The following is a 111,953-nucleotide window of genomic DNA, read 5'->3' on the forward strand; positions in this document are numbered from 1 at the left end:
GCGTCCGTGGCCATCTGCCCGCACAGCACACACGGCCCGCCCACGGCCTCGCTGCGCGGCACCGACACCGGCTCCGGTGCGGGAGCTGCGGGCGCTACGGCGAGCGGGAACGAGGCCTGCGCAGGGCCGCGGTCAGCGGACAGCGCCGTCACCGCGTGCGTGGGACCGGCCAGCAGATCGAGCACCGACATCCCGTAATGCGCGGCGAGCCGATCGCAGTCATCCAGGGTCCAGTGCGCCTTGCCGGTCTGCTTCCGCGACACCTGCGCCTGCGCCAGACCGATCCCCTCAGCCAGCGCGCTCTGACGCTCCCCTGCCCGGGTCATGAGCGCCGTCACGGTGAGCCTGAGCAGCTCCTCCGTACTCATCATGAACCCCAACCTAGCATTCTCAATGCGACTTCCGCATAGAAAATGCGAGATCGGTTCGCGTTGCAGGGTGCCGGGGTCACGGCTCGGGAAGGTCGCCTGCGCGTGCCATGACCCGGACGAGGTGCACGGTGAGCAGCACCTGGGCAAGCGCACCCTCGGCGGCCGGGTCCGAGGTGCGGGTGGGTGAGTGCGGGGATGGGGTGCACCGCGTCCTGGGCGAGGGCATTGAGGCGGTGGCCGAAGGAGAGCTCGAACAGCGGGAAGTGGTCCGCGGCGTGGCCTATGCGGCGAAAAGAGCGGGCGGCGGCGAAGACAGGGCGGGCGCGAGGCGGGATCGCGTAGCAGACGCCGGGCGGATGGTCGGGCGAGCCGTGCTCGGGGTGCCACACGTTAGGGACCGAGGGAGATTCCCGTCTTCTCACGCAGGGCCAGGCGCCGGATCCGTGGCGGGGTGAGCAAATGAGCGCGCAGGAGGGTCAGTTGACGGATCGCGAGGATGTCCGTCCAGCAGGTGACGGCCCGCCAGGCGGGCTCGGTGGCCACGGCGGGTGAAACAGTCGCCCCGTGACCGGTCACGTCCAGGGCGCGCAGGATGTCCCCGGCCATTGCAGGCGGTGCTACCGGGAACGGTGTCCACCGCGATGCATCCGGCAGCCGGGCTGGAAGCGGCCAGGGCGATGCGCGTCCGGGTGGCGTCGTCGTCCGGGTCGCAGATCAACGTTACCGGCCCAGCCCGTGGGGCGATCCGGGCGCTCACCTGAGGGGCTCCTCTCGCGGCGGGAAGGTAGCGTCCAGGACGTCTTCGAGCAGCGGGTAGGGCGCGCCGCGGGGTACGGGAGCCTGGCGCAGCAGACGCAGGGCGTGGTGCGTGGCCTGCGCCCAGCGGCGGAAGTTGCCGTGGCACCAGCGGGCATCGAGCCGCTCGAGAGCGTCGGGATCGCTGTGGCGCCACAGCGGGTGGGAGCGAGGGATCACCTGGGCGACGTCGGCGGGGGTGAGGTGCGGCACCGTCAGCGACACGGCAGTACGCGAGGCAAGCATCTTCTGGCGGCGCAGCACTGCCTGGCCGCGCTCGCCGACCACCAGGACGATCGAGAGGCGGGTGTGGGGGGTCGTCGAAGAGGTAGCGCAGGTACTCGAAGCAGGCGGCGTCCAGACGCTGGGCCTCGTCCACCACGAGCAGATGGTCACGGGCTGCCAGGACCTCGCGCAGGGCCGCGTCGAAGGCCCCTGGATCCTTCGGCCGCGCCGGAAGGTTCAGGGTGTCGGCGAGGTCCGAGCGCAGGGCCAACGGGGGACGGGGCACCAGGCGACCCAGGCGCGCGCGGCGGGCGGGCCGGGGCTTTTGCGGCGAACACCACGTCGAGGGCGAAGGTGTTGCCGGTCGAGGGCGAAAGGTGTTGCCGGCTCCGGCATTGCCGGACAGGCACATGATCGCCCGCTGGTCGGCGGCCTGCTCCATACCGCGCGCCAGCTCTTCGAACACCGGCAACGCAACGGTCTCGGCCGCCCTGAGCGACAGGTAGTACCGAGGCCCAGCAGAAGCCCCACGTCGAGGCTGGCACGGGCCGGGGCACGCCGACGGCGCGCGGGGCGGGGGCGGTACGGGTGCGCGGCCGGGCACATCAGTCCTCGCCGAGGCGGCCAATTGTTGCCCAGGTGGCTGAAGGTCCACCGCACCACCTCGCGGTCCATCTGCTCGCGGCCCAGGCGCTACAAGCCGCGCAGCACCTGGGCGGTGCGGCCGGAGTGGCCCAGTCATCCGGGCGGCACAGCGGGCGGATGAGATCGGGCAGCGCGAGTTGGGCCGCATCCGCGAGCCGCTCCCGCTCGGCCTCCACTGCGCTCAACCAGCCCAGTTGCTGGTGCACTTCGGCCCGGTGACCGCCGCGTACCTGTCCCGCGTATGGCGTGAGGCGGCGGCCAGCGCCCGGGCCAGGCGCCGCTTCTCGGCCGCCTTGCGCCGACGGTGCGCCTTGCGCTGGGCATCGGTGGCCTCATCGGACGGGTGCGCCGGCCCCAGGTACTTCCCCTAGGCCGCCTCGAACACCTCGATCTCGTGGTCGTGGTGCGGATGAAACGGACGCGGACCTTCAATCCCACCTCCGCCTCGCCCGTGCATCCGCTCCCCCACGTAATAACGCTTGTTCAGCGCACCCCGCTCGCGGTCAGCGTGCGTATGCGGGCCGTCGTCGGCGAGGCGTGAACCGGTGCAGCAGACAGCGGTCCACGTCCTCGATCGGGGTCGGTCGGCCCGCCACGCCTCAAGCGGCGTGAGGGGGCGTCGAGAGCCTGCGAAATGTGCTCGGTGATCCACTCCAGCAGCAGACGCACGAACTCGGCGAAGGCAGGGGCGCCGCCTCGTCGCATCCTTGCTGCGGGCACCGGGGCGCAGCCGCGTGGAGAGGGCGTGGGTGTAACGGGGCAGCGCGCGAAGAACATCTTCTGCGCGCACCGGTTCAGGTTCTCGATTCCCCCCTTCAAGTCCGGCCGGTAGGCGGGCAGGTCCTGCACCGGCACCGCGAAGTGCCCCAACGCGTCGGAGATGGTTGTGCGACAGGAAGTCGGCGCCGCGGTCGGTCCGCACCGGCGAGGGCAGACCACCGATCGGCCCGTATGGGCCCGCCAGGTCCGTATCCCTTACCCGCGCGATCCGAAACGCCGCGAGTCGCGTCCCTCGAGGGCTGGTGCGGGGTGATCGCCGCGCCCGGGACCGCGCCGGTCGCGCAGTCAATGAACCACGTCACCCACGGAAACACCAACTCGCCGTCCAGCAAAATCTCGACCGGCACATGCTTGTGGTTCCCCCTCCCCGCAGGCATTCGCCACAGTCTCGGGCGCCGCAGATGCACATCGTGACGCCGCCGGACCCGCTCCCGACCAAGAGGGCCGCGCGCTGCCCAGGATTGAGGCCCAGTCGGATCGCCCGGTGCAACGTGGCCAACGACGGCACATCCGGCACCTGTTTGCCCTCGGCGCGCGCCCGCTCGGTCTCCCTCACCAGATCCCGGTGCACCGCGGCCGCGTTCCCGCACCACGCCGCAAGCCGACCGTGCAACTCGTCCGTGATCCGGAAACGGTCCGCTGGACGGGCCCCGTACGCCCCTGCCGGCCGGCCTGAAGCCACCGCCGCACCGTCCGCCGCGACACACCCACCGAGGAAGCGATCAGCCGCACATGCTCCGCGTCCAGCTCCCCACGCTCCTCCAATGCCAGCAACCCGGGACACCGCCTGCTCACGCCCCAACACCCTGGGCACCAGCGGGACATCACCCACATCCCCCAGGCGACCATCGCGACATCGCCGACATCAGGGAAGAGCTCCGTCCCGGCCATGCCCTCACCCCCGGCATCAACGCCCTGTCCCCCTCCCCCACCAGGCACGATCCGCCAACTGCCAGGACACACACACGAATTCAGAGAAATACCCGCCCAATTACGGCCCAGCCACTAAAATGCCCCGCACTCAGGAATCTGCACCAACCTGACCAGCACCTCTGCACCTCCCCGTCCCGGCAACACGTCACACCGATGACCCCGGCAGCAACAACACCCCAGACCAGACACCTACACCCACCCAAGGACACCCCATACAGACCAAGGACAAACACACTCAGATTCGCACGTTCCTAGCTGTTCGACTATCCGGCCTCGCTGGATTCAGCAGGGAAGCCCGCCGCGGGAGGCGTGAATGCCAACAGGTTTGCAGGAAGAAAAGACGTCTGAGCGGGCCTCCGTGCAGGTTCTGCGGCCGCATCAGGTCGAGGCGGTCGACGCGGTGCTACGGGCCCTGCAGTCGCCCCGACGGACACCTGCCGCGGAGGGCCTTCGGTGTCAGTGCATCGCCGCCACGGGCTCCGGCAAGACCCTCATCGCCGCCCGTGACCGCTCAACGGCTCGGCGCGCGGCGGGTGTTGGTGCTGGTGCCCACGAGGGATCTGCTCGTGCAGACCGCGGCCGCCTGGCGGCGCGACGGCGGCCCGCTGCGGGGCGGTGGTCGGAGTGTGCTCACTGCGCGCAGAGGAATCCCAGGGCGTGCCCTGTACCACGGATGTGGGGGAACTCATCGCGTGGATGCGGGACTTGGGCACGGTGACGGTGTTCGCCACATACGCGTCGGTGGGTGTCCTTCAGCGCGCGCACGCCGCCGGGCTTTGTGCGTTTGACCTGATGGTGGTCGACGAGGCGCACCGCACCAGCGGGGATGGGCTCAAGCCCTGGGCGGCCGTGCATGACCAGCAGAAGATCCCCGCGGCGCGCCGGCTGTACATGACGGCGACGCCGCGGGTGTGGGAGGCGGCTGAAGGGCGTACGGCCCCAAGGCTGGTGGCGAGTATGAGCGAGGACTCCCCCGTCTTCGGGCCCGTCGCTTACAAGCTGAGCTTGTCCGAGGCGATCAGCCGGGGACTGATCGCGCCCTATCAAGTGGTGTGCGTCGACATCCGCGACCCCGAGTACGGACGCCGGGCGCAGTTGGGTTCAGGCACGGAGCGGGTGCGGGGGGCGCGGCTGGCCGCACTGCAGGCCGGGGTGCTCACCGCGGCGGCGCAGGAGAACCTGCGCAAGGTGCTCACCTTCCACTCGCGGGTGGCCGAGGCGGAAGCGATGGCGGCGGGCATTGCGGGGGCCGCCGTGCAGCTGTGGGAGGGCGATCAGCAGAGGTATCCGCATCCGGATCGGGTGTGGGCTTCCTGGCTGTACGGCCATCACCCGCCCGCCCACCGGCGCGCTGTCCTTGAGGAGTTCGGCTCCGGCGTCATCGATCACCAGGCGGACAAGCGCCAGGACGGCACGAGTGCGGGTCTGGCCGGTGGGGAGCGGGAGCTGCTGCCCGCGGCCTTGCGCGTACTGGCCTCGGTCAAGGTGCTCGGCGAAGGCGTCGACACGATCGCGGACTCGGTTGCCTTCTGCGATGTGCGCGGCTCGATGGTCGATATCGTGCAAATGATCGGCCGGGCACTTCGAATGCAGCCAGGGCAGGGGAAAATCGCCTCACTTGTCGTCCCGGTATTTCTCGCAGAGGACGAAAACCCCGACGACATGCTCACTTCTCCCGGCTACGGCGGCTTGGCCAAAATCTTGGAAGCGCTCCGCGCGCACGACACGGAGACGATCGAGGCCCTCGCCGACTCCCGCCCGCGCAGCGGGAGCTGGGATGAGCAGGATGAGGCCGGAGCCGAGGACAGTCGTGCTTCCCGCAGGGCGACACGCCAGCCCGAGAAGCATCCGCAGCGAGGTGGTCTTGCCGACGCTGTTGATGACGTCGAGGGGCAGGACACCAGCGAACCGGCGGATCCGGTGAGCGCGGGGGCACGGGAGCTGCTGAAGTTCTCCTCCCCGCGTGATCCCGCGCAGCTGGCCCGGTTCGTCAGGCTGCGGGTGGTGGAGCCGGAGAACGAATACTGGCGGCGCGGCATCGAGGCCGCAGCCCGGTACGTGAAAGAGACCGGCACCGGCCAACTGCGCGTGCCCTACGACTTCATCACCCCGCCGGAGTGGTCGCCCGCGGGCTTCCCGCTCGGGGTGTGGCTGGCCACGCAGCGCAAAGCCAACAAGACGAGACGCCTGGATAGAGAGCGGATCGCCGAGCTCGATGCGCTGGGGATGGTCTGGTCGCACCAGGGCATCGCGTTTGAGGAAGGCCTCGCCGCTGCGCGGGAGTGGGCCGCGGAGCACGGCCACTTCCTGCCCCCGGCGACCGCGGTATGGAACGGCTACCGCGTGGGGAACTGGGCCAAGGCACAGCGCGCCGCAGCCAAACTCGCCGACGAACTCGAGCAGCGGCGCGCAGCCGGCCTGCCCGTCGGCTCGGAGGCCGGCGCGCTGCCGCTCTCGCGGCGCGAAGCACTGGAAGAGATCGATCCCGGCTGGTGCCCGGTATGGGACATCGGCTGGCAGCGCGCCTTCCGCCTCGTCCAGATGCACGTCAAGGCTGGTGGGAGCGTACCGGCCGTAGCGGGTGAAGTCGTCGTCCAGGGCGAGGATTTGGGACGATGGGTGGCGGCGCAGCGACTCGGCTTCGAGGAACTGCTGCCCGCCCAGCAGTGGCTGCTGGGACACGTCCTCGGCGTGGAAGCAGCGGGTGAGGACGAACGGCCTACACGGCGGACACAGGACGACAAGTGGATGCTCAACATGGCCGCCGCACGGCAGTTCCACACACGCGAAGGGCACCTGAACGTGCCCCGCAAACACATCGAGGAAGTACCCGTCAGCCTCGCCGGACCCGCCGCCACCGGGCGCGAAATCACCCCCGAGGACACCGTCCCCATCGCCCTGGGCATGTGGATCACCAACACCCGCCGCCGCGCCAACAAACTCACCACCCAACGCCGCACTGACCTCGACGCCCTCGGCATGCGCTGGTGAACAGCAGGGGAGGGCGGTGGTGGCCTCATCAACAGCGGACACATGAAGCGCCCATCGCGTCGCGCGCCGGGCGAGGTCTGGCAGGGGGCAGGTCACCGGTAGAGGAAGTCCGACCAGCCACACATCGAGTCCGGCGACCAGGGCGACAGTGGTGTCCGCGTCCTCCCGGCGCTGCGCAGCTTCACGCGCGTCGTACACGGCGTCGCTGGCCCGTCCCCTTGTGGTACTGCGCGGCGAGCCAGCGGAAGGTGGCCGAGGGGCGGAAAGGGGTATCCGTCGCCGCGTCTTCGTCCACGAGCTCTGCGGGCAGCCCGCCGTACACCTCGGACGCAATCCAGCATGCCCAGTCCACCAGTTTGCGCGTCGCCCCCTGCGTCATACGCGACGCGGTCGAGCAACACCGTCCGGCATTGGTGGCATCCGTCCACGTTTGCGTAGAGCAGCTGGTCCAGCATGGCATCACCCACCCGGCCCGGGGCTCCTGGACTCCTGGCAGGTACGACTCGGTGGGCGGAACAAACTTCAGATGCCGGGCCGCCTCTTCATTGTGTGCATGGTCAGCGGTGATCACGGTCTCTTCCACGGCTCCCCGGCAGGCCCCGGCAGGCTCATTTCGTTCCGTCGATGGTTTGCGCCTTATCTGCAGCAGGGCGGTCAGTCGCGCCGGCAGGAGCTGGCATACGGTTCCAACGACTGACGCACCTCCCACCGAGCGGCTTCCAGGCAAGGGCCGGGACTACAGCAGCAGGCCCGGGCCACGCCGATCCGGACAAAAACACGGATGCCACGGATGCCACGGAAAGCCTGCCGACCAGATATCAGCTGCTGTCGCCACACGACGAGCGCCGCGCAGCCACCGGCAGCCGGTGCGGCCCTGGTAGAGGAGCGTGTTGACGATCTCCCGCATCTCGTACCGGCTCTGGTGGCCGCTGACCGAGGGGTGCGCGGCCTTCCACGCGGCGATCACCGGCTCGATCAGCGCCCACTGCTCGTCGGGCACGTCTGTCTTGTAGGGCTTGCGCTCACTCACGGTGTTCAGCCCAGCACGCCCGAGCCCGCCGGCCGGCTGGGATACCGCAGTCCCATACGTTCAGGTGGCGACAAATCTCCTATCAACTTGCATACCCACTCCGACGTCTTCGCAAGAATCAGACTATCGAGCAATGCAGTCCTGACGATCAAGGGCCCGAGCCACGCCACTCCGCGAATAGGTCTCACCAATTGAATCGGGGACGGGGCGTGTATCTTGAGTGAATATAGCCGTTCCCGGCGTCTTCCCGCTCGGGCTGATGGGACGGGAAGGCGTTTCTATTTTTGAGGAGCTCCGTTGAATCACCGCCAGAATGGCAAGCCTACTTTCATCCTCGCAGCGGTACTTTCTGTGGTTTCTCTGGGGGGAGTTGGCCTTACCCCTGCCAGTGCTGCCGAGTCGAGCACAGCGAGTTCATTAACGGCTGTGACGTGTAGACCGTCCGGCACCCTTTCCATCGCCGATGGCAGGGATAGTGCGCGCGGCATCAATTACAGTCCGCGCAATGTGATCGTGAGCGGGTCCAGCTCAGGTGATTGCGTGGACGTAAGGGGCAATAAGTCGGCAACGAACGGGCGTAGCATCGTCGGCTATTCGGACTCTTATATGGGATCCTTTCCCGATAGCTCGTGTCTTGCTGTCAGCGGATCACTGAAGGGCACGGTGACTTGGCACCTCGACGACGGCACCTCCATGAGGAATAGCATGCAGGAGGATATTCCGGTGGGCAATATTTTTGAGAACATTCCGGGAATTGGGGTCCTCGGCCCCCACGGAAAAGTCAGTGGGCCGTTCGATGGAGCAACCCTCGCGAGCACCGCACTTCTAGGGAGCCCCGTTCACCACCTTCGAGCCTGCGGGACGCACGCGGGCGTAACAGGAAGTTCCTACGTCACCACGGTTACCGTTCTTCAGTGACCAACCAGCCCTGCTGCTGTTCTGAAATCACTGTGCTGCGGGGCGTGGGGTGCAGCTCGCCCCTGGCTTGCGCTGTGGTGACCACGCATCGCCAGGGGCTTCCTCGCTTCTTGGATCGGCACATGCCGCCCGGTCAGCCACGCGCGCGGCAACAGCGTTCCGCCCCCCTTCGTAAGTGAAAAGCTGTCCTGCCCTATCCAACTCGGAGCTTGCCGTGAAGCACGTCTTGGTCGGCCGTCCCGGTGACCATGGAATTACCCCTGCGTTAATGGAGCAGATACACCGGCTCCGATACGAGGTGTTACACCGGCAACTTGGGTGGGACGTCCGGCACGTGTCAGGTCTCGAACGTGACGAATTTGATGAACTCAACCCCGTATATGTCCTGGTGGTGTGCCAACCTGGCGACACTGTGCTGGGTTGCCTGCGATTGCTCCCCACCACTGGCCCTCACATGCTGCGTGATGTTGCTGCTTTCCAACCCGTACTCAGTGGCCATCCGACCACGCGTTCTCCCCACGCCTGGGAGATCAGCCGGCTGGTTACGTCAGTCCGCGGCGGACTCAGGCAAGGGAGGCCTGGGCTCGGCACTATCCCGCTCGCCCTCCTGGCTGCGGCGGGTCACTACGCGGCAGCCCATGGCGTGAGACAGTTCGTTGCCCTGTCCAGCGTGGCGCTCGAACGCATGCTCAATGCGAGTGGCGTAGCCAGCACCCGGCTCATTCCCGGGCGGCCCGCGCGCGTGGGCACTGCCCTGTGCACTGCCTATGGCTTCCCCGTGGCATCGCTGAGTGCACACCATGGGTTGCTGCCCGTCATGGATGGTAATGCATATGGCGATCTCTGAAGCAATGAACACGGGGCCCTTGGGACTACTACTGATGTATCGTCAGATTTCGAGCTACGTTCGTGCGCACCACTGGTCGTCCAAGGAGTGCGCTATGGAGTCAGAAGCACGCGTGCCCACGCCGCCCGACGGGTCACCCAGATTCGTCGCCACCTCGCCATCCGCAGGGATCGGCTGGCGGGTGGTCGCAGCATCAACATCGCGAGAGCCGATTGATCACGCCGTGGTCGCGATGGTCCATACAGTGCAGGCGCACGGGGAAGCACCTTTTTGAGGTCTGGGGCTCTGCAGCGGATGGACAGCAGTGGCAGCATCAACAACACCCGCCTCAAACTCAAGCGGCTGACCGAGCGCGGAATCCTGACCGAGACCGAACAGGGCCTGTTCACCCAGCCGCGACCGTAACCCGGCGACGCCGCGGCCAGCATGCTTGTCCCTCCCGAAAGGGCGAAACGGACATCAACTCGCGTACCGCCCTCTGACTCCTTATAGGAGGGTGGCAGACCGACAGCGCTACTGGCTCGCGGAAGTGGATCATGTCGTCTTGGCCAGCGTGGCGAGGCGGTGTGGGGCAGATTTAACTCCGACCGGCATGCAAATATCTACGCCGATTGTGTTGATCTCATCGGAGCTTCAACGGCCAGGGGCTTCCCGCCCGGGCTTACCTCGGCCATTGCCTGGTGAAGATGGCGCAGCCGACTGAGTGGGCGTCGGCAGAGGGCTGCCCTCATTGGTCCACGCTGATCGTGAAAGCGGTGATCAGCGCTGCCGTCCGCCTACGCCGAGTTCGTCGGACGGCCCCAGCCTGCCGATGTCCGCGTCGGCCTTCCATTCCGCGCCCGTGCGGTCTGAGCGGTCGACCTGCGATCATGCCCCGCACGCGGTAACACCTGTTACCATCAGAGGATGGCGAAACCACAACTGGGCGCGCGCCTCGACGAAGAGACTCTGGGTCTGGCCAAGGCCCGGGCCAAGGACCGCGGTCTGAGCCTGGGCGACTACCTCGCCTGCCTCGTGCGCGAAGACGCCGACGGCATGCGGCAGCGAGGGCTGGACGCCGCGCGGCGTTTCCTCGACGAGCACCAGGTTGTCTTCGACGAGGCTGAAGACGCAGACCGCCGCTCCTCAGAGGCACACGCCGCGTAATGGACCTGTACATCGACGTCCCCTGGATCCTGCAAGTCGCGGAGACCGCCGGCGCGGGCGATCCCGCCCCTGACGACTACGGGGTGCCAGTGGCTGCAGTCGCCTGCCACCGGGCCGAACTACTGGACACTCCCATCTACGACGGGCCGTACGCCCGCGCCGCCGCCCTGGTGCACATTCTTGGCCGCTGTCGCTGGCTGGAGCGTTCCAACATGGCCGTCGCCGCAGCGACGGGCGTGATGTACCTGGAGGCTTCCGGAATCCCGGTCAAGCCCACACGCGACGATGCCGTCGCAGTCCGCGACATGCTTCGGGACCCCGCATGTACCACCGCCAGGATCGCTGCCTTGATGCGCGCCTGGCCGCACGCCACCTGAACCGCAACCGCATCACGCGGTGTCCCATGCTGCCGCGACAGACCCAAGGGGCACGCGCCCGGGAGGCGCCATTAGACCCCGCGCAAGGCCCTGCCCCGCCCGGACTGACTATCCGACGTCCGGGTGGGGCCGCTTCGGGCTGTAGCAGGGCTCGTCTGCGGCCACCCTGTCGGTGGGGATGAGGGTGCCGTCAACGATGACGGAGTCGCCCTCACCCAGTCCGACGAAGGTCTCGGGCAGGCAGTGCACCCAGGAGCGAGAACCTCGAGGGCCTCATCGACGTACCGCCAGACCGTCGTCGTGGAGACCCCGAACTTCCTGTCACCTGGGCGAGCGTCTCGTCTTCTTACGCAGATGCGCCAGGGCGAGCAGGGGCCTGCTTGAATCAACCCAGCTTCCACCACGGCGAGTTGATCTCACGTCGTCAGGCGTACGGGACATTGGGCACGACAGAGTACAAACCAACGAAGTCCCGGGGTGGATGTGATGAGCGGAATCTCCACACCAACGACCAGGGCTCCGCTAGAGGTCGGCCTCGTACAGGAAGCGCAGGAGCTGCACCATCAGAGCGGTGTAGTAGAGGCTGTTGCTCGGCTTCCAGGCGAGGCCGGAATCGCCGGTCGGCGAGTTCGCCGGCCGCCCACAGGACAGCGTCGTCTTCGCGAACTGCCAGCGCGTGCCTTGCCAGCGGTACCAGCAGCATCACCGGGCCCTTGTTGACCAGCTCCAGCGATCGCTTTCGCCAGGGCTCCGGCGCCGCGGACCTTCCGGTTCTTCAGCCAGGTCTCACCGACGGCACCTACGCCTCTCTGGAACGAGAAGAACCTGTCGTCCGACATGGAAATGTCAGTGGTTCTGACATGGGGTGTGTCAGTGGGACGCTGAATGTTGCCGGACCGGCAGTTCCCCGGCAGCCGGACGGCGACGGTTCCGGTCACCGTCAGGGCTGACTGGGCGGAGTCTGTTCGCGGGCGTCTGGGGGTTCTAGGTGACCGCCGGGGCCTGGCCCAGCTCAAGAGTGGCGACCGCCCCGCCGTCGGGCGCGTTGGCGAAGAGCAGCCGGGCACCGAGCACCTCAGCCTGGCCGAGCGCGATGGTCAGCCCGAGACCGTGCCCGCGCCCGCGCTCGGCGGTCCCTGTCCGGAAGCGCTGAGGCCCGGCGGCCAGCAGATCCGCAGGGAAGCCGGACCCGTGGTCGCGCACGGCGATCCGTGAGCCGGTGACTGTGATTACGACGGGCGCCGCACCGTGCCTGTGCGCGTTGGCAACGATATTGGTGACGATGCGCTCCACCCGGCGTAGATCGGTGCGCACCACCTCCGCGTTCTCGACCAGGACCTCCGTACCGCCGTCCCCACCCTCAGAGCCCTCACCGCGCCGGACCACATCGGTGACCAGCTCGTCCAGGGGCACCTCGTCGAGCCTCGCCCGCTCCGCCCCGGCATCGAGGCGGGAGATCTCCAAGAGGTCCTCGACCAGAGCCCGCAGGGTCCCTGCCCGCTCCCGCACCAGCCCCGCAGCCTCGTCGTCATCGTCGAGCAGCCCGGCAGCGGTGATCAGCCCCATCAAGGGAGTACGCAGCTCATGTGCCACATCGGCGGTGAAGCGCTTCTCCGACTCCAGCTTCCGCTGAAGGGTGGCGGCCATGGCATCCATGGCGGCGGACATCTCGGTGATCTCGTCACGGGCCCGGCCGCGGCGCCCGATCCGGGCGTCGAGATCACCACCAGCGATGCTGCGCGCGGTACGGGCACCGTGGCGCAGCCGCCGGTTTATCGGCTCGGTGGCCAGCGCGGCGAGCGGGACGACCACGACGAGCGCGGCGAGCACCGCCTTGATGATGCTGCGGTCCAGGAGCTGGAGGCTGCGCACCTCGGCGCTCATGTCCGTGCGCACGGCGAGCACCCGGTCGCCGACGGGCACGGCGGCCCACAGCCAGTACCAGTTCGGCTCCTTCACGTCGTACCAGGTCGCGTACGCATCGGCCTGCTGCCTGTCCGCCAGGGCGCGTGCCAGGGGCTCCGGCACCTCGTTTGGGGTCATGAGCTCGGCGTTCTGCGGCCTCTCGTCCGTGCGTGCAAACTCCAGCTCTGCTGCGTGCAGTTGGTCGGCCGCCCGATCGCGCCCTGCCCGCTGCCCGTGCTCGGCCGTCGCCTCGTGGACGAGCAGCCCGACGACCGTGGCGACCGCGCAGCAGGCGATCGCGGTCAGGACAGCGATCTTCCAGCGCAGTGCGCGGAGGTTGAGGAATCCCATGGCTGCCGCTTCAGGTCCTCAGGAGTTTGTAGCCGAAGCCCCGCACGGTCTCGATGCGGTCGGCGCCGATCTTCTTCCGCAGCCGCACCACGCACACGTCCACGACCCGGGTGTCGCCCTCCCAGCCGTAGTCCCAGACATCGCGCAGCAGACGGCGCCGGTCAAGGACGATCCCGGGGTTCTCGGCGAACGCCAGGAGCAGACGCAGCTCGGTGGGTGAGAGCGGGACGGTCTCACCGCCCCGGCGCACGTTCAGCCCGAGGAGGTCGATGGCCAGGTCGCCGAAGACGAGCGGCCCGCCCGACACCGCACCGGCACCCCCATCCCCGGCCGTCGTCGGCTCCGCGTGGAAGGTGGCACGCCGCAGCAGCGACCGGATCCGGGCGACCAGGATCCCGATGTCGACGGGCTTGGTCACGTAGTCGTCCGCCCCTGCCTCAAGACCGGACACGACATCGAGGGCGTCGCCGCGCGCCGACATCATCAGTACCGGTACGAGGCTCTCCTCGCGGATGCGGTGGCACAGCCCGATGCCGTCCAGGCCCGGCAGCATCACATCGAGGATCAGCAGATCGTGCTGCCCGGCCCGGAACGCCTCAAGACCGTCGAGCCCGTCACCGGCGACCGTGACCTCGTACCCGTAACGCTCCAGAGCCAACTGGACGGCGCGGCGGATCACCGCGTCGTCCTCGACGACCAGGACCCTCACCGGGACCGGAACCGGGACGCGGGATGCAGACAAGAACTCACCTTTACTCAAACATTCATGCCTTGCGGAATAAGTCGGTCGAATCGTAGCCAAATGCCCTGGCGCATGCGCCCTGGCAGGGGATGCGTCACAGGCGCAGCGAGGCGGCGACCGGCAGATGGTCGCTACCGGTGCCGGACAGGGTCCACGAGGAGACCGGAGTTACCCCCTTCACCAGGATCTGGTCGATCCGGATCACCGGGAACGACGCGGGCCAGGTGAAGCCGAACCCGTCGCCCGCCTCCTCCTGCGCCGATCGCAGCAGGCCGGTCAGCGGCTTCAGCGCCGAGTCGTCGACTGACCCGTTGAAGTCACCCGCCACGACCACCCGGGGCAGCGGCTCCGCCCGCAGGGCCCCGGCCAGTTTCACGACCGCCTCATTGCGGCGTGCCGTCGTGAACCCGGAACTCGGCAGGACCCGTACCGAGGCGAGATGCGCGGCGTACAGGGCGACGGGCCCCTTCGGGGTCTCGACCGTGGTGCGCGCGGCACGCGTCCAGGGCATGATCTCCACCGGCTCCACGGCCGTGAGCGGATGCCTGCTCCACAGCCCGATGCCACCCTGCACCGAGAAGTAGGGGTAGCGGGCCGCCAGTTCACGCTCGTACGTCGCCCTGCTCCCGTGCGACAGCTCCTCCAGCGCCAGCACATCGGCGCCCGAAGCGGCCAGCGCCCGCGCGGTCCGCCCCGGATCGGAGTTCTGCTCGCCCACGTTGTGACTGACCACCGTCAGATCCCCGCCGCCGGAACGCTTGTCGGAGAGCGTCCCCGCGAACAGGGAACACCAGACGACAGCGGGGATAAGGACAGCGACGGCCGCGAGCGCGGAGCGCCGCACACCCGCGAGCACCGCCAGCACCACCACACTCAGCCCCGTCCAGGGCAGCAGCGTCTGCAACAGGCTGCCGAGGTTGCCGAATCCATTCGGCACGAGGGAGTGCGACGCCATGAGCAGGGCGCAGAGCGCGGCACTGACGGCGACCACGCGCCCCCGTCGCCACGTGCCGCCAGCGGTACGGGGCGGGTCGGACGGCTCCACACCGGGCTCCACGACGGTACGCCCACCAAGGTCGACACTCATGCCTGCCCCGCAAGAGCAGCGGGCAGCTTCTCCTGAAGGACATCGAGAAGCCGACCGCTGCTCTCCAGCGCCGCCCGGCTGCCCTCGGCGGGCGAAGTCCCCACGCGCTGCCCCAGCACCACCCCGTAAACCAGACGCCGTCCCCTCCCGTCCTTGCCGTCCGGAACCTCGGCAGTCCACACCAGGTTGCCGCCCGCGGGAGTACTCGAACCGGTCTTCAGCCCGATCACGCCGGGCCGTGCGAGCAGCTCGTTGGTGTTCCTCACCGGCTCGGCCTGACCAGGCAGCACCGTGCTGCGCAGGGCCACCGTCGCCCGCAGCGCCGGGTCCTTCATGGCCTCGCGGGCCAGCTTCAGCTGGTCGGCGGCGGTCGAGCGGGTGGTGGCCTCGATACCGCTCGCCCCGGTGTACGTGGTGTCGGTCATCCCCAGCCGGGCCGCCGACGCGTTCATCTTCGCGACGAACTTCTCCTGGCTGCCCGCGTCCCAACGGGCAAGCAACCGGGCCACGTTGTTCGCGGACGGGAGCAGCATCAGCTCCAACAGCTTGCGCTGGGAGAGCCGTTGGCCCTCTGTGACCGGTGCGGTGGACTCGCTCAACGAGTGCGCCTCGGCCGCGGCCTGCCCGTCTACCTCGACCGAAGGCCCGTCCTCGCCGTCCTTGAGCGGACGGTCCTTGAGGATCACGTACGCGGTCATCACCTTGGTGACGCTCGCGATCGGCACCGGCTGCCGAGACCCCGCGGTGCCGAGGTCACCGACCTGCTCCACAGCAACGGCCGCCTGCCCCTCCTGCGGCCACGGCAGATCGAGCCCGGGCAGCCGCACGACGGCACTTGCGCCGTCACGCCCACCGTCGCCGCCGTCCGGGAGGGCGAGCCAGCCGCCGGTGACGCCGGCCAGCAGCACCGCGACCAGGCCCCACATCACACCCGGGCGCTCACGCAGGGACCTTCCCCATGCGGTACGGACAGAATGCTTCGTACATATGAACACAGCAGCCGCCTCCCCAAGCCAGCACACGTACACCGGCCACCGGGTACGTCCACAGACTCGGGGAGGACCGCTTCCAGCCCGTCTGGACCGAGCTTCAGCCACCGCACGGCCGTATTGCAGCTGCATATCAACGACCGGGAGCCCCGAGGCCAGGGAGGGAGGTACGGCGCGGCCGTGGGCGGCAGTTCAGTCACACGATGGGCGTGCCTGACTGGGCGCCGGCGGATCAGGGACAGGCGGCCAGGACGGTGCAGGTGGCCGCGTCGGGCGCAGAGGCGGTGCGCACACCGACGCCCCAGACGTGGCCCAGAGAGAGCAGGTGCAGCGGGACACGGAAGGACCTGGCGCTGTCGGCGCCGTTGGCGATGCTGCCGTAGGTGCAGGTCACGCTGCCCGCGCTGGTGGTGCAGCCAGAGGACAGGTTGGTGGCACTTGCGCCTGGTGGCAGGCTCGCGGTGGCGGTGGCCGACGTGACCGCGTCAGGGCCATTGTTGTGGGCGGTCAGGGTGTAGGCGACCCGAGCACGAGCGGCGATGCCGCTCACCTTGTAGGCGTCGATGCGAGTGTCCATTCGTCGGGCTCTGGGCCAAGGCATCGGAGCCACTGGGATCGCCACAATCACGAGCCTGAGCCGAGCTCGCACCTACCAGATCCGTGACGGACGCCGCTGCCCCCTCGCAACGGTCAACTGAGGATATCCCGCCACCGTCCCGGCGCACGGTTTCGTCTCGGCGGGCAGACACCACCTGGGCGCAAACGGGTCACGCCCGGCCCCGAGCCGTTCCGACACTGCCACGGGCGATACCCGCAATCCACTCACCCACCGCCAACAGGGAGTTCGCTCCGGACAGCACCGCGCACCGGCCAGCGCGAGGACCACGGACAGACGGTGACGGACTCCGCGCCGGTCACGGAACGGGCACCTCGGCCAGATGCTCCAGCAGGCCAGGAACCTCCTCGGCGGCGACCACAGGCTGCTCACGGAGTTGGCCAAGGGCAGACAGGATCAGCGATGACGCCTCGGCAGGCACGGTCTTCCAGCCGGATCACGGGGCGTAGCGAACATCCATGATTCTGGAAACCGCGCCTGCCCCACTTCCGCCGATACCGTACCGATCCGGAAGATCACCACGAACCGGACGTCATCCGACTGCGCCGAAGCCCTGAACGACGGGGGCTTCGGCATGTCACGTCACCATTACGCCTTCTGACCTGCGATTTCACTCCTCGACGGTTATACGTCAGCCCTTCGGCATGGGTGGCGTCTTCTTGCCGTAGATCCAGCCCTTGATGTAAGCGGTGAAATCTTTTCCGGTCACCTTGTTCACGACGTTGATGTAGTCCTGAGTGCTCGCGTTCTTGTGCCGGAACTTCTCGAAGAAGGTCTTCTCGATCTTCTGGAACGTCGTGTCGCCGATAGTGCGATTCAGACCGTAGAGCATCACAACACCGGCAGCGTTGGTGGCACCGAGGACCTCACCGGGATCTTTGAGCCGACCGGGCGGCCCGGCCTCTGCGCGCTTTTCCTGGTCGAACTCGTAGGCACGTTCCACGTTCTCCTTGAGAGGAACGATCTTCTTCTCATCTTGGTAGCGAAACCCGTAGTAGGAAGCATGCCCTTCACTGATCCACATGTCGTCCCAGCTCTTGGGCGAGACAGCGTCACCGAAGTACTGGTGGGCCAGCTCGTGGACCATGATGGGAACATCGCCTGGCTCCAGTTTCCCGTAGGTGGACAAAGTCGCCGTCTCCAGGGCTGCCCCATACGGCCCCTGCGGAACCAGCGCACCATAGGTCTCGTACGGGTAGGCGCTTCCGATCTTCTTCTGGATCCATCCAAGCTGCCCGCCCATCTGGGCCACTTGCGGTTTGATCTTTTTGGCTTGGTCCTTGGGTACGTAACTGCGCAGCGGAAGCCCGCCCGGCCCGGTCCCGGTGATCTCTTGGTACGGCCCGACAGCCGCTTGAACGACATGGGTGGGGATCGGGTCGCGCGTGCCATAGACGTACGTGGTGCGGTTCCCCTTGGCTGTGGTCTGGCGCAGGGTGCCGTTCGCCACGGCCGTCAGGTTCTTCGGGACGGTGATGCGAAAGGTGACGTGCGCCTTGTCGCTTGGGTGATCGTTCATGGGGAAGAACAGGTGAGCCCGGTCGGGCTGGCCGAGCAGGGCGAAGCCCTCCTTGCCCTTGTCCTTGAAGTCATACCAGCCGGAGATGGAACGGTCCTGCCCCGGGATGACCGGGGAGTGGGGCGCGGCCGAGCGGTCGGCGACGTAGGCGATCTTGACGCGGAACGCCTTTCCGTCGGACAGGGCACGCTCGGGCTTGACGATGAGTTTCTCGCCCTGGCTTCGGAAGGCGGCGGACCTGCCGTTGACCGTGACCGTCTTGATCTTCATCCCGGCCGCGTCGAGGCTGAACTCGGACAGAGCCTGCTTGGCCACGGCGTCCACGCGCACGGAAGCTGTCATCTTGACGGCACCCGGCCGGTAGTCATATCCCACGTCGTAGGACTGCACCTCGTAGCCCCCGTTGCCGAGGTAAGGGAAAAGCCGGTCGCCTATGCTCCGTGCACCTGGCTTTGCCCCGCTCTCCGCGGCCGCGACCGTTGCCGCTCCCGCTCCAGAGGCCGCGACAGCCACCACTGTCCCCATGGCGGCAAACGAGTAGCGGCTAGCCTTGCCTGCTCCCGTCCGGAGCCTCGTACGCATCCTCATATACGCTCTTCCTTTTCCATTCCGCACGTTGCCCGCCGCCATCGGGTATAGAGGCCGATGGCGGAAGATATAAATGGTGCCAAGCTGCCGTTCCCGCCCCCTGCCCACGCATCCTCACATGTGCACCCATCTAACGTGTTTCAACTGAGTTTCAGGAATGTCAGGGAAAGCGGGTCTTCATAGTTGAGCGGTGCAGAGAAGGCCCTTCCCTGTGAAATAGGGAGCCGGCAGGAATACGGAAGGGACGTGCCGTTGGGGCAAGAAACCGCAGGTCAGAGCGCTCTGACGTGGTGTCGGCCTGTCGCGGCAAGCCGCCCATTTACCGCGACAGTGGTTGTGACGAGCTGCGGAAACATGACTTCCACGCAAGATCAGGTGCCCGCATTTACTGCGGTCGCCTGATCCAGACATATTCCAGTCTTTTGGCCCCCTCATTGCATCCGCTGGCGGGGTCCGCACCACGGTGTCCCCAGGCGCCTACCTCGTGTCCGGGTTGGGTGCACGGCTCAACGGTCGGCGCCGGCGAGCAGAGCCGGGATGCGGGAGCGGCGCAGCTGCTTCAGGTCGGGGATGTGGTTGTAGAGGGTGTCGGCGGAGAAGCGCCGCGGGAGCGCCGGTGCCCAACTTCGTCGCCGACGGCTGGGCGAAGGAACGGACCGTCACCGAGTGGACCCTGCAACGCGCGTTCGTGGCCGACCTGACCCCAGCGGAGCGGGCGGCGTGGAAGACCGGCGTGGCCGGCCGCCGCGCGGGCTCGGTGTACCTGCGCCGGCCGGACGCGCTGCGCGGGCGGACCTGGGAAATGGACCACAGAGCAGCTCCCGATCCTGGTCCTGCCGCCGAAAGGCAAGGCGCTCGCACCATGGCTCACCACGGTGGTCGACGACGGCACCCGCGCACTGCTCGGGCGGGCCATCGCCACCGCACCGACCTCCGGCACGGTGCTCACCGCAATGCGCTTGGCGCTCCGCCACGAGCCGGACGTCTCGCCGTTCGGCGCGGTGCCCGAACTCGTCCGCATCGACCGCGGCCTGGAGTTCGCCGCCGGAGCGGTCAAGGAGGTCCTCGGCGGGCTCGCGGTGGTCATGCACCGCCTTCCCGCTTTCCAGCCGCACCGCAAGGGCAAGGTGGAGCGACTGAACTTGACCATCGAGCAGATGCTGATCTCCCAGCTCCTCGGCTTCACCGGCGGCCCCCGAGACGCGGGCGGGAAGCTGTACGGGCCCATCAAGACTCCGTCGCCGCCCAGCGCTCCGCCGAGACAGCCGCCGACGGCGAAGGGCCGTGGCGCATCGAGCAGTTCGTGAAGCGGTTCGCGGACTGGGCCTGCTGGTACAACACCGAGCACCGCCCCACCGAATGCTCGGCGGGCGCACCCCACTGGCAGCGTGGAACGAGGACACGGCGCCGCTGCGCCGGATCAGCACCGAGCAGCTGCGCTACCTCATGCTCGCGGGGGGCCGAACGCGTTGTGCAGAAGGACGGCATCAGCTTCCGCTCGCTCACCTACATCGCGCCCGAGCTCCACGGGCGTGGCGGGCAGCGGGTGCAGATCCGGTACATGCCGCATGACGACCGCACTATTGAGGTCTACGACGGCACCCGCCACCTGTGCACCGCGGACCCGACCGGGCAGCTCACCCCCGAGCAGACCGAGGCGTGGCGCGAGCACGCCCGCGCCGAAGCCTAACGCCTCGGACGGGAGCGGCGTCGTGTCGCCCGCCAGGCCCGCCGCGCCCTTGCCTCGATGGCCGGCGACGGCACACCGGCCATCGAGTCCCGCCTGGTGCCCGTCGATGACGGCCGCTCGCGTCCCCAGCGCGAGCGGAAGCTGCTGCTCGCGGCGAAGGCCAGCACCAAACTGCTTGGGCTGATCGACCCCACCGCCCCTGTCCCGGAGAGGTGAGCGCTGATGCCGCGTCACTTCGTCGACCTGGCCGGGGCCCATGCCCTGCCCACCGGCCACTTCCAGATGACCGCCCGGATCGTGTACGACCTCGTACAGCACGCGGCCACCGGCGTCGTCCACGGACCGGCCGGCGCCGGTAAGGCCTTCGCCGTCGAGGCCGCTCTCGAAGCCCTCGACACGCTCGATCCCCTCGCCCGCCCCAGGGTGTGCGTGCTGCTGACCTTCCCCTCCCGCCCGACCATGCCCATGGTCGCCGACCAGCTGCTGCGTCACCTTCACCCACCCCGCACCCGCTGCGCCCTGCTCTACGTCGGCGGCGACGGCTGCTGGGAGGTCATCTCGCGTGAGCCGATGCTCCGCTCCCAGGTCTTCGCCGTCTGACCTTCCGCTCGCTCGATGCGAACAAGGTCCCGGCCCTGATGCGTCGCTACCACCCCATCTACGCCGAGGCTGACGCTGAACTCCTCGCGGACGTTGACAGCTCGTACGGCCACGGCACCATGCGCGGCTGGGCGGTGTTCACCCACACCGCCGCCTCCCTGTGCGCGGACCAGAGCATCGCCACCGTCGACGAGGCCACCGTGCACAACGCCTACGCCCTCCTCGGCAGCGGCCTCAGTGGCTGACACCCTTCCGCCGGGGCGACCGACGACCCGGCCGCACAGCCGCCGGTTGTGCACCTCACCGTGCGCGTCGTGATGGACTGCAACGACGACCCGAACCTCTCCCGCCGCCTGGCCGCGCTGGAGGCCGCGAGCCGGATCGTGGTGCGCCCCACCCCCGTACGCTCCCCGACCGATCTGGTGTGGGACGTGCTGGCCGGCGCGGGCAAGAACCCCGCCGCCGTACGGACCTGCCGCCTGAGTATCACCGAGTGCTGGAAGGCCGCCACCGCGTGGCTGACCGTTGCCCCCGTCACTGACATCTTCGTCGAACGTAACGTGCCCACCGCCTCAGCTCCCGCAAGGCGCTCCAGCTCGCCGAACTCGCTGACACCACCGACGCCGACCTGTGGCTGATCTGGTCCTCGGGCAACGATCCGACCTGGCTGTGCAACGCGGTTGAGAGCTTCGGCTGCTCCCAGGCCAAGGGCAAACGCGGACAGATCCCGTACGGCTGCCGCACCCGTCCGGTCAAGGCGATGGGGCCCGGGACCTTCATCCGTGCCCTGTCGCTGCCCGTCCCCGCCGCCCGCCTGCCGCTCCACCCCGACGAGCACGCCGACGTCGACGCCGACTGGCCCGCCCTGCCCGCCGTCGGCTTCCCCCGCTTCCTCGCCGCCTGCCGCCGCCAGCTTGCCGACGACACCTTCGACCAGCTCCACATCGCCTACCGCACCGAGGCCCAGGCCACCGACGCCTTCGTCCGCCGCCACCGCAACGACCTCGCCGAAACCCGCACCAACGGCACCTTCAAACGGGCCCTGAACGCCTACCTACGCGACGAACGCCTCGGCCTCGCCGCCAGCGGACGCCTCGCCCTGATCCGGCTGCGCGCCATCCAGACATCCCTGCTCACCCGCGGCGTCCTGCTGCGCTGGCAGTCGGCAGCCCTCGGCCCTGCGGCGGCCGACCGGCTCACCGCCTGGCTGACCCCCGGCATCTGCCGGGCCCTGCGGGCCACCGTCTCCACCTACGCGGCCGCGGCCACCGTGCTGTCCCTGCACCTGGCCGCAGCCCCGACCGGTTCTCCCACCTGTTGTGCCGCAACATCGACGAGGCGGGCCGGTACCTGTACCTGCCGGCCTTCGCCGACCGCGCTGCCTACCTCCGCGCCGACTGGGCCCACGGCCTCGATCAGCGTGACGAGGACGAGTGCCCCAGCTACGAGCACACCTCGTGTCGGAAGTACGGACATCCGCTGTCGGACCCCACTGCCGTTCTCGCGTCGCCCGACAGAATCTTCAGAGCGGCTTCCATCAGCACCTCAGCCCTCTCTATCCCGCCAGGCACCATGGAGCGGGAGAAGTGGGACGTCGCCAGCAGGCGCGGAGATGCTACGTACACACCGCAGCCCGGCAGCCGATTTCGTCGCCGAGATCAAGCCCGCATCCGCCCCACCGTCACACCCTTCGGTCCCGAACAAGGTGGAAAGGCATCCGAAAGGATCACAACCGTTACAGGGGCAGGGTTATGCCGAGTTCGCGCATGGCGGTGGATGGGGGTCCGCCTTCGGAACGTTCGGTCTTGTAGCCCTTGGTACCGACGTTGAGGGTGCGGGGGTCGACGGCTTCGGCGGGGGCGCCGGTCTCGTAGAGGCCTTCCGGGGCTGTGTCGCGGTCGTGGGGAAGAAGCCAGAACACGCGCCGACGAAAAGTGCCCGAGGGGCGGGAGGCCTTGGCCTGGGGCGAGAGGACGGCGTAGCCGACCATGCGTCCGTCACGGTGGTAGGCGGGCTTGCCGCGGCGAGTGGGCAGCCGGTCCAGGCTCTGGCGGACGTAGTCGAGGGCGGTGATGTCCTCGAGCCAGACGAGTTCGGCCTCGTGACGGATCTCTTCCGGGGTAATCAGGGAGCTCATGACCTCTCCTCGTCGGCGAGCAGTCCGATGCCCGGGTAGTACTTCCGCGAATTGGACAGGATCATCTCCTTGGGCGAGGCCAACCCGACCAGTTCGCGGGCGCGTTGGGCGAAGGCGCGGGAGGAGATGACCGGGGCACCCTCATTCTGGCACCAGGTCTTGTAGGCCGCATACAGCCGGGCCTGCTCGGCCCGGTGGTCCGGGTCGAGTGCGCAGCATTCGTCGAAGAAGCGGCCGATGTGGTCTTCGGTTTCGGCGTAGGCCGTGGTGGCGATGCGCACGCGCTGGGGGCCGGTGAGGTCTTTGTCGCCGCACAGGTAGCGGCGGGCGCCGTCGACGAGCCAGCCCAGGATGCCGGGGCCTTCTTCGGTGACGAGGATGTCGGCGAGGTTGTCGATTTTGCGGTCGTCGGAGACGACGCGTTCGAAGGGGATCAGGCGCATGCGGCGCCAGAAGGCGAACCCGCCGGTGCCGACTTCGGGCCGGTGGTTGGCCAGGAGCCAGAGTTTGTGGGTGGGCGCGAAGGAGAAGAAGTCCTGGCGCATGCGGCGGGCTTTGATGCGGTCGCCGCCGGTGAGGAGTTTGACGCGGGCTTCATCGAACTTGTCGCCGGGTTTGACTTCAGAGCAGACGATGACGCGGCGACCGTGGAGTTCGGCGAGGTCGGTGGGGTGGCCTTCGAAGGGGCGGGCCATGAGAAAGCCGGGCGGGGCGGCGTCGGCGTAGTCGCCGAGCAGCTTCATGAGGACGTCCAGCAGTACGGATTTGCCGTTTTTGCCGGAACCGAACAGGAAGGGCATGACCTGGCCGCCGACGTCGCCGGTGACGGAGTAGCCGAGCAGCAACTGCAGGAAGTCGATCATTTCCTGACCTTCGGTGTCGTCGCCGAAGGTGTCGGTGAGGAAGCGCAGCCAGCGCGGGGTGGGCTGGGGGCGAGGGCCGACGGTGGTGGAGCGGGAGTGGAAGTCTTTGTTGGGGTCGGGGGTGCGCACCAAGCCGGTGCGCAGGTCGACGATGCCACTGGGGGTGCACAGGACGTAGGGATCGGCGTCCAGCTGGGTGGCGCTCAGCACCATGCCGGGGGCTGCTTTGGCCTGGGTGAGCATGGCGTTGATGCCGGAGGTGCTCATCGCGCGGGTGATGTGTTTGCGCAGGGCGGAGGCGCCGAAGATGCCGCGAGGGTCGGTGGTGGCGAAGTTTTCGGCGAGTTCGCCGGCCGCCCACAGGACGGCGTCGTCTTCGTCGAACTGCCAGCGCGTGCCTTGCCAGCGGTACCAGCCGAGGCCGGGAACGTGACGATAGTCGGTGCCGTAGAGCTTGACGAAGAGTTTGGCATTGCCGCGGTCGGTGAGGGAGTCAGGTAGCAGCCCGGCCGCGGTCGCTTCTCCCGCACCGGCTGCGGGGGCCGAGCTCTGGGCAGGCAGCGGGGCCGCCGTGGGAGTCTGGGCGAGGATCTGGGCGGCGACGGCCTGGGGGTCGAAGGTGAACAGAGCGTCCTGCGAATCCTGGTGGCTGTGGCCGGCGGCGGTCACGGGCGCCTCCCGGGGTGCAGGGGACGCTTCATCCCGGCGTTGAGGCCGCTGCGGATGATCTGCGTCGCGCGGTGTTCCTGCCCCGGGCGGGCGGCGGCCGCGGTCGCCAACAGCGCCTCCTCCACGTCTAGTTGGTCCACGATGCCAGCGGAGACCAGGCCACCGAGCGTGTAGGCGGCGCGATTGAGGGTGTCGGAGAATCCTGCCCCTTCGGAGACTCGGCCACAGTCGGCCACCTCCTGGAGTGCGGTGGACAGGATTCGCTGGGCGCTCTCTCGGCCGCCGCCAGCGGCGAGGACGGCCTGCCGGGCCCGCGCGGGCGCCAGGCGGGGCACGGGCAGGCTCGAGGCCGGTGCAGGGGCATGTCCGGTGCGCCGCAATTCCTGCCCCAGCCAGGCGGGCAGCGGAGCGGGCTCTTGTACGTTGCCGAGCTGGGTGTAGGTACCGGCCGTGGTAGTGGTGCCGGGGGCAACGATGTAGCCGCCGTGCGATCGGACGTCGACCTGCCAGGCCAGCGCCCGGGTACGTCCGGAGCCGGTGGAGCACTGCCAGTTCGGGCCATCGCCAGCCCTGTACCAGACGTGCAGGCCCCCGGACGGGGTGCGCACGCGCAGTGTCCTTTCGTCGTCCGCAGGACTCGGCTGGCCGCGCAGGGCGGCCAGCACGGCCAGGGAGTGGAATCCCGTTGCGAGGCCGGACAGGTCGATGTGGTCGCCAATGGTGATGCCGGGCCAGATCCGGTCCCGGGCGGGGAGGTCAGCGAAGTGCGCGTCAATGTCGATGACAACGAGCCCCGCGGGGCCGCAGGCGACTCCGACACCGAGCTCGGGGTGCTCGCCCCACCAACGGTGGATCCGTGCCGGGTCCAGGGTGGCGGCGTGAAAGCCGTGACACCAGCGGCCTTCCGCGGCACAGGAGCAGTCCTCGTACGTGTGTCCTGAACGGCGACAGGACTCACAGTTCGCTGCGGGAGTTTTGCGGCCAGCAGCCAGCGGATGGACAGGCCAGCCGTGCGCGGCACACCGCTCAGCGACCGTCAGCGAGCCGCCAGCGACTGACACGCCATGGGGCTCCTGCTGTGAGTCGCTGCGGGAAAAACGCAGCTCAGCAGGCATGTACTTCCCCTCACAGCGACCGAAGCGACTCAACGATGGACATACATTAGCGAAGGATGCAGCTCAGGGCGCGGAGCCCCCAGCGGAAAAACCTAAGACTGTGTCGATGATGAGACCAATCAGCCCACACGCAGCGACCCACACGCCGGCCAGCGACCCAGCAGTGTTCAGTCTCTCACCTCGGACCCAATGCAAAAGAGCAGGTCACAAGACTGCTGGAGATCAAAAAGCGACTGAAGCGACTCAAGCTCCCTATATATGACGCGCACGCGCGCATGGGAATGCCCTCATATACTCGAACCAGAGTCGCTTCAGTCGCTCGGTCGGCCAACTCCCCCGCCCCGTAGGCCTGTGACCTGCATATCTTGCGCCCCCCAGGCAGCGACTAAAGACGAGCGACGCGCCTTTGAGTTCAGTCGCTGCCCGTCCCCGCCCGCGCTGGGAGCCGCGCCACTCAGCGACCGAGCGACCGAAGCGACCCAACATCGGAGTCGGTTCAGGGTGTTCAACAGCTTGACTGTCCCTCCCCGGAGGGACCTTGCGGGAGCTCGAATCCTCTCTTCAAGACACGGCGCAGGGCTCTTCCGAGCCAGTGCGCATAGCGAGATCCGCCCGCCGGCCCTGGCCGGGCCAGGGGCACTCCCTATCCACTGGATCCCAGCGCATCCCTCATACCGTCCGGCGGGGCGGGACCGCCCCGCCGAATCTGTGGAGTGAGCTCCCTCCCCCAGAGAACCCAGGCTCCGCTACGGCTGCCCCTGGCGGGCCACGAGAGGACTGAGCGCCTGGAGTCTGCGGCGATAATCAGGTCTGCCATGACCTCTCATGGCACTGGCCGACGCTGTCTCACGCGTGGGCATGAAGCCCTCCGGCCGTCCAATGCGGCACAGAACTCGCTACACCGGTCAGGCCACGAAGCAAATGCTGGTGACGTACTCATACGAACCCCACGCACTGCCAAGATCGACGATCTTATCGACCCACGCGTAGTCGTGAGCCTGGTCGTCGTCGGCTGCCCAAGCTTCGACGACGCGGTTCCAGTTGCGTACGTTCATGGTGCGGTACTCGATCACGCGCTGGCGCGGGCGTTGGACCTGGGACTGGTTGAGGGGGTGGATCTCCACGCGTGTGCCGCGACCGGCGGCGTTGAGGCGCCTCAACAAGTACCGGCCGACGTTATGGCGCCGCACGGCGCGGTAGGCGGCTTCGATACGCTCGAGGTTCTTCTTCGAAGGGCTGCGTTTGCCGTCCAGCCACGCCTTCACGGTGCGGTCGGTCACCGTCAGTCCGGCCTCGCGGGCCGCCTGGCGGGCGTGTTGGCTGCGAGTGAGGTAGTTAAGCCGGGCAAGGAGACCGCGCCGAGTGGTGATCGGGGTGGCGATGAAACCGGCGAGCGCATCGAGCCTTCTGGCGACGGCCTCGTGTCCCTTGATGCCGCGGGCTCCATACCTGCCGAACTCGGCGTTGCGCTCGGGCTCTTCGCTCTCCCTTCCCTCGCTCAGTAACGGTCGGTGTCGGCGTCCGGACCAGCGGTGGTGCCTACGGTGTGGTCCTTGATCTTCGCCTCGGTAACAGGGCAGCCCTGGGAAGACACTCTGCCAGGCACCGGTCATGTGGAGCTCGCCGGTGCTCATCACGCGCACCTGCCGTCTTCGTGTGCCTTGAAGGCCTTTGTGTCCTTGAGTGCGGGGAGGCAGGCGCCGTTGATGTCGAGTGTGGGTACCTCGTGGCGGCCGGGCGGGAGTTCGGAGCGGGGCCGCTTGAGGCGGGCATTCCAGGTCTGGTCCTCGGCGCCTTTCGTGCTCTGCTTGTGCGCAGGATGTCCGGAGCAAAGCGGGGGCGTCATACCGGGCGCTGCTGTGGCTCCTGTCCATCAGCTCATCGCGTCCGGGATCGGACGCTTCACGAGCGCGGTGATTACCGCGTCGACGTCACCGTCATGCTCGGGGCCGCATACGCCCCGCTGAGCGGCCTTGAGGCGCGGTCCGGGGGGCCCGGGGGCTAGCCCCCCGCGCGGGGCTTCTGAGGGCGCTGTCACCCCTGTTTTGGTGCAACCGAGCATCCGCTGAGGCCCAGGCGCTGCGGGTATCTGGCGGCCTTGTGCCGAGCGGGCTGCCCTCACAACACGCAGGGCTGAGGTCGGGAAATGCTTCTTCTGGCCCTCAACGGCGCCCGTGCCTGATTGAAGTCGACGCTCACCGGCTGTCCCCCTCCCCTGCGGGCTGCATCGTATGGTGCTGGTCAGTACCAGTGATCTTGCCTTCGATAGCGGATCCCATCTGTGTGATCGCTGACTCCTGGATGTTTTCGGCAGTTGGGTGGACGTAGCCGGGGTGGCACTCACACCTCGCCAGCCGCCCCTCGCTGGTCTCCCGCATCCGCTGGCTCCAGTGCTGCGGTGCCAAGCCGTCATTGCACGTGCCGCACCACTCAGGTACCACCGGGCGTTGGCCGGGCACCTTGGCTCCGGGGGCTGGGCACTGCGGGTGGGTCTTGGCGCGGCTGAGGTCGAGGTAACCGTTGCGGACCATGAAGGGGACCACGGCCTGACACAGCCATTCGAGGGTGTCGCCGTCCTGAATCGCCTCGGTCGCATCGGCAGCCACAGCCTGAAGCTGACGGCGGCCGGGACGGGTGCCGCGTTCGGCACCCCACTGTGAAGCGAACGCCTCAGCGATAGCGGAGGCCGGGGTAGGGGTGGGCCCTTTTGGCGAAGCCATGGTCTCTCTCTTCTCTGCGGGGGCCTCGGGCGAGACGGCTGAACCCGCTTGGCTGGCATGTGCCGGAGAGAGGTGAGAGTTCCCTGAGGGATAACTGAGGTTTAGGGGCTCATTTTGACCCCGGGTTGGGCTCAACTTGAGCCCGGGTCGGGCGCAATCTGAGCCCACCTCGGGCTCAAGTTGAGCCGTCAGCAGGTCAGAGCTAGGCTCATTCTGAGCTGTCAGCAGGGCAGGGGCATTCTTCTGCTTCGTCTCCTGGCGCCTTGCAGGGCGCGGAGTGGCCTCAACTGGATCGAACGTCAGCTGCTCGATGACGTTGTCGTCATAGGCAGTCCTCGGCCGGGCCATCGAGGCCAGGAGTGGCAGGTTCACGCGTGTGAGGTTGGTGATCGGATCACCCGTACGCGGGTCGATCCGGCGTACCGAGACGATGAGCTTCTTCTTGATCAGGTTCGCCTTGGCACGCTTCACCGTTGCAGCAGATGTCCCGCAGTCGTCGATGAGACGCTTTTGCCCAGGCCAGCAGTATCCGTGGTCATCGGTGCGGTTCGTGTACGCGAGGAGCAACAGCTTCTCGGAACCGTCCAACCCTTCGGCGGCGAACACCATGCCCATGTGCGCGGCGGTCATCGGCGCCCCTGCTCAGGCACCTGAAGGCCCCGGGAGACAGAGCAGACCAGACGGGAGGTTCTCGAGAACCTCCGCCTGCCCGAGAAAGCCCCGGCTGGGACGGCGGAGGTGGCAGAGAGCGCGGAAGGATCTCTGCCCACACGGTGCGAGGTGGGCAGGTCCGCAGCCGCGAAGGAACGGCGACGGAGGTGGTGCATCGGTGGATCTCCCCTGATCGGGGAGTCGCGAACAGAACTGTGACCAGCAGATAGGGATCAGCTTCCAAGCCATACTGGGCGAGACAGCCAGGTCCCGTTATCCTGATGGTGGTGACCACGAGGGTTGCGGGGAACTTGATATACAGAGTTCTCGCAGTCCCGGGTTTCACCCGGCAGTCGAGGTCACCTCACTGCTCACGACTCGGATGTCTTAGCGGGTGTCGAGTCGATCGCTAGGGAGCGGTCTCCGTTGTGGCGACGGGGGCCGCTCCGCGTTTTTTACGGCGGGCTTGTCATCGTCAACGCTCTCTAGCCGGCGACAGGATCTGCTTCGGCTGCGGGGTACCTCGCGCTGAGCCCTTGCAGGAGCCGGGCGTATGCCTGCTTGTGGGGCGCCCGCGGCTCAGCGCGGCCGGTCTCCCAACGAGCCACCTGCACTCTGTGAACGCCCAGAGCTTCAGCAACCTCGGCCTGGGTGAGGCTCCCCGCCCGGCGAAGTCGCGCACGCTCGGCCGGGCCGGGCAGGGAAGCGGAGCGTGCCAGCAGTGAGTCGACGGAAGCACGAAGGTCTTGCTGCTTCACTCGATTCTCCTCCCAAAATTCCTCTGAAAGCTACACGGACACTACAGCCGGAGGGGCGGATGTGTCCGCAAGTTGACGGAGTGTCGGATCTGGCGATGTCCTAGCGAGGACCAACGCGCCAATGGGCAGAGCCGCCTCACGGATGCCACGGCCGAAGAGTGCTCTGGTGTCACTCTTCGCCGCATGACTTACCACCTCACTTGCCAGCAGCAGACGACGGTGATCACAGGGTCGTAACTCCTGCTTGGTCAGGCGTGGTAAGTGGGCCCGGCGAGCAGTGCGATGTCGCGGTCGCCGGGGCCGAGCATGTCGAGGACCTCGTCGCACAGGGCCTCGAAGCGGCGGCGGGTGGTCGGGTCCGGTGAGCTGGGCGGTGGCGGCGAGGCGCTCGCGCAGCTGCTCTATGCCGGTCCAGACGTCGCGCAGCCGGGACTCCACCAGCCCGTCGTGCAGAGGAGCAGCGTGGACTGGGTAAGCATATCGATTTAGCGACTTTCCTACGCGACGTTCTCCCCCGCTGACTTCAAGGTGGTCACCGAGCGCCGCATCCTCTCCCCCAGCGGAGCCCGGCCCCGCAGGTAGATGTCCTGGACGTTGTCCGATAGGTCATTCACAAGTTCCGCGTGGGATCGGTGGTAGCTGAGTGAGAGGCGTTGAAGGGGGCGGTGGCTCAGCGGGGGCGGGGCCGATGGGTGGTGAGGCCGAGGTCGTTGAGGTAGCGCAGGGTGGTGCTCCTCCAGTCGAGGTGGTCGCGGATGCCCTGGGCCAGGCTATTGAGGTAGGCGCGGAGGCTCGGGTCGGCCTCGGCACTCAACTGTTCACGCAGATGGAGGAATGAGGAATTGGGTCATGGTGCGGTCCCGCAGTGCGGTGGCAGTAATGACGGCGTCGGGGAGGCTGGGGGCGTGCTCGCTTCGATCATCAACAGGTCGGGGCCGGCGACCGCGTACAGCCGCAGCGTCAGGTAGGTGTGTCGAGGTCGTGGACGAGGTTCTGCTCGCTGTAGCTGATCTGATGGGCGACGCCGAGCATCCAGGCGCGGAACGCGCTGGTGAAGCGCCCGAACTGGGCGGCAGTGGAGAGAGGAAGGCAGGTCGTGGGCGGTGTCTGCGAGGGCGTGGGCGAAGGGGCCGGCGTCGAGCGGTGGCGGGACGGGGGCGGCGAGGATGCGGTGGTGGCGTTTGGCGGCCCGGGCGAAGGCGGCGGTGTTGCGGCTCTGTTGGCCCTGGTCGTACACGTCGTCGAAGGCGGCTGCCAATAGACCCACCTCGCGATGGTCTCGACCCGTTCCTGAAGGGCGTGGGGAAGGAAGTGGGCCACACTCTTGCCGATGGCGCTGGCGGTCAGACGGGCGCGGTGTGCGTCGTCGCCGTAGAAGGCGAACCGGTCGGACCAGGCGACGGCCTGCTCTTCGATGCTCTCGGCGGCTGGATGGACTGCCCCATCGATGGGGCAGTAGAAGGCGGGCAGGGCGAAGCCGAGACGCTTGAGCCGGAGTTGGAGGGTTGGGTCACGGGATTCCTCCTTTCGTTCACCGAGCCGGGGGCGAATGGGGAGGGCGGTCAGGTGCCGTGCTGCACGGACCGGGCCAGTTGCGCGAGAGGTTTGGCGTAGGTAGCGGTCGGCAGGATGTCGAGTGCTTCGTGGGCCCGCCCGAACAGGACACCGGCCAAAGCCGCGTACGCTGACCGCGTGGGGCGGTACGCCGATCCATGGGCTTGGGGAAGCAGGTCAACTGACCAAGGCGGGGTGCGATCGTCCGAGCGCGGTCGTACAGATCGCGGGCCGCGGCATTCTTCCGATGAGGGCGGATGAGCCTGAACATCGCCTTGATGCGGTCGTCAGTCCGTCCGGATTGGACCATGGGGAAGTCGTCGAGCGCCTGGTGCCAGGTGGCGCAGGCCGCTTCCAGATGGCCCATCTCCAACTGCCGTTCAGCCAGCGTGGCGCGGTGCCGCACTCGCGCGCGCCGGTAGACGCTGAAGCGCACCTTGTCGGACTGCTGCATGGCTTCGACCGCTCCGGGCACGTCACCCAGTTCGTAACGCACCTGGCTGATGTGGTAGTTGAGCGACGAGGGGTCGTACGAGCCGAATGCCTTGCCGCGCGATTCGGCGCGGTCCATGGCCGCCTCTGCCTCGCGGATGTACCGCAGTGCGCTCGTACGGTCGCCTGTCTGGGCAGCCGTATGTGCCTGCTGACCGGCGAGGAAGGCCCGCATCCGAGGCCCGGCTTTCGGGGATGCTGCGGCAGCGGCATCCGCCAGCTCCATAGCCTTGGTCCCGTGCCGCAAATCGACCGCCTGCACGCTCATGCCACGCAGCGTCGTGCAGTACGTCAGGTGGTCCTCAGCCGCGCCCGCCAGCTCCAGGGCCTTGATGTAGTAGCGCTGGGCGAGACCGTGCAGGCCCTCGTCCACGGCCATGTAGCCGGTCAGATACAGCAGGTCCGAGGCGGCCGACAGCATCGCTTGCCGCACGTCCTCCGGTGCATCGGCGCGCAGGTACGAGGCGACCGTGTTGACCATGAACGAGGCCGCCATGGGCCGTGCGTGACGTCCGCCGAATTGGTCGTCCAGCTCCGAGACCCGTTCGGTCATGGCGATGACCATGTCCACTTCGTTCATGCCGATGCGTGATGCGCGGCCGGATTGCACAGCCTCCGCGCGGCCGATCACGTCGGGCCATCCGGGGATCGTCAGGGCCACCGAGAACAGACCCGCACCGAGGACTCTGCGGCGAATGGGGTCTCCCCTGCTCGAACGGAGTTGAGAGCTTGGGGAAGGGTCCATGTCTTGCCTCCCCAGGTCGATCAACCCTTCCACGGTATCCATGGACTGGGGGGAACGATCGAGGGGAACGGGCAGACCTGCCTCAGCATGCGTGACGGGCCGACCGAGCCGACGCGAGAAGGCTTCGAGGATGCAGGCCCGGACGGCGTCGCGAGGGATGGTGCCGCCGAGCCAGTGACTCACGGCCGACTCGTCGTAGCGCAGGGGTGTGCCGGTCTCGGTACCTATGCGGTTCACGGCCCGCGCGAACTGCCGGTACGTCCAGCGGCTCTCGGCGAGTAGGCGGCCGAGCGCTGGATTCGGTTCGCGTTTCCCCATGCCCCTCAACTCCCCGTGCTCTTGCGTGCTTTCAAGGCTTTCAAGGCTTTCAAGGCTTTCAAGGCTTTCAAGTCTCAACGTCGCTGCAACGGTACCGCCGTGCGTGGTCAGACGGTTGGGTAGAGCACATGAAAGATCGGCGAAACGCTCGCCGCGGACGTCTCCCCTGAGGGGTTGAGTCATGAGAAGCGAAGCGCGGGCAGCACTTGCCCGGATGACCAAAGAGCAAGGCACGAACGGCGTCCTGAAGGTTGACGTCGTTGACGGGAACGATATGCCTCCCGGATCCATGAATTATCCGCCGTGCCAGTGCCCGCAGCACCGGACAGCCCAGACGCAAGAGGACCCCAACGGCGCGCTCGGCGACAAGGTCCGGGAAGCCAACGAGCGCAGTAGGGGCGAACGGCTGTGAGCCGGCTAATTGCCCGCGTGAGTTATGCCGGGACGCTCCTGATCATCACTATCTCTAGACCGATCGGCTCTGTACTCGGCGTGGCCGCCACCATGCCGACCCACTGAACTCCTCCCCGCCCGCATGAATTGTGGCTCAGCCACACGCGGCCGAGGAGGGCATGACTGCCGCCTGACAGGGTGGTAGATCCCGTCCGACTGTCGTACGTGTGGCGGCGATCGGCAGTCGGACGGGTCCACCGATGCACCCAACACCCAGAGAGGGTGCAGCAGTGTCCCCAACGCTAGTACGGCCCGCCCCTGAGATTGTGGTCCGGCGTGCGCGAGATCTTGGTGATCGTCGCGACGGACACCGAGCCGCTGTTCCCCGAGGCCATGTGCGCCATGGCGATCAAGTCGGCCATCTACGAGATGACGGACGGCGACGAGGAGGCCGCCGAGGTCCCTGTGGCCATCCCCGTGGACGAGATGATCCACGCGCTCGCGGCGCAGTTCATGGTGCTGTCCCGCATCCAGAACCGCACCGGCATCAAGTTCGTCCACGCCACCGACCGCGAAGCCATCGGGACGTGGGACCACGGCGACTACACCCACCAGGTCTACCGGGCCGCGTGGGACCGATGAACGACCGGTACTGGTTCGGCAAGGGCGAGACCGCCAAGCGCAGGGCGGTGGACATGGCGAAATACGAGCCGATGGGCATCCTTGACGGTGGCCGCCGCTTCATGCCCGGGTTCGCCACCGCCAGCTAGAGCTAGCTGAATGCACGGCGCAGTGCCAAGGTCGCGTCGACCCCAGGGAAGGTTCGCCGGATCTCACGGTCCGCCAGGTCGATCAGCACCTCAAGCGCACCGGGGGCTGCGCCGTGCACCAGCTCACGCAGGTACCCATCGAGCTCGGCGATGCCGTCGGGCAGCACGACGTCTGCCACCAGGGCCACGCCTTCAGTCTTGTATGCGGCGGGCGGCAGGCCGACCTTCTCCGGATGGACGCAGACGGGCACGCCTTGCCGCGTGTATCTGTGGCCGTCCTCGGGATTGAACGGGCACTCGCGAGACGGACGCTCGGCCACGTCGAACTCACCGAGCGGAAAGCGGCGCGAAGGGCAGATGCCGCACGCTCGGTGGCCGTCACCGGCGAACGAATGCCTCAGCCGTGGGCGGCAGCGTAGCGGGGTCGACGCGGCGGTACGGCAGCGCTGGGGAGCCCTGCCACTCTCACGGGAGTTGGCGGGGCTTCGGCGTTGCTCACTGCGAACCCGCGTCGCGTCAACGCGCGCTAATCATCTGGTCCACAGCGGCGCGCAATGACTCCTCCCGCTTGCAGAACGAGAAGCGGACGAGCCAGCCCGGAGCGTCCGCGCTCAGGTGGAACGCCGAGGTGGGGATGGCGACGACGCCGGCGCTCGGGCAACTCCCGGCAGAACTCCACGCCATCCTCGTACCCTCCTCCCCCACCGCCGTTGCGCAGGCGGCGCCCGCGCCGCTGTCCGTTGCGCGCTGCGGCGCCTTGGCGTATGCCCCCGAGAACACGCTGCCGGCCGCCGACAAGGCCAAGGCCTCGGCATTAAGTGGGTCGAGATCGAGGTTCAGCGCACCAAGGACGGCAAGCTGATCGTCATGCATGACTCCACCCCTGAGCCGCACCGTCAACGTGGAGCAGGTTTCCCGGGCTGCTCCACGTACAACATCGCCGACTTTCAAGTGTCCCGAGCGGTACCCAGGCATCGAGCGCACGGCGCTGACCGAGCCGCACAACGAGGGCTGGCTGGACGCGAAACACGTGCAGAACAGGCTGCTCGCCAGTCGCCCAAAGCGAACACGGCAAGGAGGTCTACCGACTCCGTAGCGACGTGCGGACCGGCTCATCGGCGCCCCGGCCAAGGCCGATCTCCCGGACTACGCCAACCTCGTGGACCACCGGGGTCGACGGCATCCTCAGCAACCGCCCCGAGTCATCCGAAGGCGATCCAGTAGCGGACCGCCTCACTGGCCACGGCCGCGTCCCTGGCGGGCGCGGCCGTGCCCTTGTCCACTGGGGTCCAGATTGTCTGTGATGGCTCTGGACGGTGTCGCGTATCCAGCCAGCTGGACACGATGCCCGCTCGTTCGCTGGCTCAGCTGAGACGTTGTAGGTAGCGGGTCACAGCGTCCCGGGTTCGATGCAAACCGGGCAGGTGCTTTACCGCGGTAAAGGTCCTTCGCCGGGCTGTGGTGTGGTTTGGGTGGAGCCCATGACGCCCTGCTGCATCGTTCCGGGCTGTGGACCGGAAGCCGCCGACAGATCTCATCCGGGATGACTGGGTTTGCGGCGTATGTATGACGGGTGGCTCGGGCGTTGGTCTGGGTGCCGGAGGCACAGGCCAACACCGGGCCTGCTGCTCGGTTGAAGGGCAGGGTCACACCAAGATTGAGGGCCGCCGATGCCGCCCCTCTTCCTGCGGAGCGCACGTCGGAGCCGGGCTTTACCGCGGTAAAGCCCTCAGTGTCTGCAGCGCACGGGCGTTGTAGGCGACAGCCCTTTACCGCGGTAAACAGCCTGTGGCGCTGGCTAGCGGACCACCTAGCGGGCGAGTACTCCTGCCAGTAGTGGTGCTAGGGACTGTGCTAGTGGGTGGGCTAGGGGGCGTGCCCGAGCTGGTGTCACAGCGTGCGTGTGAGGCGCGGGCCAATCAGGTGGTTGTCGTTGTCTCACAGGGTGTGTGTCCGTGCGGCGCTCTGGACATGCTCACCGTCGCCCATACCATCGAGCATCACATAATGTCCGGAAACTGACGGGATGTGATGTCTATGCCCCCGCACACTGTGGAGCTCGGCGTCGTCGACCTCAAGCACGCGAAAGCCGCCCTCCGCCGCCGACTGCAGCTCATGAGCGAGGGCATCCACGACCGCAAGGTCCTCGTAATCGTGAACGGCAAGGGCGGAGTCGGCAAGACCAGCCTCTCCGCAGCCCTGGCCGTCGCGCTGTCCAAGGCAGGCCTGAAGGTCCTGCTCGTCGAGATCGACGAACAAGGCAACCAGGACGAGGACCTCGGCACCACCGCCGACGACGGGCAGGCCCAGGCCGCCGCCATCCTCGACGGCAAGCCTTTCAACCCCGTCGGACAGGCGCGCCCCAACCTGTCTATCGTCCCGGGCGGCATTGCCCTGCAGGACGTGGTCGAAGAGCTCTACTGCCAACGACGTGTCGCCGCACACAGCGACGACCCGGAAGACCAATACGCGTGGATGGGCATGTACACCGCTGCCATCGACGCAGTCCGTCATCTCTACGACGTCATCCTTCTCGACGTCGCCCCAGGCTCCGAACCTCTGCAACTGCAGGCACTTGTGGCCGGCGACATGGTGCTGGTCCCCACCCGCTCCGACCCCTCCTCTCGCAAGGGCCTGCGCACCGTTGCCCGCCGCTTCGCCCAAGCCCGCCAGCTCAACCCCGTGCTGCGTCTGCTGGGTGTGGTCATCTTCGCGACCGCGTCCTCGGCCACCCGCGTCCAACAGAAGATCAAGAGTCAGCTGACGGAGGATCTCAACGGAGCGGCCGTCGTCATGGAACAGACCATCCGGCACGTCGAGGCAGCCGCGGTTGCCTGCCGCACCCACGGCAAGGTGCCCCAAGAACTGGCAGCCGATCCCGCCTCTGAGCTCGACCCCGCACTGCGCCGTTCTCTGCAGGCACTGGCAGGCGACTACCGGTCCCTGGCCCTGGAGATCCTGCAGGCCAAGGCAGAACTCGACCAGGCCGACGCCAACCGGAAAGGGGCCAAGACGGCATGACCAAGCGGACGACAACCACGAAGCCCAAGGCGGCCAAGACCGCCAAATCCACCAAGACGAGCCAGCCGGCCCCGGCCACGAAAGACGAGGAACGTGTCCGACGCGGCGGTCTGCCGGACGACACCGCGCTCACCGCCTTCAGCCTCGACACCGATGCGGCCCTGGCGGCCTTCGCCCCCCGCTCACCCCAGCCCGTCACGCCCAAGCAGCAAGAGGACAGCAAAGACACAGACAGTGGGGGAGTACCGGCACAGGGACCGGCGCTGGCTTCCGCGGTCGCCCCGGAGTCAGCTGCCTCGCTGACTGAGCCGCACAACACTCCACGATCAGCGCCCACCAGAGCACCCGACCTTGTGGCTCCGGACAGCGAGCCCGCACGGCCTGTCGAGGTGCGCACCCCACCGCCAACCGACGTCGCGAACACGCCAGGCCAGTGCACGGTCATGGTGCGCCGCGACGTGCGAGAGCGATTCCGTCAGTACCAGACGACCACCACCGTGCAGACCGGCGTGGAACCGACCAATGCGATCGTCGTTCGCCGCGCGTTCCTGCACGTACAACGAAACAACCTGTGGACGAAGCTGCGCGAAGCCGCACGGCACCGCCAGCATCCCCTCAGCCCGGAAGACGACGACCCTGACGGCTTGTTCGGGGAGGTACCAACTCGCCGCGTCGACCGCGGCGGCGTCAAGCACGGCGTCCAGCAGAGCTTCCGTCCCTCACCACAAGAACTCGCGGTCTACGACAGCCACGCGCACATGCACGGCTTCGACAACCGCAGCGCCTTTCTCGACGCTGTCCTCGACGAGTTCCTGCCCCCGTTGCCCCCTCGGCGCCCAGCTCGCTAACACCACACGGCGGGGGAGCAGCACCCGGTGAGGCCCCTGAGAGTGGTGAGCGGTAACGGCATCCGACCAGCCTGCACTCCCGCCAAATGACCTCGCTCTCACAGATCCTGCGAGAACAGCAAGGTGGCGTGGTTTCCGCATCTCCAGAGATGCGGAAACCACGCCACCTTGCTGTTCAGGACTGCCACACCTGCTACGCACCGCGACACGCGAGGTGACAGCCTGCTCTGCTACTCCTTGTCTTCCTCGGCAGCCTGCAGCAACCAGACCAGCCGGTCGCGGTTCTCCTGCGACATGTGCTTACGGAGCTGCTGGTCGAACCACAACGGGTCGCCCCAGGGCAGCGCCAGCACCTCGGCATCCTGTTTCCCGTTCTGGCCCACGCGGGGGCGGAAGGCTGCTGCGGGCGTCTCTGCCGGGGCCGGCTCTTGGGCGACCTGAGCGGGCACTGTCGCTTCTGCCGTGCCCGACTGTGCTTCGGAATCCCCGTCGCCGTCGAGCTTTACCGCGGTAAAGCCCTCGGGCGGTTGCGCGTCCCCGTCCGACGGCGCGACCGCGTCGCCCTGCTCGGGCATCTTCCTGCGTGGCGGCCGGGGCTGGGCCTTCTCTTCCTGCCGCTGTGTCGTCCGTGCCTTCCAGGCAGCCACCTGTTCATCCACGGGCAGCTTCACCAGCGGCCGTGTTTCACGTACTGGTAGCTCACCGGAGCTGACCAGCTCCTGAAGTTCCGGCGTGAGCTCAAGCAGATAGATCTGCTGGGTGACCCAGCCCGCCGACTTGCCGTAGTACTCGGCGACCTTCGCCTTGCCGCCCAGCTCGTCGACCATCGTCTGGATGCCCAGTGCCCGCTCGATCGGATCGAGATTCTCCCGGTCATCGTTCTCGGAGAAGACAGCATCCAAGAAGTCGGCCCGCGACTTGGCGATGTCGTCGTCGACGACGACATCGAGGGTCGGCAGGTTCGCGGCCTTGGAGCCGCGGTAGCGGCGCTCGCCGTTGGCGAGAACGTACTTCGCGCTCCCGACGCTGTCCGCCTCGCTGGGCCACAGCTCGAGGTATGCCTCACGCGTGACAGCCACGGCAGGCTGCAACTGCTTCTTGCCCAGCCTCAGCCCAAACTCACGCAGATCCTGCTCGGTGCCGAAATTGCGGCGCGGGTTGAAGCGGGTGGGCACCATCTGCTCGAGCGGCAGGGTGCGCAGACGGCTGTCCGGGGCGCCGGTCGTCGGGGCACCGGTCGTGGCGGCGACGGCCTGCCGGCGCGCGCTGACACCACCGCGCGTCCTGTTGAAAGAAGCCCCGGTGCCCAACTGGTCGGCTACGCGGCTGCTCATGAAATCTCCCTAGCCAGTGCCCGCATGGTCGCGGCCTGCTCGCCGCGCGGAGCGAACGTCAGCAGCGGCTGCTTGACCCGGACGGCTTTGCGCTGGTCCGTCAGATCACCGATGACGGCGATCACCCTCGGGTCCTTTATATCGATCCACGCCTCAAGCGACGACGTGGCGATGAAGCCACGCCTGGGGTCGTACAGGTTGACGACGATGCCGAGGTAGTCGACCTCGACGCCCATGTCGTTGCGGAGGTCCTCGATCTGGGTGATGAGGAGGTCGTAGGCATCGGCGCTGCTGTCCTCGGCCTGCACCACGATGAGCGGGCCGGACTGGCCGGCAGCCTCGTCTTCACGTCGGCGCCCGTAGTAGATCGCGGCATCCATGCTGAGCCCGAGGCTCGGCGGGCAGTCGACGATGATCTCGTCGTAGAAAGGTTCGATCGGGGCCAGCGCTCGCTCGAGTGCGGCTTCGCGGAAGCGGACCTTGGACAGAGCCACGTCGAGCAGGAAGCCGTCCTGGCAGCCCGGCAGCAGGTCCAGGCGGCCGCCGTACCGATCGTCGGTAATGGGCACGACGAGATCCCGGATATCGCCCTTGGCCTCACCCGACATGTGCTTGCTCAGACTGTCGACATCCGAGTCCATCGGGATCTCGTCCTGTCCCAGCTGCTTGGTGAGGTGGCGTTGCGGGTCGTAGTCGACCAGCAGCGTGCGTCGTCCCAGACCGGGAAGATCTTCGACGGCCAGCGGATCGTCCTGCTCGCTTTCGTTCAGCTGCGCTGCGAAGTGCCGGGAGATCCGCACAGGGTTGAGCGACTCGGGATTCTCAGCGAACGCCTCACCCAGCCCGGCCGTGACCGCGGTCTTGCCCACCCCGCCCTTCTGATTGCAGACCACTCGGCGTCGTGGGTGCTTGGCGCGCTGCACAGTAGGGGCTGGATTCTTCTCCAGCCACAGCTGCACCGACTGGGCCAGGCCTTGAGTCAGGGAGAGACGTCGGTCGGACGCGGCCTGCCGGAACTGGCTCCACTGGCCGTGGGGGAGGAAGGTGGCGAACGAATCAGCTCCTGTGGTGTCGACGGAGCCCGGGGTGGAGGCGAGGGCCATCCACGCGGTGATGCCCTGCTCCACCGCAGCCTGGATCTCTACTCCGTGCTGGGCGGCTCTGACCTTCAGGCTCTGCCGGAGCCGTGCTGGCAGCTTGGAGACTACTTTCTCGCGTTCGTTCGAGGTGGCTGGAGAACTCATGCGGGCTACCTTACTAACGTTCAACATCAACATCACTAACGACACGTTAGGAAGATACTCCCAGGCGGGTGTTCGGGTGGTTTTACCGCGGTAAAGCCACCCTGGAATTCACCGTGCCGGTGTCGGGGCGCTCCCTGGGTACCACCTCATGCCTCACCTCAGCGACTCGGCAGCCTGCACCTTCGTGAGGCATCAGCCCCGGCAGCCTCGGCCTGAGAGCCCGCCAGCCCACTGGGCGGGGAGGCACAGACCAGACCGTCCAGACAGGGATCGCAGGGCATCCCGCATGACGTCCCGTCACTTACCACGGAAATCGATGCACGCCTGTGACCACGGTGGACGAATGGTGGTGAGCGATGTGGTGAGCGTGGCCGGTCATCATCCGCACGCGGGGCGCCGTCTGCCCGCCCGAGCCAAACCTCACGCTGCCCTTCAACAGCGGCTTCCTTCCTCGACTCCACGCACAAGGAGGGGAGGGCTCCTGGCACAGGTGCAAGTACGGGCAGCCAAAGCCCGGCTCGGTGTACGCCCATCTCGCGAACGCGGATCGGCGATCACATACCGAGAGAGGAGTCGCTCACACATGACCCACGCCATGACGGTTCTGGCTGCGGCTTCGCCACCCGCTGGCGACCGGTCAGTTGTTGATGAATTAACCGACTGGATCACCTCCGTCTTGCCGAACACCGGGGCAGGGCTTCAGATCTGGGGGATCTGCAGCGTCGTGCTGCTCGGTGTGCTGCTTGGGATCGGATCGCGTCGCATGGCGGCGCAGGGGAAGAAGGAACGCGCGGGCCTGGACGGAGCCGCCGACGCGCTCGGCGAAGGCGCGGGGGCCGCGCTCGGGGGAGTTCTCAGCGGAGCTTGGCGGTTCATCGCCGGACAGCAGCTCTGGGGCGAACCGAAGACCGATGCCACCTTCCTCACACCCGGCGCAACCCGTGAGCGCGCCCCCATGGACACGCTCTCCTCAGCCGCGAAGCCCGCAGCAGACGATGCCCTCGAGCACGAACCACGAGCCCGGCCTGCCGTCTTGGCACGGTGCGCAGACATGCTCCCGGGGTGGGCGCAGCGCGCCATGACGACATGGCACTGCTGGCCCGGCGTCGCCCGCTCAGCGGCCCGCGCCGGTACTGTCAGCGCCGGGGCCGGACTTTGGATGGGCCCGTTCTGGACCCTCGGGGCTCTCATCTTCACCGCACTCGTCATGGCGGTCATTGGCCTGGTCTTCCGGGGAGGGCGGTCCCGCACCGCTGCCCAGATCTACGGGGCTGGTCTGTGGGCGGCCCTGGTCCAGCTGCTGCGTCTGTCCAACGAGGACCAGGCACGCGGTGAGACGCACTGGATGCGCTTGTCCGAGGACCTGACCGGCGACACCGCTTGCGTGGTGATCCGTCTGCCGCTGCACTGGCTTGGCTCGGAGAAGGAACGCGCGGCACTGGCCCACGCCGTCCATTCGCGGCTGCCCGGCGAGTGGGTGGCGTCCTATGCCCAGCGCGGTCACGACCCGTACGTGAAGTTCACGCCGCGGCCGCCGGCCCCGCCCTCGCCGGAACTGCCCACCCGGGTGGAGTGGATCCCCTCGACGGACCCGGCCCGAGTGTATGTGGGGGAGACCTTCCGCGGTTCGCGCTATGTCGACACCGAGACCGAGACGCCGCACTGGGGCATCTCCGGCGGCACCGGCGACGGCAAGACCACCTGCCTGCTCATGCCCGTCGTCCACGGCCGCCAGCACGGCGCCCTGGTCGACTGCATCACGATGAAGGCCGCCGCGTTCAAGGACATCGAGGGGGAGAGCGGCATCCGCGTCCACAAGACCGGACGCCAGGCCGTCGCTGCCCTGGCGGAGTTCTACGTCTCGATGAAGGCCGCCGAATCCCTGCAAGGCACCCCGGCAGGCGATCAGCTGCCCGGCCGGATCCTCGTCATCGACGAGTTCGCCTCCTTCGTGAAGAGCGCCAAGATCTGGTGGAAGTACGGGCTGAAGGGGCGGGGGATGCCCCCGTTCGAGGCCTGGTTCCACATGATCCTCATGCAGGGACGTTCCGCTGAACACAAGGTCGTGATCGGCGCGCACACCTTCACCCGCGAACTCTTCGGCGACACCGAGACCCGCGACCTGGTCGGCACCAAGGGCATCGTCGGCCCGGCGTCCAACCCCAAGTGGGGCGTGACGTACGGGCTGGACGCCCCCCGCGTCGACTACCGGCACGACATCAAGGGACGCGGCGTCATCGGTGTGACCGGGTCCCAGGACATCGAAGAGATCCAGTACGCCTACATCACCCCGGTCGCCCGCGATCACCTGCGCCGGTGCACGCCGGCCCCTGACTGGCATGCGCAGGGGCAGATGGCTCCCTGGAACACCGACGCCGCGCTTGAGGAAGCCGAACAGGAGCTGGCGATCGCCGACTTCCTGCCGGGAGGTGCGTTCATGCGAGGTGTGACGCTTGTGACGGGACGGGTTATCCCCGCCGCACAGCCACTTTCCCCCAGGTCAGAGCCATCCGCGTCACAGGGGACAGGAGGGCGGATCGCCGACGATGTCACAACTCAACAGCCCGTTCACCACAGCACTTACCAAGCCGACCAGGCAGAGGCGAGCCTGTTGCCGGTCTTCTCCCTCAAAGAGGCCTGCGAGGCGGGGCTGTTGCCGATCACCTATGGTGCGGCCCGCCAGCGGGTGGCACGGGGGAGACGGGCTGGCGTCGATTTCCCAGAAGGCGTGGTAGTCGACGGCGTCACCTACTACACCGCCAAGGAACTGCTCGCCTGGTGGACATTGGCGACCTCTGTCCGCCATCGCACCGGCCTGCCTAGCATGTGAGAGAGGTCCTATGTCTTGTCAGCTACGGAGGCTCTGGCCAGCCGTTGTTGTCGCGTGCGATACCACGCCCGTATCTCTTCCTCCGTGTAGAGCGTCCTGCCTCCCGCCGTGATTCCTTCGGGGAAGGAGACGTCGCGGCGCTTGGCCTGTCGCAAGGCGCTGGGACTCAGCGGGACCGTCCCTCGCCGGCCTATCTCAGCCAACATGAGCTGCCTTGACGGTGGCAGGCGATGCGCGAGCCGTCTGGCCAGTCGATGCTTAGAACGAGGTCGCGGCACGACCGAATATGGTTTGAGGAAGTCGGCGAGCGACCCTCGGACGTAGAACCACTCTCGGTTTCGGTGCACTCGGTATCTCGTCCACCTGCGATGAAGCCTGCGCTCGACTTCCTCGCCGCCGGGTATGACACGGCTGACCTCCGCGAGCGTCAACGACAACGCCGACACCCGTTGCACAAGGTTCGTAGTCGTGCCGATCTTCACACGGTCACCGAGCTGGATGAAGTAGACCACCGGCGAATGGGACTGTCCGGCCAGCAAGCTCGCCAACTCGATTATGGGTTCTCCCACTTCGCCGCCTCCAAAAGAAGAACAACTCACAGACTGTAGGCAACGGCACTGACATTGATATTGGCAGGCAGGTTCTGGTGGTCGTGACCGTCCGCGCCCATTCCTGGCCGCCAGCAGATGGTGGCGCATGCAGCCGTGACCGATCCCCGGTCCGGGGTGACTGCTCATAGCCGTGCCTGCTGCCCGCGGCGGCCTCTGCGGCGGCCTGACCGATGCTGCCATCGGGTAGCTAGCGAGGGGACCCGTGCGTTTACGCATGGGGGAATCGCTTCTCAGGGCTGCTCTGACCTCAACTGTGTGCATGGGTCTGCACTGTTGACCCCGGCTGACTAGATGCGTGTCGCTTGTATAGTGATCGTCATGACCGTGACGCGGAAGGTTCGCCGGTACTCCGGCGGCGTGTATGACTTGGGGCTCCACGTGGTGTGGTGTCCCAAGTACCGCCGTCGTGTGCTCGGTGGCCGGGTCGCGGTCCGGTTGCGTGAGCTGATCGAGCAGAAGGCGGCCGAGAAGGGCTGGGAGATCATCGCGCTTGAGGTGATGCCGGATCACGTGCACCTGTTCGTCAAGCACCAGCCGAAGGCTTCCGCCTCCTACGTGGCGAACCAGTTCAAGGGCTCCACCTCTCGCGTGCTCCGATCAGAGTTCCCACACCTCAAGAGCCAGATGCCCACCCTGTGGTCGTCGTCGTTCTTCGTCGCCTCGGTCGGCGCCGTCTCGGCGGACATGGTGGAGAAGTACATCAACACCCAGTGGGAACGCCCCCGGAAGAAGAAGCAGAAGGAGGGCACGGCGTGATACGCGCATACAAGTTCCTCCTCGCCCCACCACCCGCCAGGCACAAGCCTTGGGCGAGATGCTTCGGGATCACTGCTCCCTCTACAACGGCGCCCTCCAAGAGCGCCGCGACGCCTACCGGCACGCCTCGAAGACCTCGATCAAGTACGGGCATCAGTCCGCCCAGCTCAAGGAGATCCGCGCCTTCGACCCCGAGCGGCAAGGCCGCTGGTCCTTCTCCAGCCAGCAGGCCACGCTTCGCCGCCTGGACAAGGCATTCGCCGCCTTCTTCCGGCGCGTGAAGGCCGGGGAGAAGCCCGGATACCCCAGGTTCCGGGGCGTCAACTGGTTCGACACCGTGGAGTTCCCGAAGGACGGTGACGGTTGCCGCTGGGGCTCCACTCCACACGATCGCGTCACCCGTGTCCGCCTGCAAGGCGTCGGACACGTCCGCGTGCATCAGCACCGCCCCGTGAAGGGCCGCGTCAAGACCGTCAGTATCAAGCGCGAGGGCAACCAGTGGTACGTAGTCCTCGCCTGCGACAACGTGGCCGCTGAACCGCTCCCGGCCACGGGCGCGGTGACCGGCGTCGACATGGGCGTCACGCACTTCCTCACCACATCCGAGGGCGCTCACTTCGAGAATCCGAGACACGGCAAGCGCAACGCCGAAGCCCTCGCAGATGCTCAGCGGGCGCTCAAGGCGTTCCCGCGCCGAAAGCGGGAGAACCGCTCTGCGAAGCACCGGCGAGCCGTGGAGAAGGTTGCCAAGCTGCACCGTAAGGTGCGCCGTCAGCGCACCGACCACGCGCACAAAGCCGCGCTCGCCCTGGTCCGCGACTATGACCAGATCGCGCATGAGCGGCTGAACATTGCGAACATGGTTCGCACCCCCAAACCGAAGCCCGCCCCCGAGACCCCCGGCGCGTTCCTGCCGAACGGCGCCGCCTCGAAGGCCGGACTCAACCGCAGCATTCTTGACGCGGGTTGGGGGGTGTTCCTGGGCATCCTCGCGCAGAAGGCTGAAAGCGCCGCTCGTGTTCTGATCCCGGTGGACCCCCGCAACACCTCGCGCACCTGCCCGCAGTGCGGGCACGTGGACGGCGAGAACCGCGACGGCGAAAAGTTCCAGTGCACCGCCTGTGACCACCGCGACCACGCGGACCGGGTAGGCGCCTGGAACGTCGCACTCAGGGCCGGGCTGGCCCTTCCCGACGTGGCCTAGCCACCGACAGGAGAAGCCCCCGGATCTATCCGGGGGGAGGAGTCACCTAGCGGGGGAGCCCGTGGCACGTGGCACGAGGCGGCGAGCCGCGCCCCGATCCGCTCCAACCTGTGGTGGTGAGTGGGCGGATGACCCCATCTACCACCGCGAGGCCTTCCCTCCACGGCACTTACCACCAGGGCGCGGGCGCTTACCACGCCTGGTGGCGCCAGGAGTTATGTCCCTGTGACGGTCACCAGGCCCTGGTGGCAAGCGAGGCGGTAAGAGCCCCGGCGAAGAGTGACGGCACAACCTCTCATCTGCACTTTGAGGAGCCGTCCATGCTGGCCTTGCTCCCGAGCCGTGATCGGCGCGGCTCTACGAAGGATGAATCTCCCGGTGCGTCGCGCACGCGGTCGTTGCCGGTGCGCCGTTCTGCGCTGGTGCGCACGGCGGTGTGGGTGGCGGTGGCCGCCGGGCCGCTCGCTCTGGTCGCCAGCTGCGCCCGCCCTGATGCGGTGGTGCGCACCCGGCCGGCACCGGTCACGCAGGCCGACACCGCGAAGGAGCCCGTGACCGATCCAGGCGGCTACGCCGAGCTGGTCCTCGACGTGTGGCTGCGTGCAGGTCGCGACGAGGAGAGCGCGGCCGCGCGGCAGCTGCGTGCGATGGCGCCGTCCGTCCAGCCGCCGTCGTGGGGCGAGCACGCTCCGATCACCGAGCGTCTGACCGTGGTGCGCAGCGTGCGGCAGGGCACCGCCGCGTGGTCGGTCACCGTCGCCGCCCGGTTCAAGGCATCGGCTGGCCACGGCGGAGAAGGCGCCGCGGCCGAAGGGGCGGAGGGGCTCCGGTACTTCGCGGTGCCGCTGATCGTGAAGGGCCTGCGCGCCGCCACCGCGCCCGGCGCCGCCCGCGGCTTCGTCGTGCCCGCCGCGCCCATGGAGGTGAGCGCGCCGAGCACGCTCGAGGAGCCCGACTCCGCGTACGGCACCGAGGTGCCCGCCGAATCGCCGCTGGCGGTGACGGCCGGGGAGTTCCTGACCGCCTACCTAGGGGCGGCGGAGGGCGCCGACCGCTACCTCGCCCCCGGCGTTTCGCTGCCCGCCCTGCGCGGCTCCGCGCCGTTCGAGAAAGTCCGGCTCGAGGAAGTCCGGGCGCAGGAGCAGACGGACGGGAAGGTCGGCGCGGACGGCACGACGGCCCGAGTGCTCGCGGAGATCACGGCGAGCGACACCGGCGGCGGTCAGTGGCCGCTGTCGTACGCCCTCAAGCTCAAGGCCCGCGACGGCCGGTGGGAGGTCATCGCCCTGCAGTCGGGTCTGGAAAGCGCCGCTGGCGAGAGCGAGCAGCACAACAAGCACGCCGACTCCGTCTCCACCGCGGACGCCAGGCCCGGCCCGGCATCCGGCGAACGGACCGTCACCGTGAACGCGGTCGCTCAGGAGGTACAGCGATGAACACCACTCTCGCCGTCGTGGAGTTCAAGGACATCGGCGACAACCTGTTCACGCTGGGGACCAGCTGGGCGGAGAAGGCGCTGAAGCTCGGTTTGCTCGGCATCGTCGTGATCACCATCTTCAGGAAGCTCTCCCTGAAGGGAGCGATCGGCAGCCTGATCGGGCTGGCCCTCGCTCTCGGTATCTACAACGGGCGCGACGATGTCTCCACCTCCTTCACGAGCTTTCTCCTGAACGCTTCGGCGCCTGCGCACGCCCCGCTGCACCCCGGCGCAGGACCTGATGTGGCGCCGGCAGCCCCGTTTTCGGACGGTGAGCACGCATGACCGGCGTCACCACGGCGGTACGGATCGGCCGCACCTACACGCGCGCCCGACGTCACCCCTGGGTACTGGGCAAGATCGGTGACTGGACGCTGCCGCTGGGCCCCTACACCCCCGCCCAGCTCACAATCGCCGCCGTCGGCATCTTCGCTCTGATCAAAACCTGGTCCTGGTGGGCGCCGAGCCTGGGGCCGGTGCCGGTGGTGGGACTCGGGTTCGCGGTCTGGCTGGCACGCGCCTCGCGCGTGGGCGGCCGGGCCCCGTTGTGGGTCGCCTACGGCTGGGCCCAGTTCGCCCTGCAGCCCGCGGGCGGCCGGATCAACGGGCGTACTGTGCGCCCGGGCCAGCCGAAGGTCCTGTACGGCAGCTTCCTCATCGAGAGCACGACCGCGGCCGCCGAGCCTGTCGCCGCGCCCCGCACCCGCGCGGCACAGCGTATGGCGGCGGCCGCACCGGCGGGGAAGCCGGCAGCTCGCCGCTGGAGGCGGCGCCGTCCGGCCCGGACCCGTGCCTCGGCGCCGGTCGTCCGGCCGGTGCCCACCCCGTTGCAGCAGTTGCTCCGCGAGCGGCAGGAGGCGCGGCGATGAAGCTTGCGATCCGTCACATCGTGGACAACATCGTGTGGTCCAACACGGGCGCCGTGTGGGGGATCTGGGCCGTGACCCCGCAGGGCTCGCGCTACATGTCCGAGCGCAGCCGCGAGGAGCTGCACCACCGCATCACCTCCCTGGTCCGCTCGCTGCCGGGCGCGGCCCGCCTGTACGGGCTATGCGCCCGCACCGATCCGGGCGAGGTCGTGGCCCGCACCCTCGCCGGCATCAACCACCGCAGGCGCCCGCACTGGGGCGAGATCGCCGAGGCACAGTTGCGCCTGCTGGCGGGGGAGGACCTGGCCCATCCGGTGGAGATGCACCGGCGCACCCTGTGGCTGGTCGTGCCCCTGGAGGTGGGCGGAGCGCGGGCGGAGTTGTCCGCGGCGTTCGCCTCGGCCTGGGGCGAGCTGTCCGGGATGCTCGGGCTGCCCCCGGCCCCGGTGCCCGCCCACGAGGTCGAGGAGTACCAGCAGCGCGCCCGCCAGGTGACGGCCGAGCTCGGCGGCGGCCTGGAACTGGCCCCGGCCCGCCCGGCCGAGATCGTGTGGATGCACCAGCACGCGCTCGCGCGCGGCCTGGACGAGCCGCTCCTGGCGGAGTCGGAACGCTCCTCCCTGCGGGGCAGCCGTCTGGTGAGCGGTGTCCTGCGGGCCCCCTCGCACGCCGACCTGGGCCAGGTGCGGCTGCTGGAAGGCGGCCAGGACGAACCGGCCCCGGGCTCCGGTGCCGTGAAGAAGCCCGCCCACCCGCGCGGCAGGCGCGGCAAGGGGCGCGGCGGACACCAGGTGGGGCGCCGGTGGCTGCAGGTCGAATCCGAGGCAGGCACCTCCTATCAGGCGCTCCTGGCGCTGGCGGAGATGCCGCGACGATTCTCCGCCGCGAGCGGCGACTTCCTCGCACAGATGGACCGCATGCCGTTCGGCGTCGACTGGATGGTCGACCTCAAGTTGGTCCCGACCGAGAAGGTCGTCGAGGAGGTCAGGAAGAAGAAGAGGGACTTGGTCGACCAGGCCGAGCAGTACTCCGCGCAGCACGCCACCGGCCTGCCGGAGGACATCCACGATGCCGCCGAGGACCTCGGCGACCTCGGGGCGCGCGCGTCGCGCACCAGCGTGGAGGTCGAGGTCCAGTCCGTCACCGTCATGACCGTGTGGGCGGACACCCTCGCCGAATGCGACCGCCGGGCCGGGGCTCTGCAGGCCCGTCTGAAGGGCGCCAACTACAGGTTGGTGCGCCCGGTCGGCGGCCAGGAGGAACTGTTCACGCTCACCCTGCCCGCCACCGCGACGCCGCCCGCCACCCGCCAGTACGTGCAGCACCAGCTCGGCGAGGACTGGGCGATGCACGGCGCGCTCACCGGCCACAGCTTCGGTGACCCCACCGGCGCCATGATCGGTTTCAGTCAGGACGTCGGCACCATCACCCCCACCCTCCTGGACATCGCCAACGCGCCCCGCGCGAACGCGAGCGCCTCGTTCGGGATCGCGGGGGACCTGGGCGGCGGCAAGAGCGTCCTGCTCAAGATGATCGCGTCCTCCATCGTCGACCGCGGCGGCCGCGTCATCGCCATCGACCGCACCAAGCGCCGCGAATGGGCCGCCTTCGCACAGGCTGCGGCCGCCGGCCGCAGCCAGATTGTGGACGCGGCGAAGGCCGAGCTGTCCATCGACCCGCTGAGGGTGTTCGCCGACCCCGCGGTCGCCGCGGGCTACGCGCTCAGCTACCTCACCGTCCAGCTCGGCGTGGGGCCGATGACCGAACATGGCGCGCTGCTGAAGACGGCCGTCAAGCAAGCCGCCGCGGCCGCCGTGCCGTGCATGGCCGAGGTCGTCGTCGCCCTGGTGGAGATGGCGGCGGGGGAGGGGCCGCGCGCTCTGCGGGCCGCATCGCTCGTCGAGTGGCTACAGGTCGCCGCCGACGAGCCGCTCGCCGCGTCCATCTTCGACCCCGAACTGCCGCCACTCGACCTCAGCTCGGACGTCTCCTCGGACTTCGTGGTCATCACCACGACCGGACTCACACTGCCGCCCCGGGAGGCAGTGACCACCCCGGAGCTGATGCGCAACCAGCCCTTGGAGGCCCTCATCGGCCGCGCCGTGCTCTACCTGATCGCCGCCATCGCCCGTGAAACCGCCTTCACCGACTCACGGTTCACGCTCATCCCGCTCGATGAGGCGTACTGGCTCACCTCCAGCGCCGAGGGGCAGTCGCTGGTCGACGAGATCGTGTTCGACGGCCGCAAGCACGGCGCAGGGGTGGGCCTGGGCTGCCATGACGTGCGCGAGCTCGGCACCTCCACCGGCCGCGGCCTGCTCGCCTACCGCTTCCTGTCCCGCACCGCCGACCCGGAGCTCGCCGCGCGCGGCCTGGAGTGGCTCGGCCTGCCCGGCGACGACGAGGACCTCCTGACCATGGTCACCACCAACCTGAGCCCGTTCGGCCAGATGGAGAGGGCCGGCGAGTTCCTCGGTCGCGACCCGCGCATGCAGATCGGGCGCTTCAAGGCCCTCGTCCCCGGCGTGGACCGCGTCCTCGAAGCCATTTTCACCACCCCCGAGGACGCGACCGGGACCGGTGAGGACCGGCCGGAGCCCACCTTCATGGACCTGACGGCCGCTGGGAGCCCGCGATGAGCGACACCTTTTCCCCCCGCCCGCTGCGCCGCTGGGCCGCGACGCTGACCGTGCTCCTGGCGGTGGCCGCCGTACTGAGCGCCGTGCTGGCTCTCCCGCGGCTGCTGCTGCCCCACATCGGCGACGCCTTCACCCCCTCTCCCACGAAGCCCGCCGCCACCCAGCAGCCCACCCGCGACAGCAACGCCTGCGACCTGGTCGCTGGCCCGGCGAAGGACTACTGCCGCAGCCGCGGTGACACCGATGCCGCCCGGCCCGCTGGGGACGGGTTCGGCGTCGCGAGCGTGGTCCTGCTGACGCCCGCACTGCTCGGCATCGCCGTCCTGCTGGCCAGCCGCCGGAGCACATCATGACCGCCGCCCGCCGCCGCTGGACGACAGCCGGGACCATCGCCGCCCTGACCGTGCTCCTGCTCGCCGTCAGCAGCACGCCGTCCTTCGCCGCCGACGGAGGCGGCTCCTCGGGGGACCTGCTCGACCCGCTCGACGTCACCACTAGCGAAGGCGCACCGATCTCCCGCTACGAGCTGACGGCCACCGAGGACGGCCCGATCGACACCGTCATGAAGTTCATCCTGTCCGGCACGTTCGCGCTCTCCCGCACCACGGTCGGCTTCGCTTCCTGGCTGGTCGACTGGGGGTACCGGTTCCCGGTCCTGGAGACGATGGCCGGACCGGCGCAGAAGATCAGCGACGCGTACGAGACCAGCGTCCTCGGGCCGCTCGGCATGGCCGGCGCCTTCCTGGCGTGGACGTTCGCCTTCGGCCTCATCCTGATCATGCGGGGGAGGGTCGCGCGGGGCGCGGGCGAGATCCTGCTGACCCTGCTGATCGCCACGTTCGCCGCGAGCACCCTCCTGCGTCCCGCGATGCTGCTGGGGCACGACGGACCGATCCAGCAGACCCAGCGCGCCGCCCTGGAAGCCGCGTCCATCACCGCCAACGGCGGCGAGAAGAAGAAGGGCGCCGATCCGTGCGACCTGCTCACCGGGCCCGCACAGAACGCCTGTCGCCAGACGGCGAGTTCGGACTCCGGCGCAGCGGCCAAGAAGAACAAGCAGGCCTGCGATGCCGTCGCCGGACCTGCCCGCGACACCTGCCTGCGCGGCGAGCGGCCGCTGGCCGCCGCGGATGTGTCCAAGCCCATCACCCGCACGCTCACCGACACCCTCGTCGTACAGCCCTACATGCTGCTGCAGTACGGCCGGACCATCGACAAGAACAGCCCCCTCTACAAGGCCCACAAGAAGCTGATCAAGCCGCCCAAGGGTGAGGGCGAGGATGACCCCTGCGGCAGGATCCACGGCCCGGCCAAGAAGTACTGCCAGAAGGGCGAGTCTGAGCACGGCGCCCAACGCGAGCTGGACAAGTTCGGCAAGGACGGCAAGACAGCCGCCGATTACATGGAGAGCGTCACCTGGGAGCGCCTCCTGGGCGCCCTCCTGATCCTGCTCGTCGCCCTCATCATCACCATCGTCATCATGGCCATGGTCTTGGCCCTGGTCACCGCCCAGTTTGGCTGCGTGATCGCCGCGGCAGGCGCAGGCATCGTGTTCGCCTGGGCCATGCTGCCCGGCCCCAACCGGGCCGCGCTGTGGAAGTGGGTCGGCATCTACGCCTCGGCCTGCCTCGTGCTGTTCGGCGTCGCCGTCTTCATTCCCCTGTGGGGTGTCACGGCGCGCGCCCTGCTGGCCGACAACTCCACCCCGCTGATGGAGCGGCTGCTCATCCTCGTCGGACTCGCTGTCACCGGGCTCGCCGCGCACCGCATCATGCTCCGCAAGGGCACCGGGATCGGGCGCCGCTTCGCCGAGCGGATGCGCTACGCCCGCATCGGCGGCAGCCACACCATGGGCGACAACGCCGCCGCCACCGCCGCCGCGATGGCCTCCCTCGGCTACAGCGGCGGCATTGGCGGCAGTTCACCCGCGCATCAGTCCTTCCTCAGCCGCCACGCCGGACTCTCACTCGGCCTGCGCGCCCTGGGCGATCCCACCGGCATGCCTGGCCACCCCGGCGCCCTCCTCGCCGAGGCCCGCGCCGAAGGCCGCCGAGCCCTGGCCCCACTGGCAGTTGGCGCGCGTGCCGCGCACGCAGCCCTGATCGGCCCGCCCCGCACGGCACAACAGCCCACCCGGCCCGGAGCCAAGCAGCCCGCGCCCAACACCGGGCCCGGCAGTGGAGGTCCGGCGACCCCGACGGTGATCGACGGCCGTACCGGACGCATCATCAGCCGCGGCACCCCACCGCCCGACTTCACGCCCATCGGCACCCGCCTGGAAGCCGGACTCAAGCGCACCCGCGGCGGCCGCGTCCTGGTCGGCACGACCAAGGCCGCCTACTACTCCACCGTCGGTCTGCCCGCGACCTGGACCCGGGTCCGCCGCGCCAAGAGCACCTTGACCGGCGACCTGCACCAGGAACTCGGCCGCCAGCGCGCCCACTACGCCGACGTCGCCACCCAGTGGGCCTTCGACACCTACGACGGGCTGCCCGGCCGCCGCGCCCCGGAACGCCGTCCCGACGAAGGTGTCACCCCCACCCCGCTGTTCAACTCCACGCCCCGCTCTGAGCCGTACGGGGAGCGCGACTACGGGGAGTCCGACTTCGGGGAGCGCGGTTACACCGAGCCGCCGATCGTGAGCGAGCCCCGTACCGATCCGGTCAGCCGGAGCAGCTCCCGTGACCAGTCCGAAGACCTCGCCGCCGCCCTCGCGTGGCTGCACTCAAGGGACGAAGAGCCCCGACGCCGCGAGGGCACCGCGAGCGCGGATGAGTCCGGGGCGGTGCCGCCCCTCAACTTCCGTGCCCGGCCCGATGAGGACGGGGAAGAGGGCCGGTGAAGAAGAGGCTCGGTTGCGCCACCCTGCTCCTGGGCCTGCTCGCGGCCCCGGTCCTGCTCGTCCTGGTCGTCGCGGCCCGCGAGCCTGCCGCACCACCGATGGAGAAGGTCGGCAAGGTCTCCGGCATCCCGAAGCGGATGCTCGCCGCCTACCAGACCGCCGCCAGCCGCCTGCCCGACGAGGCCCCCAAATGCAAGGGCATGCGCTGGCCGATCCTGGCCGGCATCGCCAAGGTCGAGTCCAACCACGCCGGGGGCCGCAAAGTCGCCGGCAACGGCGACATCAGCCCTCGCATCCTCGGTGTCCTCCTCAACGGCTCCGGGGCCGGAGGCAACACGACGACCTTCCGCGACACCGACGGAGGGAAGTGGGACGGGACCTCCGGAAGCGAAAGGGCAGTGGGGCCTTTCCAGTTCCTGCCCTCCACCTGGAATGGGTCGGGCCGCGACGCCAACGGCGACGGCGAGAAGAACCCGCACAACGCCGACGACGCCGCCCTCGGCGCCGCGGTCTACCTGTGCGGCAAGGGCCGCAACCTCGCCGACCGCTCCCAGCTCAAGAACGCGATCTTCCAGTACAACCGCTCCGACGCCTACGTCGCCGACGTCCTGTCCTGGATCGACCGCTACAGCCAGCTCGGCAACGGCACCATCCGCATCGGCCAGAACGTCAAAGGCGACGCCCGCACCGTCATCAACACCGCCCTCAACGAGAAGGGCACCCCCTACTCCTGGGGCGGCGGAAACGCCAACGGCCCGAGCCGCGGCCACTGCTGCTCCCTGAGCGGCAAATCCGGCGCCGGCACCACCGGCTACGACTGCTCCGGCCTGACCACCTACGTCTACGCCCAGGTCGGCATCAGCCTCCCGCGCACCGCCGCCGCCCAGGCCCAGCGCGGCAAACGCATCCCCGCCAGCCGCGGCATCGGCGCCCTCAAGCCCGGCGACCTCGTGTTCTTTGGTTACGGCAGTGACAGCACGATCTACCACGTCGGCATCTACCTCGGCGATGGGCAGATGATCAACGCCGCCCGGCCCGGAACCAAGGTCCGCACCGAGCCCATATGGGACCACGGATACGCGGGGGGAGCCCGCCTACTGTGAGCACCAACTCCCGTTGTAGGGACTCATTTGATTTGTCCTTTTCTCATCAACGTGTCCATCCCGATGTCCAGTTGGACACGTTGATGAGAATCGCCAGGTCAGCCATGTCGTCCCAGCCGACCTGTCCGGCGATCAGTCGAGAACTGGACACCACAGTGAGAAATTCGCCCGGACAGATCGATGAGAAGCCCTCACAAACGCCCAGGTCAGGGCCACCCAGCCGGACAAGAAGGTTGAGAACCTACACCCGTGCACCGAAGAGCCGCTCTGTCGTGTGGCTGCTCCTGGCGGCTGCCGCCTGCGCCCTGACCGGCCTAGTCCTGCTGCTCCCCGCCGACGGCCCGACACCCTCCTCGCACGATGAGGCTGCCCCCATGCGCCCGGCACCCACCGCTGCCGCCGACAGGGCATCGGAGAAGGCCACGCCCGCGCCCGGCCCGGACACCCGCAGCAAGGCCCCGCCGGCGGACGACATGCCTGTCCCGGGAGACGGCCCTGGAGGCGACCACGCCGTCCAGCGGCTGCTGGAGCGCTCCTCACCCGCCGACCTGCCCCGCCGGACCGAGAAGCAACTCGTCGCCCTGGCCTCACGCGTCTGGAACGCCGAGATCACCGGCGCCGAGCGCTCCCACTGGCCCGCCTACTTCGCCGAACAGCCGCTGCGGGCCCCTTACCGGGACGTACGGATCCAGGCCGGGATCGCCCGCTCCGTCGCCAGCACCCCGGACCGGGCCCGCGTCCGTCTGGTCTGGGCAGGGACCGATCCCGCCGGAGACGCCCAGGACGGCCGGTCCGCCGAAGTCCTTCTCGCCCGCCACAACTCCAGATGGGAGCCCGTACGGTGACCGCCGCATCGACTTGCTCAGCCAAAACCGACCGCACGCGGCCGACTGTCCACTTCGTCGTTCCTGACGGCGTGGACGATCCGGCCCGGCCCAGCGGCGGCAATACGTACGACCTTGAGCTCGTCCGCAATTTGCCGCATGCCGGATGGCAGGTGCGGCTGCTTTCGGTGACCGGCGGCTGGCCGAGTCCGGACCGTGTGGCACGCCAGGAGCTGGCACGTGCCTTGGGCGCTTTGCCGGATCGCTCCACGGTGCTCCTGGACGGCCTGGTGGGATGCGGGGTGCCCGAGGTCCTGGAGGCTGAGGCCGACCGACTGCGTTTGGCGATGCTGGTACACCTGCCACTCGCCCTCGAAGAAGGCCTCACCCCTGAGGCGGCCTCCTTGCTCGATGCCGGTGAACACCGCGCCCTCACCTGCACGGTCGCAGCCATCACGACGAGCCAGTCCTCCGCCCGCCACCTGATAACGCATCATGATCTTGCGCCGCGTGCCGTGCACACCGCCGTCCCGGGCGTGAACCTGATGCCGCCCCGCCGGGTACCGACGGAGTCTCCGAACTGCTCTGCGTCGCCTCGATCACCCCGGTCAAGGGCCACCTCGTCCTCATCGACGCCCTGGCCGAGGTCGCCGACCTGCCGTGGCGCTGCCACCTCGTCGGAGGCACCGATCAAGGCCCCGCACACGTCGCCCGCGTCCGCGACGCGATCGACCGGCACCAGCTGACCGACCGGATCGTCATCCACGGCCCACTGACCGGCAACGCGCTCCACGCCCGCTACGCCGCTGCCGACGTACTGCTGCTCGCGTCGTCGTACGAAACCTACGGACTGGTGATCACCGAGGCCTTAGGCCGCAACGTCCCCGTTATCGCCTCCTACGTTGGCGGCGTTCCCGAAGCGATGGGGCATGGCCTCGGTGACACACGCCCCGGCCTCCTCGTCACCCCTGGGAGCCACGCCACGTGGAGAGACGCACTCCACACATGGTTGACCGACGCTCAACTGCGCGAACGCCTCCGCACCGCGGCTCGTCAACGGCGCCACACCCTGCCGTACTGGCATCACATGGCCCAGATCGCAGCTCACGCCCTGCACGGCCGGCCCGCAGTGCCCCTCCCGACGCACCCGACCATTTTCACCATGCCGTATCCGTGGCCAACGGCCAGCGTCCCGAGCGCGGACCCTGCTCCTCAAGTCCCCGTGCATGGCACCAACGTTGTGCGACACAGTGGCTCGACTCGCGCAGCTCAAAGGCTGTCTCCCGCGGAGGATTGGTTCTTCATGTCCGGGCTGAGCTGATTCGCAGATGGTGCAGCATGAGCAGCGCCGCGACCGCGTTGGCTGAGCGCACCTCGCCGTGGGCGATCAGTTCAGGCGCCTTCTCCAGCGGCACCCACTCGCGGAGCGCCGACTCGAAGTCGTCGGCCGGGATTTCACGGACCTGTTCGGCTTGGTCGGACCAGTACATGCGATGGTGCGAGGTGGAGATTCCGGGCATGGGGTCCACGGCAAGGAGGAGGTGCATGGGTCAGGGGCGCCACCCGGTTTCTTCCTCGAACTCGCGTGCCGCGGCGGCCGCGGGGTCCTCACCCTCGCCGGTGCCGCCCGACGGGAGTTCCCAGCCCCAGGCGTCGGTGATGAAGCGGTGTCGCCACAGGAGGAGGGCCTCGTTCGCGTCGTTGACGACGGTGGCCACCGCGACGGGGCGCAAGCGGATGACGGTGTGGTCGAGGTGTCGGCCGTCGGGTAGTTCGACGTCGGCCATGTTCACCTGTGCCCACCGGTTCTCGTACACGGTGCGCTCGCCGAGGTTCCGCCACACAGACACGGAGCTGCCTTTCGTCGGGGTGCCTCGCCATCCCAGCACACGGGACGTGCCCGGGTCACATGGGGATGCTCAGCGCCTCGTCGATGCGCTCGACAGCCTCAGAGGTGGCCTGGGTGTGTGCCCGCGAGAGGCTGCGTCGCAGCTTCAACAGCCGATCACTCAGACGTCGAGACTCGGTGCCTCGCATCGTCTCCACCACCCTGAGCGCGGTGTCAGCGGCCTGCTCGGCATCGCCGGCTCGCAGTTGGCAGTCGGACAGAGTGGCCAGCCGGTGCACTCGCCCGCGATCATGTGTCTGGACGGCGACCGCTTCGGCCGCGTACGTCGTCGCAGGCGCCATGTCGCCGAGGCGCAGCAGGGCATCCCATGTTGGTTTCCAAAAGGCCAGGTTGCACGTAGCTCGTCTCCGCTGGCTCCTCGTCCCGGCGGATCTGCTCGGCGGCGGTCTCGGCGAGGGTCATGGCCCGGTGCGCGGAGTTTTGATCTCCCATGCGCGCGTAGGCCTTGGCCTGCATGGCGTACAGGTCACACGTCAGGGCGTGGGAGATGTGCGCTCCAGCACTCCGAATGCCCGCCTCCGCGAAGCCGACGGCCTGCTCGTACTCGCGCATGTAGAGAGACTGGTTCACCAGGAGCGCTATCACGTACCCGCCGAACGCCCGGTCGCCGGAGGCCTTGGCCATGCGGAGCGCCTGGTGGAAGTAGCGCTGCGCGAGGCCCTGGGTATCAGAGTCGTACGCGCAGATGCCCGCGACCGCGACGAGCCCGCCCACGGCGCGGTGCAGCTCGCGCCCCGTCCGGTCTGTGTAGGCGCCGCGGAGGAGTGGGGCGGTCTCGCGGTTGAGGAAGCCGACGACGCGGCCGCGGGTCGCTATGCCACCGGACTTGCGGTACATCCGCTCGTAGTGGTTGCGGGCGTTGCGCAGCAGGTTGACGTCTGATTCGCCGACGCGGAGCGTGCCTGCCCGGCTCACGTCGGCGTCGTCGGGCGGGTTCTCCCATTCCCACGCGGGCCCGATGGCGGGCAGGCCAGCGATGACGGGCGCCGCGCGTAGGTCGCTGCGGCGCTGGAGGTCGCCGCGCCATAGGGCAGTGGCGCGCTCGACGAAGCCGGCGAGTGGGGTTTGGGCGGGTAGCGCTGTCTGCTGGCTCATGCCGATGTCGTCGAGGGTGAGCCGTCGGCCGATGTGTTCGGAGAGCACGTCGCGGATCAACTCGGGTACGTGGCCGCGTGGGTGTTGGCCCTTGAGCCAGCGGATCACGCTGGCGTGGTTGTACCGGGTGGGGCGCCCGCCCGCGCTCGAGGCTTGGTTGACGCGTGCGGCGAGGCCGACGCGGGACATGCCGGACTCGTGCAGGAGGGCGTCGAGCAAGGTGTTCGGCACACACTTCCGGTCGTTCTGACCTGCGGCGAACGATGGGGCCATGGATGAGAGAGCACCCATCACAAAGTGGCTCACGCGGGCACACCCTGTGCCACGGCAGGCGCGCGCCGAGTGGGATAGCCATGGAGTGGCCCTGCTCGCGCTCGGCCGGTGCTTCGACGCGATCCGTATCCCGCCCGAGCGCATCCACGCCGCGGTCGGCAGCACCGAGCCGGGCGTAGTGGCTGCGGCCCTGGCCGAGTGGCTTCACGGCCCTGTGTTCCGCGACACCCGGTACAGCGGAGGCCCGTACTACGCGCTCGTGCCGCCGGGCGCGGCGCAGTGGGACGGCAAGGAAGATCAGCTCGGCGCAGTCACGTACCTCGGCGTCCCTCGCCCCGAAGGCCCCGCTTCGCTGCTCGCTTCCCGGGTGGTGGCTCCTCCCTTCCCCGGGAGTCTGTGCGACACCGCTCGTTTGCTCGCCCTCCTCGACCCCGCTGATCCCTTGCCCCTTCGGACGAACGAGTCATGAACGCCACCGAGCCCCGGGGTACCACCGGACGCCTGAGTGCCCGACTACGCCCCGTTGCCGGGGAAGCAGGGGCATCTACGCACAGGAGTGACACGCGGTGAAACGGAGCGCGGAAGACCCGGAGCGAGGACGTGCGCCGGCCGACGCGGAGACCGGTGTGGGGACTGTTGACGTCCTCCTTTACCTGAACGTGTACGGCATCGAGGAGACAGCCGACCGCCACGCCTACATCCGCGGCAGCTTCGAGTACGCCGAAGCCCGGGACTGGAACATCCTCGGCGCCCTTGACGACAACGTCCCGCTCGAGGCTCCTCGCGAGGAACGACCGGGATGGCGCAGCATCGTGCAGCTCGTCGAGAACCCCGCGAAGTCCGTGGACCGAATCGTGGTGCACAGCCTCGACGACGTGGTCCAGGGCCCCGTGCAGCAGGACGAGGTGAGGGCCTGGGCCGCCCGCCACGGCTGCTTCATCGCGGCCCTGCTCGACACCGAGTCCGACGCCGCGGTGACGGTCAGCGAGGGCGGGGGCGAGTCGTCGTGAAGGACGAGACCGCCTTCGAGGTGAACGTGGGCGCCACGATCCAGCGGTGCGGCAGGGCTCTGGACCTGGTCGACCCGGACGATTCGACCGAGCTGCAGGCCATGGCCGACGCGCTGTTGGACGCGCTGTTGGTGGATCTCAGCACGCTCTACACGTCCGAGGTGCTGCAGCGCTCCACGCACCCGGATGTTCAGGACCAGATGCAGCGCGCGGGCCGATTCCTCCTCGAGAATTCCAGCCCGCGCCTGACGCAGTCCGCATATGACCACCTGCGTGACCTGGCCTGGCAGGTGCGCTGCCTGGCACATATGCACCGCAGCGAGCAGGACAAGCAGAGCGCCGGGCGGGAGGAGGTGTGGTGAGCGCGGCGGGCCGGCACCGGGCGCCGCGCGGCGACCCCGTGGAACGACTGCTGTACGGGGTCAGCTCGCTCATGGGGTTCGGCGCCGTCGTGCTGCTGTGCGCAGTCGTGGACGACGAAATGCACGACGGCGGCGGGGGATTGCCGTCGGTCAGCGTCCCAGACCGCGTCGTGGAAGCCGTCATGGACCAGTGACTGCTCACGCTCGCCCGGAGCACTGGGAGCGCACACCCGGGTGAACGGCCGGCACATTCTCCGTCACGCCCGGGGCCGCAGCGGCCGGATGAGGGCCGCCACGGCAACGCGCGCTTCCGAGGCGCGCGCCTGCGGCCGGGAACGCCCCGGTGTCCCGACCGCGAGCAGAGGAGGGGAAGCTGGCCGACCGGTGACCCACGCCTTTTACTGCGACGCCGCTGAGAAGATCCGGCAGAGTTAGGGCCGCCAGCTGCGCAGGTGTTCGGCGATGCGTGCGGCAGTGCACTGCGGGTCGTACAACTCCTGGGCCAGGGTGGTGAGTTGATCCCGCGTCGGGTCGGCGGCAATACCGCTGGCGTTGAGGTACATGACAGCGACGGCGCAGGCCACGGTGAGGTTGGAGCGCTCCAGCCACCGGCAGCGGCCGAGGGTGTGCACGAGGGCGGCGGCGCGGGCGTAAGGGCCGCCGTAAACCGGCTGGTCAAGGAGTTCAGCTCGGTGGCGTGCGACGGCGGCGATCGGGACGCCGAGGTCGTCGGGTGCGGGGTCGCGATGGCCGGCGCGCTGGGCGACTTCGAGGATCCAGGAGAGATCGACGTGCAGGGACATGCTCACGCAGCGGCGCCCCGGCCCGGCAGTGCCGGGGCGTGCTGTGCGTCGAGATCGGCCTCCAGGCCGACGAGGAAATCTCCGTGGGTGTCCATGAGGCGCTGGGCGGCGGCCATGCCCGCCGCGCGGACGCCAGTGGTGTCCTCGGCGATGAGACGCTCGACGTACCGGTTGAAGTCCAGGCCGCGCGCGGCAGCGGCGTCCTTGCCAGCGGCCAGTATGTCGGCTTCCAAGCGCACCTGGGTCTGCTTCCTGCTGTTCATACCTTCAAGGTAGCAGGGTGGTAGCAGGTGGGCCAGGGCCTCACAGCAGGCCCCGCCAGTTGTCCGTTCTCAGGGGAGGTGGTCGAGTCCTCCTCGATCTGATCGGGGGACTGCCCGGTTCCTTGGCAGAGTGCAAAGCGGTGCTCATGTCCCCACCTTCTGGAGGTGGGATGCCGTCGGGCGAAGAGGGCTGAGGGCAGATCGACGGACGAACGCGTCGAGCACGTTGACCAGAAGGAGCGGCGTCCGTCAGGTCGTTCGTGGCAGGAAGTCACATATGCGCAGAGCAACTTGTCGACTCCTGTACCCCAATGTGACCCGGTTCGACCCTAGTTGCGATCGATGACTTCTGATGGGAGCTGGGAACATGGCTGGCATATGCGTAACCTCATGGCTCCTAGGGCCTGTATCGGAAGTGGGCTGGAGCCACAGGTTCGTGCGAGAGCAGGAAGTTGGCGTATCTGGCCGGTGGTACGAGGCCCGGCGTTGCGGGCACAGCTCCTGCCGGGCCGAGATGGTGGATGTGGTGGTAGCCCAGGTCCCGGGCGGTCTCGCGGAGCCTGCCGAGGGCGGTCTTGGTGAGGCACTCCGCGATGATCGCTGGATGGTGGGCTTGAAGGGTCTTCTCCATGCCCCGCAGGACCTGTGGTTCCAGCCCCTCGACGTCTATCTTCACCAGGTCGACGGGCAGCCCATCCAGGAGGTCGTCGGCCGTGGTGACGTCGACGTCGACCCAGCTGACGGCGGGCTTGGTCGCCAGGAGCGAGGCGGCGGTGGTGTCGGTGGGGATGCTGAGGCGGGCCCGGCCCGGCTCGTCAGACAGTGCCTTGCCGCTGATGGTGACGCGGTCGTCGAGGGCATTGGCCCTGACGTTGCGCTGCAGCATCGCGGCTGCGGTGGGGTTGGGTTCGACGGCCACGGCCTGGAGCTGAGGGTTGGCCTGGCAGGCCAGGAGTGTGTAGATGCCGGAGAAGGCCCCGATGTCGACGAACCGGCGGGCTTTGCGGGCGAGACTGTGGAGGACCGGGATGGTGGTCTCTTCCCAGTCCTTCATGTTGGTCCAAATCACGCTGCGGGCCAGGATGTCGGCCTCGCTGGAGACGTACTGGAACGGGCGGCCGTCGGGGGCGCGCAGGGTCCAGGTTCCGGCGGGGTGCAAACGCCCCCATACAGCGGGGGGAACCAGCCCTCGGGTGGCGGCGGCGCGTACGGCGCGCTGGCAGCCGGGAAGCTGGAGGAACAGGTCGCGAGTGGTGCGCATCACGGCGGTTGGCATGCCGTGAAACCTAGAGGGACCCCGGCGTCTTGCACGCGTGCACTGCCTGCGTCGCGTCTGTTTCACTCCGGTGCTGCAGCGGTCACAGCCACTCGTTGATGGCCGCGATGAGGACGGTGGCCTCGGAGCGGACCGCGAGTTTGTCGTATCTCGTGGCCACGGCCCTGTGGTGCTTGAGGCGGTTGATGCCGCATTCGACCGCGTGCCGCTCGCGATAGTCGATCTTGTCGAACTTCGGCGGACGACCACCACGCGAGCCACGATGCTTGCGGTTGCGGGCCTGATCGGCCTTGTCCGGGATGGTGCAGCGGATGCCGCGTTTGCGCAGATAGGCACGGTTCTTGCGGGAGGCGTATGCCTTATCGGCGCGAACTCGGTTGGGTCGGATCCGGGGCCGGCCCGAACCTGTGCGGGCGACGCGGATCTTGCTCAGGACCGGTTCGAACTGCGGGGAGTCGCCACGTTGCCCGGCGGTTATCACGATCGCCATGGGCTTCTGGCCTTGCTCGACGGCCAGGTGGAGCTTGGTAGTCAGACCACCGCGCGAGCGGCCAAGGCCATGGTCGTCCGGCTCGGCGTTGACGCCATCGGCCGGTTCGACCTGAAGATCCCCCTTTTCCTCGCCCCGGCGGCGTGCTGGTGGGCCCGGCAGACCGTGGAGTCGACGTTGATGTCCCAGGTGATGAGATCGTCAGCGTCGGCCTGGGCCTGCAGTTGGGCGAGAATCCGCTGCCAGGTGCCGTCCCGTTGCCAGCGGCGGAACAGGTCATACACCCGGGCCTAGGGCCCGTACCGCTCCGGCACGTCCCGCCACGGAGCACCGGTACGGGTGCGAAACCGTATGCCGTCGATCAACTGCCGTCTGGTCCATACAGGCAGACGGCCCGGCTTCTTGCCCCGGGGCAACAACGGCTTCAGGCAGGCCCACTGCGTATCCGTCAGATCTCCACGTGCCACGAAACAAGATCATCCCAATTCAAGATTCACTTTCGCAACACGCCCTAAGACCGTGTCCTACGTGGTGAGGCGGACGAGTCGCTTGTAGCAGCAGATGGCTGCGGCGAGGCCGAGAAAGGCCAGGTAGTTACGGGGATCGCGCTCATAGCGGGGACTGAGCCTGCGGTAGCCCGACAGCCACGAGATCGTCCGCTCGATCACCCACCTACGGCGCCCCAGACGTTCGCTGGACTCGATGCCCTTGCGCGCGATCCGCACTCCAATGCGCTTGCCGCGAAGCCATTTCCGCAGGTCGGCTCGGTCATACGTTTGTCGGCATGCAGGCGCTCGGGCTTGAAGTACCGGCCGCGGTGGGGGTCGTGTCTCGTTTGGTGACCCGCCACCATCGGCTTCAAGCCCTCGCTGTCGTGGACGTCCTGCGTCTCTTCGGTGTGCGGCCCGTTGCCGTCGGGGGAGTCGCCGGTTGTTGTCTTGCTGCCGCCTTCGTGCTTGCCGAAGGACGGGCGGGGGGTCTCGGCGAACCGCAGCTCTCAAGGACGGGTGGGGGAAGGGGCGTCGGTGATCGCGGTCAGGATGTGGCCCATGGGGTTGAGCGGGAACAGGCTATCCGTCCTCTCGAACAGGCCGCGGGACTCTCCGTCGGGGGAGTGCGTGACGAGGCCAAGGTCGGCTGCGACGGTGTCGATCGTCGGTTTCTATCTCCTCGTTCCGTGTCGGTGGCCGTGGGCCCCTTCGGGGTCTGGGAAGGGACGCCGGGCGTTGAGGGTGCAGTGCGTTGCTGAACCGGAGCGGGGGAGTCTGCCTCGTACCCGCTTGTTCCTCTCAACGAGAGCACAGATGGCACGGAGTTGGCGCTTCTCGTGCGAGGTCGCCGACCGCACGGCGGTGACCCGCGTGTGCCAGTTCAGCCCTGTACTACGGGCAATGTGCACGACCGAGCCATTAATGTCCCGGATCTCTCCGGTGAGCTCTTGATAGCGGTCAAATACGATCATGCCGACGTGGAGCCAGTCGGGTTTGGCGCGTTTTCCCACTGTGGCCTCCCGTGTGCCCACTATGGCTTCCGAGGCAAAGAGCATCGCTTGCAGTGCGTCGCCCGCCCAACGCCGAGTGAAGTTGGGAGAGTTGGCCTGCTTGAGGCATAGTCGTGCCATCGCTTCGCGCGGTCGCGCGACGACGCAGTGCGACCGTAGCGCCCCTCACATTAACGGATCAATAGTGCTGCGGTAGCTATTTGACGCCTTGAGGGATGGCATGTGCCAAGCGGCCCCCGTCGAGGGTGACGGGGGCCGCTTGGACGTGATGTCAGATCAGGTGGTCGTACTCGCCTGCTTTCACGCCGGCTATGAAGTCGGCAAGGCGTTCGGGGGTTGTCATGACGATGATGTCTGGATCTTCGCTTTCCCGTATCTGGATCAATTCGGCTTGCGATCGCACCTCTACGCAGTTGTTGCCACCCCCGCCGCAAACGCTAGACTTCTGCCACTCGTTTTCCGGCATTTCCTGACCTTTCACAGTGTGTGCGCGATCTCTCGAATCAGGTCTCGTGACTGCTTGACGCCAAGGGTACGTTCCTCCATCGCTGTCAGCAGGTCTCGGTATGCCCTGAGCTGCGCGTCCGCATCAAGAAACAGGGCGCCGTGCGCCGCGTCGAGCTGCACTGTGTCAAGCTGCGGCACAGGTCCTCCCGCAAGCAGAACCGCCTGCCCGGACCCGGCGAAACCGTCAGCATCAAAGGTGAGCACGCGTATCGTGCAGTTCGTATGTTCGGACAGGGAAAGCAGGTGCTTCAGCTGCTTGCGAGCCATCGTCCTTCCGCCGAACCGCATTCGCAGCGCAGCCTCGTGGATCACAGCAGTGAATGCGGTGCCGCCGTCTCGGTTGAGGATCTGAGCGCGCTTCATTCTGTGAGCGATACGTGCCTCAATGTCCCCTTGCGAGAGGCGAGGGAAAGTGAACTCGAAGACTGCCCGTGCGTAGTCCTCTGTCTGCGTGAGGCCGGGAAGGTGTGCGATCTGGTACGTGCGGAGGTGAGTGGCCTTGCATTCAAGCTCTGTGAGATCCAGGAAGCCTGCGGGCAGGATGCCTCGGTATTCCTCCCACCAGCCTTTGTCGCGTTCGGTGGCCATGGAGATCAGGGCATCGAGGTATGCCCGATCCGTACAGCCGTAGTTACTGGCGAGCACCCGAAGCCGGTCTGCGCCAACGCCGAACCGCGCAGTCTCCATGTGACTGATCTTCGTGTGGTCGATACCGAGGAGCACAGCGGCTTCGCGGGCGTTGAGGCCGGCGGCCTCCCGCATCTTGCGCAGCTCGACGCCCAATCGACGTTGGCGAGCGGTCGTAACTGTCCTGGGTGGCATGGCCGCAAGTCTGCCCCGCACGGATGACCCTGGTCCACAGGGATCTATGTTGTTCCGCAAAGGGGTGGCTATGTTGTTCCCGTCTGCTCTGGTCAAGGCGCATTGCGACGCACTCCGGCACCGAAGCGCACCCGATGACGCACGACCGCAGAGTGGCATCGTCATCGTCGGGGGTGCCAGAGCCACGGTGACGAGCAGCGCGAGCCAACCGCGTTGGGAGACAACGAAATGAACGCTGCCTTAGCACCTCCCGTACCACCGCCGTCCCTCCGGACGAGTTATCGCTTCACCGCACCAATCGAGTCGGCGAGCGCGGCAATTCTCCGTGAGCTCGTCTGCGCCCTCCTGAGAGGGGCCGGCCTTCTTCCCCTGCTCGACGATGCTCGGAGCTGTTTGAGCGAGGTCGTCCCGAATGTGCAACGCCACACGAAGGCCGCCCTGGTCGCGGTCGACGTGTCGCTCGGAAGCGATCACGTGACCGTCACCGTGCACGACGACGTCCCCCGCTCCCTGCCCAAACTGCGCGAGGCGGAACTCGACGAACTCAGAGGCCGCGGCCTCACTCTCGTGAGCGAGCGATGCAGGGGGTTGGTCGCATGATCGTGCCCGAGCGCGTCCACGTGTCGCGCATGCCTGGCGGCGACGGTCCCGGTCCGGTGTGGCTGTACTTCGACACGACGACACTCGTCGAGCTGAATCCTGCGCTTGCCTGCGACACGGTGTACCAACTCGCCGAACTGTGCGGGCTGTCGGTGACACCGCAGGCCGACGCTGGCGAGGTGTCTTCATGACCCTCGCCGACGTCGCCATCGTGCTACTGCAGCGAGCGCCCCGTCCAGGTCACGGTCGCACGGCGGAAGCCTCCTGCCCGGGCGGAGGCGCCACCTGAACCGGGCCGAAGACGTCGGCCCGCGCGCCCGCGCTCGGCGCAGACCGATCCACCCACCGTGCTGTCGGTCATTCTGAACTCCCCGCGTGTGAAGTCCCACGGGTTGTTGGACAGTTCTGTCCCGGCTCCTGGACGGCCCCACGGCACTTTGGACGGTCTCGGCACATCCTGGACGACCATTGCTCGTTGGTCCTTCCGTGACAGAAGCGCGTGAGCCGGAGCTGGTAGGCGACCGGCGTTGGATGGCCGAGCATCGCTGCCAGGCGGTGCTCCAGGTGCTGGACGGAGACCCGGTCGCACAGGTGGCCCGCCAGTTCGGCGCGTCGCGGCAGTCGGTGTACGCCTGGATCGAGCGGTACCACGCCGACGGGCTGGACGCTGGGAACGCACACCCAGGTGAACGGTCGGCACATTCTCCGTCACGCTCTCGACGCCAGGGGCGGGCTCTGGTGAGGCGTGGCGGGGCCTCATGTCCTGTTTGTAACAGAGGCAGGACGTGGGGCCGTGCCCCCTTCTCTTCATTCTCCTTAAGGGAAGGGGGCACGGGCTCGCCTCGCGGGTGTGGCGAGCCCGGCCGGGACAGCGGCACCGTCTGTCTCCCCGTACGAAGCGGCTGTCCCGGCCATAGAACAGATTCCCGCCCGGCGATCGGGGCGCAGCACCAGGGCTTCTCGGCCCGCTGCCAGCTCCGGCACGTACTAGTAGACCGTGGTCCGCGAGACGCTCAGCAGCTTGGCAATCGAGGTGATCGAGTTGTTGGCCCGTCAGGCGGCTACCGGCACCAGTGCTCCCACAGCAGCACCCTGTCCAGCGCCGCCTGGCGGCCACAGCCGGTCGGCGCTGTCGGTCAGTGAGCTGGTCCTGGTGGCGCTCGGCGTGTTGGAGCGCGCCGACGAGGTCCTCGGGTATGTCGCGGACGTCGGCGGCGGCGTACCGGGCGGACAGCTCGGCCTGTAGCGGGCTGGAATGTCGAGGTGGAAGAAGAAGAGCGAGGCGCTGCCGAGGCTCAATTGCACCGCGCGGCTTCCGCCTCAAGGACAAGCGTCTGCACCTCGCGGGGCAGGACCGGGCCGAAGGTGATGTGGGATGCGCAGTCTGGGCACGCGAACTGGGTCAATGCGGGGGGCGCCGGGCTGGCGATGTCGCGTACGGGCACGGCGGTGGCGGTGGCAGGCGCAACAACTGGCGCTCATATCGCCAGGGCGGTGATGCCGTAGTTGATGCCCATGCTGGCCAGGGCCGCGGCCGTGCGGCGCTCCTTCTGGAGGCGTCGGCGCACGTGCTGTTCGTGGGCCAGAAAGTAAGGGCGGATGAGGGCGACGTCGCCGCCAGTCAGGGGTGGTGTCGGCTGGCGTCTGGGGGGCCGGTGATCACGAGTCTCAGCACATGGGAGAGCAGGGCGATAAGGTCGCGTATGCGTTGTCAGCTCCTGGATAGCTGGTGGCGTGAGCCCCGGCGACCGGTCCTCAGCGGTCGCCGGGGCGTTGTGTTGGGTGGGTGTTACTGACTTCGGCGCTTTGAGGTCGCGGTGGTGGATCGTCGAGGACGAGTCCGGTGCTGGCCATGAACCCGTTGAGGGTGACGGGCCGGTATTGAAGGCGTTTGAGTCGGTTGCGGATGAGGGTTTCCATCCGCGCGAGAGGGATTGCGGTGAGGTTTGCCAGGCTGCGTTTGCAGTGTGACCACACGCTTTCCACCAGGTTGAGGTCTGGCGCGTAGGCGGGCAGCAGGAAGACGGTCAGCCAGTCACGGGCCGCGACCAACTTCTTCATACGCTGGGAGATGTGGGTGTTGAGCCGGTCCCACACCAGCACGATCGGGGCCTTGAGCATCTGGTGCATGGCGTCGATCAGCCGGATGTAGTCCGTCTCGGACAGGCTGCGCCGGATCTGCTTGCCGCGGCGGACGGTGCGGCTGTCGCGCACGCGCAGCCGGTAGCTCAACCGGGTGCGTTCGCCGGGCCGCAGCGCGAGCAGGGCGGACATCGAGACCCTGCCCGGGCTGCGCCCGCGGCCTTCACCACCGGGGTTCGGCCCCGGCGGCCCCAGGTCGGCCGCGTGGCGGCCTCAGACGCTGGGCTGCCTCGTCCTCGAAGCAGATCCATCCGCCGCAGACCGCCCGCGCCCTACTATCTCCGGCCAAGTGCTCTGTTTCCAAGCGGCAATCGCCGCCTCATCACGCTCGACTGCCCGCCGTGCCGCCATCTGCGGCGTGAATCCCAGTCGGCGCATCAGCCGTGTCGCCTCGGAAACGCTGTAAGAGATGTGGAAGGTGCGGCCGATCAGCGTTTCCACCCGCCTGCCGGTCCACACTGATCCTCTTCCCAGCCGTGGACGGCCGGGCCCTCATCCAGCATCCGAGCCAACTTCTCCCGAAGCGGCGGGCGCAGCTTGCACCGCTGTCCGCCTGCCCTCTTGGAGGCCAGCGCCGCTGTCCCACCGGCGCCCGCCAGGCCCGACGCCACTGGTAGACCGACTTCTGCGTCACCTGCAGCCGCCGCGCAATCTCCGGGTACACCGATAGCGGCCGTGAACAACTCCGCGGCCTGACGCCGCACCACTCGCGCCGTGCTCGCTCAGCCGAGACGACACGCCCACCATCCGCATACCTCGTACACGACGGTCTACCGCGCCTCCAACCAACTGTCAGCAGCCCGAACCAGACCTCAAAGCGCCGAAGTCGATAACGGCGAGCACGGCCGCGACCTTCGACACGGTGGGCAGGGCCATGGCCTGGTCCTGCCCGGCCTTGCGGATCGTGACGATGGACAGGCCAGTCATTTCCGCGAGCTGAGCTTGGGTGATGGCCTTACCGCGAAGAAGCTTGATCCTTTGCCCGTTCGTGTAGCCAGACCACTCCTGCCCTTCACGCACCCCTTTCCTCCGACATGCCGCCTCCGGACATGAGCCGGTACATGTACAAGCTGGCCTGAGGATCACGATCCTGCGGCATACGCGCTTCAACTCTGCTCTGTATCTGACCTATTAGAACGGTACGCGCGTGGCCGAGCAGCCGTCACGCCATCGAAGGATCCTCCCGCTACGGGTCGGTCCCGGCCCAGACCAGGCGAACGCGTACTCGGTCCCGGTAGCCGTCGACACCGCGCGCGGCCCCGGCAAGAATCCGTACGCTCCGGACGGGGCCTGCGGGGGTAGTCATGTTTTCGTGCCTGCTGTCGGATGCCGTGGGCCAGCTGCCGTCGGGGCGCGTTCATGACCGGTACACACGGCGGCTCGCTGGCGCTCCGGTAGGCGGCGCCTCGGCGGTGATTGAGCTGGTGGTGCGCCCGGTTCAAATGTGTCAGCTCCGTTGCAGGGAAGTGGCGTTCGTCGAGCAGATCAACGGGCTGACCCGGTCACGCGCCTGGGACGCGCTGCTGCTGCGGGCGGTACTCGCCTCGATCGCGCTGTGTCTTGCGGGCCGTCCTGGTGCCCACTCCGGCTACCGGTGGCTCCGGCTGCCGGATGGACAACGATCACCCCGCAACCCCCGCGCCATTTCGTGCGTGACCAGGCAAGTTCTGTTACTAATCGTTCCCTGATGTTCACGCTGGGTGAAGCTTGCTTCGTCAAGCCCGCGCCCACGGACCGTGAGGTAACTCATGCACCTGTTAACGAAGGGCCGACGGCCGAAGGTATCCCTGATGGCCGGGCTCTTGGCATTGCTGTCGTTACTGGCGTGGGGGCTTGCCGCTCCCACCGCCGCCCAGGAGGGCCTCTTCACAGGATGGGGCAACAACTACCACTCGCAACTCGGCGATACCGAGGACCACAACAGGCTGACACCTTCCATGGTGCCCCGACTCGCCAGCGGAGACGTCTCCGCCCTCGCTGCCAGTCCCGACGGCGGCCACAGCCTGGCACTGCTCTCCAACGGCACCGTGGAAAGCTGGGGCTACAACAACCTTGGCCAGCTCGGTAACGGCACCAACACTTCCACAGCCCTCCCCAGCACCGTGACCGGCCTGAGCGATGTGCAGGCTATCGCGGCGGGTAACGCCGAGGCGGTGGCCGAGTTCACCACGACCGGCGACGGCGAGCGGGTCTGGGACGCCAAGAAGCTGGGCCGCACCCACGTCGCCGGCAAGGTGAACTACCCGGTGACGCCGCCGGTGGGCGGCAACCACAACCAGGTGTGGATGAACTGCAACGGCGATGTCTACACCAAGGAAATCCCGAACGAGAACGCCGTGCACTCCCTGGAGCACGGCGCGGTCTGGGTGACGTACAACGACCAGGCGAAGCCCGCCGACTTGAAGAAGCTGGAAGCGAAGGTCAAGAAGACCCCGTACTCGCTGATGAGCCCGGTGAAGAAGCAGAAGGACCCGATCCTGCTTTCGGCGTGGGGCCACCAGCGGGTGGTGAAGAGCGCCGACGACCCGAAGGTCAATCCCTTCTTCTCCACCTACGTCCAGGGCAAGCAGACCCCTGAGCCCGGTGCGGCGTGCACCAACGGCCAGGGGCAGTAGCGATGAAGCGCAAGGACTGGCTGATCGGTGCCGCCCTGGGCGCGGTGCTCGCGGCGGGCGGCATCACGGCGGCGGTGGCATCGACCGGCGGCTCCTCCGACGCCTCCGACGCCTCCGACTCCGCGAAGACGCCGTCGAGTTCGTCGGCCGACGCGGGCTTCGCCCGCGACATGGCCGTGCACCACCAGCAGGCCGTCGAGATGTCCTACGTCGTCCGGGACCGCACCAAGAACACGGAAGTACGCCGCCTCGCCTACGACATCGCGCAGACCCAGGCCAACCAGCGCGGCATGATGCTGGGCTGGCTGGACCTGTGGGAGCTGCCGAAGGTGCCGCCCGGCGAGCCCATGGAGTGGATGGACATGAGCGGGGCGCCCTCGGCGGGCGACGGTTCCCTCATGCCCGGCATGGCGACGAACGCGCAGATGAAGCGGCTCGGCGAGCTGAACGGCAAGCAGGCCGAGGTGTATTACCTGCAGCTGATGACCGCCCACCACAAGGGGGGCATCCATATGGCGCAGGGGTGCGTGGAGCGCTGCGAGGTGCCGGTCGAGCGGCGGCTCGCGCAGGGGATGGTGGAGTCCCAGGAGTCCGAGATCAAGCTGATGACGGACTTGCTGAAGGCACGGGGCGCGAAGCCGTAGGGGGCCCTGCCGGGGGGCTCCCCAATCCCGCCCCTTCCCGAAACCGGGGGCTCCGCCCCCTTCCAGCCGATCGGAGCGCGGCCGTGCTGGAGGTAGTACCGCGGTGGTTCGTCCAGTCCTTCGATGACGATGGCACGGTCGTTGACCTCGATCGGGCCGGGTCGCGCCGAGACCGCGAGCTTCTTGGGTGACGGTCGTCAGGTCGGGCTTGACCCATGCGGCCCGGCACATGGCGATCTGCTGGGGCGGGCAGATGCAGGCCATGGTCGACGTGCTGTTGGTGGACCTCAGCACGCTGTACACGTCTGATGTGCTGCAGTCCACGCACCCGGATGTTCAGGACCAGATCCGGCGCGCGGGCCGATTCCTCCTCGACAATTCCAGCCCGCGCCTGACGCAGTCCGCATATGAGCACCTGCGTGAGCTGGCCTGGCAGGTGCGCTGCCTGGCATATATGCACTGCAGCGAGAAGGACAAGCAAGGCGCCTGGCGGGAGGAGCCGCCGTGAGCACGGCGGGCCGGCACCGGGCGCCGCGCGGCGACCCCCTGGAACGACTGCTATACGGGGTAAGCTCGCTGATGGGGATCGGTGCTGTCGTGCTGCTGTGCGCCGTCGTGGAGCTGGGAACGCACACCCAGGTGAACGGTCGGCACATTCTCCGTCACGTTCTCAACACCAGGGGCGGGCCCTGGTGATGCGTGGCGGTGGCCTCATGTCCTGATTGGTAACGGAGGCAGGACGTGGGCCGAGCCCCCTTCTTCTCCCCTCCTAGGGGAAGGGGGCAAGGGCTCGCCTCGCGGGTGTGGCGAGCCCGGCCGGGACAGCGGCACCGTCCGTCCATCTCCCCGTACGGAGCGGCTGTCCCGGTTACAGAACAGATTCCCGCCCGGCGATCGAGGTGCCTCTCCTTCCCCCAGCTCCGCGCTGGGCCGCAGCGGCCAGATGAGGGCCGCCTCGGCAGCGCGCACTTCCGAAGTGCGTGCCCGCGGCCTGGAACGCCCCCGTTGTCCCGGCCGCGAACAGAAGCGCCAGGCTGGCGGACCGGGGAGACGTAATCCGCATGCCTGGCGCCGCCCGCCCCACCGGCTGCCGGCCACGGGCCGCTGCGACGGATTCCGCACGGCCGCCATCCGCTCCTCCGCACCTGGTCCGGGAAGAGCAGAAAGCGGCGGGGCGAGCCCAGTCCCTGCGTGCCCCCGGGTCATCAACTCCCGTCACGCCTGCGCGGACGTCACAACCCACAGGAATCGCGCGGGTGTGGCGGGACGCTGCTCCCATTTACTGATCAAGAAAGGCGCTGCCGACATGACGATGCGACAGTGCTGATATTAGATGGCTCTCATGAGGGGCACTCAGACCTGCGGCGCGATCTTGATCCTTTCGGCGGGTCGGAGAAAACCTCCTCATATAAGCGCAGGTTAATGGAGATCAAAAGAGCTCTTACGCGGACAGCGCCACGCCCTGCACACCTTGCAACCGTGCCCAAATACGCATGGCCTGGTATAGGTAATCTCTGGATGTGCCACTAACCCAGAGCCAAACAGTTTTAAGCGCTCAAAGAAAGGAATTCCATGATTCCCCGCAAAGCAAAGATTTCTTTAATTTTATCCGTCATGACTGCCGCCGCGGCTTCGGGCACGCTGGGGCTCTCCAGCAACGCCCACGCCGATGGTTGGCTCTGCGGCCAGCACCCACACTGGGTAGCCGGAGACTATGTTGGCCACAAGTTTGTCAATGGCCAGCTCAGCGACTCCACTCTGACTCTCAGCACCCGGCCCAGCCATGACAAGCCGGGACATTTCCAAGGGCTCCGCGACACAAGCGGCATCACCTGGTCCATGGTCGATTCCTCCCTCACCATTGCCGATAAAGAAGGAGACACCATCACGCTGGTGCCGCACTGCTCGGGGTTTAAGTTTGAGCCGGAAAACCTTATCGGTGTAGGAGATGGCGTGCACGCCTCCGACCCGAAAACCATCTACACCTTTGTTCGCAATCACACTCCGTAACCGTCTATAACAAATGCCCGGCGCTTGATCCCGGGTGAGAACCCCAGCACGGTTGCCGCCCTCCAGCTCCGCGGCCTGTTGCAACGGCGTCCCGAACTGGCCCTGAAAGCCCCGTTGTTCGTGTTCGACGGCGGCTGCGACTCCGTCCGCCTCGCCCTCGAACTGACCGGGGCCCCGGCCCAGATTCTCGTCCGGGTCCGCTCCGACCGGTCCTTCTACGCCGACCCAGCATCCCGCAGCACGACGGCCGCGGGGCGGCCACGCCGACACGGTGCGAAGTTCGCCTGCCCCGCCCCGGCCACCTGCCCCGCCCCGGCCACCTGGCCGGCCCCGGACATCACGCACGAATGCGCAGACGAGCAGTACGGCGCGGTGACCGTGCGGATGTGGCACCGCCTCTGCACGCCAAGACCCAGCAGCACGACGGACACGGCAGCCGCAGCCCTCGCCATCATCCCGGGCACTGTGGTCCGCCTCAGTGTGGACCGGCTTCCCGGACGCAGCCGGGCGCCGAAGACGCTGTGGCTGTGGTGGACCGGACCGCCCGGCCACAGACCCGACCCCGACCTGCTCTGGCGGGCCTACACGCGCCACTTCGACATCGAGCACACGTTCCGCTTCGCCCGGCAGACGCTGAACTGGACCCTGCCGCGGCCCCGCACCCCACAACAGGCGGACCGATGGGCCTGGCTGGTCCTCGCCGCCTACACCCCAACCCCGCCTTGCCCGAACCCTGGTGAGCGACCACCGGCTGCCCTGGGAGCAGCCACTGCCGTCAGTGCGGCTTACGCCGGGCCGTGTCCGCCGACGATTTCGTCATGTTCAGGCCGCAGTGGGCACACCAGCCAAGCCACCACAATCCTGTGGACGCTCCACAGGCCGACCACAAGGCACCCGACGAGGCCCCGCACCCCGCCATCCGGCAGTCAAATCAGCGGCTTAACCTGCAATCCAACACTCTCAGGGATAAAGCGAAGCTAAGGCTGACCCGCTCGATGTGTCGGCGGTCAGAGAATTCCGCCCTGCCGACGATCTTGTGATGTCTACCCTCTCAGCTGGGCACCAACTGGTGTGCGATTCAGAGGGATCGGGGCGGTTGGCCCGCGCAACCCCCGTGCCATTTCGTGCGTGACCAGGCAAGTTCTGTTACTAATCGTTCAATGATGTTCACGCTGGGTGAACTGGCTTGCTCCGTCAAGCCCGCGCCCACGGACCGTGAGGTAACTCATGCACCTGTTAACGAAGGGCCGACGGCCGAAGGTATCCCTGCTGGCGGGGCTCTTGGCGCTGCTGTCGTTACTGGCGTGGGGGCTTTCCGCTCCCACCGCCACCGCCCAGGAGGGCCGCATCAAGGGATGGGGCAGCAACTACCACCTGCAGCTCGGCGACGCCCAGGGCGGCGGCAGGCTGACACCTGCCACGGTGGCCGGACTCACCGGCGCAAGGGTCTCCGCCCTCGCTGCCAGTTCCTGGAACGGCCACGGCCTGGCACTGCTCTCCAACGGCACCGTGGAAAGCTGGGGCTACAACGTCAACGGCGAGCTCGGTAACGGCACCACCGCCGTCCAAGCCGTCCCCGGCACCGTGACCGGCCTGCGCGGTGTGCGGGCCATCGCGGCGGGCGGCGCCCACAGCCTGGCGTTGCTGTCTGACGGCACCGTCAAGGCCTGGGGCTACAACGCCGACGGCGAGCTCGGCGACGGCACCAACACCAACCGCACCACTCCAGTCACCGTCACCGGCCTGACCAACGTCGTGGCCATCGCGGCGGGCGTCAACCACAGCCTTGCAGTGCTGTCTGACGGCACCGTCAAGGCCTGGGGCTACAACAACTACGGCCAGCTCGGCGACAACACCGTCACCAGCCGCACCACTCCGGTCACCGTCCCCGGCCTGACCAACGTCCGGGGAGTCGCCGGAGGCCAATTCCACAGCCTGGCGTTGCTGTCCGACGGCACCGTCAAGGCCTGGGGCTACAACGGCAACGGTCAGCTCGGCGACGGCACCAACACCAGCCGCACCACTCCGGTCACCGTCCCCGGCCTGACCAACGTGCGTGAAATCTCCGCAGGCCTTCAACACAATCTGGTCCGGCTGGCCAACGGCGTCAAGGCCTGGGGCTACAACGCCTACGGTCAGCTCGGCGACGGCACCACCACCACCCGCACCACTCCAGTCACCGTCACCGGGATGTCCGACGTGCGCGCTATCAGCGCTGGTGGCAACCACTCCATGTTCCTGACCCGCGACGGCAACGTCAGTACCGTCGGCCTCAACACCAGCGGTCAGCTCGGTGATGGCACCACCAGCAACCGCTCGACGGTCACCACCCCGGTGGAGGGGCTCGGCAGCATCTCGCGCATCGCCGCCGGCATCGACTTCAGCCTCGCAGCCTGACCAGTGCACAGGCCAGACCGGCGCTGCACCCGACGGGATGCCGTTGGTGAACTCGGGGCCTAGCGTGACGTCGGTCTTCAGGACCCGGTTGGTCTTGAAGACCGACGTTGTCGTTTGCGGTGGGTGCCGATGCCGATGCGTCCGATCAGGGGTGGGGCCGGGCGTCACTGGCAGTCTCGTGCTGTTCGGGGGCGGGGTCTTCTGTCAGTGGGAGACCAGCACTTAGAGCTCCTAACGCAACGTGGGTCGCCGTGACTTCCGGAGGGGTGTGTCGGTTACTGATGTTCGCAGCCGCGCTGCACACCACCGTCGACTTCGACAGCGTGATGCGAGATCCCAGCAAGGCCAGGACGGCCGGGTGCTGGATGCACGGGCCGCCGACGACTCGTTCCAGTTGAGGGTGGATCTGCGTGAGCAGGCCGCGGAGCCGGTTGGAGATCCGCTGGCCAGGTTGTCGTCGAAGCCGACGATCATCTCCAGCTCGGCGACGGTGTCGTCTTCGAGCTCGATGGAGCGGAGGGTGTGCGACAACGACCGGGCGGCGTCCGCGATGACGAACGCGTCGCGGGCATCGGTCTTCGCCTCGCCGGGGTAGAGGTCGGCGATCCGCCGCATCGTCAGTCCGGGCAGATAGGCGACCTGGCAGCTCATGTCCCTGGCGACGGCGATCGACAGGGCACCGATCGAGGCGGGCTGGTTGACGATAACGAGCACGGTGCCGTGCTTGGCCTTCAACTTGCCGAAGACTTCGCGGAGTTTGGGCTCGCTGTTGGGCAGCCGCTTGTCAACGGCCTTCTTCCCGGCGAGGGTGACGGCGGTGGCGTGGTGTTCGCCCTTGCCGACGTCCAGGCCGAGGAAGGCGCCGATGTCGCTGGTGTCGATCACGTGCAGTCTCCAGTCGTAGTCGCCTGGCTTTGGCACGGCACCGATCACCACATCCACATGACGAAGATCCTCCCAAGTCCCTGCGGAACCGGTGGTCATGCCCCTGACTTGTTGAATCGGACCCAGACGCCCGGTCTGCAGCCGTAGCGTCCAGGGCGCCGGTCGGCACGGGCTCGCATTGCCCCATGCCGCCCCGCAGGGCTGGCTCATGATTAGAGTGCCGCCGCCGACCGGCACCCGCGCGGTGTGGCTCGACAGAGGCATGAACGTGTGAGACCGCAACTTCAAGTCAGGGTGCCCACCGCACACTTCTGCCGCTTCGAGTACCAGGTCAGGACACGCGTGATCGCCATCGGGATCGACCCCCACAAGTCCTCTCACACCGCTGTCGCGATCGACGCTGCAGGCCACAAGATCGGCCAGCGTCGCTTCGTCGTCAACGCGGGAACCTTCGGCCAGCTGATGCGCTGGAGCGAGCAGTGGCCCGAGCGCCGCTTCGCGGTCGAAGGAGCCGGCGGCCTCGGGCGGACGCTCGCCCAGCAGCTGGCCGCCGCTGGCGAGAACGTGGTCGACGTGCCTTCGACCCTGTCCGCCAGGGCTCGTCTCCTGGCCACCGGCGGTGACCGCAAGACCGACCCCGCCGACGCGCTCCACGTTGCCCAAGTCGCGCTCTTCCGAATCGACTTGCGCAAAGTCACCGCGGAGGACCAGTCCACGATCCTCCGTCTGCTGACCGAGCGACACAATGATCTGGTCAACGAGCGCACTCGCACTACGAACCGCCTGCACGCCGCCCTGCGGGACCTGCTGTCCGGCGGCGCCCCGACCCGGCTCTCGGCCGACAAGGCCGCCACCTTGATGAAGGGCATCCGGCCGCTCACCGCGACGGACAGCTGCCGCCGCGGCATCGCCCGCGATCTGCTGGCCGACCTGCGTCGGCTTGACCGCCAGGTCAAGGACAACGAGGCCCAGATGCGGGACGCTCTCGCCGCCTCCCGCACCAGCCTGACGTCGTTGCCTGGCCTGGGCACAGTGCTGGCCGCGAAGGTCTTGGGCCACATCGGCGACATCAGTCGCTTCCCAACCGAGCACCACTTTGCCAGCTACGTGGGCAGCGCCCTTGGACGCCTCCAGCGGAAAGAACGTCCGCCATCGCCTCAACACCGGTGGCAACAGGGCCCTGAACAGCGCACTTCACATCATCGCTATCTGTCAGATCCGGGACGGCGGCCGCGGCCAGGAGTACTACCTGCGCAAGATCGCCGAAGGCAAGACGCCCACTGAAGCCCGTCGGGCTCTCAAGCGCCGCTTGTCCAACGTCGTCTATCGGATCATGAAGCGCGATCAACGGAGCCAACTTCCTGCCGCCGCTTGACACACAGAGGCGCTAATCAGCGGTCTGTCGATGCCTCCAGAGCCGGTGACACCCCCAGCCCATGCGTTCGACAGGGGGAGATAGCCATGCCAGCTCCAGAGGCCGGGAGCCCCGTTGCGGCGCCACGAGAAGGTAAGGGGGTGCAGGCACTGGCACCGTGTGAGGTGTAGGGCGGGCCGGTCTGCGGTGTATGGGGGTGCGGCCGGTGATCACGAGTCTCAGCACGTGGGAGAGCAGGGCGATAAGGTCTCGCATGCGTCGTCGGTTCCTGGATAGCTGGTGGCGTGAGCCCCGGCGGCCGGTCCTACGCGGCCGTCGGGGCGTTGTGTTTGGTGGGGTGTTAGTGGGTGTTGAGGTGCCAGCGGGTGCCGTCGGGGATGTACCAGGCGCAGGCGTCGCCGTTGGCTTCGCGGCCGTAGCCGAAGTTGTCCTGTGTGGGCCGGCTGCGGGTGTTCCACCAGCGCCATGCGGTCTCGGCCTGCTTCCACAGGTCGGGGGCGCCGCCGTAGGTGACGGTGCGGTCGTCGGTGAAGGGGACGCGGGCCCATGCGCCGTCGCTGCGCTGGAGCTGGATGCTGGTGGTGCCGGTGGTGTCGTCGAGGTGGTAGACGAGTTCGGTCTGCGGCAGGTGGAAGGCCAGGAGGAGCCGCAGCGGGTAGTGCGCCTGGATGTCGGTGGCGGTGAGCGCGGTGGGGCGGGTTTCCGTCTGGGGGGCGCGTTCGGGGCGGTGGGGCTGGGGGTAGACGTGCGCGTCGGTGCGGGCGGGCATGAAGCTGCCCGCGGTGGCGGTGAAGTGGCCGACGGCCCGGCGGTGGTCGTCGACGCCGAGGCGGACGAGTCCGCCGGCGATGCCGAGCGCGATGTCGGTGAGGATGATGGCGCCGGGCTTGGCCTGCTCGATCCAGGCCTCGGGGATGGCGGGCACGGAGCAGGTGGCGATGATCCGGTCGAACCGGTCCGCCTCAGGAATGCCCTTCTGTCCGTCGCCCGTGGCTAGGTGGGGGGTGTAGCCGAGTTGTTGGAGGCGGGTGCGGGCGGTCTCGACGAGGTCGGGGTCGACGTCGATGGAGTGGACGAGCGAGTCGCCCAGGCGCGCGCACAGCAGTGCGGTGTTGTAGCCGGTGCCGGTACCGATCTCCAGGACGCGGTGTCCCCTGCGTACGGAGAGGTCTTCGAGCATGGCGGCCATGAGGCTCGGCAGGGTGCTGGAGGAGACGGGCAAGCCGGTCCAGGCGGTGTCGTCGACCTGCTCGGCGGTGGAGGGGTCCAGCGTGGTGACGAGGGTGATGTCGCGGTAGGCGGCGGCGAGGTGCTTGTCGTCGGTGCGGGCGCGCTGCTGGCGCCAGACGGTGATGCCCTTGGCGTTGGTCTCCTGCTCGAACCACGTGGGCACGAAGTGGTGGCGGGGGACGGTGGCGAACGCCTCGGCCCACTGCGGGGTGTGGATGACGCCGGCGTTTTGCAGGGTGTCGGCGAGTGCGGTCATGTGTGGCCGGGCGGCGTCGAGGTCAAGCTCGGGGTCGCTCACGGGTCAGACTCCTTGCAGTTCATCGGCGAGGGCTTCCGCGATGGGCAGGCCGGTGGCGTGTTGGATCCAGTCCCACTGCCCGCACGGGTTCGCTTCGAGGAACGTCCACTCGCCGGTGGGCGAGACGATGAAGTCCAGGGCAGCGAAGCGCAGTTCGAGGCGGGCCATCAAGCGCCGTACCGCCTCGGCGACGTGGCCCGGCGTTTCGGTGGCGCGGTAGGTGAGCGACTTGTAGTCGCTGCGCCAGTCCACGTGCGCGGCCTCGCTGCGGGCGTGGATTTCCGCGGCGAGCATCCGGTCACCGGCGACGGTCAGGCGTACCTCGTGGGCCTTGTCCATCCAGGCCTGGAAGAGGTGCGCGGTGGTGTCGAGGCCGCTCAGGTCGTCGAGGTCATCCTCGGCCAGGCGGCGGGTGTAGACCGTTTTGAGGGTGTCCTCTTCGATGAAGACCGGGGACGCGATGGCCTTGCTGACCACCGGTCCGTAGTCGGAGGCGAACGCGCGCACCGCGTCGGGGCTGTTGGTGATCAGCGTTGGGGGATGGCGAGGCCGCAGTCGCGGGCGGCGGTGAGCTGGAGGGGTTTGTACTCGGCGCGGGACATCGCGGCGGGATGGTTGACCCACCGGCACTCGAGTGCGGTGATCACGCCACCGAGTCCGGCCCGCGCCTGAGCGGCGGCGAAGCGCTGCTCGGCCTCCGACATGCCCGCGGGCAGGCCGAAGGCGTTCGGCGAGCGGTAGTAGACGCCGGTGACCTCGGCCAGGCGCACGGAACGGTGCTCGGTGGCGAGTTGGCCGTGCCAGCCGTGGACGGCGTCCAGACGGGCGGCCATGGTGAGGTCCTGGGGGAACTCGGCGGTGTCCATGCGGAAGACGCGGGCGCCGCGCTCGGTCAGGACCTTGACGACGCGGTCGGTCGGCCAGTCGTCCTGTGCGGCGATGACGAGAATGCAGGCCATCACGTGATCAGTCCTTGGGTCCCTCGTCGAGCGGCGGCGGGTTCTTCATGTTGCCGTCCGGAACCGTGGGGTTGTGGGTCGCCATGTAGGGCAGCGGGCCGTCGTAGAGGCCGACGGACATCTGCACCGCGGGGTCGTAGATCGCGGGGGGTACGGCGATGGCCTGGGTGGCGTCGGGGGTGCGGGCGAAGCGGAGGATCCACGGACGGGTGGCCGCGCTGCTCGGCGGCTCGGAGCTGCGGGGGATGGTTCCGCCCGCGGGGGAGAGCGGGAACCCTTCCTTCGGGTGCGCGATGCTCGTCATCACGGGATCCTTCCAGTGCCGGTGACGGATGGGTTGGGCCCGCACCCCTGCCGCGGGCCATCCGGCCACGCTGGAATCCACGTGAGGGGGCGTCCGCGGGAGGGGGCGGGAGCGTAAGGCGCACAGCCGTGCGGGCCGGCGCGGGTGAGGAGCGGGCGGGCGGACAGGCTGTAGCAGCCGTGCCGGTCCGCGACCGCCAGGCGGTAGACGGTGCCGTCGCCGAGCGCGGTGAGGGCCTGCTCGTGCAGCTCGATGTCGTACGGCCAGGCGCGCAGGGGCGCGGCGGGGTCGGACGGGTCGTGCGTGACCACGCGCACCGCGCCGATCTTGTGCGGCCCTTCGAGCCATACCGCGTCGAGGGGAGGGTCGATGCGGTTGGCCAGGCGCGGTGCCCACGCGTCGAACCAGCGCAGGGCCAGGCGCGGGGAGGGAGCGGCGTAGCCGTCGAGCAGCCATTCCCGGGCGGCGGTGTTGTCGGGTGCCGCGCCGATCGTGCACTCGCACCACACCGCGGTCGGCCACACCGGCCCCGAGCGAGGCGGCGGCGCGCACGTGCCGTTCACAGCCACTGCCCGAGCTCGACGCGATAGGGCAGGGTGACGTGCTCGCGGTAGTCGAGGTGCGCGGGGTTCTCACGCACGTGCCCCAAAGCCCAGTCCTGGGGCTCGACACGGTCCTCGCTGACCGGGCTCATCGCGCCGCACGCCATGCACTCCAGCGCCCCCGTGATCGGCTCGGCGTCCGGCTCCCGGTTCGGCGCGATGGTGTGCTCACGGAAGCGGTGACGGGCGCGCATCACTTCCGCTCCTTGCCACGCAACAGCGCCGAGTGTGCGGTGAGCTGCCGCTGCAACTGGGCCGACCGCGCCAGGAGTTCGTCAACGGAAGGCGGCGGCTCACTGGAGACGGTCTGCTCGGGTGGTTCCTGTTCCGTCGACATGCGTGCGCCTCTCGTACCAAGGCAGAGGGATCTAAGAACACGCATGCGTACCCGAGTTGGCACGCAGCGCGATAGGTCTACAGCCTCCCGAGGCTGCACTCGCCATGCAAGACTTCATGGAGAGGGTTCGGTGTTGTCCCATCGAACTGATGGCTTGCCTTGCACGGCGGGCACTTGACTGCCTTCATCGCGAGTCGCGGAAGTCCGTCATACTGAGGACAGAAGGGGTGGAACATGGCAGAGGGGCAGACCGGATCAACGGTGCCGCGTCGTCAACTCGGGCGAAACTTAAGGGAGCTGCGCAACTGCGCGCGGCTCACGGTTCGCGCTGCGGCTAAGAAGCTGGAGTGGTCCGAAGCGAAGATGTGGCGCATTGAAACGGGGCAGACGCCACTGCGCAGCCTCGACGTGCAAGCCATGTGCACGGTGTACGGAGCGCCCCAGGACCTCACCGAAGCCCTGATGGGCCTCGCGAAGGAAACCAAAGCTCGTGGGTGGTGGCACGCCTATGGTGATGTGATCCCAGAGGGCTTCGACGTGTACGTGGGTCTCGAAGAGGCGGCGGCGAGCTTGTCCTCGTACCAAAGCGACATCGTCCCTGGCCTGCTCCAGACCGACGGATACGCTCGAGAGATCACGCGCACCCACATTCCCGAGATCAGCGACGAAGAACTCGACGGTCGGGTACGCCTGCGAATCGAGCGCCAGACAATCTTGACGCGAGCGACTGACCCGCTGCCGCTGCGCATCGCCCTGAATGAGGGCGTGCTGCGCCGCCCCGTCGGGAGTCGCAACGTCATGGTCGGGCAGCTCGCACACCTCGTCTACGTCTCAGAGCGGTCGAATGTCTTGATCCGCGTAGTGCCCTTCTCTGCAGGCATGCACTCTGGCGTCGTAACCGGGCCGTTTGTGATCTTGCGGTTTCCCACCAACGGCGACGGGAGCGAGACCGAGCCGCCGACCGTCTATGCGGACGGCTACACGGGGGGCCTCTACCTGGACAAGCCGAAGGAAGTGGAACAGTACGACTTGGCATTCCGGGAAATCTGGGACAAAGCACTCGATGAGCAGGCGTCACGACGTCTGCTCGCTGAGGTGGCAGGGAGCTATGAACACGGTTGATCTACAGAGCGCACAGTGGTTCAAGTCGAGCTACAGCAACGGCAACGGGGAATGTGTCGAGGTCGCACACGTCACTACGTCGGCCGTTGCGACGAGGGACAGTAAGCAGCCCGGAGACAATGTGATGGTCTCCAGCGCGCACGCGTGGGGAGCACTCGTTGAGTGGGTGGCGGGCCGCTAGCCTCGCTATCACTGCACGGTAACCAGTAGTTCCTACATCCATCGCGCTTAGCACCTCAGCTCATTGGCGGAGGCGATTGGGCACCCGCAACACAGAAGACGCCCCCTGTGCGGCCCAAAACTGAGCCGACACTGTTGGCGAATCCGAAACGAAGAGAGACCCCCGGTCCAGTCACCTCGTTAGGTGACTGGACCGGGGGTCGTTTCGTGTTCTGGGGGTTTGGTGTCGTTTTGAGGTGGCGCTGTGGGGGAGGTTCCGGCGGGCACGGCGCTGGTGGCGAGGGCTGCGTTCCCCAAGGGCAGTCTGGCCATCCGTGTGCGTGATGAGCTGGGCGAAGTGTTCACTGATGACCAGTTCGCCGATCTGTTTCCGCGTCGCGGGTGCCCGGGGCTTCCGCCGGCGATGCTCGCTCTGGTGCTCGTGTTGGAGTTCGTCGAGGGGTTGTCGGACCGGCAGGCGGCCGACGCGGTGCGAGGTCGGATCGACTGGAAGTACGCCCTCGGCCTGGAGCTGTCCGATCCGGGGTTCGACTACTCGGTGCTCAGCGAGTTCCGTGATCGGGTTGTGGCCGGTGGCGCCGAGGAGCGCGCCCTGGAGGTGCTCCTGGACCGCTGCCTCGAACGCGGCCTGCTTCGGTCCGGTGGCCGTCAGCGCACGGACTCCACCCACGTTCTCGCCGCGACACGGGAGCTCAACCGCCTGGAGCTCGCTGTCGAGACTTTGCGATGTGCTCTCAACGCCCTGGCCGCAGCAGCCCCGGACTGGCTCGCTGGGTGGATCGCCCCAGAGTGGTTCGACCGATACGGACGCCGGGCTGAGGACTACCGGCTGCCCCGGGGTGTCCAGGCCCGGATCGACCTCGCCGCGGAGTTCGGCTCGGACGGCATGGCACTGCTCCAGCAGGTTCATGGTCCGCTCGCGACTTCCTGGCTCCGTGAGCTGCCGGCCGTGCAGACGCTTCGGCAGCTGTGGGTCCAGCAATTCCATGTCATGGATGGAGCGGTGCGGTGGCGCACGGCCAAGGACCTCCCGTCCGGCACTGCCCGCCTGAGCACCCCGTATGACCTTGAAGCACGGTGCGGTCTCAAGCGGGCCGGCCAGCGCGAGACGGTCTGGCACGGATACAAAGCACACCTGACCGAGACCTGCGAACCGGACGCCCCGCACCTGATCACGCACGTCGCCACGACCGTGGCGTCGGTGACCGACATCGCCGTCGTCGACACGCTCCATGTCACCCTCGCCGAGCGTGACCTGCTGCCGGAAGTCCACGTGGTCGACGCCGGATATGTCGACGGCCGCCTGATGGCCGCTGCTCGCCGAGAACACGGTGTTGACCTGCTCGGGCCAATGAAGCTCAGCTCGGCCTGGCAGAAGTCGGACAGCGGCTACAGGCCGGAGAACTTCACCATCGACTGGGACAACGAGCGGGTCACCTGCCCGAACGGCAAGGGCTCCAGCCGCTGGTATGCGGACCGCTCGGAGGCGAACCTGCCGGTCATCCGCGTGGAGTTCCGCACCTCGGACTGCAAGCCCTGCCCGGCTCGCAGCCAGTGCACCACCTCCGCGAGGGGCCGCCGGATGACTCTGCGGCACCGGGCCGAGCACGAGACGATCCAGCAGGCCCGAACCGAGCAGACGACGGACGCGTGGCGGGACCGTTACGCGGTCCGACACGGGATCGAGGGAACGATCTCTCAGGCAGTCCGGGCCTTCGGCCTGCGGCGCAGTCGCTATCGCGGTCTGGCCAAGACCCGGCTGCAGCACCTCCTGACCGCCACAGCAATCAACCTCGCCCGCCTCGACGCCTGGATCGCCGGCGCACCATTCGCTCCAACACGCACCCCACCCCTGATGGAAATCCGTCCCGCCGCCTGAAGCGACGGGACGGATTCGCCAACAGTGTCGGCCCAAAACTGAGCCGCACAGGGGGCGCTGTTCGGTCAGGAGAGGAGTTGCCAGGTGGTCAGGGGCAGGCTGATGATGGCGAAGAGTGCGGTGATGGAGGGGAGCGGCCAGCAGGACCGCTCCAGGGCCTCGACGCTGGTGTCGAGGCCGCTGAGGGCCTGGTCGGACTGCTGGCCGCGCTTATCCGCAGGAGGGCGCAGCTGGCTTTTAGGGGCCAGGACCGATGACCGGCGAGCCCTGCTTGGTCTGGGGGTGCCGATGTGGCTGTGGGTGCGCCAGTCACCGACTACGTTCGGGCCGAATTCGGCGACGGCCACGGCGGGCGGGGTGACGGTCACGGCGATCGCGAAGGTGAAGAAGATCGTGTGGCGGATGGGGGATGTGGGCGGTCACGATTTTGAGTCTGGCCGGAGTTCCGTGAACGGGCTGGGCAGTGCGTGAATGAGGAATCGATTCTGCGCGGCAGCCTCCCGGCATGGGCGTGCGTGCGGTAGAAGATGTGCTGTTTCGCGGGCTTCAGCTGTAACTGGAGCAACTACGGTTGAGTGACGGGCTGGTGAAGGCGGAAGCGGTGGCCTGTGGCCGCCCACCTGCTTGCCCGGACTGCGGAACGGCCGGGAGCCGGGTCCACTCCGCGTACTGGCGGACGCTCGCTGACCGGCCGGTGGACGGTGCGGCAACCGCAGTGCGGCTTCGCGTCTGGCGTTTCTTCTGCGACCGGGGCACGTGCCGACGTCGTACGTTCGTCGAGCAAGTCGAGGGCCTGACACGCCGGTACGAACGCTCGACCAGCGGCCTGCGGGTCTGGCTTGCGGCGATCGCGGCTGAGCTCGGCGGTCGGCCGGCCGCCTGTGCCGGAAGCGCCCTACATCGGGCACTATCGGGCAGGTCCACAAGCTTGCCCGATTCGCGGGTCAGCGTACGGGGCCACGATCACTCGCGCCAAGGCAGCTCCAGTCCAAAGCCGCTCCGTAAGTTGTTCGGCGGTCCGGAAGAGTGGGGTGTGGCTCTAAAGTCGCTTGCCCCCGGTGGCTCCGGTGGAGTGGCCGCCCCGCTCTTCGGGACGCCTGGCCGCTGATTGAGATCTGCGGATGATCGCTGTTTACGGAGCTGACGGCGGGTGTTCCTCGGGCCGAACGGCACGCTGCCTGAACCGAGGAGACGCACATGGCCGAGCAGCTGACCCGCCTCTGGGTCGGGATCGACGCCGGTAAAGCCCATCACTGGCTTGCCGCGGTCGACGAAACCGGGGCCACGATCTGGAGCAAGAAGGTCCCCAACGACGAGAGCGCGATTCTGACCGCCCTCGGCGAGATCCTCGCCCTCTCCGACCAGGTGCACTGGGCCGTTGACATCGCCGGCACCGCATCCGCGCTGTTGCTGGCCTTACTCGCCGCCCACGGCCAACAGGCCCTCTACGTACCCGGACGGACGGTCAACCGGATGTCCGGGTCCTACCGCGGTGAAGCCAAGACCGACGCCCGGGACGCCTACGTGATCGCAGACACCGCCCGTCTGCGGCGGGACTTCACCTCCATCAAAGTCCCCGCCCAGCTGGCAGCCGATCTGGCTCTGCTGACCGCCCGCCGCGCCGACCTGATCGCCGACCGTGTCCGCATGCTCAACCGGCTCCGCGACGTGCTCACCGGGATCTTCCCCGCTCTGGAGCGGGCCTTCGACTACGCCGATCACAAAGGCGCGCTCATCCTGCTCACCCGCCACCAGACCCCGGCATCCATACGGCGCCACGGCCAAGCCCGCCTCACCGCTTGGCTCAGGGGACGCAACGTCCGCAACCCCGACGCAGTCGCCGCCACCGCCCTGCAGGCCGCCAGGACTCAGCACGTCACGCTGCCCGGCCAGGATGTCGCCGCCGGCATTGCCGCGGACATCGCCACGCAGGTCCTCGCCCTGGACGACCGGCTCAAGCACATCGACCAGCAGATCCGGCAGACCTTCCGCACCCACCCCCAAGCCCACATCATCGAGTCCCTGCCGGGCATGGGCCCCATCCTGGGAGCCGAGTTCATCGTCGCAGCCGGTGACCTGAGCACTTACGCGGACGCAGGCCACCTCGCCTCCGCCGCCGGCCTCGTGCCCGTTCCACGCGACTCCGGACGCCGCACCGGAAACCTTCACCGCCCCGAGCGCTACAGCCGACGCCTCCGCCGCGTCTTCTATCTCTCCGCCCAGACCAGCATCATCCGCGAAGGCCCCAACCGCGATTACTACGTGAAGAAGCGGGCCGACGGCTGCAAGCACGTCCAGGCCGTCATCGCCCTCGCCCGCCGACGTGCCGATGTCCTGTGGGCGCTCTTGCGTGACGACAGACTCTTCACCCTCCATCCACCCGCCGCCCAAGCCGCCTAAACGGGCCAGCGCACCCCGCCTACCCGGCGATAGCCTGCGGGCCAAACCAGAAAGGCGGACCCCAGTGGGCTTCGACGCAGAACGATCAGCGCGCATCGCTGCCATGCAGGAAACCGCCCGGCCCGTCTGGGAGGCAACCGGCGACACGGACGCACTCCAGCAGTTCCTCAAGGACAACGGATGTCACGGAGTGGAAGCCGTGTTCGTGACCATGGGCCTGCTGCACTGCGATCTTGCCGAAGCCCAACGAGCCTTCTTCAACGCCCCATGCCGCGACGCCGAACGCCGCTTCCACAACCACGCCATGGACCTGCTCGAAGAGGCCGCCGACCAGGACGCCGACAGCACCAGCGGCCCCGCATAGGCCCTTGACTCGGTCATTAAGACTCCACCGACCTCATCACGGCGCAGCTCAGTACCTGCAATCGGATGCCCGCTTATCCGATACTGCGTCATCTTCAGCCATAGCAGAGCGCCTGAAGCCCTGGTCGCGTGCTGTCAGCCCGTTGATACGACCGCCGCGCTCCATGTGCCCCGCTGTGGCGGATGGGCGTCACGGGTGGGCGGTGACGTAGAGCGACTGCACGTCGTCGCGGCGCTCCGGGAACTCTGGGAACTCGGCGAGCAGATCGCGTTCTTTTACGCGCTCCACCGTGGTGAAGCCGGCTTCCGCCAGCGCCCAGGTCAGGATCTCCAGGTCGAACAGGTTCCGGTGTCCGCCGCGCTGATGGAACAGGTCGTTCACGATGTGCTGCGTGGGTGGCCCGCTCAGGGTGAACGCAGGGTAACGACTGCACCGATCCTCCAGTAGCGTCCGGCCGCGGTCCTCGACGTACGAGACGCACACCTTCTCCAGATCCGGACAGGACAACCACACAGCACCGTCATCGGCGAGTACGCGACGGAGCTCGGACAACAACGGCACCAAGTGCTCACGCAGCTCAAGGTGCTCGATGACATGTTGCACGACGACGGCCCGGACGCTGCCGGTCCGGAACGGAAGGCGTCCGGCCATCAGGTCGATGTCGTAGTCGGAGCCGCTCAGATCGCAGTTGAGCCAGCCCTCGACACGACGGCCGCCACAGCCGAGGTGCAGCCGTTCCGCGTCGGGTGTGCGGCGCAGACTGCCAGAGACCAACGCCTTGACGCGTGCGGCCTCGTAGAGGACTCCGGACAGTGTGCGCTCATCGACCGGGTAGGCGCGGCGTACCGCGTGACGCGCGAGCGAGATGAACTTCATATCCGAAATCTATGTATCTTTCGGCGGTTTTAGGCATTGCACGCGGCATGCGCGGCAGCGGCTCAGCCATCTGCCTCGGCGACCAGAAAACCCGCGGTCTGCCACTCGCCACCGACAGGGGTCGCCATACAGCAGCGGTGGATTCGCATGATCGTCGTATGTTGCTTGTCTCATGCTGTAAGAGCGGCAGCGAATACTTCTGCGGGGGTCCGCCAACCAACCCAGGCTCTTGAGGGGTCGGTTGTTGAGCCGCTCCTCGATCGTAGGGAGGTCGTGAGTGGTGTGGACGGACAGGTCGGTGTGTTTGGGTAGGTACTGACGTTTCCCCGTGACCTTGGACACTCGATTGTTACGCCGTGAGGGCGTGCTGGTGCCGCTGACCGAGGTCCGCCAGAGTCAGGCGCAGGTGGCGGTCGGCGAAGTGCAGGTCGTCGGTTAGCCCCTCCTGAAAGGGAACGATCGTGAGCAAGACGAAAGACCGTGCCGCCGGGCCCGCGATGAACGGCATTCCGGCGCAGGGGCCGGCCGGGCTGGTCGCACCCCCGCGGGTCTCCGCCCGTCGGCGCAGGCCGGGAGATCGCCCTGTCCCTGGCGCTGATTGCCGCGGGCGGCGCGGGAGTTGTGGTCCTGGTCATGCAGAGCGGCGACCGGACCGAGGTGGTCACGGAAGCCGACCTGGGACGCGGGTCCATGGCCCTGGACCCGGCGGTCAAGGCGGTCAAGGCGGACGACCTCGGCTCCGTGGTCGGCAAGCGGGCCGCGGTGCCACTGCGCCTTCGGCCCTCGCCCAGACGCTGAGGAGCCCCCCGCCTGCTGGGAGGGGAGGCGGGGGGCTCGACATCGAGTACCTAGGCGAGGGCGCTCGGTAGGCTCCTCAGAGTCGGCCCTGTGCGACGGCAGTGACGAACTGCTGCCAAGCAGCCGGGGCGAAGGTGTGGGCTCCCAGGCGGCGGTTCTTGCTGTCGCCGGCGGCGATCCGACCCTCGTCGGTTGGCTGGCACTCGACGCAGTTCGGACCGTTGTCAGGGCTGTAGGAGGACTTCTGCCACCCTTCCTCAGGGAGGTCGTGCCGCATCATCTGGTGTACCTGCCTCTAACTGATGAGATCTCTGGCCGCCTGCGCGATCAGATCCATGGATTGCCGTGACGGTAGGGCGCTTGACCGGAGTTGGTCAAAAGCTAGCTTGTACCGCTCAACAGGACCATCTTCCTCCAGATAGATGAGGCCGTCGAGGTAGCCCAGGCTCACGACGTCCAGGTCCATGGGGTCTGGGTAGGAGTAGATGCTGAAGGCTCCGTCGAGCCCGGCGTGGCATCCCTGGCTGAAGGGGATGATCTGGAGAGAGAGGCGCGGCGGATTGTTCACCTCGATCAGCTGGCGTAGCTGATCGGCCATGATCGTGGGGCTGCCGACTACGCGTCGGATGACTGCCTCGTCGAGGATGCAGACCAACTGGGGCGGGTTCTCCTGCTGCAGGACTTCCTGCCGTCCCATCCGTACGGAGACGTGCGACTCGACCTGCTCGTCCGAGTGGGAGTCGTCGTCACCTCGGATCGAGACCTCGGCGTACTCGCGTGTTTGGAGCAGGCCAGGGATCAGAAGTGGCTGGAACAAGAGCATGCGTGCGGCATCGGCCTCAATGCTGAGATGTTCCTGGAACCGCTCATCGAGTATGTCGCTGAACGGCGCCCACCAGTTCTTGCGTCGGCCCTCACGAGCGAGGGTGACGAGGGCGGTTTTCAGCTTGCCGTTCTTGACTCGGTAGAGATCCAGCAAGGCCTCGATCTCCAGCTTGCTGACGCCCTGCCGACCGTTCTCCTGCCTGCTGATCTTCGACTTGTCGCCGCCGATCCGCTCGCCAGCCTGGTCCATGCTGATCTTGGCGGCCTCGCGCAGGCGCTTGAGCTCGCTGCCGAGCCTGCGGCGACGGACGGTCGGCTGTAGATGGCGCGGGCGACTGGTCACCTTGCCTCCCCTTCTGTGCAGGTCGGGCCAGTGTGTCGTATGGGACCACGCTTCCTCCAACAGCCGTCATGTGCCCGCGAGTTAGGGCCGCACCAGCAGGGTTACAACTTTGGAGCACGGATGGGTTGCGAACTCGTCGTAGGTGGGTTCACGCTGTTGGGCGTCACCGATGGCGCTTGAGTAGTCACGGAGCGTTGTCATTCGTATGTGCTGCTCAGGCACGTGGAGGAGCCATGGCCGTCATGGCAAGAGCAGGAACCCACTACCACCAGCAACTCGCCGCAAATCCGGCGCAGATCAGGCGCACCCGTCGTATCGTCACCGCGCTCCTGCGGTACTGGGGGTGGGGAGAGTGGATAGCCCCCGCACTCCTGTGTGTCACGGAGCTGCTGACCAACGTCTTGGCGCACGCGGGCTGCGACGACTGCGAACTGCGGCTGGAAACCTCGCCGTTGGCTCTGCGCATCGTCGTCAGCGACCGATGCCGGGACCTTCCCGTCGTACGAGAAGTGGAGCTGTTCACCGAAGGCGGCCGCGGGATGTTCCTGGTCGCGGCCAGTGCTGATTCGTGGGGCGTCGACCCGACGGATACCGGCAAGGCGATGTGGGCGGAGTTCCGCGCGGATCACAAGAGGGCCGCCGCGTGACCGCTGTCGCCGTGCCAACTACTCCGGTCCTCGGCGATGTTCGTGGTCAGGAGGCCACCTGGGCTGCGCCTGTGTCTCCCGACGCTGCCCGGGAACTGCTGAACGCGCAGCGGGCCGCTTCAGCGCTGAACGGCGTCCACGACTTCCTGGACCGCGTTCTCGATCACGACAGCCCGCCGCTGGCGTGTGAGGAAGTCGGATACCAGGTTCGCGTGCTCGGCGGCTGCCTGTGGCCCCTGGTCAGCGACGCCTTACAAGGGGCCCGCAGACGCCCCGACCAGGCCCCGGCCGTGCAGATCGGCATCGCCGCGCGCCTTCACGCCGAGAAGACGACCAAGGAGTTCACTCCGAGCCTCGGCTTCGTGCGCCGTCTGGCCCTGCTCATCCTGGGCCTCCTGGAGCGCGTCGACGACGAGGACAACAGCCCCTGGCCCACGTTCCTTCCGGCCTCCGCACGACACGGGAGGCCGATGTGACGCGTCCGCTGCCACGTACCTACTGGTGCCACCTCCACCACGGCTCGCCTGGCCGGGAGCATCCCGCGCCGGCAGTCGACGGCGCGCCCATGCTCGGCGGCATCACTACGCCTCATCCGGGTGCCGCGCTGAACTGGCTCCGGGCGGAGCTCGCCGTCGTGGCAGGCGACTTGGGCGAGGCGTCGAGCGACGCGGCGCTGGCCTGGCCATGAACCTCTGCTCCCCGCGCACCACCATCTTGGAGGCCCCGTTGAATCCCACCCCCGTAGTGTTAGCCGATGGCTTGAACGACCATGAGGAGCGCGCCCTCCGCGAGGCCGCCGCGGACGCGTCACACGATCTGGACCGGGCGAGCCAGGCCGCCGGACTCAACCTCTCGGCGCTGCCCAGCATGCGCCGCCCCGGGGAGGTCGACATCGGCTGTATGAGCCCACAGGCCGCAAGCGAGCTGGCCGCGCTGATCCGCAGAAGGGCGAAGTCGGCCCTCCAGGCCGCCGCGAAGCTGAGCGCCGCCTTCCAGGCCCACGACCTGGATATGCCCGACCCGTACGTGCACGACCGGAAGATCCACTTGGGTGAGGTCACCCTGGACACGGCGGACCGCCTGGCGTGCCTGCTCGGTGCACCGCCGCAACACGATCCCGCAGCAGATCTGGCCTTCTGGCCCCATACTCAGGCGCTGGTCTCCCGGCTCAGCAACGCCTTCCGCCAGGCCACCAATGGCGGCTTCCTGGATCCGGAGTTCCACGGCGACTGCCTGCGCTGCAACACCGAGGCACGCATCGACCTCGGAGCGATCTCTCCGCCACTGGCACGGCGCATGGCCGTCGCGCTGCAAGCCACCACGGTGAGACCGTGACGCTGGCGCCGGTCAGGGCGGACCTGGCCCGCACGCTCCTCGACCGTGCCGCTGACGGCCGCTCCTACCGAGCCAGCCTCCTGCGCGGTCTCCTCGACGACGGACAGATCAGCCGAGGACACCATCTCGAGCACGCCAACGCCCAGGTGCTCCAGCGCATCGTGGCCACCCACGCCTGGCCCGACGCTCACCTCGTGGGCGCCGAGGCCGCCGAGGCGGCCTGGTGGATCGCCGTGCACGCCGATCACCTGCCGGACTTCCAGCGAAGCATCCTGCGCCTGATCCGTACCGCCGCCGACCGGAGCACCGTCTTGCGCAAGCAGTGGGCGCACCTGCACGACCGGTGCAGCATCCGCTCCGGCACCGCCCAGACCTACGGCACCCAATACCAACTCCGTCCAGGCGGCATCGAGCGCCTGCCGGTCTGGGACCCCGACAGGCTCGATGTGCGCCGCGCCGGTGTCGGCCTGGGGCCTGCCGCAGATGCGATTGAGGACCTGCGCCGCCGCCTCGCCGCCGAGGCCGTGCACCGCGGGGCTGCTGACCACGACGAAACCGACAGCGCCAGCTTGAACCTGAACAGGAGAGTTGCGGCATGACGACTACGGGGATGAGCCATCCCGCGGTGCACGAGGACGTGGTCCGCGTGGCCACCTGGAATCTGGAGCACAACGGCATCAGCCGCGGCGGCGACGACTCCCGATGGCGCACCGCCATGAAGGTGCTCGGCGGCCTCAAGCCGCACCTGCTGTTGCGCCAGGAGTTGACCCGCGCGCATATGTGCGGCTCCCGCGCCGTGTGGGGCGAGGCCACGCACCTGGGCGGGCACATCCCCTTCCTGGCCACCGCCACGCCGGAGTCGGCGAACCCGACCGGGGTGTATGTCGACCCGGGGGTGTTCGAGGTGGTGGAGTACCACGAGCACGTCACCGGCATGTGGCACCCGGTCTGCAACCCCATCCTCCGCCTCAAAGGCACCACCGCCAAGCTCAGCGTCGCCTCGTTCCACCTGTTCTCTTTCGACCCCCGGCAGCGGGCCAGCGAGGCGAAGAAGCTGACCACGCTCGGCAAGCCGGGCATGGCGGCCATCATCGGCGGCGACTGCAACTCCTACCCGCATACCCGCGTCGAGACCGCGCCGCTGCCCGACTGGTCCACCATCGCTGACCGTTCCCACTTCGAGCACCGCACTATTGAGCGCGATGGGCGACGCGTCTGCGACACCTTCCCCGACGAAATCCTGTCCGGGCGGCACGACGGACAGCCCTCGGTCTTCCGGGAGTTGGGGCACTACGCCGCCACCGAGCTGCGTCAGCACTACAGCAACCCGCTGGCGCCCACTGCCTCGCTGTGGCACACCGATCAGGGGCCGATGCGGCGCATCGACCGTCTCTACGCCACACCGCAGGTCGCGGAAGCCCTGATTCGCCTGGACGTCGTCGACAACGACGAGGTCCGCGCGGCCTCCGACCACGCCCTCGTCGTCGCCACCTTCAGTCTCACAAAGCTACGCCAGGTCCTCACGGCCGGGCTGGAACTCGCCGCCTGACTTTTCAACTCTGGGCGCAGTGTCCAAAGCTCCCGGTGCACGGCCGCTCCACGCCCCGGCCGTGCACCGGTGACTCCTATACCTACGGCATGGCCGCGAGGAGGAGTGGCTGCATAACTTTCAACGAGTGTCGTTTGTCGATGAGTTCGGATGTCATCCGAGGGCCTGTTGGCCTCCGAATGTCGGTGAGCTGTGGGTTCTGGCAGAGATCTTGGGCTCTGTCGCTGATTTGGGGGCAGTGACTGCGACCGCGGCTTGGGCATCACCTGGGTATGGACGGGGTCGTGAGAGTTGCTGATCTCCTCCTCCCCGGTGCGACTGTTGAGGTCGAGCGGTTGTCGCTCACCGAGGATGAAGTGCTCGTGGCCGCTCGAGCCCGGGGGCATGGGGCTGTCTGTCCGGAGTGCGGCTGGAGATCGTCCCGGGTGCACTGCTGTTACGAGCGGCGTCTCGCGGGCTCGCCTGTTGCCGGGCAGCGCCTACAAATCCGGCTGCGGGCCCGTCGGTTCACCTGCGAGAACACCGCATGCTCGCATCGGACGTTCGCCGAGCGGATACCGGCACTGACCCGCCGCTACGCGCGACGGACCGATGCCCTGACGATGCTGCTCACAGACATCGCGTTGTTCCTGGGCGGTCGGCCTGGTGCTCGGCCGGCCGACCGGATGTTCATGGGGACGTGCCAGGACACGATGCTCCGGTTGATCAGAGCCTTGCCCCGCGCCGGAGCATGGTCCCGTCCAAGTTCTGGGCGTCGACGAGTTCGCCCCGCGTCGCAGGTGGAAGTACGCGGCTGTCCTGGTCGACATGGCCACCCACCGTCCCATCGATGTGCTCGCCAACCGGACCGCCGACACCTTCGCGTCCTGGCTCAGGCGCCCCCCGGAAGTCCAGATGATCTGCCGCGATCGCGCCGGGTCCTTCCGTGACGGAGCCTGCGCTGGAGCACCACAGGCAAAGCAGGTGGCCGATATGTGGCACGTGCCCCACAACCTGGCCGAGGCCGTGGAGCGCATTGTCGGCCGACACCGTGCTGAGCTACGCGAACCCTTGGCGACGGCAGCCGATGCCGCACCCGCTGGTGGAACATCGCGTGCTGAAGTCGACATCCACGGCTGGCCACGCCCTCTGGTCTCGCGGACCCGCGAGCGGTATCAGCAGATCCACGAGCGGATTCAGCGCGGCGACAGCCTGCGCGCGATCGCTCGCGAACTCCGCCTCAGCCGCGCCACCGTGGTTCGTTTCTCTGAGGCCGCTGACGTCGACGAACTACTCATCGCGGCCACCCACCGCCCCAGCATGGTCGATGACTACCGCCTCTACCTGCATCACCGCTGGCTGGAGGGCTGCACCAATGCCTCCGCCCTCACCCGAGAGATCCAGCAGCTGGGCTACCGCGGAGGCACTGGCACCGTCCAACGACACCTCCGGGCCTACCGGACAGGAGCGATCGAGATCACGTTTGCACCCCGACGGTGCGGCCGCGACGTCAACTCCCATACGTAGACAGCAACATGGGAACGGTTCGCGGTGATCGTATCGACGTCTTCCCGTTCACACATCAGCAGGTAATCAACCAGTCCCCGGCCGTAGGCGTCGATCGTGCGCAGTGCACGTCCGAGATCCGTCCAGACCGTCAGCCAGGCCGCCGCCTGCTCGTGCCGTCTGAGCACCGGCCACTGCTCTGTGAGCACTGTCGTGCCGCTCAAGCCATCTCCCAAGTTCGTGGCTACACCAGGGAGACATGATCACCCCGGCAGATTCCACGTAACTTTTAAGATGCTCAAACGGCAGATGTACGGCCGGGCCAACTCGACCTTCTACGGCGCCGCATCCTGCTGTCGCTGTGATCAACCAGCCCCCCCCCACAAAAAATCGGCGACAGAGCCCAAGATCTGTGCCAGAACCCACAACTCACCGACAGAGCCACCCGCGGCTCAGCGCCCGTTCCACGAATCGCAGGCGCTGGACCCTGACTGGGTCGAAGGGCCTGCACGTGCCGGTGGGGGCCGCCAAGTCTCCCGCTCAGACGGTCGCGCTCATCGACGGGATGGAGTTCCAGCGCGAGACCAAAGACTTCGCCGGGGCGGCAGACTCAAGGCACTGCCACCGGGCGTGTTCGGCGGTCGTTATGTGGTCGTCCTCTTGGACGTGGTCGGTGATTCGGTCTAATCCCGTCGGCGGACTCTCGTCATCAGGCGCGAAAAGATCCAGATTCACATGTTGACGATTCATATAAACCATGACAGTGCACCCGTTGCAGGATATCTGGGACAGGAGGAGGATTGAAAGAGTGCAAATTGGGGCGAGTCGAAGGGGGAAGAAGCTATGGCACTCACTCTTCGGACCCTGAGGGGTTCCGTCAGAGTTGACGGGAAAGACGCCGAAGACATCGGCAGCGACGAATTCATCCACGAAACCCGACTCATAGGAGAAACGGGGCAGGGGGAGGGGCGCGTCCTCATCGAGAATCAGGACACCTTCATCCCAGAGACCCGTATCTGGAAGTGGGGCGGTGAGTGCAGGGTAGAGGTCGACATGCACGCACGACTCCTGCCCAAGGTGCCCACTGGGCAGTCAATCCACATCTGGGGTGAGGCGCGGTTCTACGAGGGTGACACAGACGACACCGACGAACTCGAGGACCAGAGATCATTCGACTTCCACGTCCCGCGCACACCTGGTGGATCGCCGCCGATCACGCATCCAGTGCCGTTGAAGGACCCACAGCTCATCGGCGCAGACAATTGGGCTCATGTCACGTTCGCGCTTTTCAACGAGCGTGAGCCAGAGGAGATCTAGGCGGTTTCGTTCGGAACATCGGGCAGACTAATTGGAATAGGTGGAGTTCGGCACAAACCGCATCGCCGAGTTCACCTCGGTTGCCGCCGTGAATGGCTGCCTCGGTCAGAAGCCGATGCCCTCGGTCGGGGTGTCCTCGTCCATGTACTCCCAGAAGACCGGGCTGTTGGCGGACCAGCTGCTCTGGCGGCGCAGCTTGTCGACGCGCTTGCCCCTCTTGATGCCGGTGGTGACCAGTCCACGCCGGGCAGAGTGGCCGGTGATCCGGCGCACGGTCAGGCCTGCGTACTTTGCGCAGCGGGCGAGCGTGCGGCCGACTCCGTTCGGCGAGAGCCGCGTGCTGCCCAGGTGGCCCCACTGGTCGACCGGCAGGAAAGCCGGGGCGCGTCGTCCAACACGCTCATCTCCTCGTTGCGCCCGGCGACCGCGAGCTTGAGGGAGTTGAGCGCCTTAGGTGGGTCACTCATGAAACACCCGGCCGCCCCGGCCAGCAACTGCACGTCGAACGGGAGAGAATGTGACACGCCACGCCCACCGCAGCATGGTCGTTTGCCATCACAATCTCCTGACTGCTGCCGGAGCCCTGGCCGCGCTCAGTTTGCTGACGACCTGCAGTGACTCCGACGACGGGTCACGTCTGCGAAGCCGTCTGTGACGGCTACTTCGTCGACGTCGAGCATGTCCACCACGGATCCCCAAGAGGCCGACAAGAAGGCCGCGCTCGCCGTGTACGACTCGTTCCTGACCGAGCAGGCGAAGGCGTACAGGAAGGCCTCCGCCAAGGGGACCGACTTGGAGAAGTACCCGAGCCTGGACGCGTTGAGCAAGGTTGAGCTCGACCGCCAACATGAAGAAGGCCGGGACGGTTGTCCGAGGCGAACTCGGCCATGATCCAGAAGCGGAGCTGGAAAGCAAAGCCGAGACGCCGACGGCCACCATCGAAGACTGCGTCGATCTGTCGAAGTACCGGATGTACGACACCAAGGTGAAGAAGGTGAGCCGCTGCCGCCCGAACAGCCGTTGAAGTACATCACGACGGCGAAGGTCGAGCGCTGGGATGGCGGCCGCTGGATGGTGACCGACATCAACCCGCAAGGCGGGGCGGAATGCTAAGGCATGTCCGATGAGTCGAATGACCTGTGCATCACTGCGCACTGTCGCTGTCACCCGTACGTACCGCGCGAGTCGCGGCCTCTCGCATCGGCGCGGCCATATTGTCGTCGATACAGTGCCCGCGTACATGCCGGGCTTCTGAGACTAGGACGTGGCGGTGGTGTAGCGGGGCGCGTTGTCAGTGGGTCTGAACCGGAGGTCGGGCGACAGATCTTGACTGCGCGCCAGCTCGTACGGGGTCGGGACGGCGGCGCTGTTCCGTCGCCGCCCGCCGCGGTCGGTCAGGGGAGGCGCCGACCAATCCGCCGCCCTCCGCGAGTTTCCACTCCCGGTGGAGGGTCCCCAGCGGAATGCGCTTCTCGAAGACCGGCGTGCCGAAGATCTTTATCTGGAACAGCAGCGAACTGGACAGGTTCACCCCACCGGCGACCAGCCAGTGCCCCACTGCCGAACCGGTGACATCGCTGGCCCCGGTGGCGCTGCCCTCGGCTTCGCCGCGCAGATACGGCGCCAGTTCGGCTGTCACGCCCATGACGCCGTACAGGCCGACGCTGGCCTCTGCACCAAGCACGGCCTTAACCTTGCCCGCTGCCGCCACGGTGGCCTTGACCGGGGTCGCCTTGATGCCGGACTCGCTGATGGTGTGCCAGCCCTTATCCCGGCTGTAGCTGCCGCCGATCCGGAAGTCGCCCCTGAGGTTCTCCTCGACCTCAACACTGACTCGGCCGTCGGCATCCACCTCGATGTAGCAGGTGAGGTCGAGATTGACCACGACCGGGACCGCCCCCACCTGGATGACCGGGTCAGCGTGCAGCTTGGCGAACGGCAGCCGCAGCGGCTTGCCGTCCGGGGTGCGGGCGGCTGCCTGTCCCTTCAGCCGCCACCGCGAGGACCAGTCGCCGGACAGACCTAGGTACGCGCCTCTGGGTGAACCGGCGCCGCCGACGCCGTCGTAGGAAAACTCGACCTCGGGCGCCAGCTGGACAAAGCCTGAGACCGACGCGGCGGCGGAGGCCGGAGCATTCTCGGCAGTGGCGATCCCGGCACCGACGTCAAGGCGCAGCTTGCCCAGCGGCACGCTCGTACCGCGCGGCCCCGAGTGCACACCACCGGTATTCGACCATGACGCCTTAACGCCCTTGACCAGCGGCTCGACCTCCACGGAAGCCGGATCGATGGGCACCTTGCCACCGGCCTTGGCGCCGCCGAGGAGCGCGCCTAGGGTGGTCGGGGCGGTCTGGACCTCGGTGGTCTGCTCAGTCGTGTCGATCACGTCAGTGACCTTGGCGAGGATGCCGTCCGGGGCCCCGGGCACGGGCGCGCTGGCAACGACGTCGCCGACCCGCAGGGGACTCCGGTCGTCCGTTCCGCTGCCAGGCTCTGGGGTCCGGCTTGGCCCGGCCGTGGGCCCGCCCTTCGTCGGCTGGGCAGGCGACGCGGAGACAACGGCTCGTCCACTCTTCCGGTCGAAAGAGGCGATTCTCAGCGAGGACTTCTGGGCGGCGCGGCCGCCACCGGGGGCCTGAGCGACGGCAGTTGGGGAGGCCGATGCAGTTGGGGCCTTGCCGACGGGAAGCTTCCCGTCGGCGGAGTCGGGAACCGCGCTGCCGGAGGCCGTCGGGTGCACGGTGGGTTTGTCGGCTCTCGGTGACTGGGATGTCCCGGTCACCGAGCAGCCCACAGCGAGCAGCGCCAGGGCGGTGAGCGCTGGGAATAAGGAAGTTCTGGATATCTTGGGCACGTTGGCTGATCCTCGGGGGAAGTGAGGTGGGGGCGGGCCACGAGTCGCCATGGGCAGGGCAGCATCGGGGGCCGCGCCACACGGCATGGGAACAAACAAAGGGGCGGCCGCACCCGGGTGTTGGACTCAGGGGCGGTCCGTGATCATGTCATGCCAGTGGCCGGCCGGGAAGCGACCTCTCCATGGCGATGCCCCTGCGGGTGTCATCCGGGCGGTCCACCGAGAGCAAGGGAAGCGTGACCAACAGCAATGGCAGCGCAGACCTAAATTCTGTCCGGCGAGTCATGAACGGAAGCCAGAGGCGAATGGCCGCGACGGTCACGGTGCCGTGAAAGACGTACGCTCTCTTGCCGAAGCGCGTGGCCACGGCCCGGGAAATCTTCAACCGGTTGATCAGCCACTCGACTTCGTTCCTTCGGGCATACCGGACCGGATCGAAACCGGCGGGCCTGCCGCCTGTGCTGCCACGGCGCCGGCGGCGGGCCCGCTGGTCGCGGCGCTCGGGAATCGTGTGCTTGATCTGCCGACGGCGCAGGTAACGGCGGTTGCGGCGGCAGCTGTACGCTCTGTCGCCGCTCAGATGGTACGGCCGGGTACGCGGGTGTCCTCCCGCGGGGCGAGGTACGCGGATCCGGTCCAGGACCGGGACCATCTGCGGGGCGTCGCCCCACTTGCCCGGCGTGATCAGCAGGGCAAGTGGCCGTAGCCCGCCTTCGCCAGCCAAGTGGATCTTGTACTCAGCCCGCCACGTGAGCGGCCGAGGGCTTCATCGGATCGGTGCTGAACAGGGCGGCCACGCCTGCCGGGCACCCGTGGAGGACGCTTGCGGGCGCCGGCTGCGTGCTGGTGTGCCCGGCACACGGTGGAGTCCACACTCACCATCGACCAGTCGATACTGTCCTGCTGATCGGCGTCGGCCTGGACGGCCCGCAAAATCCTCTCCCACGTGCTGTCCGCCGACCAATGTCGGTGGCAAGGCGTCGTACGGCATGCGGGAGTTGCCGACTTGCGCCACCGCTATACCAAGACCTCGGCGAGGGCCGCGGGCGGCCGTTTTGCGCTGACGGCCACCTCGACGTGGGCTGTCGACTGGCAGGTCACCGGTGGTGGCGGTGAATCAGGAGAGCTGACCGAGATCCGCCAGAGCCAGGCTCAGGTGGCGGTCGGCGCCCGCGGCCTCGTCCTGCTGCGGCACGCCGAGGTCCCGAAAACCTCCCCGCACGATGCGGCCGCCACCACTCGCTCGGCGCCCAGCGCTGCCGCCAGCACGGCACCGGAGAGAGCCACACCCGTGCCCGAGCCGACACCCCCAGGAAGGCCTCGGCTGGAGACGACATCCCGGTCCGGGCGGCGGCCCTGGAGGAGATCACGCCGTCCAGCGGCTGCTCTAGCGCTCCTCACCCGCCGATCTGCCCGCCGGACCGAGAAGCAGCCCGTCGCCCTGGCCTCCCGCGCCTGGAACGCCGAGATCACCGGCGCCGGGCGCGAGAAGTGGCCCGCCATGCACGGCGTACGACGATCTCGTTCAGGGCGAGCGTGCGCGTGCCATCCTCCTCGGTTTCTCCCTCGGGCAGAGGGGTGGTCATGGCTGTCCACCAGCGGGTTGCAGTACGCGAAGCCGACGGGTTCGCCGACCGCGTAGCCGACGATGGCTTCCCAGCCGGGTGCTGAGCTCTGGCCTGAGAGCCGCTCGTTGAAGCGGTCCGCGCTGTTGAAGTCACCGACGAGCCCGAAGTCGCGCTGCCGCACTTCAACATGGGCGTCCACGAGGGTCTGCCGGACCTCTTCGACGTTGCGTTAGTGGCGCAGCTCGATGGCCACCTGTGCGTGACCTTCTCACTGACGCGGTCAGTCCAGGCTCGGGGCATGGGTTCGTCGAGGGCAAGATCGGCAAGGCGTGCGGTGAAGCAGACCTGCACGAGTCCTCCGGTGCGCCCGCGCCAGGCATCCTGGGGATACGCGATGCAGAGTCGACGGCCGCTTCGAGCGCTCCCTCGACGAGGAGGCCGAGCACATCGCCCCTCAGCCCTCGAGACCGGCCTCAGGGGCTCAGGCGGGCTGTGGGGCGAATCATGACGGCGAGGACGGGCCCGGTTGGGGAGGGCTGGGTATGGGCGATCTGCCGGTACCCCCATGACTCGTACATCCGCTTGACCTTCCCGTCTCCGGCGCTCGGGTTGACCATGAGCGTCGCGCGGCCGGGCCAGTTGGCGAGGAGGTAGTCGTGCACACGGCGAGCGGTCCCGGTGCGGCGCCAGGATGTGAGGACCGCGATCTCGTCGATGCGGAATGTCCGGCGGCCGTCCTCACGGATCGCCCCCCCGCGGGGGTGGCGGGTAGGCGCGAGGCCACCAGGTGTTTTCAGCGGGCAGCGGGACTCCGTAGGCGTACCCCACGGGCTGTCCGCCGTGCCAAGCAAGGGCGGCCACGGTGCCGGGGCGGTCGGCGTGCCGCTCCAGTTGCGTACGGAAGTGGTCAGGGTGGCAGTGCGGGATATGGGCCAGGTCGGCGCGGGCGTCGGTGTAGACCGTCAGCATCGCGTTGATGGTCGGTCCGTCCAACACGCTCACGGTGAAGTTCAGATCGTCGGTCATCGAGTGGCTGCCGTAATGGTTGTGGTGAGGCGTTCGATGCCCTGGTGCGCGCGAGCGCAGCCCGGAACGTTGCGCACCAGTCGCGCGGCCTTGTCGGCTGTGTGGGTGGCCAACTCGTATTCCCCCTGGGCTAGCTGTGCCTCCGCGAGGTGGACGGTATAGAGGGCTATGTCCCGTGTGTAGCCAGGACGGACGGCGGCGAGGGCCTGGTGGGCGTGTGCTTCAGCTTCGTCGGGGCGTCCGAGAATACTCAGGGCCTTGGAGGTGAGTGAGTGGAGGTCGGCAGCGTTGTAGAAGCCGAGCCATGAAGGCCGGGGCGCTGTGAGATCGGCCTTCGTGAGAGAGGCACCGGCGTGCCCGAAGGCGCGCTCGGCCCGACGTCGATCCCGCAGGAGGGCGGCCGTGTTCCCGACGCGGGCGTAGCCGAGTGAGGAGCACAGCGGGTCTCGACGCGCGGCTGAGGTCGTGGTGATGGCTTCCGCCGCAGCCATGGCCGTGGCTCGATGCCCAAGGAATGTGGCCAAGTGGAACTGGCAGTTCCAGGCGTGAAGCGTGGCGTATGGATCGCGGGACAGCACGGCGAGACTCATCGCGCGGCTGAGGTGCGCCTCGGCGGTCTGCGTTCGGCCTCCGTCCAGGGCGTACCAGCATGCGGCCGCGGCGGCCTCCGCCGCGACGCCGTAGAGGAGTGCTCGCACGCGGGTGGATGCGCTTCCGGTGTTGACCATGGCCGTTGCCTCGTAGCGGACTGCCTCTGCCGCATCTTCGAGCTTCGCTGTGCCGCCGAGGGCCCGGTCTTTCGTCGTGAGGCCGTTCAGGGCCTCACGCAGACGGCGGGCATCACCCGCGCCGATGGTGAAGCGGCCCTTAGATGCCGCGGCGGGCGTCGTCGTGCCAAGGACAGTCGCAGCGACGGCGGTTGTGGTGAGGAGGGTACGGCGGTGCACTGGGTCCTCCGATGCTGCAGTGTGCCCGGCGCGATGCGGACGGATGAACCCCAGCTTTTCGGCTGGGCATCCGAATACTGCCGCGAGCGCCTTCCGCTGCGGCGGGTGCGGCCAGCGGATCGTTCCGGTCAGCCACATGCGTACGGTTCGATCGGTCACCGTGGCTCGCTGGCAGGCGGCCGCGAGCTCGGCGTTTACCGCCTCGGCCAACTCGACCTGGGTCAGACCGAGTCCTCTTAAACGGGCGCGAAGGCGGAAGTTTCCTGTCATACACCCAAAGTAGCCGTGCTCCGACGCCTCGTTGACCTGCGCACAGCGCGAAACTCCGGTTGCTGTAGCTGCTCCGCCCGTGACTCTTCCTCCTCTCTTGCTCGTGATCACCGTTGTACTGGCCGTCACGTTCGGTGCTGTACCGAGGCCCCGTCGTGGCCTCGTGTGCCGGGTGGGAGACCCAACTCGATGGCCTGCGGCGCCTCCGCTTCCCGGTGAGCCACGGCACCACAGCGTCCTGCGCGGGCATCGGGCTCGCACCACATCAAGGAGATGGGAGAGAACCCAGATGGAAGTGTCCAAGTCTGAGATCGCACTGCAGGCGAAGCATTATCTGGTGGAGGCGCCGATGGGCGTCGACGGGATCGTTGCGCCGTCGCGCGTGGTCCTTATCGAGGACGTGGAGGACGAGGGTCCCTGACTCCGCCCGCGTAGTCCTGGTTGGTCTGCGGTGTCGGGGAGTTCTCGGGCACCGCAGGTGTTTCGGAAGGTGGTGACGAAGTTGCTTCACGTGTATGTCGGGCCATCCCTGCACCGGGATGCTCCCGTGCTCGCCGATCCGCGGATCAGGGTGCTTCCGCCGCTGCGCCACGGCGATCTCTTCGATCCCGCGATCGCGGACACCGACACGGTGGTCGTCCTGGACGGGGCATGGCATCAGACGCCGGCCGCGCGGCACAAGGAACTGCTGGCGCTGTTGGCTCGGGGGGTACGGGTCATCGGCGGCGCATCGCTCGGCGCGATCCGGGCTGCCGAACTGCAGCCGTTCGGGATGGTGGGCGTGGGAGCGGTCTTCCACGCGTATGTCCAGGGCGACATCGACGGCGACGACGAGGTGGCCGTCGGCCAGGCGCCGGACGGTGACCTACGGGTCCTGCCCTGGTCCTGTCAGGGCCTGGGCAGTGGCAGGCCGGGCATCTGCGGGTGCCGCAGGTGCTGCCCGCCGTCGTAGACATGCAGCGTGAACGTCTCCGGTCCCGGTCGGTCGGCCGCGTCGTAGGCATCCAGGACGCGCTCGATGCGTTCCCACAGCTTCACCGGTCCGCCCTCACGCACGGTCCATCCGCCGTCGGCGGGGGTGAGGGTGGCGGCGGAGCCGGTGACGACGTCGACCAGGTGCACCACCTCGCCCACGGTCGTCATCTGCGCGTCGGGCACCGCGCTCTGGGCGAGGAAGCGCAGGTGGAAAGCCTCTTCAGTGGCGGCACTGATCCGCTCGGGGCTGTGCTGGGTGGCCCGGGGCTTGTCTGGCAGGCCCGCGGCCCAGTGTGCGGGGTTGCCGAAGACCGGTGCCGCGTGCGTACGGGCCGACATGAACGACACCGTGCCGCCGAGTAGTTGCCCCTCGGCGGTCCCGTCGGTGCCGACGGTGAGCAGGACGCGGGCGTATCCGTAGAGCCAGCCCGACAGGGTGAGCAGGATCTTCCCGCCCGGCCGGGTCTGTGCGAGCAGGGCCGGGGGCACCGCGCGGAACGAGCAGGCGGCCACGATCCGGTCGAACGATGCTTCGAGCCAGTACCCGTATAGCCCGTCGGCGACGGCCAGGGTCGGCGTGTAGCCCAGGCCGTACAGCGCGTCGGCGGCCTGGGCCAGCCGGTGGGGGTCGACCTCGATCGACGTGACGTCGGCGGAGCCGAGCCGCTCGCACGCGAGCGCGGTCGAGTAGCCGGTCCCCGTGCCGATCTCCAGCACCGTGTGCCCCTCGGCGACCTCGGCGTCCGCCCACATCTGCAGGACGAGCGAGGGCAGCGTGGAGGACGACGTCGGGGCCCCGCCGTGCCGGACGATGGGGGCCTTCCAGTCGGGTTCCTCGCCGTCGAACTGCGTGATCAGGGTGGTGTCGCAGTACGCGGCGGCCAGCCACCGGCCGTAGTCGAGCTCGGCGGTGACCGGCTCCCACACCGTCAGCCCCTGCCCGTCGCGCTCGTCGGCGGGCAGGTAGAAGCCGGGCACGAACCGGTGCCGCGGCACCGCCTCGATGGCGCGTCGCCAGGCCGGATCGGCAAGGGCGCCGTCGGCGGCGAGGGACCTGGCCAGGGCCTCGCGCAGGCGGACGGAGTCGGTCTCAAGGTCGGCGGGCATCATGGCGCCGCCTCCTTCCTGCTCAGGATGTCGGCGAACGCCTCGGTGATGGCCGGCGCGTCGGGGAGCCAGCCCCACTGTCCGTTCGGATTGCACTCGATGAAGACCCAGGACAGCCGCTTTTTGGTTGTCAGCCCCGGCGTGCCGCGCCCTCTGGCCACACGACATCGACGGGGAGCCCCGCCTCACGCGCTTCAAGGACCGTATCAGCGGTGCCGCCGCCCTTGCCGGTGGGCGGCTCGCCGTTCCAGACCGCCATCAGCCGGTCTGCGCGCTGTAGCAGCGTGCGGTTGGCGTCCTCGTACGCCATCCGGTCAGCGGTCTCGTTGGGGAGTACCAGCACCTCCTCAGCGGCCTCCGTGAGCCGGTCGAAGGTGTGCGCGTGATCAGGCTTGACCTTGTTCTCGCGGTAGTCCTGTGAGGGGATCACCGCGACCAGGCGGCCGCCGAGCTCAAGCACGGCTTCCGCGAACAGAGAGTCGGAACCCTGAGCGATGCACGAGATACCGACCAAGCTGCCGTCCGCATAGGGCTTCAGAGCCGAGCGCAGGGCCTCTCGTACCAGCGCAGCGCTGGCTTCGGTCAGGTCCATGTGCCCGGTCACGGCGATGGTGGTCACATCTCTCCCTCAGCTCGACAACAGGTCGCGGATCATAGTGCGTGCCTCGCCGACCGCCTCGACGAACAGCATGGCCAGGCCGCCGAACCAGGACCGCCCCATCACAGTCCGCCGGCGGTCGCGGTGGCGAGGACGCCCAGCATCCGGTACTCCATGGCAACTTCGTCCCGCCGTCGCTGGAACCATTCGATCAGCGCCGTGAGCTCCTCCGGGGAAAGGCCTTCGGCCAGGGTCCGGGCCGCGTTGGCCTGGGCGGCGGGGTCGTCGGCCAGAGCGATCAGCCGGTCGAGTGCGTCGTCAGGGGAGAAGCCCATGCTGCGAGCCATGACCAGTTCCTTCGCCGAGGGGCGGACGTTGTGGGCGCCGAAGGCGGCGTGCCGCTTGCCAACGACAACGAGCGAGCCGCTCCAGGCGCACGCCCTGGATGTCGGACGAGCCCACGGTGCGCTCGACCACCCCCTGCTGCGTCGAAGGGAGCGCCCTGTGATCTGCCTGCCCATTGACGTGAGCCGTACGCTGGCGAGACCGGCACCGCCAGACGAGGGGGCAGTATGGACATCCCGGACGACCTCAGCATCGGCGAACGGATCCGTGTCCTACGCGAGTCGCGCGGCATGACGCGGCCCGGCCTCGCCCAGCTTTGCGGGCGGGGCCCTGACTGGCTGAAGAAGATCGAGACCGGCGAACGCGAACTCGACTCCCACACGCTCCTGATGCGGCTGGCCGCAGCGCTCCAGCTCTCGGACCTGTCCGTACTCACCGGGCGGAGCGACGGCCCCGCGCAACCCGTCCCACTGGGCCGCCTCTCACATCCTGGCCTGCCCGCCATCTGGTCCGCCGTGATGAACCGGACGCTCAGCGCCTCCGCGTCCGTGGCGCCCGCAGATCCCGCGCTGCTGCAAGGCCGAGCTGATCAGTCGTGGCGCCTGTGGCACAGCAGCAAGCGCAACCGCACTGAAGTCGGCGCCCTCCTACCCGACTTGATCCGCGACGGCGAGGCCGCTGTACGCACGCTCGAGGGCAACGCGCGCCGTGCCGCGCTCGTCGCGCTCTCCGACATCTACCGCCTGACCGGGCAGGCCACCGCCTACATCGCCCCCGCGGAACTGGCGTGGGTCGTCGCAGACCGCGCCCTCGCCGCAGCGCAGGACGCCGACCAACCCGCCGCCGTGGCGGCCGCGGCCTGGAACATGGGCAACATCCTGCGCGAGACGAGCTATCCCGAGGAGGCCCTGCGCGTCGTCATCGAAGCGGCTGACCTGCTCCGCCCCCACCTCGAGGAAGCTCGCGAGGACTGGCGCGGTCTCTACGGCGCGCTCCAACTGCATGCCGCGGTCACGGCAGCACGCGAGGCCCGCGAGGGCGACGCCTGGCGGTACTGGGACAAGGGCGACCAAGTAGCCAAAAGCTTGCCCGCCACGTACGTGCACCCGAGCACCGTGTTCGGGCGAGCCAACGTCGACTTCCATGCCGTCTCGGTCGCGACCGACTTGAAGCTGTCTACCCGCGCCATCGGGCTCGCCGACGACCTCGACCCCGACACCATGCCGAGCATGGAGCGGCGGGCGCGCCTGTGGGCCGAGGTCGCGCGCGGCCACCTTCAGCGCGGCGACCGCACCGCCGCCCTGCACGTCATGCAGATGGCCGTCGAGATCAGCCAGGAGACCGTGGCCTACACCCCGACCGCCCGCGGCGTCGCCGCCGACCTATGGCGCTCCGCGCCGCGCGCGATGCGCAAGGACGCCGGCCGACTCGCCGAATCCGTAGGCGTGATGACAGGGAGCTGAAGAGGGACAGCCAGGGACAGGGGGACAATCCGTCCCCCTTCTCTCTTGCCCTGGCCCCTACGGTGACCCCCTCACCGAAGCCCGCGAGGGGGACATGCCATGCCTCTACCCGTCCGATTGCACGCCTCGCCTCGCCGTGACGAACCAGTCATCGTCGACACTGGGACCGGCGAGGTGCGCGTGCCGCTCTCCCTGTACTCGCTCGATGAGCATCGGGGGGACGTCGAACTCGTGCTGTCCCGGGGAGAGGGAACGGCGCTCCTGGACCGCCTCGCCGCGCACCTGCGCCCGCGTCCGCAGGCGGTGGGCTAGTGGATGCGCTTGACCGCGGTTCCATCGTCGACTGGTTCGCCAGGGCCCACCCCGTTCCGCGCCAGGCCGTATCGGAATGGGCCAACCACGGGATCGCGCTCCTGCCGCTCGGCGAGCGCTTCGACGCCCTCCGTGTCCCCGGCCGCCTCATCCACGCCGCGGTGGGCAGCGACCAGGCGGACGTGGTGGCGCAGGCCCTGGCCGACTGGCTGCACGGCCCCGTCATCTGCGACACCCGCACCGGCAACGGCTGCTACTACGCACTCGTCGCGCCGGACGCCGCGTGGGAAGGACCCGCGGACCGGCTCAGGACCGGCACGTACCTGGCCGTGCCGCGCATCGGCAAGAAGGCCTCACCCGTCACGTACTGGGCAGTGCCGCCCCCGCGCCGCGGGCAGTTGTGCGATCCCGCGCACCTCGCCGCGCTGCTGTCCACGGCCGAGACGCTGAAGGCGCTCGAGTCATGAACGCCACCGAGCCCCGGGGTACCACCGGACGCCTGAGTGCCCGACTACGCCCCGTTGCCGGGGAAGCAGGGGCATCTACGCACAGGAGTGACACGCGGTGAAACGGAGCGCGGAAGACCCGGAGCGAGGACGTGCGCCGGCCGACGCGGAGACCGGTGTGGGGACTGTTGACGTCCTCCTTTACCTGAACGTGTACGGCATCGAGGAGACAGCCGACCGCCACGCCTACATCCGCGGCAGCTTCGAGTACGCCGAAGCCCGGGACTGGAACATCCTCGGCGCCCTTGACGACAACGTCCCGCTCGAGGCTCCTCGCGAGGAACGACCGGGATGGCGCAGCATCGTGCAGCTCGTCGAGAACCCCGCGAAGTCCGTGGACCGAATCGTGGTGCACAGCCTCGACGACGTGGTCCAGGGCCCCGTGCAGCAGGACGAGGTGAGGGCCTGGGCCGCCCGCCACGGCTGCTTCATCGCGGCCCTGCTCGACACCGAGTCCGACGCCGCGGTGACGGTCAGCGAGGGCGGGGGCGAGTCGTCGTGAAGGACGAGACCGCCTTCGAGGTGAACGTGGGCGCCACGATCCAGCGGTGCGGCAGGGCTCTGGACCTGGTCGACCCGGACGATTCGACCGAGCTGCAGGCCATGGCCGACGCGCTGTTGGACGCGCTGTTGGTGGATCTCAGCACGCTCTACACGTCCGAGGTGCTGCAGCGCTCCACGCACCCGGATGTTCAGGACCAGATGCAGCGCGCGGGCCGATTCCTCCTCGAGAATTCCAGCCCGCGCCTGACGCAGTCCGCATATGACCACCTGCGTGACCTGGCCTGGCAGGTGCGCTGCCTGGCACATATGCACCGCAGCGAGCAGGACAAGCAGAGCGCCGGGCGGGAGGAGGTGTGGTGAGCGCGGCGGGCCGGCACCGGGCGCCGCGCGGCGACCCCGTGGAACGACTGCTGTACGGGGTCAGCTCGCTCATGGGGTTCGGCGCCGTCGTGCTGCTGTGCGCAGTCGTGGACGACGAAATGCACGACGGCGGCGGGGGATTGCCGTCGGTCAGCGTCCCAGACCGCGTCGTGGAAGCCGTCATGGACCAGTGACTGCTCACGCTCGCCCGGAGCACTGGGAGCGCACACCCGGGTGAACGGCCGGCACATTCTCCGTCACGCCCGGGGCCGCAGCGGCCGGATGAGGGCCGCCACGGCAACGCGCGCTTCCGAGGCGCGCGCCTGCGGCCGGGAACGCCCCGGTGTCCCGCCGCGAGCAGAGGCTTCAGGCTGGCGGACCGGGGAGACATAATCCGCCCGCCACACCGGCTGCCGGCCACGGAGCTGGTGCGACGGATTCCGCACGGCCGCCTTCCGCTCTTCTTCCTCCGCGCCTGGTCCAGGAAGAGCAGAAAGCGGCGGGGCACGCCCAGTCCCTGCGTGCCCCGGGGCCGGTTTGTGCGCGTCGGCCCACGCCCTTCTCGCTGTATCCGTTCGCGAGCGGGGCACCCCGGGGCGGCTGGTGTCCGACGCGGCCGCCCCGGGCCATCAACTCCCGTCACACCTGCGCGGACGTCACAGCCACAGCAATCGCCCGGGTGTGGCGATACACAGCTCCCGTCTACTGATCAAGAGCGGCCCAATGGAGCGGGGAGCACGTCGTGCGACGCGTCGCCTGTCCCTACGCTGAGGTGTTGGGCACGCCCGTCAGGGTGTGAAAAGGCAGGTGACAGTGCTCAGCCAGCACAGAGTGCGGTACCCGCCCGGGTGGCTTCCGGTGGCTCAGAGGGGCGACGCGTCCGCCTGTAGGTAGAAGGAAGCCCCGCCCGGTCAGACTCGTCATCCGGCCGAGAGACGCCAACGTGCAGCGGGCTGTTCGTACTCCCCGGAGCGTGACGAACTTCAGGGACGAAGGGCCGTCCAGATCACCGCGGGGCAGGCGGAACCGCCCGCGACTGCGCCGCCACTGGGTCGTCCCGGCCCGCCGCCAGCTCCGGCATCTGACCAGCCGGATGGGTGTGCTTTCCCAGGCCGTGAGGGCCCTTTCGCGAAGTCACTTACGCATAGAGCAACTTGTCGATTCCCGCACCACCTTGTGACCAGATTCGTCCGGAGATGCGATTGGTAAGTTCCAACAACTGCTGGGAAGTTGTCGGGCATATGCGTAACCTTTTGGCTACTGAAGCGAATCACCGCAGCTCTACTACGCCGCGCGAGGCCCACGTCCCGAAGGTGCACCCGCGCTGGTGGCAACGGAGCAGCACTCCGTACGGGGA

Annotated in this window: 112 protein-coding genes and 14 pseudogenes; 68 read left to right on the forward strand and 58 right to left on the reverse strand. The window is 68.0% G+C overall.

The genetic code is table 11. The features are described 5' to 3' along the window. From AC0KTA_RS40480 to AC0KTA_RS40495, 4 genes and pseudogenes are all read right to left on the reverse strand, one after another. Positions 1-371, reverse strand: a 371-nt coding sequence (locus AC0KTA_RS40480; protein ID WP_481056957.1) for a helix-turn-helix domain-containing protein, incomplete at its 3' end; no start/stop codon positions are given. Positions 372-761: 390 nt separating this feature from the next. Continuing rightward, on the reverse strand, positions 762-977 hold the full coding sequence (locus AC0KTA_RS40485; RefSeq protein WP_481056958.1) for a hypothetical protein: 216 nt from the start codon (positions 975-977) through the stop codon (positions 762-764). Between the two features lie 147 nt (positions 978-1,124). Further along, on the reverse strand, positions 1,125-1,562 hold the full coding sequence (locus tag AC0KTA_RS40490; RefSeq protein ID WP_481056959.1) for a hypothetical protein: 438 nt from the start codon (positions 1,560-1,562) through the stop codon (positions 1,125-1,127). Then, positions 1,546-2,184 (reverse strand): annotated as a pseudogene (locus AC0KTA_RS40495) (hypothetical protein); the annotation flags it as partial. The gene AC0KTA_RS40490 and the pseudogene AC0KTA_RS40495, both read right to left, overlap by 17 nt. A 1,878-nt stretch (positions 2,185-4,062) precedes the next feature. Between AC0KTA_RS40495 and AC0KTA_RS40500 the strand changes: the two are divergent. Further along, positions 4,063-4,467, forward strand: a complete 405-nt coding sequence (locus tag AC0KTA_RS40500; protein WP_481056960.1) for a DEAD/DEAH box helicase family protein — start codon at positions 4,063-4,065, stop codon at positions 4,465-4,467. Further along, positions 4,464-6,740 carry a helicase associated domain-containing protein gene (locus tag AC0KTA_RS40505; protein ID WP_481057197.1) on the forward strand — a complete coding sequence of 759 codons (2,277 nt, stop codon included), beginning with the start codon at positions 4,464-4,466 and terminating at the stop codon, positions 6,738-6,740. The genes AC0KTA_RS40500 and AC0KTA_RS40505 overlap by 4 nt, the downstream gene beginning before the upstream one ends. An 853-nt stretch (positions 6,741-7,593) precedes the next feature. Here the strand turns inward: AC0KTA_RS40505 and AC0KTA_RS40510 are convergent. Next, positions 7,594-7,770, reverse strand: a pseudogene (locus AC0KTA_RS40510) (transposase); the annotation flags it as partial. 1,186 nt (positions 7,771-8,956) lie between these two features. Here AC0KTA_RS40510 and AC0KTA_RS40515 point away from each other — a divergent pair. The 3 genes from AC0KTA_RS40515 to AC0KTA_RS40525 all read left to right on the forward strand — a co-directional run bounded on the left by AC0KTA_RS40515 (position 8,957) and on the right by AC0KTA_RS40525 (position 11,058). Next, entirely contained in the window at positions 8,957-9,535 is a 579-nt protein-coding gene (locus tag AC0KTA_RS40515) for an acyl-homoserine-lactone synthase (protein ID WP_481056961.1), read from the forward strand. A 906-nt stretch (positions 9,536-10,441) separates the two neighbouring features. Further along, entirely contained in the window at positions 10,442-10,681 is a 240-nt protein-coding gene (locus AC0KTA_RS40520; RefSeq protein ID WP_481056962.1) for a hypothetical protein, read from the forward strand. Then, positions 10,681-11,058: a fic family toxin-antitoxin system, toxin component gene (locus AC0KTA_RS40525; protein ID WP_481056963.1), complete on the forward strand. Its 378-nt coding sequence runs from the start codon at positions 10,681-10,683 to the stop codon at positions 11,056-11,058. Before AC0KTA_RS40520 ends, AC0KTA_RS40525 begins: the two co-directional genes overlap by 1 nt. 984 nt (positions 11,059-12,042) lie before the next feature. Here AC0KTA_RS40525 and AC0KTA_RS40530 read toward each other — a convergent pair. From AC0KTA_RS40530 to AC0KTA_RS40555, 6 genes are all read right to left on the reverse strand, one after another. Further along, complete coding sequence (locus tag AC0KTA_RS40530; RefSeq protein WP_481056964.1) at positions 12,043-13,314, reverse strand: sensor histidine kinase; 1,272 nt, start codon at positions 13,312-13,314, stop codon at positions 12,043-12,045. Between the two features lie 10 nt (positions 13,315-13,324). Further along, entirely contained in the window at positions 13,325-14,056 is a 732-nt protein-coding gene (gene cseB, locus AC0KTA_RS40535) for a two-component system response regulator CseB (RefSeq protein ID WP_481056965.1), read from the reverse strand. Positions 14,057-14,150: 94 nt separating this feature from the next. Further along, positions 14,151-15,143, reverse strand: coding sequence for an endonuclease/exonuclease/phosphatase family protein (locus AC0KTA_RS40540; protein WP_481056966.1), 993 nt, complete (start codon positions 15,141-15,143; stop codon positions 14,151-14,153). Beyond that, complete coding sequence (locus AC0KTA_RS40545; protein ID WP_481057198.1) at positions 15,140-16,069, reverse strand: D-alanyl-D-alanine carboxypeptidase family protein; 930 nt, start codon at positions 16,067-16,069, stop codon at positions 15,140-15,142. Before AC0KTA_RS40545 ends, AC0KTA_RS40540 begins: the two co-directional genes overlap by 4 nt. Positions 16,070-16,364: 295 nt before the next feature. After that, positions 16,365-16,709, reverse strand: coding sequence for a hypothetical protein (locus tag AC0KTA_RS40550; RefSeq protein ID WP_481056967.1), 345 nt, complete (start codon positions 16,707-16,709; stop codon positions 16,365-16,367). A 670-nt stretch (positions 16,710-17,379) separates the two neighbouring features. Further along, entirely contained in the window at positions 17,380-18,657 is a 1,278-nt protein-coding gene (locus tag AC0KTA_RS40555) for a M1 family metallopeptidase (protein WP_481056968.1), read from the reverse strand. 1,073 nt (positions 18,658-19,730) lie between these two features. Between AC0KTA_RS40555 and AC0KTA_RS40560 the strand changes: the two genes are divergently transcribed. From AC0KTA_RS40560 to AC0KTA_RS40585, 6 genes are all read left to right on the forward strand, one after another. Continuing rightward, entirely contained in the window at positions 19,731-20,162 is a 432-nt protein-coding gene (locus tag AC0KTA_RS40560; protein WP_481056969.1) for a hypothetical protein, read from the forward strand. Positions 20,163-20,326: 164 nt separating this feature from the next. Beyond that, a complete protein-coding gene (locus tag AC0KTA_RS40565; RefSeq protein ID WP_481056970.1) occupies positions 20,327-20,545 on the forward strand; it encodes a Mu transposase C-terminal domain-containing protein in 219 nt (72 codons plus the stop codon). Between the two features lie 57 nt (positions 20,546-20,602). Then, positions 20,603-20,761 carry a hypothetical protein gene (locus tag AC0KTA_RS40570; protein ID WP_481056971.1) on the forward strand — a complete coding sequence of 53 codons (159 nt, stop codon included), beginning with the start codon at positions 20,603-20,605 and terminating at the stop codon, positions 20,759-20,761. Between the two features lie 6 nt (positions 20,762-20,767). Then, positions 20,768-21,145 carry a hypothetical protein gene (locus tag AC0KTA_RS40575; RefSeq protein ID WP_481056972.1) on the forward strand — a complete coding sequence of 126 codons (378 nt, stop codon included), beginning with the start codon at positions 20,768-20,770 and terminating at the stop codon, positions 21,143-21,145. Positions 21,146-21,183: 38 nt separating this feature from the next. Further along, on the forward strand, positions 21,184-21,390 hold the full coding sequence (locus tag AC0KTA_RS40580) for a hypothetical protein (RefSeq protein WP_481056973.1): 207 nt from the start codon (positions 21,184-21,186) through the stop codon (positions 21,388-21,390). A 69-nt stretch (positions 21,391-21,459) separates the two neighbouring features. Then, on the forward strand, positions 21,460-21,783 hold the full coding sequence (locus AC0KTA_RS40585; protein ID WP_481056974.1) for a hypothetical protein: 324 nt from the start codon (positions 21,460-21,462) through the stop codon (positions 21,781-21,783). Between the two features lie 1,097 nt (positions 21,784-22,880). Here AC0KTA_RS40585 and AC0KTA_RS40590 read toward each other — a convergent pair. The 8 genes from AC0KTA_RS40590 to AC0KTA_RS40625 form a co-directional block, all read right to left on the reverse strand. Continuing rightward, complete coding sequence (locus tag AC0KTA_RS40590; RefSeq protein ID WP_481056975.1) at positions 22,881-23,282, reverse strand: DUF6009 family protein; 402 nt, start codon at positions 23,280-23,282, stop codon at positions 22,881-22,883. Then, positions 23,279-24,814, reverse strand: a complete 1,536-nt coding sequence (locus AC0KTA_RS40595; protein WP_481056976.1) for a DNA primase family protein — start codon at positions 24,812-24,814, stop codon at positions 23,279-23,281. Before AC0KTA_RS40595 ends, AC0KTA_RS40590 begins: the two co-directional genes overlap by 4 nt. Then, a complete protein-coding gene (locus AC0KTA_RS40600) occupies positions 24,811-25,929 on the reverse strand; it encodes a bifunctional DNA primase/polymerase (protein WP_481056977.1) in 1,119 nt (372 codons plus the stop codon). Before AC0KTA_RS40600 ends, AC0KTA_RS40595 begins: the two co-directional genes overlap by 4 nt. 905 nt (positions 25,930-26,834) lie before the next feature. Continuing rightward, positions 26,835-27,431, reverse strand: coding sequence for a transcriptional regulator (locus AC0KTA_RS40605; protein WP_481057199.1), 597 nt, complete (start codon positions 27,429-27,431; stop codon positions 26,835-26,837). Between the two features lie 693 nt (positions 27,432-28,124). Next, entirely contained in the window at positions 28,125-29,279 is a 1,155-nt protein-coding gene (locus AC0KTA_RS40610) for a helix-turn-helix domain-containing protein (protein ID WP_481056978.1), read from the reverse strand. A gap of 506 nt (positions 29,280-29,785) precedes the next feature. Next, entirely contained in the window at positions 29,786-30,058 is a 273-nt protein-coding gene (locus tag AC0KTA_RS40615; RefSeq protein ID WP_481056979.1) for a helix-turn-helix transcriptional regulator, read from the reverse strand. A gap of 670 nt (positions 30,059-30,728) precedes the next feature. Next, positions 30,729-30,872 carry a hypothetical protein gene (locus AC0KTA_RS40620; RefSeq protein WP_481056980.1) on the reverse strand — a complete coding sequence of 48 codons (144 nt, stop codon included), beginning with the start codon at positions 30,870-30,872 and terminating at the stop codon, positions 30,729-30,731. Positions 30,873-31,589: 717 nt separating this feature from the next. Next, entirely contained in the window at positions 31,590-33,167 is a 1,578-nt protein-coding gene (locus tag AC0KTA_RS40625; protein WP_481057200.1) for an NsdA family TPR-like regulatory protein, read from the reverse strand. A gap of 181 nt (positions 33,168-33,348) precedes the next feature. Here AC0KTA_RS40625 and AC0KTA_RS40630 point away from each other — a divergent pair, with 181 nt between their 5' ends. The 3 genes from AC0KTA_RS40630 to AC0KTA_RS40640 all read left to right on the forward strand — a co-directional run bounded on the left by AC0KTA_RS40630 (position 33,349) and on the right by AC0KTA_RS40640 (position 34,330). Then, entirely contained in the window at positions 33,349-33,579 is a 231-nt protein-coding gene (locus AC0KTA_RS40630; protein WP_481056981.1) for a hypothetical protein, read from the forward strand. 317 nt (positions 33,580-33,896) lie between these two features. After that, entirely contained in the window at positions 33,897-34,202 is a 306-nt protein-coding gene (locus AC0KTA_RS40635) for a hypothetical protein (protein ID WP_481056982.1), read from the forward strand. Then, on the forward strand, positions 34,199-34,330 hold the full coding sequence (locus tag AC0KTA_RS40640; protein WP_481056983.1) for a hypothetical protein: 132 nt from the start codon (positions 34,199-34,201) through the stop codon (positions 34,328-34,330). Before AC0KTA_RS40635 ends, AC0KTA_RS40640 begins: the two co-directional genes overlap by 4 nt. A gap of 2 nt (positions 34,331-34,332) precedes the next feature. On the opposite strand, the gene AC0KTA_RS40645 is transcribed toward AC0KTA_RS40640, so the two are convergent. Both AC0KTA_RS40645 and AC0KTA_RS40650 read right to left on the reverse strand, forming a co-directional pair. Then, positions 34,333-34,650, reverse strand: coding sequence for a hypothetical protein (locus AC0KTA_RS40645; protein WP_481056984.1), 318 nt, complete (start codon positions 34,648-34,650; stop codon positions 34,333-34,335). Between the two features lie 196 nt (positions 34,651-34,846). After that, positions 34,847-35,203, reverse strand: a complete 357-nt coding sequence (locus AC0KTA_RS40650) for a hypothetical protein (RefSeq protein WP_481057218.1) — start codon at positions 35,201-35,203, stop codon at positions 34,847-34,849. Between AC0KTA_RS40650 and AC0KTA_RS40655 the strand changes: the two genes are divergently transcribed. The 3 genes from AC0KTA_RS40655 to AC0KTA_RS40665 all read left to right on the forward strand — a co-directional run bounded on the left by AC0KTA_RS40655 (position 35,159) and on the right by AC0KTA_RS40665 (position 38,199). Continuing rightward, positions 35,159-35,554: a hypothetical protein gene (locus tag AC0KTA_RS40655; protein ID WP_481057201.1), complete on the forward strand. Its 396-nt coding sequence runs from the start codon at positions 35,159-35,161 to the stop codon at positions 35,552-35,554. The two genes, AC0KTA_RS40650 and AC0KTA_RS40655, sit on opposite strands and share 45 nt — an antisense overlap. Before the next feature lie 828 nt (positions 35,555-36,382). Continuing rightward, the gene (locus tag AC0KTA_RS40660; protein ID WP_481056985.1) at positions 36,383-37,351 is read left to right on the forward strand and encodes a ParA family protein; all 969 of its coding nucleotides are present in this window, start codon (positions 36,383-36,385) and stop codon (positions 37,349-37,351) included. Continuing rightward, positions 37,348-38,199 carry a hypothetical protein gene (locus tag AC0KTA_RS40665; RefSeq protein WP_481056986.1) on the forward strand — a complete coding sequence of 284 codons (852 nt, stop codon included), beginning with the start codon at positions 37,348-37,350 and terminating at the stop codon, positions 38,197-38,199. Before AC0KTA_RS40660 ends, AC0KTA_RS40665 begins: the two co-directional genes overlap by 4 nt. Positions 38,200-38,429: 230 nt before the next feature. Here AC0KTA_RS40665 and AC0KTA_RS40670 read toward each other — a convergent pair whose 3' ends face one another. Continuing rightward, the gene (locus tag AC0KTA_RS40670) at positions 38,430-39,533 is read right to left on the reverse strand and encodes a ParB/RepB/Spo0J family partition protein (RefSeq protein ID WP_481056987.1); all 1,104 of its coding nucleotides are present in this window, start codon (positions 39,531-39,533) and stop codon (positions 38,430-38,432) included. Continuing rightward, complete coding sequence (locus tag AC0KTA_RS40675) at positions 39,530-40,777, reverse strand: ParA family protein (RefSeq protein WP_481056988.1); 1,248 nt, start codon at positions 40,775-40,777, stop codon at positions 39,530-39,532. The genes AC0KTA_RS40670 and AC0KTA_RS40675 overlap by 4 nt, the downstream gene beginning before the upstream one ends. A 583-nt stretch (positions 40,778-41,360) precedes the next feature. Between AC0KTA_RS40675 and AC0KTA_RS40680 the strand changes: the two genes are divergently transcribed. Beyond that, positions 41,361-43,607 (forward strand): P-loop NTPase family protein, encoded by a 2,247-nt coding sequence (locus tag AC0KTA_RS40680; protein ID WP_481056989.1) that lies wholly within the window; start codon positions 41,361-41,363, stop codon positions 43,605-43,607. Positions 43,608-43,615: 8 nt separating this feature from the next. Here AC0KTA_RS40680 and AC0KTA_RS40685 read toward each other — a convergent pair whose 3' ends face one another. Continuing rightward, on the reverse strand, positions 43,616-44,479 hold the full coding sequence (locus AC0KTA_RS40685; protein WP_481056990.1) for a GIY-YIG nuclease family protein: 864 nt from the start codon (positions 44,477-44,479) through the stop codon (positions 43,616-43,618). 57 nt (positions 44,480-44,536) lie between these two features. Between AC0KTA_RS40685 and tnpA the strand changes: the two genes are divergently transcribed. The 10 genes and pseudogenes from tnpA to AC0KTA_RS40735 all read left to right on the forward strand — a co-directional run bounded on the left by tnpA (position 44,537) and on the right by AC0KTA_RS40735 (position 55,953). Further along, complete coding sequence (gene tnpA, locus AC0KTA_RS40690) at positions 44,537-44,974, forward strand: IS200/IS605 family transposase (protein WP_481056991.1); 438 nt, start codon at positions 44,537-44,539, stop codon at positions 44,972-44,974. Beyond that, positions 44,971-46,178 (forward strand): annotated as a pseudogene (locus AC0KTA_RS40695) (RNA-guided endonuclease InsQ/TnpB family protein). The gene tnpA and the pseudogene AC0KTA_RS40695 overlap by 4 nt, the downstream one beginning before the upstream one ends. Before the next feature lie 404 nt (positions 46,179-46,582). Further along, positions 46,583-47,614, forward strand: a complete 1,032-nt coding sequence (locus tag AC0KTA_RS40700) for a conjugal transfer protein (protein ID WP_481056992.1) — start codon at positions 46,583-46,585, stop codon at positions 47,612-47,614. Further along, positions 47,611-47,940, forward strand: coding sequence for a hypothetical protein (locus AC0KTA_RS40705; RefSeq protein WP_481056993.1), 330 nt, complete (start codon positions 47,611-47,613; stop codon positions 47,938-47,940). The genes AC0KTA_RS40700 and AC0KTA_RS40705 overlap by 4 nt, the downstream gene beginning before the upstream one ends. Then, on the forward strand, positions 47,937-48,524 hold the full coding sequence (locus AC0KTA_RS40710; RefSeq protein ID WP_481056994.1) for a hypothetical protein: 588 nt from the start codon (positions 47,937-47,939) through the stop codon (positions 48,522-48,524). The genes AC0KTA_RS40705 and AC0KTA_RS40710 overlap by 4 nt, the downstream gene beginning before the upstream one ends. Continuing rightward, positions 48,521-51,163: an ATP-binding protein gene (locus AC0KTA_RS40715; protein ID WP_481056995.1), complete on the forward strand. Its 2,643-nt coding sequence runs from the start codon at positions 48,521-48,523 to the stop codon at positions 51,161-51,163. Before AC0KTA_RS40710 ends, AC0KTA_RS40715 begins: the two co-directional genes overlap by 4 nt. Beyond that, positions 51,160-51,516, forward strand: coding sequence for a hypothetical protein (locus AC0KTA_RS40720; RefSeq protein ID WP_481056996.1), 357 nt, complete (start codon positions 51,160-51,162; stop codon positions 51,514-51,516). The genes AC0KTA_RS40715 and AC0KTA_RS40720 overlap by 4 nt, the downstream gene beginning before the upstream one ends. After that, positions 51,513-54,005 carry a hypothetical protein gene (locus tag AC0KTA_RS40725; protein ID WP_481056997.1) on the forward strand — a complete coding sequence of 831 codons (2,493 nt, stop codon included), beginning with the start codon at positions 51,513-51,515 and terminating at the stop codon, positions 54,003-54,005. Before AC0KTA_RS40720 ends, AC0KTA_RS40725 begins: the two co-directional genes overlap by 4 nt. Further along, on the forward strand, positions 54,002-55,108 hold the full coding sequence (locus AC0KTA_RS40730) for a C40 family peptidase (protein WP_481056998.1): 1,107 nt from the start codon (positions 54,002-54,004) through the stop codon (positions 55,106-55,108). The genes AC0KTA_RS40725 and AC0KTA_RS40730 overlap by 4 nt, the downstream gene beginning before the upstream one ends. A 272-nt stretch (positions 55,109-55,380) precedes the next feature. Continuing rightward, complete coding sequence (locus AC0KTA_RS40735; protein ID WP_481056999.1) at positions 55,381-55,953, forward strand: hypothetical protein; 573 nt, start codon at positions 55,381-55,383, stop codon at positions 55,951-55,953. Positions 55,954-55,970: 17 nt separating this feature from the next. Here AC0KTA_RS40735 and AC0KTA_RS40740 read toward each other — a convergent pair whose 3' ends face one another. Further along, positions 55,971-56,453, reverse strand: coding sequence for a hypothetical protein (locus AC0KTA_RS40740; protein ID WP_481057000.1), 483 nt, complete (start codon positions 56,451-56,453; stop codon positions 55,971-55,973). Positions 56,454-56,530: 77 nt separating this feature from the next. Between AC0KTA_RS40740 and AC0KTA_RS40745 the strand changes: the two genes are divergently transcribed. After that, entirely contained in the window at positions 56,531-57,253 is a 723-nt protein-coding gene (locus tag AC0KTA_RS40745) for a glycosyltransferase family 4 protein (RefSeq protein WP_481057202.1), read from the forward strand. Here AC0KTA_RS40745 and AC0KTA_RS40750 read toward each other — a convergent pair. After that, positions 57,234-57,719, reverse strand: a pseudogene (locus AC0KTA_RS40750) (NUDIX domain-containing protein). The gene AC0KTA_RS40745 and the pseudogene AC0KTA_RS40750 sit on opposite strands and share 20 nt — an antisense overlap. A gap of 118 nt (positions 57,720-57,837) precedes the next feature. Beyond that, positions 57,838-59,209, reverse strand: a pseudogene (locus AC0KTA_RS40755) (NsdA family TPR-like regulatory protein). Positions 59,210-59,294: 85 nt separating this feature from the next. Here AC0KTA_RS40755 and AC0KTA_RS40760 point away from each other — a divergent pair. The 4 genes from AC0KTA_RS40760 to AC0KTA_RS40775 all read left to right on the forward strand — a co-directional run bounded on the left by AC0KTA_RS40760 (position 59,295) and on the right by AC0KTA_RS40775 (position 60,775). Then, positions 59,295-59,678, forward strand: a complete 384-nt coding sequence (locus AC0KTA_RS40760) for a hypothetical protein (protein WP_481057001.1) — start codon at positions 59,295-59,297, stop codon at positions 59,676-59,678. 157 nt (positions 59,679-59,835) lie between these two features. Next, positions 59,836-60,219, forward strand: coding sequence for a hypothetical protein (locus AC0KTA_RS40765; RefSeq protein ID WP_481057002.1), 384 nt, complete (start codon positions 59,836-59,838; stop codon positions 60,217-60,219). Continuing rightward, on the forward strand, positions 60,216-60,581 hold the full coding sequence (locus tag AC0KTA_RS40770) for a hypothetical protein (protein ID WP_481057003.1): 366 nt from the start codon (positions 60,216-60,218) through the stop codon (positions 60,579-60,581). The genes AC0KTA_RS40765 and AC0KTA_RS40770 overlap by 4 nt, the downstream gene beginning before the upstream one ends. Further along, complete coding sequence (locus AC0KTA_RS40775; protein ID WP_481057004.1) at positions 60,578-60,775, forward strand: hypothetical protein; 198 nt, start codon at positions 60,578-60,580, stop codon at positions 60,773-60,775. The genes AC0KTA_RS40770 and AC0KTA_RS40775 overlap by 4 nt, the downstream gene beginning before the upstream one ends. 237 nt (positions 60,776-61,012) lie before the next feature. On the opposite strand, the gene AC0KTA_RS40780 is transcribed toward AC0KTA_RS40775, so the two are convergent. From AC0KTA_RS40780 to AC0KTA_RS40810, 7 genes and pseudogenes are all read right to left on the reverse strand, one after another. Then, positions 61,013-61,384, reverse strand: a complete 372-nt coding sequence (locus tag AC0KTA_RS40780; protein WP_481057203.1) for a fic family toxin-antitoxin system, toxin component — start codon at positions 61,382-61,384, stop codon at positions 61,013-61,015. A 2-nt stretch (positions 61,385-61,386) separates the two neighbouring features. Then, positions 61,387-61,647 (reverse strand): hypothetical protein, encoded by a 261-nt coding sequence (locus AC0KTA_RS40785; RefSeq protein ID WP_481057005.1) that lies wholly within the window; start codon positions 61,645-61,647, stop codon positions 61,387-61,389. A 397-nt stretch (positions 61,648-62,044) separates the two neighbouring features. After that, on the reverse strand, positions 62,045-62,923 hold the full coding sequence (locus tag AC0KTA_RS40790; RefSeq protein ID WP_481057006.1) for an FkbM family methyltransferase: 879 nt from the start codon (positions 62,921-62,923) through the stop codon (positions 62,045-62,047). A gap of 82 nt (positions 62,924-63,005) precedes the next feature. Next, positions 63,006-63,880, reverse strand: a pseudogene (locus AC0KTA_RS40795) (IS5 family transposase). Positions 63,881-63,937: 57 nt separating this feature from the next. Then, positions 63,938-64,296: pseudogene (locus AC0KTA_RS40800) on the reverse strand (transposase); the annotation flags it as partial. 889 nt (positions 64,297-65,185) lie between these two features. Next, positions 65,186-65,380, reverse strand: coding sequence for a DUF397 domain-containing protein (locus tag AC0KTA_RS40805; RefSeq protein WP_481057007.1), 195 nt, complete (start codon positions 65,378-65,380; stop codon positions 65,186-65,188). A gap of 11 nt (positions 65,381-65,391) precedes the next feature. Continuing rightward, a complete protein-coding gene (locus tag AC0KTA_RS40810) occupies positions 65,392-66,204 on the reverse strand; it encodes a helix-turn-helix domain-containing protein (protein ID WP_481057008.1) in 813 nt (270 codons plus the stop codon). A gap of 453 nt (positions 66,205-66,657) precedes the next feature. Here AC0KTA_RS40810 and AC0KTA_RS40815 point away from each other — a divergent pair, with 453 nt between their 5' ends. The 4 genes and pseudogenes from AC0KTA_RS40815 to AC0KTA_RS40830 all read left to right on the forward strand — a co-directional run bounded on the left by AC0KTA_RS40815 (position 66,658) and on the right by AC0KTA_RS40830 (position 68,089). After that, positions 66,658-66,843, forward strand: a complete 186-nt coding sequence (locus AC0KTA_RS40815; RefSeq protein WP_481057009.1) for a hypothetical protein — start codon at positions 66,658-66,660, stop codon at positions 66,841-66,843. Beyond that, positions 66,840-67,034 carry a hypothetical protein gene (locus AC0KTA_RS40820; protein WP_481057010.1) on the forward strand — a complete coding sequence of 65 codons (195 nt, stop codon included), beginning with the start codon at positions 66,840-66,842 and terminating at the stop codon, positions 67,032-67,034. The genes AC0KTA_RS40815 and AC0KTA_RS40820 overlap by 4 nt, the downstream gene beginning before the upstream one ends. Before the next feature lie 340 nt (positions 67,035-67,374). Further along, positions 67,375-67,518: pseudogene (locus tag AC0KTA_RS40825) on the forward strand (helix-turn-helix domain-containing protein); the annotation flags it as partial. A 346-nt stretch (positions 67,519-67,864) separates the two neighbouring features. Continuing rightward, on the forward strand, positions 67,865-68,089 hold the full coding sequence (locus AC0KTA_RS40830; protein ID WP_481057219.1) for a hypothetical protein: 225 nt from the start codon (positions 67,865-67,867) through the stop codon (positions 68,087-68,089). A gap of 509 nt (positions 68,090-68,598) precedes the next feature. Here AC0KTA_RS40830 and AC0KTA_RS40835 read toward each other — a convergent pair. Together AC0KTA_RS40835 and AC0KTA_RS40840 are read right to left on the reverse strand one after the other, a co-directional pair. Continuing rightward, positions 68,599-69,781, reverse strand: a pseudogene (locus AC0KTA_RS40835) (IS630 family transposase). Further along, a complete protein-coding gene (locus tag AC0KTA_RS40840) occupies positions 69,778-70,005 on the reverse strand; it encodes a hypothetical protein (protein ID WP_481057011.1) in 228 nt (75 codons plus the stop codon). The pseudogene AC0KTA_RS40835 and the gene AC0KTA_RS40840 overlap by 4 nt, the downstream one beginning before the upstream one ends. Positions 70,006-70,775: 770 nt before the next feature. Here AC0KTA_RS40840 and AC0KTA_RS40845 point away from each other — a divergent pair. The 6 genes from AC0KTA_RS40845 (at position 70,776) to AC0KTA_RS40870 (ending at position 76,651) form a co-directional block, all read left to right on the forward strand. Continuing rightward, positions 70,776-71,600, forward strand: a complete 825-nt coding sequence (locus tag AC0KTA_RS40845; protein ID WP_481057012.1) for a DUF3105 domain-containing protein — start codon at positions 70,776-70,778, stop codon at positions 71,598-71,600. 2 nt (positions 71,601-71,602) lie between these two features. Continuing rightward, positions 71,603-72,244 (forward strand): DUF305 domain-containing protein, encoded by a 642-nt coding sequence (locus AC0KTA_RS40850; RefSeq protein ID WP_481057013.1) that lies wholly within the window; start codon positions 71,603-71,605, stop codon positions 72,242-72,244. A 208-nt stretch (positions 72,245-72,452) separates the two neighbouring features. Continuing rightward, complete coding sequence (locus AC0KTA_RS40855) at positions 72,453-72,752, forward strand: hypothetical protein (RefSeq protein ID WP_481057014.1); 300 nt, start codon at positions 72,453-72,455, stop codon at positions 72,750-72,752. A gap of 1,064 nt (positions 72,753-73,816) precedes the next feature. Continuing rightward, on the forward strand, positions 73,817-74,254 hold the full coding sequence (locus AC0KTA_RS40860; protein ID WP_481057015.1) for a hypothetical protein: 438 nt from the start codon (positions 73,817-73,819) through the stop codon (positions 74,252-74,254). Between the two features lie 24 nt (positions 74,255-74,278). After that, positions 74,279-75,235 carry a transposase gene (locus AC0KTA_RS40865; protein WP_481057016.1) on the forward strand — a complete coding sequence of 319 codons (957 nt, stop codon included), beginning with the start codon at positions 74,279-74,281 and terminating at the stop codon, positions 75,233-75,235. A 300-nt stretch (positions 75,236-75,535) separates the two neighbouring features. Beyond that, positions 75,536-76,651 carry an RCC1 domain-containing protein gene (locus AC0KTA_RS40870; protein ID WP_481057017.1) on the forward strand — a complete coding sequence of 372 codons (1,116 nt, stop codon included), beginning with the start codon at positions 75,536-75,538 and terminating at the stop codon, positions 76,649-76,651. A 337-nt stretch (positions 76,652-76,988) separates the two neighbouring features. Here AC0KTA_RS40870 and AC0KTA_RS40875 read toward each other — a convergent pair. Next, a pseudogene (locus AC0KTA_RS40875) lies at positions 76,989-77,536 on the reverse strand (IS110 family transposase); the annotation flags it as partial. A 342-nt stretch (positions 77,537-77,878) separates the two neighbouring features. Here AC0KTA_RS40875 and AC0KTA_RS40880 point away from each other — a divergent pair. Further along, positions 77,879-78,911, forward strand: a pseudogene (locus tag AC0KTA_RS40880) (IS110 family RNA-guided transposase). A gap of 340 nt (positions 78,912-79,251) precedes the next feature. On the opposite strand, the gene AC0KTA_RS40885 reads toward AC0KTA_RS40880, so the two are convergent. From AC0KTA_RS40885 to AC0KTA_RS40915, 7 genes are read right to left on the reverse strand one after another with little or no spacing between them, the layout of a single operon-like run. After that, complete coding sequence (locus tag AC0KTA_RS40885; protein WP_481057018.1) at positions 79,252-80,439, reverse strand: methyltransferase domain-containing protein; 1,188 nt, start codon at positions 80,437-80,439, stop codon at positions 79,252-79,254. Between the two features lie 3 nt (positions 80,440-80,442). After that, positions 80,443-80,946 carry an ATP-grasp domain-containing protein gene (locus AC0KTA_RS40890; RefSeq protein ID WP_481057019.1) on the reverse strand — a complete coding sequence of 168 codons (504 nt, stop codon included), beginning with the start codon at positions 80,944-80,946 and terminating at the stop codon, positions 80,443-80,445. 20 nt (positions 80,947-80,966) lie between these two features. Further along, positions 80,967-81,398 carry an MvdC/MvdD family ATP grasp protein gene (locus AC0KTA_RS40895; protein WP_481057020.1) on the reverse strand — a complete coding sequence of 144 codons (432 nt, stop codon included), beginning with the start codon at positions 81,396-81,398 and terminating at the stop codon, positions 80,967-80,969. A gap of 7 nt (positions 81,399-81,405) precedes the next feature. After that, a complete protein-coding gene (tgmA, locus tag AC0KTA_RS40900) occupies positions 81,406-81,702 on the reverse strand; it encodes a putative ATP-grasp-modified RiPP (RefSeq protein ID WP_481057021.1) in 297 nt (98 codons plus the stop codon). After that, positions 81,702-82,226 carry a hypothetical protein gene (locus tag AC0KTA_RS40905; RefSeq protein WP_481057022.1) on the reverse strand — a complete coding sequence of 175 codons (525 nt, stop codon included), beginning with the start codon at positions 82,224-82,226 and terminating at the stop codon, positions 81,702-81,704. Before AC0KTA_RS40905 ends, tgmA begins: the two co-directional genes overlap by 1 nt. A 35-nt stretch (positions 82,227-82,261) precedes the next feature. Further along, a complete protein-coding gene (locus AC0KTA_RS40910; RefSeq protein ID WP_481057023.1) occupies positions 82,262-82,498 on the reverse strand; it encodes a DUF7848 domain-containing protein in 237 nt (78 codons plus the stop codon). Next, positions 82,498-82,641 (reverse strand): hypothetical protein, encoded by a 144-nt coding sequence (locus AC0KTA_RS40915; RefSeq protein WP_481057024.1) that lies wholly within the window; start codon positions 82,639-82,641, stop codon positions 82,498-82,500. The genes AC0KTA_RS40910 and AC0KTA_RS40915 overlap by 1 nt, the downstream gene beginning before the upstream one ends. 234 nt (positions 82,642-82,875) lie before the next feature. Here AC0KTA_RS40915 and AC0KTA_RS40920 point away from each other — a divergent pair, with 234 nt between their 5' ends. The 3 genes from AC0KTA_RS40920 (at position 82,876) to AC0KTA_RS40930 (ending at position 85,822) form a co-directional block, all read left to right on the forward strand. Further along, on the forward strand, positions 82,876-83,763 hold the full coding sequence (locus AC0KTA_RS40920) for a helix-turn-helix domain-containing protein (RefSeq protein WP_481057025.1): 888 nt from the start codon (positions 82,876-82,878) through the stop codon (positions 83,761-83,763). Further along, a complete protein-coding gene (locus AC0KTA_RS40925) occupies positions 83,750-83,944 on the forward strand; it encodes a DUF397 domain-containing protein (protein ID WP_481057026.1) in 195 nt (64 codons plus the stop codon). Before AC0KTA_RS40920 ends, AC0KTA_RS40925 begins: the two co-directional genes overlap by 14 nt. 243 nt (positions 83,945-84,187) lie before the next feature. Next, entirely contained in the window at positions 84,188-85,822 is a 1,635-nt protein-coding gene (locus AC0KTA_RS40930; RefSeq protein WP_481057027.1) for an IS1182 family transposase, read from the forward strand. A 65-nt stretch (positions 85,823-85,887) separates the two neighbouring features. Here the strand turns inward: AC0KTA_RS40930 and AC0KTA_RS40935 are convergent, their stop codons facing one another. Continuing rightward, the gene (locus tag AC0KTA_RS40935; RefSeq protein ID WP_481057028.1) at positions 85,888-86,190 is read right to left on the reverse strand and encodes a hypothetical protein; all 303 of its coding nucleotides are present in this window, start codon (positions 86,188-86,190) and stop codon (positions 85,888-85,890) included. Between the two features lie 233 nt (positions 86,191-86,423). Here AC0KTA_RS40935 and AC0KTA_RS40940 point away from each other — a divergent pair, with 233 nt between their 5' ends. The 3 genes from AC0KTA_RS40940 to AC0KTA_RS40950 all read left to right on the forward strand — a co-directional run bounded on the left by AC0KTA_RS40940 (position 86,424) and on the right by AC0KTA_RS40950 (position 88,586). Then, on the forward strand, positions 86,424-86,930 hold the full coding sequence (locus AC0KTA_RS40940; RefSeq protein WP_481057204.1) for a transposase family protein: 507 nt from the start codon (positions 86,424-86,426) through the stop codon (positions 86,928-86,930). 89 nt (positions 86,931-87,019) lie between these two features. Continuing rightward, the gene (locus AC0KTA_RS40945) at positions 87,020-88,222 is read left to right on the forward strand and encodes an IS110 family RNA-guided transposase (protein ID WP_481057029.1); all 1,203 of its coding nucleotides are present in this window, start codon (positions 87,020-87,022) and stop codon (positions 88,220-88,222) included. Between the two features lie 103 nt (positions 88,223-88,325). After that, positions 88,326-88,586 (forward strand): hypothetical protein, encoded by a 261-nt coding sequence (locus AC0KTA_RS40950; protein WP_481057030.1) that lies wholly within the window; start codon positions 88,326-88,328, stop codon positions 88,584-88,586. A gap of 189 nt (positions 88,587-88,775) precedes the next feature. Here AC0KTA_RS40950 and AC0KTA_RS40955 read toward each other — a convergent pair whose 3' ends face one another. Together AC0KTA_RS40955 and AC0KTA_RS40960 are read right to left on the reverse strand one after the other, a co-directional pair. Continuing rightward, positions 88,776-89,462, reverse strand: a complete 687-nt coding sequence (locus AC0KTA_RS40955; protein ID WP_481057031.1) for a class I SAM-dependent methyltransferase — start codon at positions 89,460-89,462, stop codon at positions 88,776-88,778. Positions 89,463-89,632: 170 nt separating this feature from the next. After that, positions 89,633-89,783: pseudogene (locus AC0KTA_RS40960) on the reverse strand (IS30 family transposase); the annotation flags it as partial. 312 nt (positions 89,784-90,095) lie between these two features. Between AC0KTA_RS40960 and AC0KTA_RS40965 the strand changes: the two are divergent. After that, positions 90,096-90,260 (forward strand): hypothetical protein, encoded by a 165-nt coding sequence (locus tag AC0KTA_RS40965; protein ID WP_481057032.1) that lies wholly within the window; start codon positions 90,096-90,098, stop codon positions 90,258-90,260. A gap of 76 nt (positions 90,261-90,336) precedes the next feature. Here the strand turns inward: AC0KTA_RS40965 and AC0KTA_RS40970 are convergent, their stop codons facing one another. Together AC0KTA_RS40970 and AC0KTA_RS40975 are read right to left on the reverse strand one after the other, a co-directional pair. Then, on the reverse strand, positions 90,337-90,540 hold the full coding sequence (locus tag AC0KTA_RS40970) for a DUF397 domain-containing protein (RefSeq protein ID WP_481057033.1): 204 nt from the start codon (positions 90,538-90,540) through the stop codon (positions 90,337-90,339). 15 nt (positions 90,541-90,555) lie between these two features. Then, the gene (locus AC0KTA_RS40975; protein WP_481057034.1) at positions 90,556-91,428 is read right to left on the reverse strand and encodes a helix-turn-helix domain-containing protein; all 873 of its coding nucleotides are present in this window, start codon (positions 91,426-91,428) and stop codon (positions 90,556-90,558) included. Between the two features lie 242 nt (positions 91,429-91,670). On the opposite strand from AC0KTA_RS40975, the gene AC0KTA_RS40980 reads away from it, so the two are divergent. The 8 genes and pseudogenes from AC0KTA_RS40980 to AC0KTA_RS41015 all read left to right on the forward strand — a co-directional run bounded on the left by AC0KTA_RS40980 (position 91,671) and on the right by AC0KTA_RS41015 (position 97,761). Then, positions 91,671-92,075: an ATP-binding protein gene (locus AC0KTA_RS40980; RefSeq protein WP_481057035.1), complete on the forward strand. Its 405-nt coding sequence runs from the start codon at positions 91,671-91,673 to the stop codon at positions 92,073-92,075. A gap of 71 nt (positions 92,076-92,146) precedes the next feature. After that, on the forward strand, positions 92,147-92,551 hold the full coding sequence (locus AC0KTA_RS40985) for a hypothetical protein (protein WP_481057036.1): 405 nt from the start codon (positions 92,147-92,149) through the stop codon (positions 92,549-92,551). A gap of 283 nt (positions 92,552-92,834) precedes the next feature. Next, positions 92,835-93,410: a hypothetical protein gene (locus AC0KTA_RS40990; RefSeq protein ID WP_481057037.1), complete on the forward strand. Its 576-nt coding sequence runs from the start codon at positions 92,835-92,837 to the stop codon at positions 93,408-93,410. Next, on the forward strand, positions 93,407-94,009 hold the full coding sequence (locus tag AC0KTA_RS40995; protein WP_481057038.1) for a DUF6624 domain-containing protein: 603 nt from the start codon (positions 93,407-93,409) through the stop codon (positions 94,007-94,009). Before AC0KTA_RS40990 ends, AC0KTA_RS40995 begins: the two co-directional genes overlap by 4 nt. Continuing rightward, entirely contained in the window at positions 94,006-94,959 is a 954-nt protein-coding gene (locus AC0KTA_RS41000) for an endonuclease/exonuclease/phosphatase family protein (protein ID WP_481057039.1), read from the forward strand. Before AC0KTA_RS40995 ends, AC0KTA_RS41000 begins: the two co-directional genes overlap by 4 nt. A 272-nt stretch (positions 94,960-95,231) precedes the next feature. Next, positions 95,232-95,468: pseudogene (locus AC0KTA_RS41005) on the forward strand (ISL3 family transposase); the annotation flags it as partial. A gap of 238 nt (positions 95,469-95,706) precedes the next feature. Then, the gene (locus tag AC0KTA_RS41010) at positions 95,707-96,465 is read left to right on the forward strand and encodes an ISL3 family transposase (protein ID WP_481057205.1); all 759 of its coding nucleotides are present in this window, start codon (positions 95,707-95,709) and stop codon (positions 96,463-96,465) included. Between the two features lie 822 nt (positions 96,466-97,287). Beyond that, positions 97,288-97,761, forward strand: a complete 474-nt coding sequence (locus tag AC0KTA_RS41015; protein WP_481057040.1) for a hypothetical protein — start codon at positions 97,288-97,290, stop codon at positions 97,759-97,761. Between the two features lie 105 nt (positions 97,762-97,866). On the opposite strand, the gene AC0KTA_RS41020 is transcribed toward AC0KTA_RS41015, so the two are convergent. Next, positions 97,867-98,034 (reverse strand): hypothetical protein, encoded by a 168-nt coding sequence (locus tag AC0KTA_RS41020; RefSeq protein ID WP_481057041.1) that lies wholly within the window; start codon positions 98,032-98,034, stop codon positions 97,867-97,869. A 556-nt stretch (positions 98,035-98,590) separates the two neighbouring features. Here AC0KTA_RS41020 and AC0KTA_RS41025 point away from each other — a divergent pair. After that, a complete protein-coding gene (locus AC0KTA_RS41025; RefSeq protein WP_481057042.1) occupies positions 98,591-98,785 on the forward strand; it encodes a hypothetical protein in 195 nt (64 codons plus the stop codon). Positions 98,786-99,052: 267 nt separating this feature from the next. Here AC0KTA_RS41025 and AC0KTA_RS41030 read toward each other — a convergent pair whose 3' ends face one another. The 5 genes and pseudogenes from AC0KTA_RS41030 to AC0KTA_RS41050 form a co-directional block, all read right to left on the reverse strand. Then, positions 99,053-100,147 (reverse strand): hypothetical protein, encoded by a 1,095-nt coding sequence (locus AC0KTA_RS41030; RefSeq protein WP_481057043.1) that lies wholly within the window; start codon positions 100,145-100,147, stop codon positions 99,053-99,055. A gap of 760 nt (positions 100,148-100,907) precedes the next feature. Further along, positions 100,908-101,587 (reverse strand): annotated as a pseudogene (locus tag AC0KTA_RS41035) (IS5 family transposase); the annotation flags it as partial. A 1,069-nt stretch (positions 101,588-102,656) separates the two neighbouring features. Next, positions 102,657-102,845 carry a hypothetical protein gene (locus tag AC0KTA_RS41040; RefSeq protein WP_481057044.1) on the reverse strand — a complete coding sequence of 63 codons (189 nt, stop codon included), beginning with the start codon at positions 102,843-102,845 and terminating at the stop codon, positions 102,657-102,659. Positions 102,846-102,921: 76 nt separating this feature from the next. Then, the gene (locus tag AC0KTA_RS41045) at positions 102,922-103,209 is read right to left on the reverse strand and encodes a hypothetical protein (RefSeq protein ID WP_481057045.1); all 288 of its coding nucleotides are present in this window, start codon (positions 103,207-103,209) and stop codon (positions 102,922-102,924) included. After that, the gene (locus AC0KTA_RS41050; protein WP_481057046.1) at positions 103,206-104,426 is read right to left on the reverse strand and encodes a helix-turn-helix transcriptional regulator; all 1,221 of its coding nucleotides are present in this window, start codon (positions 104,424-104,426) and stop codon (positions 103,206-103,208) included. The genes AC0KTA_RS41045 and AC0KTA_RS41050 overlap by 4 nt, the downstream gene beginning before the upstream one ends. Positions 104,427-104,715: 289 nt before the next feature. Between AC0KTA_RS41050 and AC0KTA_RS41055 the strand changes: the two genes are divergently transcribed. Then, entirely contained in the window at positions 104,716-104,847 is a 132-nt protein-coding gene (locus AC0KTA_RS41055; protein WP_481057047.1) for a hypothetical protein, read from the forward strand. Between the two features lie 126 nt (positions 104,848-104,973). Further along, positions 104,974-105,378, forward strand: coding sequence for a TfuA-like protein (locus AC0KTA_RS41060; RefSeq protein WP_481057048.1), 405 nt, complete (start codon positions 104,974-104,976; stop codon positions 105,376-105,378). On the opposite strand, the gene tgmC is transcribed toward AC0KTA_RS41060, so the two are convergent. The 3 genes from tgmC to AC0KTA_RS41075 form a co-directional block, all read right to left on the reverse strand. Then, positions 105,315-106,511 (reverse strand): ATP-grasp peptide maturase system methyltransferase, encoded by a 1,197-nt coding sequence (gene tgmC, locus AC0KTA_RS41065; protein ID WP_481057049.1) that lies wholly within the window; start codon positions 106,509-106,511, stop codon positions 105,315-105,317. The two genes, AC0KTA_RS41060 and tgmC, sit on opposite strands and share 64 nt — an antisense overlap. Positions 106,512-106,638: 127 nt before the next feature. Continuing rightward, positions 106,639-107,127 (reverse strand): hypothetical protein, encoded by a 489-nt coding sequence (locus tag AC0KTA_RS41070; RefSeq protein ID WP_481057050.1) that lies wholly within the window; start codon positions 107,125-107,127, stop codon positions 106,639-106,641. A 101-nt stretch (positions 107,128-107,228) separates the two neighbouring features. Beyond that, the gene (locus AC0KTA_RS41075) at positions 107,229-107,453 is read right to left on the reverse strand and encodes a hypothetical protein (RefSeq protein WP_481057051.1); all 225 of its coding nucleotides are present in this window, start codon (positions 107,451-107,453) and stop codon (positions 107,229-107,231) included. Positions 107,454-107,678: 225 nt separating this feature from the next. Here AC0KTA_RS41075 and AC0KTA_RS41080 point away from each other — a divergent pair, with 225 nt between their 5' ends. From AC0KTA_RS41080 to AC0KTA_RS41105, 6 genes are all read left to right on the forward strand, one after another. Beyond that, positions 107,679-108,914 carry a helix-turn-helix domain-containing protein gene (locus tag AC0KTA_RS41080; RefSeq protein WP_481057052.1) on the forward strand — a complete coding sequence of 412 codons (1,236 nt, stop codon included), beginning with the start codon at positions 107,679-107,681 and terminating at the stop codon, positions 108,912-108,914. Positions 108,915-109,013: 99 nt separating this feature from the next. Beyond that, entirely contained in the window at positions 109,014-109,226 is a 213-nt protein-coding gene (locus AC0KTA_RS41085) for a hypothetical protein (protein ID WP_481057053.1), read from the forward strand. Beyond that, positions 109,226-109,693, forward strand: a complete 468-nt coding sequence (locus AC0KTA_RS41090) for a hypothetical protein (protein ID WP_481057054.1) — start codon at positions 109,226-109,228, stop codon at positions 109,691-109,693. The genes AC0KTA_RS41085 and AC0KTA_RS41090 overlap by 1 nt, the downstream gene beginning before the upstream one ends. 157 nt (positions 109,694-109,850) lie before the next feature. Next, positions 109,851-110,234 carry a hypothetical protein gene (locus AC0KTA_RS41095; protein ID WP_481057002.1) on the forward strand — a complete coding sequence of 128 codons (384 nt, stop codon included), beginning with the start codon at positions 109,851-109,853 and terminating at the stop codon, positions 110,232-110,234. Then, a complete protein-coding gene (locus tag AC0KTA_RS41100; RefSeq protein ID WP_481057003.1) occupies positions 110,231-110,596 on the forward strand; it encodes a hypothetical protein in 366 nt (121 codons plus the stop codon). The genes AC0KTA_RS41095 and AC0KTA_RS41100 overlap by 4 nt, the downstream gene beginning before the upstream one ends. Continuing rightward, the gene (locus AC0KTA_RS41105) at positions 110,593-110,790 is read left to right on the forward strand and encodes a hypothetical protein (RefSeq protein ID WP_481057004.1); all 198 of its coding nucleotides are present in this window, start codon (positions 110,593-110,595) and stop codon (positions 110,788-110,790) included. Before AC0KTA_RS41100 ends, AC0KTA_RS41105 begins: the two co-directional genes overlap by 4 nt. The last annotated feature ends 1,163 nt before the right edge of the window (positions 110,791-111,953 follow it).

Source organism: Streptomyces sp. Y309 (assembly GCF_056712025.1).

Bases quoted from the DNA above. Each gene is read 5' to 3' on its own strand.
- AC0KTA_RS40485 (WP_481056958.1), bottom strand. From the start codon at position 977: ATGGCCGGGGACATCCTGCGCGCCCTGGACGTGACCGGTCACGGGGCG.
- AC0KTA_RS40500 (WP_481056960.1), top strand. From the start codon at position 4,063: ATGCCAACAGGTTTGCAGGAAGAAAAGACGTCTGAGCGGGCCTCCGTG.
- AC0KTA_RS40515 (WP_481056961.1), top strand. From the start codon at position 8,957: ATGGAGCAGATACACCGGCTCCGATACGAGGTGTTACACCGGCAACTT.
- AC0KTA_RS40520 (WP_481056962.1), top strand. From the start codon at position 10,442: ATGGCGAAACCACAACTGGGCGCGCGCCTCGACGAAGAGACTCTGGGT.
- AC0KTA_RS40525 (WP_481056963.1), top strand. From the start codon at position 10,681: ATGGACCTGTACATCGACGTCCCCTGGATCCTGCAAGTCGCGGAGACC.
- AC0KTA_RS40530 (WP_481056964.1), bottom strand. From the start codon at position 13,314: ATGGGATTCCTCAACCTCCGCGCACTGCGCTGGAAGATCGCTGTCCTG.
- AC0KTA_RS40540 (WP_481056966.1), bottom strand. From the start codon at position 15,143: ATGAGTGTCGACCTTGGTGGGCGTACCGTCGTGGAGCCCGGTGTGGAG.
- AC0KTA_RS40545 (WP_481057198.1), bottom strand. From the start codon at position 16,069: ATGTGGGGCCTGGTCGCGGTGCTGCTGGCCGGCGTCACCGGCGGCTGG.
- AC0KTA_RS40550 (WP_481056967.1), bottom strand. From the start codon at position 16,709: ATGGACACTCGCATCGACGCCTACAAGGTGAGCGGCATCGCCGCTCGT.
- AC0KTA_RS40570 (WP_481056971.1), top strand. From the start codon at position 20,603: ATGGCCGGCGACGGCACACCGGCCATCGAGTCCCGCCTGGTGCCCGTC.
- AC0KTA_RS40575 (WP_481056972.1), top strand. From the start codon at position 20,768: ATGCCGCGTCACTTCGTCGACCTGGCCGGGGCCCATGCCCTGCCCACC.
- AC0KTA_RS40580 (WP_481056973.1), top strand. From the start codon at position 21,184: ATGCGTCGCTACCACCCCATCTACGCCGAGGCTGACGCTGAACTCCTC.
- AC0KTA_RS40590 (WP_481056975.1), bottom strand. From the start codon at position 23,282: ATGAGCTCCCTGATTACCCCGGAAGAGATCCGTCACGAGGCCGAACTC.
- AC0KTA_RS40600 (WP_481056977.1), bottom strand. From the start codon at position 25,929: ATGCCTGCTGAGCTGCGTTTTTCCCGCAGCGACTCACAGCAGGAGCCC.
- AC0KTA_RS40610 (WP_481056978.1), bottom strand. From the start codon at position 29,279: ATGACCGCCGCGCACATGGGCATGGTGTTCGCCGCCGAAGGGTTGGAC.
- AC0KTA_RS40625 (WP_481057200.1), bottom strand. From the start codon at position 33,167: ATGGGGAAACGCGAACCGAATCCAGCGCTCGGCCGCCTACTCGCCGAG.
- AC0KTA_RS40630 (WP_481056981.1), top strand. From the start codon at position 33,349: ATGAGAAGCGAAGCGCGGGCAGCACTTGCCCGGATGACCAAAGAGCAA.
- AC0KTA_RS40640 (WP_481056983.1), top strand. From the start codon at position 34,199: ATGAACGACCGGTACTGGTTCGGCAAGGGCGAGACCGCCAAGCGCAGG.
- AC0KTA_RS40650 (WP_481057218.1), bottom strand. From the start codon at position 35,203: ATGCATGACGATCAGCTTGCCGTCCTTGGTGCGCTGAACCTCGATCTC.
- AC0KTA_RS40665 (WP_481056986.1), top strand. From the start codon at position 37,348: ATGACCAAGCGGACGACAACCACGAAGCCCAAGGCGGCCAAGACCGCC.
- AC0KTA_RS40670 (WP_481056987.1), bottom strand. From the start codon at position 39,533: ATGAGCAGCCGCGTAGCCGACCAGTTGGGCACCGGGGCTTCTTTCAAC.
- AC0KTA_RS40675 (WP_481056988.1), bottom strand. From the start codon at position 40,777: ATGAGTTCTCCAGCCACCTCGAACGAACGCGAGAAAGTAGTCTCCAAG.
- AC0KTA_RS40680 (WP_481056989.1), top strand. From the start codon at position 41,361: ATGACCCACGCCATGACGGTTCTGGCTGCGGCTTCGCCACCCGCTGGC.
- AC0KTA_RS40685 (WP_481056990.1), bottom strand. From the start codon at position 44,479: ATGCACACAGTTGAGGTCAGAGCAGCCCTGAGAAGCGATTCCCCCATG.
- tnpA (WP_481056991.1), top strand. From the start codon at position 44,537: ATGACCGTGACGCGGAAGGTTCGCCGGTACTCCGGCGGCGTGTATGAC.
- AC0KTA_RS40705 (WP_481056993.1), top strand. From the start codon at position 47,611: ATGAACACCACTCTCGCCGTCGTGGAGTTCAAGGACATCGGCGACAAC.
- AC0KTA_RS40710 (WP_481056994.1), top strand. From the start codon at position 47,937: ATGACCGGCGTCACCACGGCGGTACGGATCGGCCGCACCTACACGCGC.
- AC0KTA_RS40715 (WP_481056995.1), top strand. From the start codon at position 48,521: ATGAAGCTTGCGATCCGTCACATCGTGGACAACATCGTGTGGTCCAAC.
- AC0KTA_RS40720 (WP_481056996.1), top strand. From the start codon at position 51,160: ATGAGCGACACCTTTTCCCCCCGCCCGCTGCGCCGCTGGGCCGCGACG.
- AC0KTA_RS40725 (WP_481056997.1), top strand. From the start codon at position 51,513: ATGACCGCCGCCCGCCGCCGCTGGACGACAGCCGGGACCATCGCCGCC.
- AC0KTA_RS40780 (WP_481057203.1), bottom strand. From the start codon at position 61,384: ATGTCCCTGCACGTCGATCTCTCCTGGATCCTCGAAGTCGCCCAGCGC.
- AC0KTA_RS40785 (WP_481057005.1), bottom strand. From the start codon at position 61,647: ATGAACAGCAGGAAGCAGACCCAGGTGCGCTTGGAAGCCGACATACTG.
- AC0KTA_RS40790 (WP_481057006.1), bottom strand. From the start codon at position 62,923: ATGCCAACCGCCGTGATGCGCACCACTCGCGACCTGTTCCTCCAGCTT.
- AC0KTA_RS40805 (WP_481057007.1), bottom strand. From the start codon at position 65,380: ATGCCGGAAAACGAGTGGCAGAAGTCTAGCGTTTGCGGCGGGGGTGGC.
- AC0KTA_RS40820 (WP_481057010.1), top strand. From the start codon at position 66,840: ATGATCGTGCCCGAGCGCGTCCACGTGTCGCGCATGCCTGGCGGCGAC.
- AC0KTA_RS40845 (WP_481057012.1), top strand. From the start codon at position 70,776: ATGGCCGGGCTCTTGGCATTGCTGTCGTTACTGGCGTGGGGGCTTGCC.
- AC0KTA_RS40850 (WP_481057013.1), top strand. From the start codon at position 71,603: ATGAAGCGCAAGGACTGGCTGATCGGTGCCGCCCTGGGCGCGGTGCTC.
- AC0KTA_RS40860 (WP_481057015.1), top strand. From the start codon at position 73,817: ATGATTCCCCGCAAAGCAAAGATTTCTTTAATTTTATCCGTCATGACT.
- AC0KTA_RS40895 (WP_481057020.1), bottom strand. From the start codon at position 81,398: ATGGCCTGCATTCTCGTCATCGCCGCACAGGACGACTGGCCGACCGAC.
- tgmA (WP_481057021.1), bottom strand. From the start codon at position 81,702: ATGACGAGCATCGCGCACCCGAAGGAAGGGTTCCCGCTCTCCCCCGCG.
- AC0KTA_RS40910 (WP_481057023.1), bottom strand. From the start codon at position 82,498: ATGCGCGCCCGTCACCGCTTCCGTGAGCACACCATCGCGCCGAACCGG.
- AC0KTA_RS40915 (WP_481057024.1), bottom strand. From the start codon at position 82,641: ATGTCGACGGAACAGGAACCACCCGAGCAGACCGTCTCCAGTGAGCCG.
- AC0KTA_RS40920 (WP_481057025.1), top strand. From the start codon at position 82,876: ATGGCAGAGGGGCAGACCGGATCAACGGTGCCGCGTCGTCAACTCGGG.
- AC0KTA_RS40925 (WP_481057026.1), top strand. From the start codon at position 83,750: ATGAACACGGTTGATCTACAGAGCGCACAGTGGTTCAAGTCGAGCTAC.
- AC0KTA_RS40945 (WP_481057029.1), top strand. From the start codon at position 87,020: ATGGCCGAGCAGCTGACCCGCCTCTGGGTCGGGATCGACGCCGGTAAA.
- AC0KTA_RS40950 (WP_481057030.1), top strand. From the start codon at position 88,326: ATGCAGGAAACCGCCCGGCCCGTCTGGGAGGCAACCGGCGACACGGAC.
- AC0KTA_RS40955 (WP_481057031.1), bottom strand. From the start codon at position 89,462: ATGAAGTTCATCTCGCTCGCGCGTCACGCGGTACGCCGCGCCTACCCG.
- AC0KTA_RS40965 (WP_481057032.1), top strand. From the start codon at position 90,096: ATGCAGAGCGGCGACCGGACCGAGGTGGTCACGGAAGCCGACCTGGGA.
- AC0KTA_RS40970 (WP_481057033.1), bottom strand. From the start codon at position 90,540: ATGATGCGGCACGACCTCCCTGAGGAAGGGTGGCAGAAGTCCTCCTAC.
- AC0KTA_RS40980 (WP_481057035.1), top strand. From the start codon at position 91,671: ATGGCAAGAGCAGGAACCCACTACCACCAGCAACTCGCCGCAAATCCG.
- AC0KTA_RS41000 (WP_481057039.1), top strand. From the start codon at position 94,006: ATGACGACTACGGGGATGAGCCATCCCGCGGTGCACGAGGACGTGGTC.
- AC0KTA_RS41015 (WP_481057040.1), top strand. From the start codon at position 97,288: ATGGCACTCACTCTTCGGACCCTGAGGGGTTCCGTCAGAGTTGACGGG.
- AC0KTA_RS41045 (WP_481057045.1), bottom strand. From the start codon at position 103,209: ATGACCGACGATCTGAACTTCACCGTGAGCGTGTTGGACGGACCGACC.
- AC0KTA_RS41050 (WP_481057046.1), bottom strand. From the start codon at position 104,426: ATGACAGGAAACTTCCGCCTTCGCGCCCGTTTAAGAGGACTCGGTCTG.
- AC0KTA_RS41055 (WP_481057047.1), top strand. From the start codon at position 104,716: ATGGAAGTGTCCAAGTCTGAGATCGCACTGCAGGCGAAGCATTATCTG.
- tgmC (WP_481057049.1), bottom strand. From the start codon at position 106,511: ATGATGCCCGCCGACCTTGAGACCGACTCCGTCCGCCTGCGCGAGGCC.
- AC0KTA_RS41075 (WP_481057051.1), bottom strand. From the start codon at position 107,453: ATGGCTCGCAGCATGGGCTTCTCCCCTGACGACGCACTCGACCGGCTG.
- AC0KTA_RS41080 (WP_481057052.1), top strand. From the start codon at position 107,679: ATGGACATCCCGGACGACCTCAGCATCGGCGAACGGATCCGTGTCCTA.
- AC0KTA_RS41085 (WP_481057053.1), top strand. From the start codon at position 109,014: ATGCCTCTACCCGTCCGATTGCACGCCTCGCCTCGCCGTGACGAACCA.